The 115,343-nt window shown below is 54.6% G+C and carries 104 protein-coding genes (2 of these 104 cut by a window edge); 50 read left to right on the forward strand and 54 right to left on the reverse strand.

All coding sequences use genetic code 11. The features are described from left to right. The 12 genes from SIB88_RS07885 to SIB88_RS07940 all read left to right on the forward strand — a co-directional run. On the forward strand, window positions 1-324 hold the final stretch of the coding sequence (locus SIB88_RS07885; RefSeq protein WP_412557802.1) for a helix-turn-helix domain-containing protein. Its footprint begins 756 nt before the window's first position; only the last 324 of its 1,080 coding nucleotides appear in the window; its start codon lies off the left edge, out of view; its stop codon occupies window positions 322-324. Further along, window positions 317-880 carry a hypothetical protein gene (locus SIB88_RS07890; RefSeq protein ID WP_412557803.1) on the forward strand — a complete coding sequence of 188 codons (564 nt, stop codon included), beginning with the start codon at window positions 317-319 and terminating at the stop codon, window positions 878-880. Before SIB88_RS07885 ends, SIB88_RS07890 begins: the two co-directional genes overlap by 8 nt. Next, on the forward strand, window positions 873-1,610 hold the full coding sequence (locus tag SIB88_RS07895) for a SprT-like domain-containing protein (RefSeq protein WP_412557804.1): 738 nt from the start codon (window positions 873-875) through the stop codon (window positions 1,608-1,610). Before SIB88_RS07890 ends, SIB88_RS07895 begins: the two co-directional genes overlap by 8 nt. After that, the gene (locus SIB88_RS07900) at window positions 1,607-2,218 is read left to right on the forward strand and encodes a thermonuclease family protein (protein WP_412557805.1); all 612 of its coding nucleotides are present in this window, start codon (window positions 1,607-1,609) and stop codon (window positions 2,216-2,218) included. Before SIB88_RS07895 ends, SIB88_RS07900 begins: the two co-directional genes overlap by 4 nt. A 185-nt stretch (window positions 2,219-2,403) precedes the next feature. Next, window positions 2,404-2,904: a ProQ/FINO family protein gene (locus SIB88_RS07905; protein ID WP_168173423.1), complete on the forward strand. Its 501-nt coding sequence runs from the start codon at window positions 2,404-2,406 to the stop codon at window positions 2,902-2,904. Between the two features lie 52 nt (window positions 2,905-2,956). After that, window positions 2,957-3,586: a division plane positioning ATPase MipZ gene (locus SIB88_RS07910; RefSeq protein WP_412557806.1), complete on the forward strand. Its 630-nt coding sequence runs from the start codon at window positions 2,957-2,959 to the stop codon at window positions 3,584-3,586. Then, window positions 3,586-3,858 (forward strand): hypothetical protein, encoded by a 273-nt coding sequence (locus tag SIB88_RS07915; protein WP_412557807.1) that lies wholly within the window; start codon window positions 3,586-3,588, stop codon window positions 3,856-3,858. The genes SIB88_RS07910 and SIB88_RS07915 overlap by 1 nt, the downstream gene beginning before the upstream one ends. A gap of 116 nt (window positions 3,859-3,974) precedes the next feature. Then, entirely contained in the window at window positions 3,975-4,340 is a 366-nt protein-coding gene (locus SIB88_RS07920; protein WP_412557808.1) for a hypothetical protein, read from the forward strand. Then, window positions 4,341-4,799, forward strand: coding sequence for a hypothetical protein (locus tag SIB88_RS07925; protein WP_412557809.1), 459 nt, complete (start codon window positions 4,341-4,343; stop codon window positions 4,797-4,799). It abuts the gene before it with no gap. A gap of 3 nt (window positions 4,800-4,802) precedes the next feature. Then, window positions 4,803-5,045, forward strand: a complete 243-nt coding sequence (locus SIB88_RS07930) for a hypothetical protein (RefSeq protein ID WP_412557810.1) — start codon at window positions 4,803-4,805, stop codon at window positions 5,043-5,045. Window positions 5,046-5,777: 732 nt separating this feature from the next. Then, on the forward strand, window positions 5,778-8,828 hold the full coding sequence (locus tag SIB88_RS07935; RefSeq protein WP_412557811.1) for a class I SAM-dependent DNA methyltransferase: 3,051 nt from the start codon (window positions 5,778-5,780) through the stop codon (window positions 8,826-8,828). Continuing rightward, entirely contained in the window at window positions 8,825-9,535 is a 711-nt protein-coding gene (locus SIB88_RS07940; protein WP_412557812.1) for a hypothetical protein, read from the forward strand. Before SIB88_RS07935 ends, SIB88_RS07940 begins: the two co-directional genes overlap by 4 nt. On the opposite strand, the gene SIB88_RS07945 is transcribed toward SIB88_RS07940, so the two are convergent. The 11 genes from SIB88_RS07945 to cadR form a co-directional block, all read right to left on the reverse strand. Beyond that, window positions 9,528-10,772 (reverse strand): Y-family DNA polymerase, encoded by a 1,245-nt coding sequence (locus SIB88_RS07945; RefSeq protein ID WP_412559405.1) that lies wholly within the window; start codon window positions 10,770-10,772, stop codon window positions 9,528-9,530. The genes SIB88_RS07940 and SIB88_RS07945 overlap by 8 nt on opposite strands. 404 nt (window positions 10,773-11,176) lie before the next feature. Beyond that, window positions 11,177-13,543 (reverse strand): heavy metal translocating P-type ATPase, encoded by a 2,367-nt coding sequence (locus SIB88_RS07950; RefSeq protein ID WP_287466512.1) that lies wholly within the window; start codon window positions 13,541-13,543, stop codon window positions 11,177-11,179. Between the two features lie 42 nt (window positions 13,544-13,585). Next, complete coding sequence (locus SIB88_RS07955; RefSeq protein ID WP_068518364.1) at window positions 13,586-14,923, reverse strand: APC family permease; 1,338 nt, start codon at window positions 14,921-14,923, stop codon at window positions 13,586-13,588. A gap of 7 nt (window positions 14,924-14,930) precedes the next feature. Beyond that, complete coding sequence (locus SIB88_RS07960; RefSeq protein WP_068518363.1) at window positions 14,931-15,380, reverse strand: c-type cytochrome; 450 nt, start codon at window positions 15,378-15,380, stop codon at window positions 14,931-14,933. Window positions 15,381-15,490: 110 nt separating this feature from the next. Next, a complete protein-coding gene (locus tag SIB88_RS07965; RefSeq protein ID WP_064781637.1) occupies window positions 15,491-15,826 on the reverse strand; it encodes a YHS domain-containing protein in 336 nt (111 codons plus the stop codon). Between the two features lie 551 nt (window positions 15,827-16,377). Beyond that, the gene (locus SIB88_RS07970; RefSeq protein WP_412557813.1) at window positions 16,378-17,577 is read right to left on the reverse strand and encodes an ABC transporter ATP-binding protein; all 1,200 of its coding nucleotides are present in this window, start codon (window positions 17,575-17,577) and stop codon (window positions 16,378-16,380) included. 69 nt (window positions 17,578-17,646) lie between these two features. After that, window positions 17,647-18,369 carry a copper resistance protein B gene (locus SIB88_RS07975; RefSeq protein ID WP_114100154.1) on the reverse strand — a complete coding sequence of 241 codons (723 nt, stop codon included), beginning with the start codon at window positions 18,367-18,369 and terminating at the stop codon, window positions 17,647-17,649. Between the two features lie 2 nt (window positions 18,370-18,371). Next, window positions 18,372-20,054, reverse strand: coding sequence for a copper resistance system multicopper oxidase (locus tag SIB88_RS07980; RefSeq protein ID WP_412557814.1), 1,683 nt, complete (start codon window positions 20,052-20,054; stop codon window positions 18,372-18,374). Window positions 20,055-20,132: 78 nt separating this feature from the next. Then, window positions 20,133-20,696, reverse strand: a complete 564-nt coding sequence (locus SIB88_RS07985) for a plastocyanin/azurin family copper-binding protein (RefSeq protein ID WP_412557815.1) — start codon at window positions 20,694-20,696, stop codon at window positions 20,133-20,135. A 663-nt stretch (window positions 20,697-21,359) separates the two neighbouring features. Next, entirely contained in the window at window positions 21,360-22,982 is a 1,623-nt protein-coding gene (locus SIB88_RS07990) for a recombinase family protein (protein ID WP_068518359.1), read from the reverse strand. 643 nt (window positions 22,983-23,625) lie between these two features. Then, window positions 23,626-24,033 carry a Cd(II)/Pb(II)-responsive transcriptional regulator gene (gene cadR, locus SIB88_RS07995; RefSeq protein WP_067605269.1) on the reverse strand — a complete coding sequence of 136 codons (408 nt, stop codon included), beginning with the start codon at window positions 24,031-24,033 and terminating at the stop codon, window positions 23,626-23,628. A 95-nt stretch (window positions 24,034-24,128) separates the two neighbouring features. On the opposite strand from cadR, the gene SIB88_RS08000 reads away from it, so the two are divergent. The 5 genes from SIB88_RS08000 to SIB88_RS08020 all read left to right on the forward strand — a co-directional run bounded on the left by SIB88_RS08000 (window position 24,129) and on the right by SIB88_RS08020 (window position 30,687). Further along, entirely contained in the window at window positions 24,129-25,025 is an 897-nt protein-coding gene (locus tag SIB88_RS08000; protein ID WP_068518358.1) for a cation transporter, read from the forward strand. A 3-nt stretch (window positions 25,026-25,028) separates the two neighbouring features. Beyond that, entirely contained in the window at window positions 25,029-25,541 is a 513-nt protein-coding gene (gene lspA / locus SIB88_RS08005; protein WP_068518357.1) for a signal peptidase II, read from the forward strand. Between the two features lie 21 nt (window positions 25,542-25,562). Beyond that, window positions 25,563-26,852: an ISL3 family transposase gene (locus SIB88_RS08010; RefSeq protein ID WP_068518356.1), complete on the forward strand. Its 1,290-nt coding sequence runs from the start codon at window positions 25,563-25,565 to the stop codon at window positions 26,850-26,852. A 228-nt stretch (window positions 26,853-27,080) separates the two neighbouring features. After that, a complete protein-coding gene (locus tag SIB88_RS08015; protein ID WP_068518355.1) occupies window positions 27,081-28,091 on the forward strand; it encodes an AAA family ATPase in 1,011 nt (336 codons plus the stop codon). A 52-nt stretch (window positions 28,092-28,143) separates the two neighbouring features. Further along, entirely contained in the window at window positions 28,144-30,687 is a 2,544-nt protein-coding gene (locus tag SIB88_RS08020; protein WP_068518354.1) for a S8 family peptidase, read from the forward strand. Window positions 30,688-30,970: 283 nt separating this feature from the next. Here the strand turns inward: SIB88_RS08020 and traI are convergent, their stop codons facing one another. The 15 genes from traI to SIB88_RS08095 all read right to left on the reverse strand — a co-directional run bounded on the left by traI (window position 30,971) and on the right by SIB88_RS08095 (window position 45,633). Next, a complete protein-coding gene (traI, locus tag SIB88_RS08025; RefSeq protein WP_068518353.1) occupies window positions 30,971-32,068 on the reverse strand; it encodes a TraI/MobA(P) family conjugative relaxase in 1,098 nt (365 codons plus the stop codon). Beyond that, a complete protein-coding gene (locus SIB88_RS08030; RefSeq protein ID WP_068518352.1) occupies window positions 32,065-32,439 on the reverse strand; it encodes a plasmid mobilization protein in 375 nt (124 codons plus the stop codon). The genes traI and SIB88_RS08030 overlap by 4 nt, the downstream gene beginning before the upstream one ends. A gap of 11 nt (window positions 32,440-32,450) precedes the next feature. Beyond that, on the reverse strand, window positions 32,451-33,440 hold the full coding sequence (locus SIB88_RS08035; RefSeq protein WP_210520843.1) for a hypothetical protein: 990 nt from the start codon (window positions 33,438-33,440) through the stop codon (window positions 32,451-32,453). After that, complete coding sequence (locus tag SIB88_RS08040) at window positions 33,427-33,717, reverse strand: hypothetical protein (protein WP_068518345.1); 291 nt, start codon at window positions 33,715-33,717, stop codon at window positions 33,427-33,429. Before SIB88_RS08040 ends, SIB88_RS08035 begins: the two co-directional genes overlap by 14 nt. A gap of 81 nt (window positions 33,718-33,798) precedes the next feature. After that, window positions 33,799-35,955, reverse strand: a complete 2,157-nt coding sequence (locus SIB88_RS08045; protein ID WP_068518346.1) for a zincin-like metallopeptidase domain-containing protein — start codon at window positions 35,953-35,955, stop codon at window positions 33,799-33,801. Beyond that, on the reverse strand, window positions 35,948-36,199 hold the full coding sequence (locus SIB88_RS08050; protein ID WP_007092377.1) for a hypothetical protein: 252 nt from the start codon (window positions 36,197-36,199) through the stop codon (window positions 35,948-35,950). Before SIB88_RS08050 ends, SIB88_RS08045 begins: the two co-directional genes overlap by 8 nt. Continuing rightward, window positions 36,196-37,989 (reverse strand): type IV secretory system conjugative DNA transfer family protein, encoded by a 1,794-nt coding sequence (locus SIB88_RS08055; RefSeq protein WP_068518347.1) that lies wholly within the window; start codon window positions 37,987-37,989, stop codon window positions 36,196-36,198. The genes SIB88_RS08050 and SIB88_RS08055 overlap by 4 nt, the downstream gene beginning before the upstream one ends. Next, on the reverse strand, window positions 37,986-38,942 hold the full coding sequence (locus tag SIB88_RS08060) for an ATPase, T2SS/T4P/T4SS family (protein WP_412557816.1): 957 nt from the start codon (window positions 38,940-38,942) through the stop codon (window positions 37,986-37,988). The genes SIB88_RS08055 and SIB88_RS08060 overlap by 4 nt, the downstream gene beginning before the upstream one ends. After that, the gene (locus SIB88_RS08065) at window positions 38,942-41,164 is read right to left on the reverse strand and encodes a hypothetical protein (RefSeq protein ID WP_412557817.1); all 2,223 of its coding nucleotides are present in this window, start codon (window positions 41,162-41,164) and stop codon (window positions 38,942-38,944) included. Before SIB88_RS08065 ends, SIB88_RS08060 begins: the two co-directional genes overlap by 1 nt. Window positions 41,165-41,168: 4 nt before the next feature. Continuing rightward, window positions 41,169-42,257, reverse strand: a complete 1,089-nt coding sequence (locus tag SIB88_RS08070; protein WP_412557818.1) for a TrbI/VirB10 family protein — start codon at window positions 42,255-42,257, stop codon at window positions 41,169-41,171. Beyond that, entirely contained in the window at window positions 42,254-43,324 is a 1,071-nt protein-coding gene (locus SIB88_RS08075) for a TrbG/VirB9 family P-type conjugative transfer protein (protein WP_412557819.1), read from the reverse strand. The genes SIB88_RS08070 and SIB88_RS08075 overlap by 4 nt, the downstream gene beginning before the upstream one ends. Then, window positions 43,321-44,001 (reverse strand): type IV secretion system protein, encoded by a 681-nt coding sequence (locus SIB88_RS08080; protein WP_412565939.1) that lies wholly within the window; start codon window positions 43,999-44,001, stop codon window positions 43,321-43,323. The genes SIB88_RS08075 and SIB88_RS08080 overlap by 4 nt, the downstream gene beginning before the upstream one ends. Window positions 44,002-44,036: 35 nt before the next feature. Beyond that, entirely contained in the window at window positions 44,037-44,222 is a 186-nt protein-coding gene (locus SIB88_RS08085) for a hypothetical protein (protein WP_412557821.1), read from the reverse strand. Then, window positions 44,213-44,506: a hypothetical protein gene (locus SIB88_RS08090; RefSeq protein WP_412557822.1), complete on the reverse strand. Its 294-nt coding sequence runs from the start codon at window positions 44,504-44,506 to the stop codon at window positions 44,213-44,215. The genes SIB88_RS08085 and SIB88_RS08090 overlap by 10 nt, the downstream gene beginning before the upstream one ends. Continuing rightward, complete coding sequence (locus SIB88_RS08095; RefSeq protein WP_412557823.1) at window positions 44,503-45,633, reverse strand: hypothetical protein; 1,131 nt, start codon at window positions 45,631-45,633, stop codon at window positions 44,503-44,505. Before SIB88_RS08095 ends, SIB88_RS08090 begins: the two co-directional genes overlap by 4 nt. On the opposite strand from SIB88_RS08095, the gene SIB88_RS08100 reads away from it, so the two are divergent. Then, window positions 45,632-46,099: a hypothetical protein gene (locus tag SIB88_RS08100; RefSeq protein WP_412557824.1), complete on the forward strand. Its 468-nt coding sequence runs from the start codon at window positions 45,632-45,634 to the stop codon at window positions 46,097-46,099. The two genes, SIB88_RS08095 and SIB88_RS08100, sit on opposite strands and share 2 nt — an antisense overlap. A 5-nt stretch (window positions 46,100-46,104) precedes the next feature. Here SIB88_RS08100 and SIB88_RS08105 read toward each other — a convergent pair whose 3' ends face one another. The 10 genes from SIB88_RS08105 to SIB88_RS08150 all read right to left on the reverse strand — a co-directional run bounded on the left by SIB88_RS08105 (window position 46,105) and on the right by SIB88_RS08150 (window position 55,127). Further along, window positions 46,105-47,022, reverse strand: a complete 918-nt coding sequence (locus SIB88_RS08105; RefSeq protein ID WP_412565940.1) for a hypothetical protein — start codon at window positions 47,020-47,022, stop codon at window positions 46,105-46,107. Between the two features lie 94 nt (window positions 47,023-47,116). After that, window positions 47,117-49,507 carry a VirB4 family type IV secretion system protein gene (locus tag SIB88_RS08110; RefSeq protein ID WP_412557825.1) on the reverse strand — a complete coding sequence of 797 codons (2,391 nt, stop codon included), beginning with the start codon at window positions 49,505-49,507 and terminating at the stop codon, window positions 47,117-47,119. After that, a complete protein-coding gene (locus SIB88_RS08115) occupies window positions 49,504-49,803 on the reverse strand; it encodes a hypothetical protein (protein ID WP_068518715.1) in 300 nt (99 codons plus the stop codon). Before SIB88_RS08115 ends, SIB88_RS08110 begins: the two co-directional genes overlap by 4 nt. Further along, entirely contained in the window at window positions 49,800-50,114 is a 315-nt protein-coding gene (locus SIB88_RS08120) for a TrbC/VirB2 family protein (RefSeq protein ID WP_068518714.1), read from the reverse strand. Before SIB88_RS08120 ends, SIB88_RS08115 begins: the two co-directional genes overlap by 4 nt. An 18-nt stretch (window positions 50,115-50,132) precedes the next feature. Beyond that, window positions 50,133-50,573: a hypothetical protein gene (locus SIB88_RS08125; protein ID WP_068518713.1), complete on the reverse strand. Its 441-nt coding sequence runs from the start codon at window positions 50,571-50,573 to the stop codon at window positions 50,133-50,135. Further along, entirely contained in the window at window positions 50,573-51,316 is a 744-nt protein-coding gene (locus SIB88_RS08130; RefSeq protein ID WP_068518712.1) for a conjugal transfer protein TraL, read from the reverse strand. Before SIB88_RS08130 ends, SIB88_RS08125 begins: the two co-directional genes overlap by 1 nt. Beyond that, window positions 51,303-51,539, reverse strand: a complete 237-nt coding sequence (locus SIB88_RS08135; RefSeq protein WP_068518711.1) for a helix-turn-helix transcriptional regulator — start codon at window positions 51,537-51,539, stop codon at window positions 51,303-51,305. The genes SIB88_RS08130 and SIB88_RS08135 overlap by 14 nt, the downstream gene beginning before the upstream one ends. Beyond that, window positions 51,536-51,901 carry a hypothetical protein gene (locus tag SIB88_RS08140; RefSeq protein WP_068518710.1) on the reverse strand — a complete coding sequence of 122 codons (366 nt, stop codon included), beginning with the start codon at window positions 51,899-51,901 and terminating at the stop codon, window positions 51,536-51,538. Before SIB88_RS08140 ends, SIB88_RS08135 begins: the two co-directional genes overlap by 4 nt. A 426-nt stretch (window positions 51,902-52,327) precedes the next feature. After that, on the reverse strand, window positions 52,328-54,289 hold the full coding sequence (locus SIB88_RS08145) for an FAD-dependent oxidoreductase (RefSeq protein ID WP_412557826.1): 1,962 nt from the start codon (window positions 54,287-54,289) through the stop codon (window positions 52,328-52,330). A 1-nt stretch (window position 54,290) separates the two neighbouring features. Beyond that, window positions 54,291-55,127 (reverse strand): alpha/beta hydrolase, encoded by an 837-nt coding sequence (locus SIB88_RS08150; protein ID WP_412557827.1) that lies wholly within the window; start codon window positions 55,125-55,127, stop codon window positions 54,291-54,293. Between the two features lie 205 nt (window positions 55,128-55,332). Between SIB88_RS08150 and SIB88_RS08155 the strand changes: the two genes are divergently transcribed. The 17 genes from SIB88_RS08155 to SIB88_RS08235 all read left to right on the forward strand — a co-directional run bounded on the left by SIB88_RS08155 (window position 55,333) and on the right by SIB88_RS08235 (window position 73,724). After that, window positions 55,333-57,627, forward strand: a complete 2,295-nt coding sequence (locus SIB88_RS08155; protein ID WP_412557828.1) for a bifunctional salicylyl-CoA 5-hydroxylase/oxidoreductase — start codon at window positions 55,333-55,335, stop codon at window positions 57,625-57,627. A gap of 6 nt (window positions 57,628-57,633) precedes the next feature. Continuing rightward, window positions 57,634-58,392, forward strand: a complete 759-nt coding sequence (locus SIB88_RS08160; RefSeq protein ID WP_114113810.1) for an SDR family NAD(P)-dependent oxidoreductase — start codon at window positions 57,634-57,636, stop codon at window positions 58,390-58,392. Next, a complete protein-coding gene (locus SIB88_RS08165) occupies window positions 58,389-58,889 on the forward strand; it encodes a MarR family winged helix-turn-helix transcriptional regulator (RefSeq protein WP_068518469.1) in 501 nt (166 codons plus the stop codon). Before SIB88_RS08160 ends, SIB88_RS08165 begins: the two co-directional genes overlap by 4 nt. Continuing rightward, window positions 58,882-59,694: an enoyl-CoA hydratase family protein gene (locus SIB88_RS08170; RefSeq protein ID WP_068518468.1), complete on the forward strand. Its 813-nt coding sequence runs from the start codon at window positions 58,882-58,884 to the stop codon at window positions 59,692-59,694. Before SIB88_RS08165 ends, SIB88_RS08170 begins: the two co-directional genes overlap by 8 nt. Beyond that, on the forward strand, window positions 59,694-60,848 hold the full coding sequence (locus SIB88_RS08175; protein ID WP_412557829.1) for an acyl-CoA dehydrogenase family protein: 1,155 nt from the start codon (window positions 59,694-59,696) through the stop codon (window positions 60,846-60,848). The genes SIB88_RS08170 and SIB88_RS08175 overlap by 1 nt, the downstream gene beginning before the upstream one ends. Window positions 60,849-60,870: 22 nt before the next feature. Beyond that, window positions 60,871-62,496, forward strand: coding sequence for an AMP-binding protein (locus tag SIB88_RS08180; RefSeq protein WP_068518466.1), 1,626 nt, complete (start codon window positions 60,871-60,873; stop codon window positions 62,494-62,496). Beyond that, window positions 62,493-63,686: a kynureninase gene (gene kynU / locus SIB88_RS08185; RefSeq protein WP_412557830.1), complete on the forward strand. Its 1,194-nt coding sequence runs from the start codon at window positions 62,493-62,495 to the stop codon at window positions 63,684-63,686. The genes SIB88_RS08180 and kynU overlap by 4 nt, the downstream gene beginning before the upstream one ends. A 2-nt stretch (window positions 63,687-63,688) precedes the next feature. Next, window positions 63,689-64,534, forward strand: a complete 846-nt coding sequence (gene kynA / locus SIB88_RS08190) for a tryptophan 2,3-dioxygenase (RefSeq protein WP_412557831.1) — start codon at window positions 63,689-63,691, stop codon at window positions 64,532-64,534. 137 nt (window positions 64,535-64,671) lie between these two features. Beyond that, window positions 64,672-65,811, forward strand: coding sequence for an ABC transporter substrate-binding protein (locus SIB88_RS08195; RefSeq protein WP_068518463.1), 1,140 nt, complete (start codon window positions 64,672-64,674; stop codon window positions 65,809-65,811). A 78-nt stretch (window positions 65,812-65,889) separates the two neighbouring features. Beyond that, on the forward strand, window positions 65,890-66,807 hold the full coding sequence (locus SIB88_RS08200; RefSeq protein ID WP_412557832.1) for a branched-chain amino acid ABC transporter permease: 918 nt from the start codon (window positions 65,890-65,892) through the stop codon (window positions 66,805-66,807). Window position 66,808: 1 nt separating this feature from the next. Further along, a complete protein-coding gene (locus SIB88_RS08205; protein WP_068518461.1) occupies window positions 66,809-67,795 on the forward strand; it encodes a branched-chain amino acid ABC transporter permease in 987 nt (328 codons plus the stop codon). Further along, window positions 67,788-68,537 carry an ABC transporter ATP-binding protein gene (locus SIB88_RS08210; protein WP_068518460.1) on the forward strand — a complete coding sequence of 250 codons (750 nt, stop codon included), beginning with the start codon at window positions 67,788-67,790 and terminating at the stop codon, window positions 68,535-68,537. The genes SIB88_RS08205 and SIB88_RS08210 overlap by 8 nt, the downstream gene beginning before the upstream one ends. 1 nt (window position 68,538) lies before the next feature. After that, window positions 68,539-69,228, forward strand: a complete 690-nt coding sequence (locus SIB88_RS08215) for an ABC transporter ATP-binding protein (RefSeq protein WP_068518459.1) — start codon at window positions 68,539-68,541, stop codon at window positions 69,226-69,228. 1 nt (window position 69,229) lies between these two features. Next, window positions 69,230-69,661 (forward strand): acyl-CoA thioesterase, encoded by a 432-nt coding sequence (locus SIB88_RS08220; RefSeq protein ID WP_068518458.1) that lies wholly within the window; start codon window positions 69,230-69,232, stop codon window positions 69,659-69,661. Next, on the forward strand, window positions 69,654-70,049 hold the full coding sequence (locus SIB88_RS08225; RefSeq protein WP_068518457.1) for a RidA family protein: 396 nt from the start codon (window positions 69,654-69,656) through the stop codon (window positions 70,047-70,049). Before SIB88_RS08220 ends, SIB88_RS08225 begins: the two co-directional genes overlap by 8 nt. A 229-nt stretch (window positions 70,050-70,278) precedes the next feature. Continuing rightward, window positions 70,279-71,730, forward strand: a complete 1,452-nt coding sequence (locus tag SIB88_RS08230) for a sigma-54-dependent transcriptional regulator (protein ID WP_412557833.1) — start codon at window positions 70,279-70,281, stop codon at window positions 71,728-71,730. Further along, on the forward strand, window positions 71,727-73,724 hold the full coding sequence (locus SIB88_RS08235) for a cache domain-containing protein (RefSeq protein WP_412557834.1): 1,998 nt from the start codon (window positions 71,727-71,729) through the stop codon (window positions 73,722-73,724). Before SIB88_RS08230 ends, SIB88_RS08235 begins: the two co-directional genes overlap by 4 nt. Before the next feature lie 42 nt (window positions 73,725-73,766). Here the strand turns inward: SIB88_RS08235 and SIB88_RS08240 are convergent, their stop codons facing one another. Continuing rightward, window positions 73,767-74,189, reverse strand: coding sequence for a VOC family protein (locus SIB88_RS08240; protein ID WP_412557835.1), 423 nt, complete (start codon window positions 74,187-74,189; stop codon window positions 73,767-73,769). 465 nt (window positions 74,190-74,654) lie between these two features. Here SIB88_RS08240 and SIB88_RS08245 point away from each other — a divergent pair, with 465 nt between their 5' ends. From SIB88_RS08245 to fdhD, 7 genes are all read left to right on the forward strand, one after another. Then, complete coding sequence (locus SIB88_RS08245) at window positions 74,655-76,388, forward strand: OFA family MFS transporter (RefSeq protein WP_412557836.1); 1,734 nt, start codon at window positions 74,655-74,657, stop codon at window positions 76,386-76,388. A 303-nt stretch (window positions 76,389-76,691) separates the two neighbouring features. Continuing rightward, window positions 76,692-77,585 (forward strand): LysR family transcriptional regulator, encoded by an 894-nt coding sequence (locus tag SIB88_RS08250; protein WP_228195687.1) that lies wholly within the window; start codon window positions 76,692-76,694, stop codon window positions 77,583-77,585. Window positions 77,586-77,707: 122 nt separating this feature from the next. Further along, window positions 77,708-78,181 carry a formate dehydrogenase subunit gamma gene (locus tag SIB88_RS08255; RefSeq protein ID WP_101247819.1) on the forward strand — a complete coding sequence of 158 codons (474 nt, stop codon included), beginning with the start codon at window positions 77,708-77,710 and terminating at the stop codon, window positions 78,179-78,181. Next, on the forward strand, window positions 78,178-79,734 hold the full coding sequence (locus SIB88_RS08260; RefSeq protein ID WP_412557837.1) for a formate dehydrogenase beta subunit: 1,557 nt from the start codon (window positions 78,178-78,180) through the stop codon (window positions 79,732-79,734). Before SIB88_RS08255 ends, SIB88_RS08260 begins: the two co-directional genes overlap by 4 nt. 4 nt (window positions 79,735-79,738) lie before the next feature. After that, complete coding sequence (gene fdhF, locus SIB88_RS08265; protein WP_114113798.1) at window positions 79,739-82,618, forward strand: formate dehydrogenase subunit alpha; 2,880 nt, start codon at window positions 79,739-79,741, stop codon at window positions 82,616-82,618. Between the two features lie 95 nt (window positions 82,619-82,713). Beyond that, entirely contained in the window at window positions 82,714-82,938 is a 225-nt protein-coding gene (locus SIB88_RS08270) for a formate dehydrogenase subunit delta (protein WP_068518448.1), read from the forward strand. Continuing rightward, window positions 82,935-83,744 carry a formate dehydrogenase accessory sulfurtransferase FdhD gene (fdhD, locus tag SIB88_RS08275; protein WP_101247822.1) on the forward strand — a complete coding sequence of 270 codons (810 nt, stop codon included), beginning with the start codon at window positions 82,935-82,937 and terminating at the stop codon, window positions 83,742-83,744. The genes SIB88_RS08270 and fdhD overlap by 4 nt, the downstream gene beginning before the upstream one ends. A gap of 39 nt (window positions 83,745-83,783) precedes the next feature. Here fdhD and SIB88_RS08280 read toward each other — a convergent pair whose 3' ends face one another. From SIB88_RS08280 to SIB88_RS08295, 4 genes are all read right to left on the reverse strand, one after another. Next, window positions 83,784-84,788 (reverse strand): LacI family DNA-binding transcriptional regulator, encoded by a 1,005-nt coding sequence (locus SIB88_RS08280; protein WP_197460803.1) that lies wholly within the window; start codon window positions 84,786-84,788, stop codon window positions 83,784-83,786. A gap of 272 nt (window positions 84,789-85,060) precedes the next feature. Continuing rightward, window positions 85,061-86,551, reverse strand: a complete 1,491-nt coding sequence (locus tag SIB88_RS08285; protein ID WP_068518446.1) for a tripartite tricarboxylate transporter permease — start codon at window positions 86,549-86,551, stop codon at window positions 85,061-85,063. A gap of 58 nt (window positions 86,552-86,609) precedes the next feature. Next, window positions 86,610-87,035 carry a tripartite tricarboxylate transporter TctB family protein gene (locus SIB88_RS08290; protein ID WP_068518445.1) on the reverse strand — a complete coding sequence of 142 codons (426 nt, stop codon included), beginning with the start codon at window positions 87,033-87,035 and terminating at the stop codon, window positions 86,610-86,612. A 161-nt stretch (window positions 87,036-87,196) separates the two neighbouring features. Then, window positions 87,197-88,243, reverse strand: coding sequence for an ABC transporter substrate-binding protein (locus SIB88_RS08295; RefSeq protein WP_101247823.1), 1,047 nt, complete (start codon window positions 88,241-88,243; stop codon window positions 87,197-87,199). 350 nt (window positions 88,244-88,593) lie between these two features. Here SIB88_RS08295 and araD point away from each other — a divergent pair, with 350 nt between their 5' ends. The 4 genes from araD (at window position 88,594) to SIB88_RS08315 (ending at window position 93,676) form a co-directional block, all read left to right on the forward strand. Then, complete coding sequence (gene araD, locus SIB88_RS08300) at window positions 88,594-90,339, forward strand: L-arabinonate dehydratase (RefSeq protein WP_068518444.1); 1,746 nt, start codon at window positions 88,594-88,596, stop codon at window positions 90,337-90,339. A 92-nt stretch (window positions 90,340-90,431) separates the two neighbouring features. Then, window positions 90,432-91,343 carry a dihydrodipicolinate synthase family protein gene (locus tag SIB88_RS08305; RefSeq protein ID WP_068518443.1) on the forward strand — a complete coding sequence of 304 codons (912 nt, stop codon included), beginning with the start codon at window positions 90,432-90,434 and terminating at the stop codon, window positions 91,341-91,343. Between the two features lie 28 nt (window positions 91,344-91,371). Then, a complete protein-coding gene (locus SIB88_RS08310; RefSeq protein WP_412557838.1) occupies window positions 91,372-92,886 on the forward strand; it encodes an aldehyde dehydrogenase (NADP(+)) in 1,515 nt (504 codons plus the stop codon). Between the two features lie 64 nt (window positions 92,887-92,950). Continuing rightward, complete coding sequence (locus SIB88_RS08315; protein ID WP_068517025.1) at window positions 92,951-93,676, forward strand: ribonuclease activity regulator RraA; 726 nt, start codon at window positions 92,951-92,953, stop codon at window positions 93,674-93,676. A 99-nt stretch (window positions 93,677-93,775) separates the two neighbouring features. Here the strand turns inward: SIB88_RS08315 and SIB88_RS08320 are convergent, their stop codons facing one another. The 5 genes from SIB88_RS08320 to xylF all read right to left on the reverse strand — a co-directional run bounded on the left by SIB88_RS08320 (window position 93,776) and on the right by xylF (window position 99,678). Then, entirely contained in the window at window positions 93,776-95,029 is a 1,254-nt protein-coding gene (locus SIB88_RS08320) for an ROK family protein (RefSeq protein WP_412557839.1), read from the reverse strand. A 159-nt stretch (window positions 95,030-95,188) separates the two neighbouring features. After that, window positions 95,189-96,370 carry a fumarylacetoacetate hydrolase family protein gene (locus SIB88_RS08325; protein WP_412557840.1) on the reverse strand — a complete coding sequence of 394 codons (1,182 nt, stop codon included), beginning with the start codon at window positions 96,368-96,370 and terminating at the stop codon, window positions 95,189-95,191. After that, the gene (locus tag SIB88_RS08330) at window positions 96,367-97,269 is read right to left on the reverse strand and encodes an ATP-binding cassette domain-containing protein (protein WP_412557841.1); all 903 of its coding nucleotides are present in this window, start codon (window positions 97,267-97,269) and stop codon (window positions 96,367-96,369) included. Before SIB88_RS08330 ends, SIB88_RS08325 begins: the two co-directional genes overlap by 4 nt. Before the next feature lie 11 nt (window positions 97,270-97,280). Continuing rightward, window positions 97,281-98,546 (reverse strand): sugar ABC transporter permease, encoded by a 1,266-nt coding sequence (locus SIB88_RS08335; protein WP_170310290.1) that lies wholly within the window; start codon window positions 98,544-98,546, stop codon window positions 97,281-97,283. Window positions 98,547-98,646: 100 nt separating this feature from the next. Beyond that, a complete protein-coding gene (gene xylF / locus SIB88_RS08340) occupies window positions 98,647-99,678 on the reverse strand; it encodes a D-xylose ABC transporter substrate-binding protein (RefSeq protein ID WP_068517029.1) in 1,032 nt (343 codons plus the stop codon). A gap of 243 nt (window positions 99,679-99,921) precedes the next feature. Here xylF and SIB88_RS08345 point away from each other — a divergent pair, with 243 nt between their 5' ends. Beyond that, complete coding sequence (locus tag SIB88_RS08345; RefSeq protein WP_068517030.1) at window positions 99,922-100,683, forward strand: SDR family NAD(P)-dependent oxidoreductase; 762 nt, start codon at window positions 99,922-99,924, stop codon at window positions 100,681-100,683. An 89-nt stretch (window positions 100,684-100,772) separates the two neighbouring features. Then, a complete protein-coding gene (locus tag SIB88_RS08350; RefSeq protein ID WP_412557842.1) occupies window positions 100,773-102,935 on the forward strand; it encodes a dihydroxy-acid dehydratase in 2,163 nt (720 codons plus the stop codon). Window positions 102,936-103,134: 199 nt separating this feature from the next. On the opposite strand, the gene SIB88_RS08355 is transcribed toward SIB88_RS08350, so the two are convergent. From SIB88_RS08355 to SIB88_RS08365, 3 genes are read right to left on the reverse strand one after another with little or no spacing between them, the layout of a single operon-like run. Then, window positions 103,135-104,622 (reverse strand): efflux transporter outer membrane subunit, encoded by a 1,488-nt coding sequence (locus SIB88_RS08355; protein WP_412557843.1) that lies wholly within the window; start codon window positions 104,620-104,622, stop codon window positions 103,135-103,137. A 14-nt stretch (window positions 104,623-104,636) separates the two neighbouring features. Further along, on the reverse strand, window positions 104,637-106,622 hold the full coding sequence (locus SIB88_RS08360) for a MacB family efflux pump subunit (RefSeq protein ID WP_412557844.1): 1,986 nt from the start codon (window positions 106,620-106,622) through the stop codon (window positions 104,637-104,639). Between the two features lie 2 nt (window positions 106,623-106,624). Beyond that, complete coding sequence (locus tag SIB88_RS08365) at window positions 106,625-107,818, reverse strand: efflux RND transporter periplasmic adaptor subunit (RefSeq protein WP_412557845.1); 1,194 nt, start codon at window positions 107,816-107,818, stop codon at window positions 106,625-106,627. A gap of 165 nt (window positions 107,819-107,983) precedes the next feature. On the opposite strand from SIB88_RS08365, the gene SIB88_RS08370 reads away from it, so the two are divergent. Continuing rightward, window positions 107,984-108,766: a response regulator transcription factor gene (locus tag SIB88_RS08370; RefSeq protein WP_412557846.1), complete on the forward strand. Its 783-nt coding sequence runs from the start codon at window positions 107,984-107,986 to the stop codon at window positions 108,764-108,766. Beyond that, a complete protein-coding gene (locus tag SIB88_RS08375; RefSeq protein ID WP_412557847.1) occupies window positions 108,763-110,199 on the forward strand; it encodes an ATP-binding protein in 1,437 nt (478 codons plus the stop codon). Before SIB88_RS08370 ends, SIB88_RS08375 begins: the two co-directional genes overlap by 4 nt. An 88-nt stretch (window positions 110,200-110,287) precedes the next feature. Here the strand turns inward: SIB88_RS08375 and purU are convergent, their stop codons facing one another. The 5 genes from purU to SIB88_RS08400 all read right to left on the reverse strand — a co-directional run. Next, window positions 110,288-111,172: a formyltetrahydrofolate deformylase gene (gene purU / locus SIB88_RS08380; RefSeq protein WP_068517035.1), complete on the reverse strand. Its 885-nt coding sequence runs from the start codon at window positions 111,170-111,172 to the stop codon at window positions 110,288-110,290. An 82-nt stretch (window positions 111,173-111,254) separates the two neighbouring features. Next, the gene (gene glnT, locus SIB88_RS08385; RefSeq protein ID WP_101247833.1) at window positions 111,255-112,559 is read right to left on the reverse strand and encodes a type III glutamate--ammonia ligase; all 1,305 of its coding nucleotides are present in this window, start codon (window positions 112,557-112,559) and stop codon (window positions 111,255-111,257) included. A gap of 86 nt (window positions 112,560-112,645) precedes the next feature. Continuing rightward, on the reverse strand, window positions 112,646-113,974 hold the full coding sequence (locus SIB88_RS08390) for an FMN-binding glutamate synthase family protein (RefSeq protein WP_206927171.1): 1,329 nt from the start codon (window positions 113,972-113,974) through the stop codon (window positions 112,646-112,648). Between the two features lie 47 nt (window positions 113,975-114,021). Further along, window positions 114,022-114,708 carry a GXGXG domain-containing protein gene (locus SIB88_RS08395; protein WP_068517037.1) on the reverse strand — a complete coding sequence of 229 codons (687 nt, stop codon included), beginning with the start codon at window positions 114,706-114,708 and terminating at the stop codon, window positions 114,022-114,024. Window positions 114,709-114,792: 84 nt separating this feature from the next. Next, window positions 114,793-115,343, reverse strand: the 3' portion of a protein-coding gene (locus SIB88_RS08400) for a class II glutamine amidotransferase (RefSeq protein WP_412557848.1). Its footprint extends 346 nt past the window's final position; 551 of the gene's 897 nt are visible here — the last part of the coding sequence; its start codon lies off the right edge, out of view; it ends in the stop codon at window positions 114,793-114,795.

Here is a 115,343-nt window from a genome sequence, read left to right on the forward strand (position 1 = left end):
TCCCCCACCCTTCAAAAACAGCTTACTGCGGCAGAACTTTGCGAATTGGTTGGTCCTGAGCCTTCTGGCACGGCAATCCAGTCGGTTGTGTCTGCTGTCAGGTGGATACTCACCAACCAGGTTAAGCTCAGACCTGCGGTTTGGCGTGTGGCACTTGACAAACACGGCTGGGCTGCAATGGCGGCTGTTGTTGTCGCTGTCGATAGACAAGGCGTGCGCGATCCCGCGGCCTATCTCTATTCGATGCTTAAAGCAGCTCGTTTGCGTGAGACTGTGCGCCATAGCCTACGTGCCCTTGAAGGTCAGGAGGCAGGCTATGCTTGAACTGGTTTCACCTGACAAAGGCCTTCCCCAAACGCTCGACGAGCGTATCTCGATGTTTCAGGCAAAAGCCCGCGCCCTTTCGCGGCTTCGCCGCTGGAACGGAGCAAGTGACGTAACGGTTGCTCAACATCTGGTCGATGCTTGTGATCACGCTTCGCCGGAAGTGAAGTGCTACATCCTTCTCCATGACATCGAGGAAGACCAAACCGGCGATCTGATTACCCCAATCAAAGACCGTATGCGTGATCTTGGTATCTGGGACGCTTTTGAGCATCACATCGTCAGTCCGATCCGTCAGCGATACACCGAGGCCGCTGGCCTGATCTGGCCCTGGCCTGTTCATGTCCTTTATGAAATCACGCGGATTGATCAGCGCCTTAAAGCCACGGAATACAGGGATACCGTAGATCATTCTATTGTCGCAAACCCGGCTTTGCCGCCATTCATTACCCCGTATCCGGAATATATGCTGCCCTGGAGCCCGCAGAAGGCTGAAATCCAATTCATGGATCGGGCGATACGCTTTCTCCCCGCGCTGGGAGGTGGCAATGGGTAACATTCATCCGGTCAGTTCGATCCCGACGCCGACAGTCGAAGCCTATGCAGAGCTTCAGACGGCTTTTGATCATTTCAATATCAGGATCTTTGAAGGCAAGCTTCCGGCTTGTCTGATCACTCTTCAGCGGCACAAACGGACCTATGGTTATTACTCCCACGACCGGTTTGTTTGTGGGGAGACAGGAGAGCTTACGGCCGAGATTGCCATGAACCCGAGTTACTTCGTTGCCAGGACGATCCGTGAAACGCTTTCCACACTCGTTCATGAAATGGCGCATCAGTGGCAATACCATTACGGCAAGCCGGGCCGTCGAGGGTACCATAACCACCAATGGGCCGACTTCATGGAGCGGATCGGCTTGATGCCCAGCAACACCGGGGAACCGGGCGGTCGCAGGGTTGGCGAACAAATGACGCATTACATCATTGATGGTGGTCCTTTTGACCGTGCGTGCGCGGATCTTTTGACGACAGAATATACCTTGTCCTGGTTCGACCGTTTTCCGCCGGTAGATCCGGTTCCCGTCGAGAGAGGTGGCTGTGCTAGTTCTGGTGCTCTTGCCGCTGTGGCGCCTGCCATCAAAGAAAACGGCTCTAATCGCGTCAAATATCGCTGCCCGTCCTGTTCATCCCAAGTCTGGGGCAAACCGGAACTTAAGCTTGTTTGTGGTGAAGAGACGTGTCGTGGGGCGCACTATGCCCCCGTGGGCAAAGAGGACACGACATGAGTAAAACAGGAATGGCATTAAGGATAACCGGCAAAATTTTGCCGGTTTTTACCAGCGCGAGGGAACGTGTGTTTCCTTTAAATCATCCAAAGTGTGGAGCGGATATCAGAACAAATGAATACCGAATTGCAACTAAAATAGTATCGAAAAAGTACCTATTCGGTCTTTTTCTGGTTTCGGTTTGTGGTAGCGTCCGCGCCGATGCCAGCGATTTCAATTGCTATCAATGGCCGCTGCGCGAAAGCAAAGGCAGCCTCGCCTATGATGGTGATACGATCTTCATCCAAATGCCAGGCTTACCAGATCCGATATCAAGAATGTCTGTCCGGGTAGCTGGCCTTGATGCTCCGGAGATCCGGGGCGCATGTGATGCGGAGAAATCGGCAGCAGCAGCTGCGCGTGATCGGGTTCGGGCTTTACTGGATCAAGCTGTCCAGACAAATACCCCGGTTCAATTCTGCAACCCTGAATGGGGTCGTTATGGTGGCCGTGTAGTCGCTTGGGTCGCTGTTGGCAATATCTGGCTTCATGAGCTCCTTATCCGGGAAGGGCATGCACGTCCCTATGATGGCGGTGAGTGCGGAGGATGGTGCAGTTCGCTTGAATGAACGGCACTATATTTCATTGTCGAAACTATCAAAAAAAACACTTATTTAGTATTGAATTAGTTCTTGCATTGATCTGATAATTCAGTATATTAATGGTACTGAATAAATACTATTTAAATAATTAAGTGATACCATATAAATGTTGGTTTAATGCTGTCTCAATGCGGGTTCGAATGGAGGTCAAAGTGACCAAGCACAAGAAATCCCAGGGTTCAATCTGGTCTGCTGATCGAAAGATCATTGCGAGGGCTTTTGAGCTAAGGGCCGCACAAGAGCTGCAATCCTTGTTGCGCGAGGAGATTGCAATTCTGCCAGCAAATCTATCAGACCAGATCAAGCCGTTTCAGCTTGGTGTGCGCGCTATCCTTGGCGATCTGATGAAAGCAGGAACGACACCTGATGAGCTGAAACATGCTCTGCAGAGATATACCGGCGCGACTGGATACCAGATGGCTTTGGGGCTTGATGACAGTCATCGATATCGACTGGACGGATCTGTCGATGATCCCGTGTCGGAAAATAATCGTGAGCACGCCCGGAAGATCGCGTTGGGTCGCTTCAAAAAGATGCGGCGCAAGAATGCAAATCCTCAGCTAGATGGCCGATTAAGTTCGCCAGTATCAAAACCAGAACCAGTCAAACCGGCTCGCACAGTTCTCACCATCAATCGTCGATCCGGTACCTAAAAAACACATATACAATACTGATTATGTATTGATTTAATGCGGGAGTAATGCTGTGATTGTCTTGTTTGGAAGCCGCAAGGGCGGATGTGGAAAATCGACGACAGCGGTAAATGTTTGTGCCGCGCTCGCAAAGCAGGGAAATGATGTTGTGTTGGTTGACGCCGACCCACTAAGCACTGCTGCAAAATGGGTGATGGACCGGGACGAAAATCCCGATCTTCCCAAAGTCCACTGCGTTCAGAAATACGACAATATCCGCGATACTCTGATCGATCTGAACAATCGATACGAGTATGTGATTGTTGACGCCCCTGGCAAAGACAGTCGAGAGCTTCGCACGGGTATGACAGCAGCTCATAAGCTGATCGTGCCTTTCAAGCCCTCGAATGCGGACCTGGATACGTTGGGTGAGCTGCAGAAAATCATTGTCGAGGCGCGTGATTTCAATCCGGGGCTTGAGGTCCATGGTCTTATGACGATGGTGCCGACCAATCCAGCCATTCGCGAGCGCGAAGAGGCTCGCGAATATCTGGCAGACTTTCCCGAAATCGAGTTGCTTGCCGAGGTCATCTGTGAGCGCAAGGTTTATCGGGATGCCCTTCCGGAGGGGCGTAGTGTCGTCGAGATGGACAATCCCAAAGCGGCTTCCGAGATCAATGCTCTGATACAAAGGATATTTTGATGGTCAAACGTCGCGAGCCGAAAAACGCTGAAATTCCAAATGTCGATCCCGCGAAGATTGAAGACTTTGCAAGCCGGGTGGATGAAGTTGCCAAGCCCGGCCGCATGGGGCGGCCGCCAAAGGCGCCGGGCAAAAAACGGGATTACAAGGCGATCAGCCTTCCATTCAATCAGGCTGAATGGGAAGTCCTTGAAAGGGCAGCTGAAAAATCAGGTCGATCCAAGAACAACTTTATTCGTTGGGCGATCATCAAAGCGGCGGAAGACCTCTAGTTCAAGCGACATCAAGAATAGAATATATTCAGTGCTACACATGTATTTATTTAGTGCTGAATATATACTGCCTATTCAAGGCCAACCTTCAATTTCCATCAACACAAAGGATCGAAATGAAATCCCTCTTTGCACCACTTGCCTTTGCCTTTGCCTTTGCCTTTGCGCTTAGCGGCACGGCACAAGCAGCTGACGTCGTAAAACCAACCAGTGCCTGCCATACCAAAATCAGTTCCACTTTTCGCATGATTGAGCTGTACGTAAAAACTGATCAGGTTAATGAATTTACCCTTGATCAGATCGATATCACACGCCGCCAGTGCGAAGATGCTACGGACCCAAAGTTCAAAAGCTGCCACGATGGTTTTGAAAAAGTGGCTGAATTGGCACACGCAGGGCAGGGGCTAGAAGCCTATATGGCCATGGGGAAAACCGCCTCGCCTGAGTGTGCCGACTATTTTGCTTTGCATTGGACCAAATAAATGAAAACCACCCTCACAGTATCGGCTTTCGTCCCGGCACTGATGGCCGGAGGGTCGGCTATTGCTGGCGAACCCATTTTGCAAACAGAAAATCTGTTTGCAGTTGTAACCGACGTGCACGACGAACAAGTGGCCGTTATGCTTGTTCATTCCGCTATAAGCCGCGAAGGAGCAACCATTCTGCCGGTGCGGTCCGTCTTTTATGGTGAAAAGTCCAAGGTGGTGGGGGCTCGGGTGTCGGTGTGTTTTACTGATCTGAAGGTTAACGGCTCACAACCGCTTGAGCTTTCTTATGTGGGCCCGGCTTTTCCTCATGAGGGATGTATAGGTCAAATTCAGGATTATTTCGGCGCGGCTGGCGTGGAAGAAACGCACCTACGTCCGGGCGAGGCGGTGCGCGTTTACCTGAATGGCGACCTGTACAACGCCAAAGCTGCGCAGGACGGGAAGGAGCAATAAGAAATGTTGGATTTCGTAAAGATTACGTCCAAAGCAGAATATCATATCGCCAGCCTTGCCGAGCAGGCTTATGAAGACCCTGCGCAATTGGATCTATACCGCGCACGGGCCGATGAGGTTGTGGCCTTCTGGATCGGGCTAACGATGGACTTAGACAAAGGTTCAGATATCAATAGCGATATTGCCACTGCGAACATATCCACGACCTTTGACACCGTGCTGGAACAACGGAAACAGGAAGAATAGCATCGCTTCATCAGGAACATATCTTCTTGACAATTTATGTGACTAACCAGCCATATTCATAATTGGAGTTGAGCTCGAATATGCTTGTAGTAATCTCCGTAAAGTGATCTATCCATTACAGTGTTATACGTCTCTCAAGTCTTGCTTCGGAACCGTCAGCAGTTACAGGTTCGGTCTGATCTAGGCCAATGAAAAAAGCGTCAATTCACGCACGGATCTACCGAGTGGATTGATGTTCCGGTGCTTGGTGCCCTAGTAGATCCGGATCCCGTCGCTTCACCCTCCCCCTGCCTCGCACATGTTTATTTGATTGCAACACATGATTCTATGTGGGAAGGTACATAAAATTATGTGTTCAGGGCTTTGATGTAATGGTTTATGAAAGGTTTCTCCACGATCTCGCGCGAGCAGGCCTAAGCGTCAGGGCGTTTGCCGAATTAATTGGAATGAACCCTAATTCTGTTTCAAATTACGCCCGTTCAGGTGTGGTTCCTGACCATTTGGCGATCATTGCAGCACTCGTGGCTGAGATGGGCGTTAAAGGGCTCGATTTCCAAGGGGTGTTGGCGAAGGTGGAACTAACCGCTAAAAAGCCTCGCGGCCGAGCAAAGTCCGGCCAGTTCGGGGGCGACCGACAGGTGCCACTGGATCTTGACGAATGATAACGTTCTATTCTCTCTTGCAATATCGAGCTAACCATTTGGGCTGGCTACTCTGGTTCGAGGCAGAACTATGATCGGTATGATCAATATCCTTGATGATCTAGGCGCTGATCGCGACGGCATTCGTCTATTCCACAATCCGGCGCCAGAGTTGCTTGCCTATTCGACAATTCTCATGGCTCGCGAGAGTGACGACGATTTACGCCTGGTTGAAGGTGTTTATGAGTGGCAAGGGTGCCCGTTAGTTTTCCTTGTAGATGGCGACCGGTTAAACGGAGACCTTGAGCAGCTTAAGCGAATTCGACGGATTCTCGCCATGCGAGGTGATGCGCCATACCTCGGAGTGGTTTTCCCAGGAAGGTTGGATGTATATCGGATCGCACTAGATCGCCATGCTCTTTCTAAGGTGCGCGTTGATGCCGGCGTCTCCGATGATGAAACTTGGCTTACCTTGCCGCGCTTGGCGAACCTGCGCCCGGCTGCTGAAGTCAATGATAGGACGTGGATCACCGGCGTCATTCTGAAATTACTTGATCAAGCTATATCGTCTCTCAAAGCCGATGCCGACCTTTCGGGTGAGGACGCGATATCATTGGTCGGACGGGCGCTCTTCATGCGTTTTCTTGCTGATCGCGGTTTACTGCCTTCAGCTAAGGATATTACGGGGAGATATGCGTCGGTCAACGAAGCTAGCCCTGAAGAACATGAGCTGTTCGATCAACCAGATTTAGTGCGCCTCTCTTGTTTGTGGCTAGATAAGACCTTCAACGGTGAGTTACTCCCGTTGTCAAATGCAGTGTTTCCGAAACTTACCTTGGAAGCATGTCATGTGCTTGGTAATATTCTGCGGCGCGCTGAGGGAGGCCAACTGTCACTGGGATGGAGAGAACAGTGGGATAATCTGGATTTCTCACACATTCCGGTCGGTGTGCTGAGCCAAGCTTATGAATATTATCTGCGAAAGCATGCCCCAAAGAAGCAACAGCAGGAGGGAGGCTTTTATACTCCTCATCCGATTGCCAATTTGATGGTTTCGGCTGCGTTTCGTGGATTGGATAGTCAGGGCATTTCTGCCGCTGCGCGGATATTGGACCCCGCAGCTGGCGCAGGCGTTTTTCTGCTTGCGGCGTTTCGTGAGTTAGTTGCTGCGCGTTGGAGATCCGACGGCCAAAGACCTGGCACGACGGCGCTCCGCGAAATCCTTTATAGTCAAGTCCGAGGGTTTGACATCAACGAAGAAGCGTTGCGTTTTTGCGCTCTCGGTCTCTACTTGCTTTCAATTGAACTCGACCCCAATCCTCGACCGGTGGACAAGCTACACTTCGACGATTTGCGCGGGGTCGTTTTGCATCGTCCAATCGACACCACTGATATTGATCGCCCCGAAGCAAAGCAACTGGGTAGCCTCGGCCCACTAATTAGTAAGGAGCATGATGGTCAGTACGACCTAGTGATTGGGAACCCACCGTGGGCTAGTGCGACCGGACTGGAAGACTGGAGGCTCCTCCTTGCGGAAGTTCACGATATCGCTCGAAGCAGAGGCCGAGCCGATATCGCTCCTCCTTCTTTGCCCAATGCCGTTCTTGATTTACCGTTTGTCTGGCGAGCAATGCGTTGGGCAAAGCCTGATGCTCAAATCATATTTGCACTACATGCGCGCTTCCTCTTCCAGCAAGGGGATGGTATGCCGCTCGCCAGACAGAGCCTCTTGGAAGCGTTGGATGTGACATCGATCATCAACGGCTCTGAGCTACGCCGGACCAAGGTCTGGCCGAGCATTTCGGCTCCGTTTTGCCTCCTCTTTGCCGTTAACCGACCTTCGCATACCGCGTCCGGATTTCGGATGCTTACCCCTCGCTATGAAAAGAGCTTCAATAGCGCCGGAGTAATGCGGATCGACGCGGCTAACGCATATGTTGTGCGTCCACAAGATCTGCGGGAGCGTCCGGAAACACTGAAGATCCTATTTCGCGGTAGTGAGGCTGATCTATCGCTAATTGATAGGGTGAGGCGAGGCAGTTTCACGACGCTAAGCCGCTATTGGCAGGAGTTATGTGACGGGGAGCTTGCCAGTGGAAACGGCTACCAAAAAATTCGGGATAGTAGCAAGAGGCAGGATGATGGAAATATCGGTGAGGACGCTGCTCCATTGCACGGGCTTCCTCATCTTGATGACGTGTCATCAGCGACCTTAGTTATTGACCCCTCACGGCTTCCGGCTTTTGGTGTGAAGCGCCTTCATCGTGCGCGAAATAGAGCGATCTATAACGGACCGATCTTGCTCGTTCGCAAATCTCCGCCAGCCAAGCTACAGAGGATACAGGTGTCAGTCTGCGATCAAGACATTGTATTCAATGAGAGCTGGTATGGGTTTAGTGCCAAGGGAGCTGATAAAGCTTCTTTGTTGACTCGCTATCTTGCACTTGTGCTTGGTAGTCGCGTCGTGCTTTGGATATCTCTGATTACCAGTGGCGAATTCGGCTTTGAACGTGAGGTTGTTGAGAAATCCATCCTTGAGGAGGTCATGATTCCTCCGTTTGAAACACTTTCGCAGGATAAGGTGCGGGAGGTGCGCGACCTTTTTGCTCGGTTGGAAGAAGAGGGCGGTGATGTTTGGGCAGACGTCGATGTTTGGGTCGCAAAACTGTATGGGTTGGGCGAACGGGACTTGACCATTATCGAAGATACGTTGCGGTTCAATCTCCCTTATGCCTCAAATCGGGAGTTGGCACAGAGCGCACCTTCAATCGACCAGATCGAAAACTATTGTCGAACGCTGGAAGCCGAACTCGCCAGATTTGCACAACGCTTCGAATGTACTATTCGTGTAGACTATGCTCCTGCTCGACAATCGTCCCCTTGGCACATGCTTAACATTTCTACGTCCCGCGACACTGAAACTGAAAACCAGATGGTGAGTTCACTTGCCGAGATTCGTGCTCTTGCCGCAGTTGCTGATCGCACCAGTGCGACTGAAATAATCATGGACAACGGTAAGCATCGCTTAGCTATTTTGATCCTTGCTCAATCCCGATACTGGAGCGAAACACAAGCACGCCTTGCTGCCCAGCGTATAATCTGGTCAAGACCGGAGTTGTTTACGGAGCTTCCTGCGGTATGAGCAGAACGCCCTCGATATTGCAAGATCATTTGTCAGAATTGATCCGCGGGCAAGAGTTGCCGCTGCCGGCACTTGATCACTCGCATGTTGAAGTCATCCTAGAACTATTGCAGAACGCCTATACTGGAATCAAAGCGGACTATCATGAGGCAGTCTCCAGTGGCGAAGAGAAACATCTAAACAGTTTAATGGTTGATCGCTTGAACCATCTGGTAGGCGAGAACTCTTTGGCCAGTCTGTTGGTTAGGTCGGTTTCTCGTGGTACGGAAACGAAGAATTACGACGCAACCCGTTTTGAGATGCGGCCTGATATCCAGATTTCCTTGACGAGCCGGCAGCACTTGTTTCCGTTGATTGTTGAATGCAAGCTCATCCATATAACGAAGGGAAAGACAGTTGACCTCTATTGCCGGGATGGTTTGGCTCGGTTTACAACTGGCGACTACGCTTGGACTAATCAGGAGGCCCTGATGCTAGCCTACGTCAGGGACGGGGCTTCTACCACCTGCCACCTAAGTCCATTTCTCGAGGCGGCAACGCGACGTTCACCACCTGAGTATGCAGTGGTGTCACTACCACAAAAATGCGCGGTCTCATTGCCTGATGCTGCCCGATCCGAGCATGGGCGCTACTTCAAATATGTGCATGGTGGCCACGGCGGCAAATTACCAGGGGATATTGCTGTGTGGCACTTATGGGTTAGCTAAAAAAAGCAGGTAGAAACGGCGTTATAAGGCTAACGGGTGTCAAACGGATTACAGGAATGTCACGCCATTTCGTCGTATAGCATGGGGATCGATTGGTCGATGCCATGAACCAGTCTGGGCCGTTTGACCTGGACATTCTGCCAACCGTCACAGCTTCCTTCCCAAATCTCCCTTCAAGCTGATCAATTGCTTTCATAAGCGGGTTGTCCAGTTGGCAGTGTCCTGTAAAAAGATCTCTGGGCGCATCTTCCGGCCGACACAAATCCAGCATCAATATGCCGGCTTTTTTCACTGCAAGATCGTTGCGCCAAATCCGATTGATGTTCTGGCCAACGAGGTTACTTACGATCCTTGTGTCATTCGTTGCCGGCGTCATTGTCAGCTCGCAACCGCGCGAGAACTGCGGTCGATCTTTCTTGAATCTGTTGCTCAAAATAAAGAGCTGACACCGACACGCGACAAGACTCAGCCGGCGCAACTTTGAACATGCCCGGCCCGCGAACGTAATCAGCGCCTCTTTTAACATTTCCCTGTCGTTAATCTCTTTTCCGAAGGATCTCGACACGCACACGGTTTCACGTTGTGGTGGGCTGTCATCGAGATCGATGCAACGAATGCCGCGTAGTTCACGCACGGTTTTCAGGCCGCCGACCGTCATCATTTTCCGGGCGGTTGTATCGGGCATATCGCGAAGTTGACGGGCCGTTGTAACGCCAATGGTGGCAAGCTTGAGGGCGAACTTTCGCCCAACGCCCCAAACGTCGCCTGCCTCAGTTCGCTCCAGGGCGACGTCGATCCATTTCTGATCATCGAGGACAACCACGCCTTTTGCTTTGGGGGATTTCTTTGCCAGACGGTTCGCGAGCTTCGCAAGTGTTTTTGTGGTCGAGATGCCAATCCCGACAGGTATCCCGGTTTCGCGCAAGATCTTCGCCTTCAGATCCCGTGCCCATCGATCATGATCGATGGGCATATTGTCCAGATCGATAAAAATTTCGTCTATTGAATAGATTGAGCTGTCCGGTACTTCGTTTGCTATGAGCGTCATCACCCGTCGGCTGATATCGCCATAGAGTGCATAATTGCTGGATTTGACGATCACGCCATGCCGACCGATCAGATCGCGGATCTGGAACAAAGGTTGTCCCATCTTTATCCCCAATGCCTTTGCTTCAGGGCTTCGAGCAATCGTGCATCCGTCATTATTTATATTACATTTAATATAGTTCGTTATTATTCAGAGCTCTGATTTAAAAGAGTAAATACAAGTATATTATTATTTTTGTTCATACAAAAACTGTTCAGTCAAATTGTATAGGCGGTTAGAAGATAAATGCATCAACACTGACTCGATGAAAATAGATTGGCCAATTGATGATGATCGCATGTATGTAACCCTACAATGTAAATATACAGGATTGCATCTATCGGTGCGTAAACTCGAAATTATCAAGGTGAAAATAGATTTCTGGCTACCAAGTGTAAAAAGCCGACAGATGAATTTTGGGAACGGATCAGAAGAGATTTAAAGTTCTGAGTGCTGGCTGGTATGTCATTTAAAATGGGCGAGGGGTGAACTGTCTTGTATTAAAGTCAGCCTTGTCTGGTTCACCCCTCGCCCAATCAGTCAATATTGGGATGCTAGTAACTTGCTCGACGTAACCTCAGTGCATTCGCAATGACTGATACCGAGGATAAGCTCATGGCTGCAGCTGCAAACATTGGTGAGATGAGAATGCCAAAGAACGGATAGAGCAGACCCGCAGCAACAGGCACACCGGCTGCGTTATAGACCATCGCAAAGAAGAGGTTTTGCCGGATATTGCGCATCGTTGCTTCCGAGAGTTCTCGGGCTCTAACAATCCCGCTCAAGTCACCTTTGACGAGGGTGAAACCAGCACTTTCAATTGCAACATCAGCGCCCGTACCCATCGCAATTCCGACATCAGCCTGAGCAAGAGCAGGGGCGTCGTTGACGCCATCACCTGCCATGGCTACCTGATGGCCTTCAGCCTTGAGTTCCATAATTAAATTGGCTTTGTCTTCTGGGGAGACATCGGCCCGAATCTCGTCAATGGAAAGTTTATTGCCAACGGATTTTGCTGTTCGTTGGTTGTCACCGGTTGCCATGACGATTCTGAAGCCTTGCTTCTTGAGCGCCTTTAAAGCCTCCAACGTCGTGTCCTTGATCGGATCGGCTACGGAAATGAGCCCGGCAATTCTTCCATCAATAACGACATGCATTACCGTCTCCCCCATATCTCGCCGATCATTTGCTGTTTTATCAACAGCAGAATGATCGATATTGAGAGTCTGAAGGAGTTTGCTATTACCTAGGGCAACCGACTTGCCACCCACCTTTCCGGTGACGCCCTGACCGGTTACAGCTTCAAATTCCTCTGCCTTATCAAGGGACAATCCGCGCTCCTGAGCAGCACTGACAATGGCGTCAGCCAATGGATGTTCGGATCCCTTTTCCAGCGCCGCAGCGACAGAAAGAACTTCCTCCTCCTGAAAATCCGGTTGGGCGATTACACCTGCAAGTTTTGGTTTACCCTCTGTCAAAGTCCCGGTTTTATCGACAATGAGCACATCGATCTTCGCAAATCGCTCCAAGGCCTCTGCATTTTTAATGAGCACACCAATTTGTGCACCACGGCCGGTCGCTGTCATGATTGACATCGGCGTTGCCAAACCAAGGGCGCAGGGACACGCAATGATCAGAACAGCAACCGCTGCGACAAGCCCGTATGACAATGACGGATCGGGCCCCCAGATGGCCCAAGCGACGAAGGCGATCAAAGCAACCAGGATAACAGCAGGCACAAACTTGCCTGCAACCGTGTCTGCAACCTTTTGGATTGGCGCTTTGCTTCGCTGAGCATGGGAGACCATATCAACGATTTGGCTCAAGACAGTATCTTTGCCAACCCGTTTGGCCAGGATGATCAGGCTGCCATTTCCGTTGATTGTTGCTCCGGTGACATCGTCATCTGGATTTTTTTCAATTGGAACGGGTTCACCCGAAATCATGGATTCATCAACTGACGACCGTCCTTCAACGACAACGCCATCGACAGGTATCTTGTCACCTGGGCGAACCCTCAAACGCATTCCGACGGTTACATCCTCAAGAGGAACTTCTCGTTCAGAACCATCATCTTCAATAATGCGGGCTGTTTTCGCAGCAAGACCCAATAACGCTTTGATTGCCGAGCCGGTTCGTTCCCGAGCCCCCAATTCCATTAGTTGGCCAAGAAGCACAAGGACAACGATGACAGCTGCAGCTTCGAAATACACACCGACATGTCCCTGTGCGTCTCTGAAGCCATCAGGAAAAATACCCGGAGAAATCACTGCGACGACGCTAAATATATAAGCTGCGCTAACGCCCATCCCGATCAAGGTGAACATGTTGAGAGAACGGTTCACCACAGAATGCCATCCACGAACCATGAATGGGAAGCCGGACCACAGGACAACAGGCGTTCCGAGAACCAACTCCACCCAAAGAGTAACGCGTTCTCCAATCATTTCCCGGATGAAACCCAAACCAACAAACGGCCCCATCGTTAGGACAATAAGCGGCACCGTAAGAGCTGCGCCTAACCAGAATCTCTTTTTGAAATCCCGAATCTCGGGGTTTGGTGCGTCATTTTCTGTTGGCATATCCATCGGTTCCAGTGCCATTCCGCAGATCGGACAGGAACCAGGTTCGGATCGTATGATCTCTGGATGCATCGGGCAGGTGTAGCGACCCGAAGTCGATGACGAAGCGCTGTTTGCAGCAGATGTCTCTTCCTCTGAGGACAATACGCTCTCAGGAGAGCTATCGAACTTGCCCTTACATTTCTGCGAACAGAAATAATATGTCTCACTGCCGTACCGAGAGCGTGGTGTATCGGCATCCACCGTGACCGACATACCGCAAACAGGATCCGTCGACTGTCCTGATTGATCAGACATTTTGTGATTATCCTGGTGCTTCTTATGATGATGATCAGACATGGTCTGCTTCCTGCTGTTATGCTGCAATGTCACTGCGGATAATCAATGTTCTGAGTGATCGTGACTGTGCGCCTTGGCCGATTGGTTTATCCAGTTTGACAGGAACCAACGTTCAAAAATGAACACAGCAACGATCATCAAAGTTGCAATGAGAACAATGGATGGGTCGCTTTGCAATTTCATGCCGGCGAAAACGAGCAGCACGATGATGTCAAAGACAATTGCTGTAATCATTACAAAGCCGCGTGCTCCTATTTCTTGTCGTAGGTACTTAAAGCATCCCCAGTGGATGAGCACATCCATGACCAGATAGAAAAACACGCCAAGTGAAGCGATCCGGCTTAAATCAAAAAAGATTGTCAACAGCGCTGCCACGACAACCGTGTAAACAAGTGTGTGGTCTTTGATTGAACCCGACATTCCAAAATGACTATGCGGGATCATCTCCATATCGGTCAGCATCGCGAGCATTCTTGACACCGCAAACACGCTTGCTAGCAAACCGGACGCCGTCGCAACGACTGCGAGCAGCACAGTCAGATAAAATCCGATGGGCCCCAATGCTGGCTGTGCAGCTTGGGCGAGGGCATAGTCTTTGGCTTTTATCAGTTCGTCCAAGTCAAGGCTTGAACCAACAGCAAGCGCCACGAGAATATATACGACAACGCAAATCAGGATTGAGAACGTAATCGCACGACCCACATTCTTATGAGGGCTCACGATTTCAGCACCACTGTTTGTGATCGTTGTGAACCCTTTGAAGGCCAGAATTGAAAGAGCAATTGATGCGACAAAACCGGCCAATGGAAAGCTCGCGCCGTCGGGTGATGACGGCTCGAACGAGTATCCACCAGCCCACAGCGCTGCAATTGCAAACAATGCAATGCCGCCGATCTTCAACGCGGCCATGACCATTGAAAACAGGCCAACCGATTTGTTGCCAGCTCTGTTAACAGCATATGCAAAAATTATCAGGCAAACACCCAATACCGGTATAAGAACTTCAAGCTCTGTCAGGTCAAACGCCCGCAAAACATAGGTTCCAAATGTTCTTGCGACCAAACTCTCGTTGATGACCATCGAAAAGGCCATCAGCAATGCTGCGCCGCCTGCTATGGCTCCCGGCCCGTATGCTTTTTGGAGGATCATTCCGATCCCGCCTGCAGACGGGAAAGCATTGGACATCTTGATGTAGGTATAAGCACTAAAAGCAGTGACAAGTGCGCCAAACAGGAACGACAACGGGAACCACTTTCCTGCAAGTTCGGCAATTTGTCCGGTCAAAGCAAAAATTCCTGCTCCGATCATAACACCGGTGCCCATGGATATGGCGCCAAGGAGCGAGATACTGTTTTTCTTGTATTCTGCCTGATGATCCATTCCTGCCTCACATTTGGTGTTTTTGGTACGCGATGCCGTTTGCTTCTTGCAGCTCGCGTATATAACGAATGATCCGTGCTACCTGTTCCGAACTGACCTGAGGCTGGGCTGGCATATCGCCAAAGGGCCAGTGATGTTGTTTTGCCCCGTTTTGAACAGCTAGATAGAATGCGCGATCTGAATGATGTCCCGGATTGTAGATTCTGTGCATCAGCGGCGGGCCTTGCTCTGTGCCTGTTGCATTGCCTCCGTGACAAGCAACACAGTTCATATCGAAAAGCTGGTTTCCTACCATGGCTTCCTTGCTGAAACTGGGGAGCGCAATTCCGCTATCGGTCAGTTCAAGATCTTTGATGTCATCTTTCCCGGGCAGAAACGAATTCAGGGTCATGGCGATGATCCCTACTGCGAAAAAACCGATAACCAAATACTTTGGCCAATTGATTTGTTTTTTCATTTTCTTCGGGCCTTTGTTTTATGCGTATGTATCAAATATTCGAAGACACGTGAGACCAAGGGAACTAGTCAACCCTGGTCCTGTTGCTGCCGCCTATTGATTTCGCTGAACTAGCTTGGCGATACGTGAGTTTGTCGGCTAATTGCGCTGCCATCGACATAGGTATCTGGCGACACTTCAAATTTCGAACGACAGGTGTCTGAACAGAAGTAGAATACTTCACCGCCATAAATGGCTGTTTTGGCGATGCGCGGATCGACAGTTTTATGACAAACCGGGTCAACGGCGGACTGAGGGTGCTCCCATCGGATTGCCTCAGCCTGACCGTCCGCTTGTTTCTTATTGTGGGTGTGCTTTTTGTGCCCAAACATGTGAGCACCGCAACCAAAGCGCATCATCAATATGATGAAGGCTCCCCAAAGCAACCAACTGAGAATATTTTCCATTTCTCTTCGCCATCCCATAAATACCTTTAGGTATGACTGTTCCGTCTGAAAGCAGCATGGTGCAGAACACCAAGGCTCGATCTGTACGCATGCCATCGGCAGGTGCAGAACCCAGAACAGTTATTCGCTATTTGTTCGGGAGGATCAGGATATGGGAGGCTGGAAAATCCATGACCGAGATACCGGCTGAAGGGACACTTCTTCTATCCCGTTCTGTACATGGGAAAACTCGGAAACCGGTAGGATAATCTCGGTAAGGACCGCTGATGTGGAGTGACAAGAAACCTGAGGGCAGCACGAAGCCAGGTCATGCTGGTGTTCAACGTCAAAACCATTGAGTTCTGCAGAATGCGCAGGAAAAGATCCAGTCGACGCGACTGCAATATGGGGAGCAAGCATTATAGCGCTAATCCCGACGAGCAGGATCAGTACGGCGCGTATTAGTGCTTGCTGTGCATTCATTGATCAAACTTCCTTTGGGCAGTAACGTAACACTTATGCCCTTAAATATCGAGTTACGTTGACCTACCTCAATTAAGGGGACGTTTTTTTTAACCGACTTCAGACAGAACCGTTACATCTGCAAGCCGGTTGTCCGTACTGTTGATTTCCTTTGAGATGTAAGGTTTGATTTCGGAGTATCTGACGTGAGCATCGGCTTGCGCCTGATAGTAGCGAAAGAGCTCTTTTAGCGGAGCGCCCATGTCTTTGTATGCAGTTAATACTGCGATTAGAGCCCCGAGCGTGAGATCGCCTTTTATCACCAGATACCCTCCAATTGTGTAAAAGAAGAAGGGCGTCATCTGTGATATGAAATTGTTTAAAGACTTCATGGCGAACTTGTTCTTGTGGATAGAGAGACGAAGGTCGTGAAGTCGCTTGTATGACCCGTAAATATCCCGGGCACCTGGCTGGTTATCGTTTGAGATGTTCCCTATCTTCTCGCCGAGAACTCTGACTTCCTTCAGCCGCGTTCGAGACAAAGCATTAATTTTCTTCTGGAATCTGGGGATGACAAAAATCTGAAGCGGCAACAGTGCGGTTGCGGCGATGCCCAAAACCAAATCTTGCACGAGCATGAAAGTCAGAATCGTCAGGAATGTACCGCCTTGTAACAAAGGCAGCACAATCGACTCTGCAGCATATCCAGCTACGGGCTCTACCTCCTGCACAATAACCGGAATCAATTCCCCTCCTTTGGGGGATGGCTTTCGAAAGCTGAATTTTGAAATATCAAGCCGTAGGCGGCGTGACATGTGTTCAGCCAGCGCACCGGATTGCAAATTAACCTGATATTTCAGCCAGCCATGCACGCCAATCGCCAATAAAAAAAGCAGACAGAGAGCAAGTAAAGCCATCGTTTGAGAGAACTCCATTCCTAAATAGGTAGCTGGAAAATGTCCTGACTCAATGGCGTTGTTGATGATCAACTTCGGAAGCTCGAGGCTCATGTAAAGAGCCGGCAAAGAGGCCGTCGCCAGTAGGCCCAGTTTTAGCTGCCGCTTCCATGAAGCGTTGAATATGTACTGCAGGAGCGCTGTTCCGCTCTTTGCCGAGGGCTTTTGAGCCTGTTGCGCAAGAACATATCTGCGGCGTCTTAAAACCCTGTATCCCGTCGCGCTGAGAATAATGATCAGCGCAACCGGCACCCCAAACACCACCAAATGGAATACAAGATGAACCCACCAGTGTGCATCGCTTGATATGTAGTGCGTCAAGCGATGCCCCATATCGTGGACGATTTCCATCATTGCAGTTAGGTTCCTGTAGAAGGTTCGGCAAAACAGACAGGGAGGAAAGTCCTCCCTGTCGTGTGATGCTTAGAAAAGAAGGCGGAGACCGGTTACGAGGTAAGTTGCCTCATAATCTTCGCCGTCATCTTTTGCAAAGTCTGCGGTTTTTCCGAGTTTCCGCTCATAGGCAACCCCGATATAAGGTGCAACGGCACGGTCGATCAGGTCATAGCTAAGCCGCAGCCCGATTTCTGCGCGTGAAAATCCGCGTCCGACCTCAATCTCACGATCGTCAGAGAACGCAGCATTCAGCTCCAGCGAAGGTGTGAGGATTAAACGATTGGTCAGCAAGCCCTCATACTCAACATCAAGCCGTGCACTGCCGTCTCCGGTCTCGCTGACAAACAGATCAGCGTCGACTTCAAACCATTGAGGAGCAAGCCCCATGATTCCAACGGTTCCATACCAACGATCTGTTGTGCTGGGCGTATCCAGACGAATACCGGCCTTGGCATCGAAAAAGTCGCTGATTGGTGTTTGCAGGACCAGTCTGTTCTCGAAGTTTTCGTAGAGATCATTCTTTAGATCACGCTCGCCTTCGCCTTGCCAACGTAACTTCAGTTCATCGGTTCCAACAAATGCATCACCATCCCAAACGAAAAGATTTTCCCCTTCGTCACCAGAGCGGTATTCAAACTGCTCCATTTGAATGCCATAGAAGATGTGATTGTCTGCTTTTGCAGTAAACGAGAAGGACAGGATCGTGGAAAGAACACCACCACCAATCGCGGCCAAAGTTAGTGTTTTCATTGTTATTGAACTCCATTCTCAAGTGCCGCGACGGCTGGACCGCCCTCTACAACCACTTTTCGGAACATGCCAGAAGCCATGTGATAGCTAAGGTGACAGTGGAAAGCCCATTCCCCAGGTTCATCAACCTCGGTTTCCGAATAAACAGTCATGCCTGGATTGATATTGATGGTGTGTTTAACCGGATCCCATTTACCGTTGCCGGTATCGAGGATTGACCACATCCCGTGCAAATGCATCGGGTGTGACATCATGGTCTCATTGACGAACTTGAAGCGCACCCGTTCGCCATATTTCAAGCGGATAGGTTCTGCATCTTCATATTTGACGCCATTGATAGACCACGTATAGCGTTCCATGTTGCCGGTAAGGCGCAGTTCAATTTCACGCGTTGCAGGCCGTTCAGGGTACAAAGGCTTCTGTGCCTTCAGGTCGGCATAGGAGAGGAACTTTCCGCCATTGGCTGCTTTTGGTGTCAAACCACTGCCAGCGGCATAGAAGGGGTCATCTTTCGACATTCCCATCTGAGAATGATCCATTCCGGCCATATTCGAATGGTCCATTCCAGCCATACCGTTTTCGTTACCGCTGCTCATCGAAGAATGATCCATTCCGGCCATGCTACCGTGATCCATTCCCATGTCCGCCATTGTCAGCAACGGAGCGTCCATGCGTCTGGCTGGCATTTCAGCTTTCAACCCTTCTTGCGGCGACAACGATCCGAATGCATAACCCGAGCGTCCCATTGATTCGGCCATGATTGCATACGGCTTTTCAGCGGTCGGCTGAACAATCACGTCGTATGTTTCTGCAACCGAAATGCGGAATTCATCAACCTTGACCGGTTGAACATTGTTGCCGTCGGCCTGGACAACAGTCATTTCAAGTCCAGGAATGCGGACGTCGAAGTAAGTCATGGCCGATGCATTGATGAAGCGCAGGCGCACACGTTCGTTTGGCTCAAACAGTCCGGTCCAGTTTTGTTCCGGTGATTTACCATTGATGAGGCCGACGAAGCCCTGAACGTCTTCAATATCTGTTGGCATCATGCGCATGCTGCCCCAGTCTCCACGTTCAGAGAGAGTCTCTCCCAATCCGTTTTCCGAAACGTCGGAGATGAAGTCTCCGAGCGTGCGTTGGTTACGGTTGTAGTAGTCCGGCATCATCTTTAGGTTGCGCAGAATACGCGCACCGGAATGAGGATGCTTGTCTTTCAGAACAACGACATATTCACGGTCGAACTTGAATGGCTCGCGTTTTTCGGGTTCGATAACAATTGAGCCGTAAGCGCCATCTGGTTCCTGGAAGCCAGAGTGGCTGTGAAACCAATAGGTCCCGCTCTGTTTGACAGGAAAGCGATAGGTAAAAGTCTCGCCCGGTTCGATCCCGGTGAAGCTGATGCCCGGCACACCGTCCATCTGGTAGGGAAGGATCAACCCATGCCAATGGATAGATGTAGTCTCGTCCAGGTTGTTCGTCACGTTGATGACGGCATCTTCGCCTTCTTTGAGGCGTAAGGTCGGGCCAGGTGATGAACCATTATAGCCAATTGCTTTGGTTTTCGTACTTCCAGTGTCAATTGTTACATAATCGACAGAAAGATTATAAGTTCCTGCATGCGCCGCTGTTGACACAGCAATAGCGCTTAGTGCCCCGAACAGGGCACGACCAACAAGTTTTCTCATTCTCATGATCTCCGATGGTTGAGGTGCGCCAGAGGCAACAGGGAGGGATTCCCTCTGGCGCGAGACCCTGCGCAGTGGTTACTGCAGGCGAACTTTACCGACCATGCCACTCTCGTAGTGGCCTGGTACATTACACGCAAATTCAAGTTCTGCGTCTTTCGGGAAGGTCCAGATCACCTCGGCAGAATCACCCGGCTCCAGAAGCACGCTATTCGGATCGTTGTGCTTCATGGTTTCGCCGTTCCCCATGTCCATTTCCATCATGTCCATGTTGATTTTATCTACTTCAAGGGCCCCGTGTTCCATCATCATCATCATTTCTTTTTGATGATCCGCGTGCATTGCTGCCGTGCCGATGTTGAATTCGTGAACGAACTCACCCTTATTTTCGATCAGGAAGCGAACGGTTTCGCCGCCACGAACAACGATCTTTTCCTTGTCATAGAAGTTGTCTTCCATCGTGATCCGAATGGTCCGGCGGACATCAGAGATATCGCCAGGCGCACCGATTTCGACGCCATCATTATCACCGCCACTATGACCTGCACCAGCAAATGCAGAAGTCTGGATACCGGCAAGGCTACCCATAGCAAGGGCGGAAGCAACAGCAAGGCGAAGGACAGAAGTAGTGTATTTGGGCATGAAAATGCTCCCGAGATAATTCAGTATAAAGGATCTCGTTACGCAAACCTTACACAGAGTCAGTGATCGGACTCATAGCGACAGATTACGTCACGAATGCAGTTTAGATAAGGAACTGAATATCTTAGGTGCGGGGAGGTTTGACGCTAACATCAAGCTCTGCAGGCGAGAGCGTTCTGTCTTTTGCCCAGTACTTTACAGACAACAAAACAGGTGCAGCGTTCCAGTTACCAGACATTTGCTGCACATAGGGACCACAAACAGCCATGCCACAAACATCGTTGTGCGATGGATCCTGTGTGTGAGAACTACTGTCAGCCATGACGGAGACAACACTGTGATGGCCACTGTTAATATCAGCGGCTTTGGCATGCACGGCCTCAGCGCCAGACAGCATTACTGTCAACGCGATGATAACCGAAAGTATGCACGAGATGATCCGCAAAAGGAGAATCCTATCACAATGTTGCAGCGCAATGGTTATCTTGATGTATCAATGCGGTCAAGTGGCAATATTGTGGCAAACTTGTCGGAACTTTGATGCTTAAGCAGTTGTGAGCATTTCTCTCGATTTAAACTAGGCGCTGTTTTGCTCTTGTGTGCCAGAGATGTTGGCTAGTTAATTCCAAGGAACAATAGATCGATAATTCAAGGGAATACAACTCAGTTTTGGCTTTGATGAATAGTGATAAGAGCGTCGAAATCAAAATCGGCAAAGCAGGCTCGTTGAACGGGAACCTCATGCCTCGACTGGAACGTTTTTAGGATAATCCGATTAATAGTTTGCCTTAGGGGGCCGACTGCTTTTGGATCTCGTGACCAGTTCAATAGGCATGAAATCAACTTTTGGTGTCTCTGGATAATACCGGCGAGTTTGCGTGGTAGGGCGCTGTCTGAAAGCTCACGTTTATGAGTTGCGATATCAAGTTTCGTACGTTGTATCTGTTCTGCTTTATCGTCAAAAAACGCGCGTATTTCAGCTGAACGTGCGTCCGGGCCCAAGGCATCAATAACCTTGCTGATGCTGGCGCGAAGATCTTCGAGATGCTGAGACAGGCGTTCAATCTCGCGTGCGTGATGAGCGCGAACTTGTTGGATTTCATCGCTCTTGAAATGCTCAATGATCTTTGCCTCGTCGAGTTCAGCGACGGCATCCAATACTAGCTTGATGATCTCGTCATAGTGAAGGTTCCTGTTCGCGCAGCCTTTAACAGGGCAAGAATAATGCTTTGCATAGGTTGCTGTGATTTTCTCATTGTGCTCCCCGCAATAGAGTTTGCCGCCAAACAGAGCATTGGCACGCTTCTTCGTTACAGCCTGTTTGCGACGCCATTCCTTCGAGCGGCGAATGGATGTCTCGCGTTTCTCCTCTTCTGTCATCACAGTGGGTATCATTTTGCGCTGAAGGTGTTTGCTGGATCGTTCATCAAGAGCCTTCTGGACCTTTGCGAAAGTCTCATCGTCAATGATGGTCAATTCGGGGATTGGGACTGTGATCCATTCCTTTTCCGGACGCATGATTGATAGGCGTTTGCCGTTCTCCGGATGCTTGCGGTACTGCATTTTGTTGAAGGTGACGACGCCGTTATAGAGCGTCTGACGAAGCATTCCGGTTTGTCGGACAAACGAGCCTACAAGGCTCGAAGGTGCCCATTTACCACCCTTGGGGGAATCAATGCCGCGCCGGTTCAAATCGTCGCAGATATGTTTCAGCTTTCTGCCCTCGGCGTAATATTCAAATATCTCTCGAATGATTGCAGCTTGCTCGTCGTTGATCTTACGCTTGCCTCGGATGGGTTCGCCAAATTCATCAAGGGCATGCACAAGGTCGTAGCCGTAGAGTTGACCTCCCGGCACACCACCACGCAGAACAGCTGCGATCACGCCACGATGGGTCTTGTCAGACAGATCCTTGAGATAGAGCGCATTCATGGTGCTTTTCAGACCAATATGCAGCTCGTTGATTACTCCATCTGTGACGGTCTCAACAGGAAGGCCCAAGAACATCATCTTTTTGAAGAAATTGGCAGTGTCGGCCTGATCTCGACTGATGCGACTCAGGTCCTCCGCAACGACACCCTCAAACCGTCCGTTTAGTGCTGCGACCAGAAGGGAACCTATGCCAGGGCGGTTGGCAATGTGAGAACCTGAAATGCCCTCATCAAAAAACACGTCGGCAACCTGATAGCCTTTGACGCTGCAATATTCTCGGCAGCGGCGGATCTGATCCTGAGTACTGGTTTCCTGTTTGTCCGTTGAGTGGCGGGCGTAGATTGCTACATGCACTGATTGTATCCTCGAAGGTTGGATCAGATTGATTACCTTTCGGGATTGCTGATGCGCAAGGGTAAAACAGCGATTTCTCTTAAGGATAGGTACTTAAGAAAATGCTGTAAATACAATGCACTGCATGTGATTGCATGAGAGTGCATAAGATTGCACGAAAATGCAAAAGATTGCATGATAGTACACGAGATGGCACAACTTTCACCTGTCGTGACGGGGGCAGGATAGGTTTGGTGGGCCCACCAAACAGCCCAAACGGCTTCCTGCTTATTCACATGGCGCTGCCATGCTCAACGAGCCTTAATTAAATTCTCTTTGATGTATTGAAACCGTTGGGCTGTGGATGTGGGTTTGGAATGCACCTATGAAGATAAGCGGGTGAAATACAACGTCGTTACCGATTACGCTAAGCTGATGGATATTGTGGGTGTAGCAGCCCAATGAACATTGGAGAAGCAAGCTTCTTTGGAAGCTTTTCACCCGGTTATCTGAAGAGGGATTTAGGAGAATTATGTCTTCGCTCTGACGCCCAACGTCCTAAGGGAATGAACTTTTGGGTATACGGATTAAATGGTTGATCTTACCTTTGCATGAGAGTGAGGCAAACCGACATCTCATCGGATTATCTGGTTGGTACTCCAACCTACTGCTGATGCATGCTTCCCTCGCTAATTCCAGCAAGAACCCCACACGCCTTAACTTCCCGGTCATCGTTGCAACGCGCTCTTAGTGAAACGAGTTGTTTCTCAAGCGCCTGTAGAGCGGTTATCTGCGAGCGCACATGAGAGATGTGATCATCGAGCAAAGCATTGACGGCGGTACAGGACTGATGAGGGTCGTCCTGATAGCGCTGTAGTTCGTGAATTTCTGCCAGTGACAGATCCAGGATGCGGCAGCGACGAATAAAGGCCAGCCGCTCAACGTGTTTCTCGGTATAGACACGGTAACCGTTCTCCTGCCGATCAGGCGGCGGCAACAAGCCCTGCCGTTCGTAGAAGCGGATCGTCTGTGTATCTACCCCTACTGACTGTGCCAACTGACCAATACGCATCGGGTTCCTCCGCAACGGATTCTCTACGCTATTGACCTTATAGCTACTATATAGTTTTAAATGAAAGCCCGATCACATTCAAGTGGAGTCATATCATGAGTAAAAACTGCGGAGGCCCCTGTGGCGACGATGCAAGGCCTGCGGCGGATACCGATATGCAGGCCTCCTCCGATGCGTCGGGGGAATGGGTCAGTGTTTATGCCGTGCCGAAGATGGACTGTCCATCAGAAGAGCGCATGATTCGCCTGGCCCTGAACGGCGTTGAGGGGATTCGGGCACTGTCCTTCGACTTGTCGAACCGCCGGGTGAAGGTCGTGCATGACGGTGAGGTCGAGCCCGTCACCTCGAAACTGAAGACCTTGGAGCTAGGCGCCTCGCTTCAGGAAAGCGTCGCTGCCGATCCGGAGACCATCAAGGCGGCCGAGTTCTCGGCAGCCTCTGCCACGCAAGAATCCGGGACTCTGCGCTGGTTGCTCGGCATCAATGCACTCCTTTTCGTAGTGGAAATGACAGCCGGCCTGATCGCCCAGTCCACCGGCCTGATTGGAGAGTCTCTGGACAATTTCGCCGATGCGGCCGTGTACGGGCTCGCCCTTTATGCGGTTGGACATAGCGTGAGAATGCAGTTACGTGCCGCGCATGTTGCTGGTGTACTGCAACTGATCTTGGCTGTGGGCGTACTCATAGAGGTGGTGAGACGCTTTGTATTCGGTAGTGAGCCTGAATCGCTGGTGATGATGGCTATCGCATTCGTCGCATTGATTGCCAATACCAGTTGTCTGCTGCTCATATCCAAACATCGGGAGGGCGGAGCGCACATGAAGGCAAGCTGGATATTCTCGGCCAACGACGTGGTGATCAACCTGGGGGTCATCACCGCCGGCGCCCTGGTCGCGTGGACCGGTTCCAATTATCCGGATCTAATTATCGGCACCATCGCGGGGCTCGTCGTGCTTAACGGTGCCAGGCGCATTCTGGCGCTCAAGGGTTAAATAATGCTCATTATTGGCAAAAAGCTCTCGCCGTACGCCCTGTTGTCCATATCGGGCCTGCTGGCAACGTCTGATCAGGCTGTAAAGTGGCTGGTGCAGCAATCAATGGCCTATGGCGAGTCTGTTTCGGTGACCCCGTTCTTTAACTGGGTGCACCTATGGAACACCGGTGCCGCATTCAGTCTTTTTGCGAATGGTGGAGGCTGGCAGCGCTACTTTTTTATCGGGATCGCGGTGGCGGTCTCGATTTTTCTGATCAAGCTGATCCTTGAAAATCGTCATAAAGGAGAAGCCATCGCTTACAGTCTTATCCTCGGTGGCGCCATGGGCAACCTGATTGACCGGGTCTTTCGTGGCTATGTTGTGGATTCCTTTGATTTCTATTGGCGAGACTGGCATTGGCCGGCCTTCAACCTGGCTGATATTGCAATTGTCCTCGGTGCCTTACTTTTCGTTTCCGGCAGCTTTTTGGGTAAAAAAACAAACACCAATGCCGAGTCGGATGGATCTGACTGACACCTTCGCCTATACAACACCATGACCGAACTTCCCGACAACATTCTTCACCTGCCGCAATACCAAGTACTGGGCTGCAAATCAACCGACGACGAAATGCACTTCCAGGTGGACGCGCCCGATCCCGTCGCTTGCGAGGAATGCGGCGTGCAGGGTGAGTTCGTGCGGTTCGGCAAGCGTGATGTTCCCTATCGTGATCTGCCCATCCACGGCAAGCGGGTCACCCTCTGGGTGGTCCGCCGCCGGTACACCTGCCGGGCCTGCAAGACAACCTTCAGGCCCCAGCTACCGGAGATGGTGGACGGCTTCCGTATGACGCTGCGGCTGCATGAATACGTGGAGAAGGAATCCTTCAACCACGCCTACACCTTCGTGGCGGCACAGACAGGTCTGGACGAGAAGACGGTACGCGACATCTTCAACGCCCGCGCCGAGTTCTTGGGGCGCTGGCACCGCTTCGAGACGCCCCGCATTTTGGGCATCGACGAGCTGTACCTGAACAAGTGCTACCGCTGCATCCTGACCAACATCGAGGAGCGAACCCTGCTCGACCTGCTGGCTACCCGCCGTCAGGACGTGGTGACCAACTACCTGATGAAGCTGAAAGACCGCCAGAAGGTCGAGATCGTCAGCATGGACATGTGGAACCCTTACCGGGCAGCGGTCAAGGCCGTGCTGCCACAGGCCCGCATCGTGGTCGATAAGTTCCATGTGGTACGCATGGCCAACGATGCCCTGGAGAAGGTGCGCAAGGGCCTCAGAAAGGAGCTGAAACCCTCCCAGAGCCGAACCCTCAAGGGCGACCGGAAGATCCTGCTGAAATGCGCTCACGAAGTTTCAGATCGGGAACGGCTGATCATGGAGACCTGGACAGGCGCATTCCCGCAACTGCTGGCCGCCTACGAGCACAAGGAACGCTTCTACGGCATCTGGGACGCCACCACACGGCCCCAGTCAGAAGCCGCCCTGGACGAGTGGATAGCCACCATTCCGAAAGGCCAGAAGGAAGTCTGGAGCGATCTGGTCAGGGCTGTGGGCAACTGGCGCGAAGAGATCATGACCTACTTCGAGACGGACATGCCCGTCACCAACGCTTACACGGAGTCGATCAACCGACTGGCCAAAGACAAGAACCGTGAAGGGCGTGGTTACTCCTTCGAGGTGATGCGGGCACGAATGCTCTACACCACGAAGCACAAAAAGAAGGCACCCACTGCGAAGGTCTCTCCGTTCTACAAGAAAACCATCGGTTACGGACTACCGGACTTCGCAGAGGAGCTCAACTACGGGGTCGATCTATCAACCATCTGAGGGTGGTACCGAGTAGGTGGGGCAAGAGCACCCCATCAACCATTTAATCCGTATACCCGAACTTTTTAAAGTGAGGATACAGGGAACAGTTTGCGAGCCAATTGGGAGCAGTAAACAGTGGCTTTTGAAAGGTGACTAAGATAGGATTCGTACAACGCTTATCAGCGCCTATTGGCGTCTTGATCGCAGAGTATTATAGCGAAGATGAATTGAAAGAGGGAGGCGGGCATGTCTACCAAGCAAATTCTCGCACTCCTGAACTCGCATATCGACGGAGATGAAGAGCAACTGCTGTCGATTGCCTTGCAGATCGCTGCACAGGAAGCTCGCCTTGGCCGATCCGATGATGCGGAGAAACTCAAGCGGGTTGTTCAGAAGGCGCGGGACCAACGTCGCGTAGGAAAGCCAGCCGGTGAACAATCGCCGATCCCATTGGCTCGGCCAAGAGGCGAACTACAGGGGCTTGTCGAGAGCGCTTATCCCAAAGTCACGTTATCGAGCATGGTGCTATCTGAAGATATCGCTACGCGGCTTCAACGGATTGTTCGCCAGCAGCAGGAAAGAGCAATGCTGCGTGAACACGGCCAGACTCCGGCAACTCATATGTTGCTCGTGGGACCGCCAGGCACTGGCAAGACGATGACGGCTTCGGCTCTCGCTGGTGAGTTACGCTTACCACTCTTCACGGTACGCCTCGAATCCCTGTTCAGTCGCTTCTTCGGTGAGACGGCTGGGAAAATGCGGCTTCTATTCGACCAGATCGCCCAGACGCGAGGGGTTTATTTGCTTGACGAGTTCGATGCAATCGGTGCGCGCCGAGGTGATCCTAACGATGTAGGCGAAATTCGTCGTGTGCTGAATTCGGTCCTAGCCTTTATGGAAGAGCCGAATTCAACCGACAGCCTAGTTCTGGCGGCAACAAATCATGTGGAGATTTTGGACGAAGCGCTGGCGCGTCGTTTCGATGAGGTGATCGAATACACACTACCAGATGTTGTCTCCGCAAGAGCTATCGTAGAGCGCAGGCTCGGTAAGTTCAAGGTTGCTGGGAAAGCATGGCCCACGCTTGCTTCAGCACTCGATGGTTTGAGCCAGGGCGAATTGGTTCGAGCAGCGGATGCGGTCGTCAAGGATGCAATTTTGGAGGGGGCGTCTAAGGTTTCGCCCGAGGCACTCAAGGGCGCGTTGGATAATCGGCAGACATTAAGAGGTAAGTTTCGTCGTCAATCCGGTCGCTAATCAGGCTCCGCCAAAAGATAGGTTGGAACACGAACTGAATAAGTAGGAACTTATGGCGGAGCCAGAAAATTTCGATGCGAGAGACCGTCCGCACATATCTATCGACGCTTTCCGTGAAACCGCAGCTTACACATTCCCATCTCGTAATCAGGAACGCAAACCGCTTCGCGGAGACTATGCCGCGCATGCTGCAGGTCTTCTCGATCAACTCGCCGTTGCTCTCGGGAATGTACCGCTACCCGTTGATGATCCTCGACTTATCGTTGAGGGGTTGAAGCGGGGCACTATCGTTGAGATCGCGACATTACCACCAGCCGAAGGTGCTCGCACCAAGGCGGTCAAAGTCCCGGCTACCTTGGAGTTTCCTACGCAAGATGTGGTGGTGCTTCGTTCTGAACGGAATGAGGACCGCACAGAAAGTGCGTTGCTTTTCGTGCCAGATGACGCACGTACCTTTTTACAAGGTCGAATTACTGACTATGGTCTTGATCCGGGTAATCGCAGGCGGCCCGATGTTGAGCGTTTCGAGGTCTTGGAAAACGTCCGTGCTATCGATTCTGTATCAATTTTTACCGGCAACGTGGATTTGGCTGCACCAGATGTCATTTGGTGGGAGTTATGGGTTCGCCAACCAATTGCCTTGGCTGATCGGTTGGCGACTGCCGCGCGGAATACAAATATTGATGTTCATGAAGATAGGCTGATTTTCCCCGATACAACAGTTCTGTATATTCATGGTGCGGCCGCCACAGTTGCTAATTTCGCGATGCGAGTACCGGGTGCAATTTCTGAAATACGCCGTGCAACGGGGACTATCGAATCTTTTCTAAATCACGGAGACTTACGATTAGGGCAGCATGATTGGGTTGAAGAACTGGCCCAACGAGTTGTTGCTCCCGAGGAAGATGCTCCTGTCGTTTGCACACTCGACACGGGTGTTGCTGCAGGCCACCCACTGATCGGACCCGGTCTACGCGGTGCGTGGGCATACGACAATGATTGGGGTAGCGATGACCATGGAGCCGATGGTGGCCACGGTACACCATTAGCTGGCCTCGTCCTCTACGGTGATCTCGAATTGGTGATGAATAATATCGGTCCTGTTATGTTAACGCATGGCACGGAATCAATGAAGTTATTGCCACCTCAAGGCTTTCCAGCGACCAAACCACCTAGCTATGGTGTCGTCACCCAAGGTGCGATCAGCAAGGTTGAGATTGAGCGACCTGACGCACTTCGTAGCTATTGCATAGCAACCTCCACACCAGAGTTTCCGGCAAGTCGTCCGTCAACTTGGAGTGGAGCACTTGATCAAATCGCCGCCGGGGCCATGCCCGGTGAAGATGATGAAAAAGTTCTAGCTTTTGAGCGGACTAAGCGGCTTATGGTTGTTGCCACCGGCAACGTATCTGGAGGAATGGCTGTCGACGTCTTACCCTCTCAGCCATTGGAGGACCCGTCACAAAGTTGGAATGCCTTGACTATCGGTGGTTTTACCAGAAAGGAAGAGCCGCCAGCGCCGCCGCCAACATTCTACCCCGCAGTACCAGCGAACCATCGCAGCCCGTTCAGCCGTGGTTCACAACAGCTTCCTGATGACTTAACGCCAATTAAGCCGGAGGTACTGTTCGAAGCAGGAAACATGATGTCAGATGAAACAGGATTTTGCGGTTGGAGCCCATCGGTGTCACTTCTGTCGACGGGATCTGACGTAGTAGCTGACCCCTTGGTTCCGTTTTGGGCGACTAGTGCAGCAGTAGGTATGGCCGGTCATTTCGTTGGGCAACTGCAGGCCGCGTTACCCGATCTTTGGCCAGAGACACATCGTGCACTTACCGTTGATTCTGCTCATTGGCCTGAACCAATCCGTAAAAAATTCATTGGCCGAGGGGCCCATTGGAAAACCGGCTCGAAGGCCGAAAAGCAGCAATACCTCCGCGAATTCGGGTATGGCGTGCCAAATATCGAGCGTGCGATCCTATCGGCACGCAATGACGCTACACTTGTGGCTCAGGCCGAAATTCAACCTTTTACTTACGGGGCTGATGGGCGAACTGGCGTCTTTAACGAGGTGCATTTTTACAATTTGCCTTGGCCTAAAACAGCTCTTGAGCAGCTCGAAAATGAAGTCGTCACCATGAAAGTTACGCTCTCATATTTCATTGAGCCAAACCTGACGGGCAAGGCTGCGACCAGACCGGACACCTATCGTTCCTTTGGTCTTCGTTTCGACATGAAGAAGCGTACTGAAACCAATGCTCGGTTTCGCAGTCGAATTTCCGCTAGCCAAGCAAAAGACGGTACAGAGACTGATGGAGAGACGAGCCGTTGGCTGCTAGGATCAAAGGCGATTCAAGCTGGTTCTCTGCATTGTGATCTCTGGCGAGGCAGAGCGATTGAACTGGCTGGCCATGACGCTATCGCTATTTACCCGGTTGGTGGTTGGTGGAAATCGCATGCAGGTCAGAAGCGTGTTAGCGACAAAGCACGCTATGCACTTGTTATTTCAATTTCGGCGCCAGGTCAAAGTGCGGATCTCTATTCCGAGATCACAACGCTGGTGGATGCCAAACAAATTGAGGTGCAGGTGGGTTGATTGAGTTTGTCTAACCCATTTCAGGCACCTGTTAGGTGCAATATTAGATTGGAAGTCTATCGTTTGATCGTTTCACTTGTCATTGAAGCTAGAGTGCTAGGATTTGGAGGTTTTTTGCCACTTTCAGGCTAGAGAATGAAAGTCATTTTACGTTGAGTTCTGCCGTTTGCGATACCTCCCATCGTGATCTCATTTGGAGCTAGAGTTCCGCATGTTGATACTTTAGGCCTGAATACATGCAAATGGAGAGTATGGATGTTTGAGACCAATAGGTGTGTGTGCTTTACGACGGCCTTTCCATTTTAGGACGGCGATTTTTCTTCAGGGATGTGCGCGGGCTCAAGAGACTAAGCATCTCCCGATGCGCCATGATTAACACCATCGCCAGCGGATCCTGATGGGCTTCCATGAGCAAAAACATCTTCCAGTTTCGCAAGGCATTTGCCGCTAGGCTGGGCTGCCGGGGCATGACTTTCCGGGTGCTGAGATAACGGCGCCAGAGGGCAGGGGTGTTGCGATGTCGAACGAGGGGGCGAGGCTTGTAGCGACGTTTCGACTTGCCCTGCGTTTTTGCTCGTCGTGCCTCAAACACCCCGAACCGTTCCTCAAGGCTTTTTTTGCTGCATGATCGATCCAACTGGCTGGCCTTCATCGCCTGCTCGTCAGGGCTCATCAAAACCATGCCATTGCCGCGCAGTTTGATGGATATGTCGTACTCGGCCAGAATCTTATGCGCTTCTCGCCAGTTCTTGGCCTTCCCCAAGCCTTCCAGTATCTCATCACGATGTTTCAACACATGCCGCTGGAATGATTCCTGCCAGGTATGTGCCTCGTAGTTCCGTGCTGCAGGTGACAGCTTGTTTGGATTGCGCTCCTTTCCATCGGTCATGCCGGGATCAATGGCGAGGTCGTATTTCTTCTCCATCTCGCGCGAGACCTTGGCGAGGATCTTAAAGTCCCGGTGCGGTGTGATCACATTGAGCGTTTCCGGATGCACCTTGTTAAAGGCAATATGCATGTGGAAATTATCGGTGTTGATATGCGTTCCCGCCACACGCTGATGATCGCCGTAGCCAAGTGCCTTGGCATATTCCGCCTCGATGGCCATCAGATCTTCTTTGGTCAGTTTGTCCTGCTCGCCAGAGCGGAAAGAAACGACAAGGTGATATGTTTTGTCGGCAATATCGGGCTTTTGTCGCCGAACTGCTTCGATCTCCAGAAGGGCCAGATCGAGATCCTCGATATTTGTGCCGGCATCGCAATTTCGGATCCAGAACTGATGCAGTTTTTCGCCTTTTTCCTCGGCTGCGGCGATGTATTGGCCAAGACGGGTGTAGTTGTCTGGCACACCAGATTTCTTGCCGATCCGGGTTGCAATCATGATTTTCCCTGCGGGTTCTTGCCGGGCTGAAGCTGCATCCGGATATCGCCAATGGCGGCTTTGAGCTCGGTCTGTGTCGCCTCGATATCGCGGTTCAGGCTGTCGAACTTCTTGAGCAGATCTGCCGAAAGCGGCTCATCAAGCGCGAGCTTGAACAGATTGCCCAGGCGGGCCTGATCGGCATTGACCTTGAGCAGATCCCGAATGCCCTGCCATGCAGCAAAGTCGCTGGCACTGGGCAGTTTGGTATTCATCAGCAAGCGTTTGAGCAGTTCCGAGCGTGACAGCCGCAGCTGGTGGGCAAGCTGATCAATGCGCGCTTTCTCTTCGTCGTTGAGATAGGTTTTGATGACGTGACGTTCGGTGGCCATTTCTTGTTCCGCTATTGCCCGGAAGATCCTGTGGGAGAACCGCCAGGCATCATTTCGGCTCGGATACTCTCGGGAAGGGTGGCATCAAACCCGCCAACCAGATTGACGAGACTGCGTGTAAAATCGGCACCGAACTTGCGATCATAGACCTCTTTGGCCTTTGCGATGAGATGCGGCTCCCGCTTGTCGGGATTGCTGTAATTGATCAGGTTTGCAAAATACCTTGGATCAAACGTTATGGTTTTGGCGAAGACCACGTTGCGATCCCCATCGCAGACTTCAAACTCGACCATCTCGATCAGGCTGTCGTCTTCGGTCTTGCGACGGTAATCGACAAAGCACCAGGTCACTTCATAAAACTGATCGCCTTTTGTAATACGACCATTTTCATCAAAACGGGCATGGGGAATGCCTTCGATGATCGCCTGACGCAGTTCGTCCTGTCCCTTGCTGATCTTTTGCCCGAAGATCGAGAGCCCCTTGGAGCGATAGGCAAACATCCAGGGGATGTTGCGCAGTGTTGCATCATGGAAGCGGTAGCCTTCAGCTTCGATCCAGTTTTCCAGCATGGCGAGTGCAATTTGGGGCGAGATCCAGATGCCGGTCTCTTTGCGGATGATGTAGATCACCCGGTCAAACTGGGTCAGAACGATGCCAAGGATCTTGAGAGAAATGCCTTCCATGCCGCGCTTGCGACTGCTGCCTTTGCTCTGGTTCTTGCGCACATAGGGACACCATTCAAAATTATCGGCATTGAAATAATCAAATCCGGTGACCGGTTTGCCTGTGTGGCGACCATAGGGGCGGTCGGTATGAGGAAGCTCCTCATAGAGCCCTACCAGGCGGATCGGATTGTCACACGCGGGGCACACGGCATATTCGCGCTGTTTGTCGTCGGTGACCTGGTACCAGGGCTCAAGTTTTCTGGTGTCGCGTTCAAAGGCAGTGCGCTCGATCTCTTTCTCGTCGACTGTCTGCGCCTGCAATTTATAGACGTGCATTATCGGATCTCCCGGCGACGGTCTCACGGAGGGAAGAACCGATATTATAATGGTTTATAACACTGTTCCACCACGCGGCACCCAGCTTGGGAACAGATGCCTTCTGCTCGGCAAGGTGGAGGCATTGCAGGAGGGTGGGGAGATCAAGCGAGAAGGTATTTTCGCCTGCCTGCAGGGCGAAGACCAATGCCGGGCCGCACATGTTGCAATCAAGATCCTGAGCCCCTTCAAGATTGGCGCGCTTTTCAAAAATGTCTGTCGCATCTTGTTCGGTCATGAGGCGTTCTCCTGGTAAAAGGCAAAGAGGAAAGAGGAAAAAGGTGCCGGTGGCGTACATAGCGCCACCGGCATTCGGGGATCAGACCGCCAAGCTGGCAGTCTGCTGCTCGCGTCCCTGTGTTCTGGATTTGGCTTTCGGTTTGGTCAGGCCGAGCTGTTCGGTGACAAGGCGTTTCAACGCCTCAAGACCACGTTCCCGATGGATGTCGTTAAAATCGGTCAGGCCCTTAGCCTTTTCTTCGTCACTCAGATCCGGACGCAGGATCTTCGCACCGGTCAGTGCAGATGCCCGTTCGGCTCCCTTGATCCCGGCATTGATCTGATTGGCATGATCATCATCGGCCGCAATCACCAGGGACCGGTCCGGGTGCCTTTTGTGAAGGGCTTCGGCCACAGGTGCGAGATTGCCGGAATCAAGCGCAACCACGACGGTCAGCCCACTGGCCATATGCAGACTTTGGCCGGTGGAGTAACCTTCGGTGACGATCATCGGGCCTTTGGGATCGCCCTCGATCATATGCATCAGGCCGCGTTTTTTGCCGTCCTTGAGATACATCTTGGTGCCATCGGGATGGATGGTCTGGATGTTCTCGATAAAGCCTTTCTCATTGGCCATCGGCATCAGAAGATTGCCCGATTGATCAATGCGCAGGTCTCCTGCAGGCACCTGTTTGTTTTGCAGGTAAGCATGATTGGCCGGAGCCGGTTCGGCGTTCTGGAAAATCCCGTAAGCGCGTTTGGCCACGGCGCGATATTGCACGCGGAGTTCCTGTTCCTGGGCTGCCTTGCGGGCTGCAGCTTCGGCTCTGGACTGTTCCAATTCTTTGGGATCGATCTTGGTTCCGGTCGCCACCCACTTGACCGGATCCTGCCCGGATTTGTAATTGGTGATGTTGCCTGCCGGAAGCCCTTCGAGGAACCCGCGATAGGAGCCACTTTTCTGGCCTTTGCGATCTCCTTCGACCGCTACCCGGTGCCATTTACCGTCCATGGTCGGTGGCCCATCGAGGATCAAGCCGTTTTCCTTCAGCGCCTCCGCAAATTCCTGCTCCGGACTGATCCTAGGCTCAGGGGTTTGGGCTTTGGTTTTCTGCCAGCGTTTGAAGGGCGCAAGCTCCATATTATCTCGTGCATACCAAGCCTTGGCCCGGCGATCCCATTTTGCGCCCAGCGCCTTGGCTTCATCCTTCTCACTAAACGGCACATTGAGATAGATGCGTTTGCGCTCGATGTTGGTGTCCTGGTTGGGAGCCTGTGACATCTCATCACTCATGGCATTTTCCTTCTGTTGTTCAACAGCCGGGTTTTGGGCGATGGTTTTGGCTTGTTCTTTGGCTTTCTCCGGGATCAAGCTTTGGCGCAGATCCGGCTCCATGATCCAGGTGCGGATGTTTTCTGCATCGCGCGCCGCAGTGAACAGCGCATTGCGGTCTTCCTTGATGGCTTTCATCCATGAACCGACATAGGCGGCGTGGCGTTCCGGATAGTGGCCAAGGCCAAGCTCGGTGGTCAGCATGTAGCTTGCGATCTCGGCCCGCAGTTCTTCCTTGGCGTAAACTTCCGAGCCAAACGGCCCGAACGCGCGGGCCATGCGTGATTGATGGCCGGTGGCATGGCCAAGTTCATGTAGGGCGGTGGCGTAATATTCGTATTGGCCTTTGAAGGCGGCCTGATGAGGCATGTGGATCTGATCTGTTGATGACCGATAAAACGCCCGGTCATTCTGATCATGGAAGATCGGCACATTGCCTTGCTTGAGGATCTGCTCGGCCCGTTCAACCGGGCTGAAGGTCGGCTCTGGTGCGATATAGGGTGCAAGGCCATCGATCTGTTCGGCATTAAAGACCACAGCATGAAACACCCGTGGCCGGTCCAACCGCACATCGCGGGTTTTCGCAACACCCTTTTCGTCAAGAACCGGTTTGCCAGTGTCATCGAGCACCTTCTCGCGCTCGGACCATTTCCAATATTCGATCATGGTGCCTTTTTCGCCCTTACGGACTTGCGCGTCCTGAGCTGTTGCTTGGCGGTAGGTCATCCAGCGCGGATCGGAGCGCCCGCGCATTTCAAGCCAAAGGGCATTGATGCCGCGATAGTCTTTGCCGGAAACCGGATTGAACGGGGCCATGCGGACTTTCCCCGGTTCCCATGGCTTTTGCCAGGGCGCGGTGCCTGCTTCGATATGGCCAAGCAGTTCTTCGACCACCTGATCACGATAGCTTTTCTTATCAGCCATGGTTCGAACCCTCCGCATCAGAAGTCGGGTCGATACCGTCAAAATGACTGTCGAACGCGTCATCGGCAGACAGGGCGTCTTCGGAGAATGCGCCCATGGCTTCGGCAATGTCCGGATCGACCGGCACAGGGCCAACCTGGCTTTCACTGTTGATCATCGAGGAGGCCAAGGTGAGATAGTCCTGGTCATCAAGACCGGCAGAAGTGGGGGTGTTAGTGTTGTTAGATGTGTTGGGTGACTTCATGATTTGGTTCCTTTGTGAGATGCAGAGGGCGTGGAAGAGAACGCCATTTGGGGTGGCGTCATTTTCGAACGACGAGACAGTTCGCGATCCAGGAAATAGAGCTTTTGACGGCCAAGGATGGGCGGCAGACCGGCGACAAAGATCAGCGCATCGCCGGGGACTGGTTTGCGGCCCTCGGTATCAATGATCTGCAGGCGCATGCATTCATCAGGGGTGAGAAGCGGGCGGGAGGTTTCGGCCAGATTGTCCGAGACAGACCCGAGGTCGCCCATTCGTCCAGAGCGTGACCTGCGTTTCTGAACGATGGTTGCCTTACCGGTCATGTCCGAGAGCAGCTTGGCGGTTTCGAGTTTGTTTGGCGTGAAGGCGACCCGGATCTTGCAGTTGGCCATGATCGATTCATCACGACCGTAATGCTTGAAGAGCTGTTCGGTGTTCTGGACGATGATCATCGCCTTGAGGCCATAGCCTGCCATGAAGGCGAGCGATTCCTCGAAGATCTCCAGCTTGCCGATGGAGGTGAACTCATCGAGCATCAAAAGCAGACGGTGCTTGTATCCGGCGAGCGTCTGGCCAGCCCCAAACGCCATGCGTTCCGTCAGACGACGCATAAAGAGATTGAGGATGATGCGCAGCAGGGGCCGCAAGCGATCCTTGTCTGCAGGTGAAACGACAAGGAACAATGCCATTGGCGCATCGCCATTCATCAGATCATGCAGGCGGAAGTCACTGGTCGCGGTATTGCGTGCGATGATCGGATCGGCAAAGACGGTCAGCTGCGTTTTGGCGGTTGAATGCACGCCAGAGCGTTCCTGCGGGGCCTTGATCATCATACTGTTGGCCCCGCGCCGAACTTCCTTGTTCACATGGGATTTGCCATGATCAAAGGACGCCATTTCGGCAAGAATATGCTCGAAATTATCGTCGCTTTCTTCCGCGTCGCCGTCGCCGGTAATGCCCGAGAGAAAGGTATTCACATCATCAAAACAGGCCGTACGGTGTTCATCACGCCGCACCCGATAGATGACATGAAGCAACACGACCGAAAGCCAGCCATAACCTTCCTGTCGCCAGTAATCCTTCATGCCCTGGCCATCGGGATCGATGATCATGGCTGCGATGTTCTGGCAGTCGGCGATGTCCTGTTCGGTATCAATGCGCACTTCGGCCAGCGGGTTGAAGCGGGCCGAGCCAGTGCTGGCGGAGGGCTCAAAGCGCAAGACCTTGTGCCCGATGCTGGCAAGCCAGCCGCCGGTCTTGGCAAAGTTCTCGCCCTTGATATCAAGACAAAGAATGCTTTCGCGCCAACTGAGCAGGGTGGGCAGGATCAGGCTCACGCCTTTGCCCGTGCGGGTTGGTGCCCAGACCAGAACATGCTCCGGCCCGTCATGGCGCAATTCGCGGATCCGGCCAAACCATGATGGCCAACCGCCAACAACCACGCCGTCTTTGCGAAACAGTCGTGCTTTCTTGAGGTCCTTGAGCTTTGCCCAGCGGGCGGAACCATGCAGTTCATCGCCCTTGCGGTTGCCTTTAAGCGTGCTGTTATTGGCCCGTGTGGCAAGTGCCAGAACACCAAACATGGAAAGCAATCCGGTGATGCCAATCCAAAGGGCCGGATACAGCATTTCATCGGGAAGGCCCGCCGAATGGGTGGCGGCCTCAAGCGACCATTGCCACCAGCGCAGATCAAGCGCGTCAAACCCGACGGCGAGTTGCCATTGCCAGAGAATGGCGGCGATCATTGCAATCAGGATGACCGGAAGTGTCAGACGGTAAAAAGCTGTCATGACAACACCTCCTTGCCGTCTTGAAGGACGTAACGATCATTTCTCGGTTCCCAGATCTCGGTGATGCGTCGCCAGCCATCGGTATTGCGTTTGATCTGAACGACGACATCGACCAGCTCGGCCAGAAACTCCGGCACACGCGGCATGGTTTCACCGGCCCAGGCGATGTTTTGATCAAACTTGCGGTGAATGGCCTGCCAGGGGCTTTCGGCATGGATGGTGCACATAAAGCCTGTGACCCCGGAATTGAGCGCAGCCAGTGCAGCAAAGGCGTTCTGGGTGCTGATCTCACCAAACAGGATATGGTCAGGCGTGATCCGCATCAGATGATCATAGATCTCGCGCCAGCCAACCATGCCGCTGCCCGTTCCAGCCTCACGCGCCGCAATCAGGCCATTGCCATCCCAGAACTGCTCGATATGAAGTTCCGGGGTGTCCTCGATGGCCAGCACGCGCCGCGCAGGATCAATGGTGGCGAGCAACATATTGAGCAAGGTGGTTTTGCCGGTGTTGGTTGCGCCACTGATAATCATGTTGGCATCACCGGCAACCTTCTCGATCAGGTAATCGCGGATGGCCGGTGTTACTCCGGCCTGTTCCCAGGACGGGGTGAAGGGATGCTTGCAGCGGATCGCGAGGCTCAGATGTGATCGGACCGATGCACCAACAAGGATCTCGCAGCGATGATTGCCCGGCAGGATGCAGGAGAGCTTTGGATTGTCATCGGGATTGAACTTCAGGCCTCGCTGGTTGGCGAGACTGATGGCAATTCGCTCGATGGCGGCCAGTGTAAGGGCAGGATCCTCGATCTCGCGCTTGCCTTCCCCGCGTCGTTCAGTCACGACGCGGTGGGGGCGGTTCATACGGATTTCGACGGTTGAGAGATCGCTGTAATAGCTGGCCAGAGGACCGAGGATCTTCTCAAACAAAGGATTGGGGGAAAGGGCGTTCATTACCACCACCCCCAGCTGCCCATGCAGCTGCTTTTCACTGCATCGGTGTGTGTCGGTGATCCGCCGGAATTGCCACGGTAATTGATCCAGTACTGGTTGCCCGAGCGCTTCTGCTCATAGGCTCCATATGCGGAAGATGTCGTACAGGTTTTGTCTATGGCATCGCCAATGATCTCACCGTCTTCGCGCTTGATGATCTTTGTGCCGACGCTAGATGTGTAGTTGCAATGATTTGACAGTGAGACGGTATTGTTCACCCACGAATAACCATCGCCGCCGCCCTGGTTTACATATCCGCCTGCGGTGTAACTGCTATTGCCACACGGACCACCACTATGGTTTTGCGGAGCGGTCCAACTCGAATAGGTAGGGGCGGCCCAGCTAACAACGGCACTGCAGACATTCCCCAGATTTGCCGGTGTTGCTTCATCGACTTTCAAGCCATAAGTCGTGCCATCCGGGCGCTTATAGGTATTTACAAGATCGCGCCCTTCAAAACGGGTGCAGTCCTCATACCAGATATCGCCATTGGCTTTCGGTCCCTGACCATCATAGACATAGGCGGTCTGTGGTTCACCCGGCAGAACTTCACTGGTCTTGATGTTGTAACGACCTTTTGGCGTGCCTTCGATATAGACCGTGGTCAGGCGATAGGAGAACAACTGGTCATCATGGTTTTGCCAGCCGGTGGTCTCGACATGATGCGGATAGGCAACCTCGCTATCTTGGCATTCGGTGACATATTGCGGGACGCCATCGAGCAGATAGTAAAACCGCTCGCGACCATAACTTGTGCCAGCCGCCAGATCGTGGTTCCAGAGTGAAGGATTGTCACAGCCATCAATAGTTGACTGGATGGCAATATTGGCGCTGTCGGGTTTGCATTCAGTGATGAATTGCTCAACCCCGTTGACCACAATCTGTTTGCGGCTTTGGCGGGTGACGGTGCCAGCCGCCTGATTAATGATCGGTGCGCAAACTTCCTGACCTGCGGCACTTTTATAAACGGTTTCGTGGGGGTATTCGGTGCCATTGTCCGAGCAGGCATCGGCCTGCCAGGTGGTGCCGTTCAGCTCATAGATATGGCGTCCGGTTTGATAAGAGCGACTAGCGGCAAAATCATGCCGGATTGAGCAGCCATCGGTTACCGAGACGAGGGGAACAGACGCCAGCTCCTCTGATGGTTCGCAACTTCTGACCTGGACTTCATTGTTGCTCGCATTGACATAGACAAGGGATGCCTGCGGGACGGCCATCATCTCGTTATAGTCAAGATAGACCGAGCAGGCTGAGGTCTTCTCGGTGATGTCAAAGACCTTGTCTTCATCCTTCAGGCAGTCAGTAACTTCCTGACGGTTGCCACCACCATCGGTGTAATACAGCAGATACTGTGCAGTTGCCTGGCGCGTCTCCATATCGATGGTATCGCCACAAACTGAATAACTGCGATCCAGTGGATAGCGATCTGCGCCATCCTCACAGGTTCCCGCGCTTACATTGCCGTCTTCGGTGGTTTCAACCCGGCTTTGCTGGACAGCAACAAGCTGTGCCAGATCCACCCGGATGTTGCAGCCTTCGGTCGTGACACGCACCGTCGGTGTGCTGGTATCTTCCTCAACATCAAGAGCTGATGGTGTCGAATAGCCCGCCGCATCGGCATTCTTTGATGCATTCGATCCGACAGTGTTTGAGGCACCGGTATCAGCTTCAGCGCTTTCGGTTTCCTTTTCTTCCTTGTCGTCCTCTTCTTCGACATTATTCAAGCGCTGCAGAGCCGCAAGCAGCGTTTCCTGATTGCCCTCGATGGTGACGGGTGACGCCGGATCGAGCTCGGGGCTCTCCATATTGAACTGGGCGACAAAATCATTGGAATCGAGTGGTTCGGATTTGCCATCTTTTTCAACGCCGGTCAGCACCAATTGGGCGATCAAATTGTCCTCAAAGGTGACATAGCGGGCATACGCCTTGGCGGTGACACCTTCGGTCAGTTTGGCAGGCGCACCGGGCACATCGACCAAGCCAAGATCAATGGCCATTGGTTCGTTTTCCGAGACGGCGGTGCGGGTTTTTGCGCGGGTGACGATATTCACCTTGCGCACCATTTCCTCGATGCCGGGTACAGCCTGTGAGGATGTTGTGCCAGTTGTTCCTTGTATTTGAGCCAGTGCTGGAGAGACCAGGCAGGATGACAGGAGCAAACACCAAAGGGTTCGTTTGTTCATGCTTTTACTCCACATTTGCGATGTGCCAGTCCGTTGCCGGACGGATCTGAAGGCGGGTGCCTTGGGGGATGGTGATGATGGGTTGCAGCGAGAGCGTCTCTTCAAGGACGCTGGCGCTGATCTCGCCAAAGCGGGTCGAGAGTTCTTCGGCGGCTTTCTCAGCAGCCGCAGTTGCGACTTCGCCGTCGCTTTCTTCTGATTTTGTGGTGGCAGCGGCATAGCGGACAGCCGTCGAAATCCCGGTCAGCATGAAGGCGGTGCCATAGCGTTCCCAGAAACGGCGATCCACTTCGCCAGCAGCGCCTTGGCGACCCTGAATGTCACTGATCGGAGAGGCGAGCTGGCGGATCTCGGCACGGTGTCCGGCAATCAGGATCCGTTCGCAGGCAATTGACAGGCGCGAGCTGCCCATGTCCTTGGGCGGATCATAATTGCAGATCAGACGAGACCCTTTGGGGATCAGGACATTGCGCCCGTGATAGCCATAGACATCACGGGCTGATTGGACGATGACGGTGCCTGTCGCATTACCGCCAACCTGACTGTTGATCCCGGTTTCAAGGATCACGGTGATATAGCGGTCCGCCGTAATGATCCGGCTGTTATCGACCGGAAGCGTGGATGTCCGGCGCGGGCCTTCATAATCGGCTTTCTCATCATCACTGACCGGCAGATCGAGTGGATCAAGTGAGGAAGGCGTTGCCATGCCAGGCAGGACAGCATGGTCCGAACCACTAGTCATCTCAGAAGATTGCCATGCTGGTGTGCCCCAGTCTGACGACAAGGAAACGCGATGTTGCCAGGCGGCCTCCAAGGCCATGCGATAGGGATCCGGCGCGGGCGGTTCAGGAACAGGTTCAGGTTGCGGCACAGGCTCGGGCGCCGGAGCAGGTTCTGGTTCCGGTTTGGCTTCCTTGATGATGATCGGTGGCATCGTTGGAGTTGGGACCACCGGCGCAGGCGGCGGGGCCGGAAGGGCCCAGACCGATGGATCATCAGCAGGCAAGGTTGGCGGTTCATTCACAACCGGTTCGGCACATACACCCCCAAAGGTCAGGCCAAGTACCAGTGCAACGTCACAAAATGCACTCATGCGCCTTCCCCGGTATATTCAACACAGAGGAAGCTCTTACCGCTTTTGAGCGTGATTAGCGGACGGGTGCTTTCAATGATATAGGTCTCACCCTGGACACGGGTATTGACCAACTCATCTATGCCATCAACCACCACATAGGCAGTCGGCAGTTCGATATCCTTCCAGCGCTTGCCAAAGCGGATATAGGTGAAGTGGTCATCTCGAAAGACTGTTTCTGGACGTAGCGTTTCATCGCCCCAGAGATCATATTCACCCCAACCATGCAGGGCGTTCGGGTCAAACGGGGATTGCGCCACAAAGTCACCGTCTGGCGTGCCCGGATTGGTGTCACTCAGTCCGGAAATCGCACTGTCGATAGCTGCAGGCTTGTTGCCAAGCCCTAGAACAGACATGGCCGGAAGGCTGGCTTTACCTATGTCGTCAAAGCCAGCAACCGCTGGGTCGCTTTCGATCTGAACGGATCCTTCAATCCGCACAATCAGATCGGGCACATTGACCGAGTTGAAGCTCTCGGCCCTCAAATAGAACGGATAAACAGCACCTGACTTGCCATAAACAACTAGTGAGGTGTCATAACCGTATCCACTGGGGCGCACAGCCAAACGACGTTCACCGCGTGGTTTGACAGAAAACCCGCCATCATCACCAAGATCGACCGCTTCAATCTTTTCACCGCGTGGCAGTTCAACAACCGTGACCATGAACTCGCGGGTACGGATCTTGTAAGTACAATCATCACAAAGATCTGTCGCATAAACCGCATCGCTCGAATCTGCATCATCCCACACATCCTGAACCTGGCCGCTGGTGCGCGGACGGCTCATTGCGGTGAAATAGCCCTCATTCTGATCGCGGGCCTGATCGACCACGCTCTCGGGCACCGGCATGGCCGGTGCGGATTGTTGCGGGGTGATTTGCGTACCAGAAAACGGTTGCTGCGATTGTCCAGGCATTGGCGGACGTGCAGCGGTCTGCGCATTCGCCTGCTTATAGCCAAGAAGGAGGATGGCCAGTATCAGGCTGCCAAAAACGATATGGAAAACAAGATTGATCAGGCGTTTCATGACGCGCCTCTTTCTCTAAGCACCATGTCGAGCACGGTGACGCCAAAAGGGTTGGTGTATTTGTCGGCTTCGGAGACGTTCTGCGGGCGGGTGGCCAGCGTCAGGTAAGCGCGCAAGTTTTTGCGCGAGATCTCTTTGCCGCGACGATGGTCGATCTGGATGAAATCGACCGCGTATTTATGGTCTGAGGACAAGGTGGCGATGGGATCGATGGAGACGATCCGCACTTCGCGCTCGATGCCTTTTTCAAGGGCCTCGGTGATTAGGCCGCTATCGATCCGCTCGCGTTTGAAGCGTTCCCAGAAGCTGGCATCAGACAGTCTGGATGCTTCGCGCTGGCGTTCTTGCTGCGTGACCGGATCGATCTCGTTGGTGATCAGGACAAAACGTTTTGCCTGGGCTTCAAGGAAGACTTCAAAACCTTCGACCTTCTTGCTAACCGGTTCGACAACATAAGTGCGGTCATCCGGGCCATAGGTCCGGACCAGAGCAATCTCGGTTTCCTTGAGAGGCACGAGATGCGCAACCGTTTGCACCAGAACGACCACTCCAGCGCCAAGCACAATGTTGGTTCCGGCAGACAGGCGCAGCATCCAGGCGAGCCTGCGATGGCTGGCCTGAAAGCTGAACGGATCTGCAGCAACGGTGGCTTTATGCGTCGGGGTGGTTTTGACCATCGACTTGCGCCCGTTATCGCGTTTGCCGATGCGTCCTAGCCAAGCCATGAGAAACCCTCGCCATTGAACTCAACCGGATCGCAGACACAGGGGCTGAGTTTCATTTCATCGGTTCCGGTTCCGTCTTTGGGGATCTCGCGGTCTTTTGAAACGGAGACACAGCCGGACAGGAAAACGGTAAGGCAAAGAATGGGGGCGAAATGTTTGGGGATCAGGCGCATGGCTGCGATCCTTTCTGATTGGTGGCGGTCGGGGAGGATGACGCGCCTAAACCAAGAACAAGCTTGGCAAGGGCAAGGATGATGGAAAGCGCGATCCAGATATGAACGGCACTGCGCGTCAGACCGGCCAACTGGTCTGCATCAACTTCGCGAAGGGCCATGACAAAGACGATCAGGCTTTCTGGCGAAAACATGCCGGTCAGAACCAGCAGCCAGAGCGCAACGAGAGGAAAAACGGCGATGATCAAAAAGACATCACGCAGGAATTTCTTGAGACGCTTCATGGCTTGCCTCCCCGATCAAAGGTCGGTGTCTTGAGGCGCTCCATGACGGCATTCTTGGCCGCAACGAGACTGTCTTTGGCAGCTCCTGCCGCTCCAACCGGATTGCGGGCGGCTCCCGCACCCAAGAGAACAGCATCAAGGGCGGCAGAAGCACCGCCCGGTGCGTATTTCTTGGCGGCATTGACGAGGGACAGACCGGTTGCGGTCATGCCAGCGGTAATGACGGCGGCGGCCTGATTGGTCAGCTGGGATCCGGCAATCGAGTTGGCCATGCCGGTGGCCTCGGCCATAAAGGCTGTACCCATCCAGCCAAGAACGATGGCAACCCAAAGGCCGGGATTGTCGATTGATGTGATCTCGCGAACGTTTTCGGTGTTCTGGATATCAAGGGAGGCTGCGCCATAGAGACACAGAGCAAGTGCCAGAGTTGATCCAAACAGCACCATGAAGGCGGCAAAGACGGTTCGAACTCCCGTGATCGCCATGCCGCGTCCCCAACCAAAGCCGACGGCAAGCATCAGGATCGGAGAGAGGGCTGAGAACATCATCACGCGGAAGATGCTGACAACAACCTGGCTGAAATAAACAATGATCAGGATGATGTAGGGCAGGGCGAGCAGCACGCCGTAGACCCCAGCCATCAGATTGCCGAGCGAGATGGACGACCAGATTTCAAAGGCGATGCGCAAGACAACGAGTAAGCCACGCTCGGCGACGTAAACGAGTTGTGCCATGCCGCCCAGTGAGGAGGCTTCACTCGGGATCGTGGCGGCTGTAATGCCACCTTCCATACCGGCAGACAGAACAACGCCAGCAGCACTACCCATCGTTGATAAAGCCATCTGATAGATGGAATTTACGAGAGTGGGCCCTTGCCCGCCGAGCAGCAGACCAGCTATAATGATGAATGCGAATTCATGAGCGAATCCAATTAGATCGCCCTTTCCCATGATCATCTTGCCGCCATGAATGACGATCCATAGACCAACGACGGAGAGATAGATGAACCACATTGGGTCGAGCAGCACAGTGCTCAGATTCTGGGTGAAACTGTTTGCCAGATCGACATACTCCGTCACCACGTCGCATGTCAGGCACATCAGATCATTCGTCACTGTTTCATCCATGACGTTTTTCCTTTTGATTGGCGCAGCGCAGGCGAGTTCTCTCGGTGTGGCGCTGAACAAAGGGGACTATTTGGATTGGGAATATGCTGTGTCGCTTTGGGCTAAGTTTGATCGCCCAGCTGCGCTTGAAGAGTGGGATCTGGTGATGCCGGTCTATGAAGCAAATAAAGACCTGATCGCAGGTGCTCGCGATGAGGTTTTGCAGAAGCTTGCCAATCACCCGCAGGGTGACTTGATCCAACGCGGTCATGACCTGCGTCTGGTTTACGACGTTTGGAAAGATGCCTACCGTTCGATCCTGCCACCAGGTGCGAAGGCGCAGCCATGGAACCAGCTTACTGGCTGGAACTGCACCTATGTTAAGAGGCGCAACATCTTCACCGGTGGCTGCAATGACATGCCTGACTGGCGTACCGAAGCTGATATCAAGAACCACAATGCGTTCATCACCAGAGGCGGAAACTAAGCCGATCATTCTGCAGCCTCCGCATCTTCGCGCTGCTGGGGCGGCAGGTATTGCAGCAACATGGTCGACTGGATCTTGACCAGCTGCGCCATGAGTTGCTGTTGTTGAACCTGCTGGCGGTTTGACATCGCCATCCATTTGGCAATTGCCATCAGAAGGCGCTTCATATCCGCCGCACCGTTGGTGCCAGCTTCGAGCTCTTCGATTGCCTGCTGAATTTCTTCTGCGCTTTGAACGGTCAGATCGCTCTGAGCCAAGCCTGTTGTAACTGCGTCTTTGGCCAGTTCTTCACGTCTGGCTTCGACCATGGCACGGGCTTGTTGTTGTGCCTGCCATTTGGCTTTGTTGACCGGGTGATCCGGATTGGACCAGACACCGCTGCCGGAACCGGAGCCATTGTTGCTGCCAGCAAACTCGCTGCCTTCCGGGAAGGTCCAGGTCGAAGGATCGTTCGGATCAAACCAAAGCGACTTGCGATAGATGCTGCGACCCTCGCAGATGCTAAAGAAGTCGAGATCATCGAGATTCATGCCTGGCATCAGACCAGACAGATCTGGCGTCAGACATTGAATGTCGCGCATGATCCGGTTGGTGAGCTTCTGCATGTTCAGCACGGGCAGGGTGATCTGTCCCATGGCCCCGATAGCATCAATCGTGCCCTGGGCTTGAGCGCTCAGTTTGGTCAGCCATTCAGTATGCTGTTTGAGCTGATCAATCTGCTTTTGCATCTTGCTGAGCTGTTCACCCAACTTCGCAATGGCAGACACATCGATCACCGGATAGGTCGCATAGGCAATGGCCGGGGTTGCTAGAACAATCCCGAAGGCCAGAGCAACTGAACGAAGACGCCTGTTCATGATCGACCTCCTGCGAGAAGAAGGAATAGCAAGACGATCAAGACGACACTGGTAGCGAGCGGCCAATGCATCATCGCAATCAGGCCGACAGCGCCAACGAGGCTGGTTACAGCCATCATTAAAAGGGATTGTTTGATCATGTTCGGGTGATCGCAGTTGCTTACAGATGGCTTGGCCATGCGTCCCCCCATTTGCGTTGAATGGTGGCCAGATCGTTATTGGCATCCGGCCCGGAACGGTAAAACCGTGCAGCATCGCCAAGCGGTGTCAGATCGACATCCAGAATGGCGCTTTCCTCAAAGCCGCTGGCCTCGTCGCGCTTGATGATCAGAACCCGCCGATCATTCTTCTTGCGTGATCGCGTGCGGCCCTGGACAAACAGCTTTTGCTCTTCATTGAGATTGAACGGTTTGAGGCTTTCTTCCGTGACCTTGGAGTTCGGGAAGAAGATCATGGTGGCGGTGTTCTCGATGATCGCTTCAGCGGCCCCGGTTTTGCCCAGACCTGCCGGATCCTGAAACGCCATGCCAACCGCACCGCCAAGCTTGCGGTATTCGCGATACATCTCGGCACCAAGATCGCGGAAGCCGGGGTTGGACAGCAGCTTGGCCGCTTCATCAATGAAGATGACAAAGCCACCATTACGTCCGGCAACCGATTTACTGATCGCCTCAGAAATATGACCAACCACCGGCCCGCCGAGAGCCGGATCGGCCAGTGCCTCGTTCATGTTGATGCCAACCATGTGCGACTGGTTCAGAAGGCCGCCGAGGCTGTCATGCGGGGCGTTGAAAATGTGGCTACGAAGACCTGTATTGCCCTTGTCGTCCGTCACCCATTGCGCGAAGGCGCGACGAAGGGCAGAGCGACGAGCAAAGGCAAAGGGATAGATGGCATTCAATGTGCGGTGTGGTGGTTCAATCTGGAACGCCAGATCGACGGCATGATTGAGCGCATCGATGTCACCGTCTTCGAGATCTATTCCGGCAAGTGACTTGAGGATCGCGTAGACACGTTCACGGTTCTTTGGGCTATCGTCCCCAACATCCAACGGATTGAGCGATAGTCCATCATAGGCTTGATAAAGACCGCCCATGGCTTCGACCATGAAGCGTGTGCCTTCCTTGGAATCAAAGATGTAGGACCGCACATTCTCAAATTTCGCAAGGCCACCCATCAGATGCATGATCAGGGTTGATTTACCGACCCCGGAGGGCGCAAAGACCAGAAAGTTGCCGAGCGAGAAAGGTTTGTTGACCACCTGAAACTGGAACGCATAGGACTGCCCGGTTGGTGTTTTAAACCAGCGCACCGGTGCTGGGCCGAACTGGCTGGCCAACATGCCGGTTGCAGAATGCGGCAAAGCCCAAAGGGCGGCGATGTTCTGATCACGCAGATCCAGCGGGGCCATAAACTGACTGCCTGGCAGTCTGATCTTGCGTTTGGAAACGACAGGCAAGCGGTTAAACCAGCAGACAGGTGCCCCCTTGGTTTGCACGGCATACCCGATCCGTTTATTGCCAAGGATCTCTGTGATCTCGCGGATAAGGCTGTTGAGTTTTTCCTCGGTTTCGGCACGGGGAATGATCTGAAACTGGGTGGCGAAAAGGGCCGTTTTCCCTTCGGCTAAAAGGTCGAGCAGGGTTGAGACTTCCGCCGCTGCTGCTGGATTGCCAAACCATGAGTTTGATTCACCTGCCATGCGGCGTTTGTTGACCAGCACCGCTTGGTCGCTGCCCCAAGGATCGCAGATTTGGCAGATCTCGATATCACCCTGCAGGGCGAGGATCTCGCCGATCAGGTGGCCGGAGACTGTTTCCGGCCAGAGTGTGACGGTAATGACCTTTTGGAATTGTCGGGCCGGAACATGTGTGGTGATGTTGCCGGTCACCTTGTCGCAATGAAGGTCAGATGCGGGAAGGTTTGCAGACAAGTTGTGACTGGTTGCCGGAAGGTCACGGCGATAATCGCCGCTGACCAATCCGTTGAGAAACCCGGTCAGCAGACAGGGTTGATCGTCGTTAGAACGGGCAAGCAACTCCGGGCGGTATTCCGACAGAATGGCCGGGATTTTCTCTTCGGCATCCAGCAGGGGCTGCATGGTCTGAGCCGTTGCCATCAGATACCAGTCGATGAAGTAGCTTGATTTATATTGTCTTGCTTCTGCGGTGCCGATCTCATCAAGCACGCTATTGGGCCACTTTGCATGAGCGGCAATCTCGCGCTGGCGTTTGACTGAGAACAACCGAACAGTGACGGACCGTTTGCCAAGCTCTTGCAAAAGAGATTGGCGACCAAGCAACAAGGTTTGTTGCTCGCTCTCGATACGGGCGTCATAGCTGGTCCCTTGCAGGTGCCAGATACGCGACAGCGACCCGTCTTTGCCACGCACGGTGACACCATCGACCGGATCAATCCCGTCGAGTTCCAACTCGTCCTGCAGCCAGTCTTGCTCAATATCCCCAAGCAAAAGGCGACGACCCGCCGGAACGACCAGGCCGCCCGCCATACCGGTCACAAGACCAGTGGTGATTACATCGGCCCAAATCATTTGCGACCTCCCGTGGTCAGGAGGCGCTCACCCTTACGGCTGCCCCAAAACATTGGGGTCACCAGCAGATCGCGGTCATAGTTCGGATTGATCCGCTGATGTTTGACGAGATAGATCCATGCGCCGACAAAGCCCACGATCCCGCCTGGAATAACCAGGGCAGGAAAATCGAACACGACGGGCAGGACAAAACCCAGAACGCCAACGAGACCGGCAACAAGCAAAAGCGAGATCGGTAGACCGATCAGCGTCATCTGGCGCTGGACCTGAATGAGAACAGCACTGGCGGCTTTCATTTGAGAACCCCCAGAAGACCCGAAGCAATGGCCGGTCCTGCAGTGACCAGGATGCCACCAATCACCATCATGATGCCGCGTTGTGGATCGAGCCTGCCTGTGAAGGCTCCCCAACCACCATAGACGACCAAACCAAGACCAAGCGCGATGGCGAAGATCTTGCCAAAGCCTTCGGCCAGAAGTTCGAGGAAGGAGACAACCGGATCCCACCAGTTGCCACCTGTAGTGTCTTGCGCAAAAGCGGGTTCGGTCATGGCCAATGTGGCAAGGCCAGCGATGACAGCGATTTTGAGAAGGTTGCGTTTATCCATGTTCTGTTTTCCTTGTCGTCAAATCGTCAAAACGGTGAGGACGCCCAGCGTGAAGACGACGGCGACCAGATTGAGAGCGGTGAGGATGGAGATCAGCTTGACCATCTTGCGAAAGCGGTCCTGCGCCATATCAGCAAGGCGGGCGGCTTCCTGCATGGCAGACAGACGTTCCCGCACGGCATCAGTCAGGGCTTCATTCTTGAAGTCCTCGATGGCGGCAGTGACTTCGTTGGTGAAGGTTTCTGCCTGTGCCTGGATGATCCCGGACAGGGTGCGGTTATGCTGATCGATCAGGCGGCGATGCTCGTCGAGCACGACCTTGTGGATGGTGTAGATCATGAGCACCGGGTCACCGTCCTCGACGGTGACCTGATGAACTTTCCACAAATGGGTGCGCAGCTCTTCGATGCTGTCCATGGTCAGGGGCGGCGGAGGAGCCTCATCAAGAACGCTGGCCATTACAGCACCGCCTGTTCCATGGAGGCCCCAATGCTACGCCAGGTCATCATCAGGCGCTGGCGCGACATCAAGGGGAAGTCTGCGTGGCTGCCTGCTTCATCGAAGGTCAGGCGGGCACGCATCATCTGTTCAATGTCATGGCCAAAGGTTTCTTTGCGAACCTCGGGTAAACGGACCAGCGCGTGAATGCGGTTCTTGTTTTTCTTGTAAAGTCCGGAATGCTCGAAGCTCTCGACTTCGCCAGATGCGTTCTTGCGTTCGATCCGCCCGAAATATTCATTGAGCCAGACGACGACCGGAATATCGGGAACGCTCTGCAAGACCTGATGCAGCCCTTGCATGGTATCATTAAGCGCCTGGCCACCTGTCAGGATCGTATGAAGCCGGACTTCATGACCGGCATCGGCCAGCATTTGCAGGGCCTGTGCTTCAACCATATAGCCAAGCAGCGGCAGGAAGGTGCTGGCCCCGTTATCGATCACCACAACCCCGTCTTCCGGGCCGATCATGATCTGTTCGATCAGGGCATCGAAATAGCGCGGGTTGATCTCGTCAGGACGTTCGCCCAGGCGAATGGTTTCGACGGGGAATGCCTTGTATCCGGCAAAGGTCTGGTTGACCGGATCGGTATCATAGCAATGAAGCGGGGTGTCGCGTTTGAGGTAATGCTGCGCGAGAAGGCTTGCGACAAACGACTTGCCGACCCCGCCCTTGCCCTGAAGGGTAAGATTAATCAACGCCATCGGCGATAACTCCATCTGAAATAATAATTTTGATGCCCAGCACAGTGGCGAGGCGGAACATGTGGGCTGCTGACAGATCCGTCCTGCCAGCCTCAAAGTCTCGATAGGTGCGTTCGCACACGCCGATACATTCACCTGCACCAGCTTGGGTGAGGTGTTTGCTCTCGCGGGCTTGCCGCAGGCGGGTGTGAAGAGTGAGGTAATCTGATTTCCAGGAGTTCACGGAGTTTCCTCCGTGTTGTCCGAGGACCCTTCCCACAAGCGATCAAGCTCTTCTTGCTCTTCGGCCTTGAGGCTTGGGAGCAAATTGCTTGTGGCTGGCTTCGACTTCTCAGTGAGGTAGTTCTGGATTGGTTTGCTGGTGCGCCCAGTGGATTGCGCAGAGGTATTGCGTGTGGACTTCGAGGCTTCAGTACGCAGTCGTTTAACGCGGTCATAGAATGACCTGCGAGACATTGTGATACGTCCCGATGCGCTCAGTTCTTCGTAGATTGTTCTGACCAGAATGCCTTGCTCAAGCTTGCCGAGAATTTCATCTCGCAAAGCAAGGATTTCGATCTTCGCCTGACCCCATTCGGCTGGCATTGTAGGACCCCCATCATGCCGTTAACGACTTGACAAGGATCGGAAATGTATGGTCTCAATTCTCTACCGAGTGCACCAAAATCTGATGTTTCTCGGGGAAAAGAATTGGGCAAACAGGTATGCCCCCGCAACCAAAACAACAAACCCCGCCATCGGCGGGGTTTTGTCGTTTTAGTCTTGGGTCAGAATTAGAACCTTCGATCTTCCTGCGTTACGAGCCTGTGCTCATAACTTGAAGGCTGAAGACGTCAAGAAAACGTGCCAGTGGCACGTTTTTAGTCTGAAGGTTGAGCACGACCGACAGGTCGCGCGCAGACTGCGCTATCGCCCCTTCCTCAAATCTATCCGATACCTGTTTGCAGGTTCTTTGCGAAGGCAAGAGACAAGAGCAGTCAGAACCAAATCCCGTTGCCGTCGCCGCAATCCCTACTTGTCAGAGCGCGTCAAATACATCGGCCCGCCCTTATGTCTCGGGAAGCCATAGCCATTGACCATCACAACGTCGATGGCATCCGGGCTGTTGGCGATGCCTTCGCTCAGGATCTTGTCGCCTTCATTGCGCATGGCCGCGAGGATGGTGTCGATGATTTCATCATGGGAAAAGTCGCGGCGTGTGATGCCCTTCTTTTCTGACTCGGCAATGACCAGCGCATCGACTTCCGGGTCCGGCTGGGCTTTGCCGTTTTCGTCATAGCGATACCATCCAAGGCCGTTCTTTTTGCCAAAACGCCCCATTTCGCACAGGTAATCACCCAGTGCGACATAGCGTTCTGCCGGATCACGGAAGGGGGCAAGGCGTTTGCGCGTGGCCCAGGAAATTTCGAGACCGGCCATATCCTGCATGGCAAAAAGGCCCATCGGGAAGCCGAATTCGACCATGGCAGCATCGATCTGGTGGGGAAGAGCACCGTCTTCGAGCATATATTCGCAATGCTTGCGATAGGCCGACATGATGCGATTGCCAATAAAGCCGTCACAGACGCTGCATGGAACAGCAATTTTGCCAAGAGAACGGCCAAAGGCAAAGGCGGTCGCAAGGCTTTTCGCGTCGGCCTGCTTGGTTCGGACGATTTCCAGTAGCTTCATGATATGGGCAGGCGAGAAGAAATGAAGCCCGATCACGCGCCCCGGATTAACGCATTTTGCCGCGATCTCGTTGATGTCAAGATAGGACGTGTTGGATGCCAAAACCGCATCGGGTTTGCAATGAAGGGACAGTTTGCCAAACACATCATGCTTAACGCCCATATCTTCAAAGACGGCCTCAACCACCAGATCGGCCGAAGCCAGGGCGGCATAGTCCGTACTGGTTGAAAGGGCTGCCATCAACTGATCAAAGCGATCCTGGGTGATCAATCCGCGCTTGAGGCTTCCTGAAAGATGCTTTTCGACCGTGTTGCGGCCATTCGCACAGGCATCTTCATTGCGTTCAATGATCGTGACCTTAAAGCCCGCAAGCAAGGATGCGGTTGCAATGCCCGCCCCCATGATGCCGCCGCCAATCACGCCGACATCGGTAATGGGTGCGGGATCGACACCGGAAAGCTCGGGCAATTTGCCAACCGAACGTTCGGCAAAGAAGATGTGACGAAGCGCCTTTGACTGATCGCTGTCGCGCAGTTCGACAAAAGTTTGACGTTCATAGGCAAGACCGTCTTTGGCGCCCTTTTCAAGGCCGGTACGCAGGACGTCAATGGCCGCAAGCGGTGCAATCTGGCCGCGGGCTTTTTTGCGGGCGGATGCGATGATGTCGTCCCATGCAGCACTGTCGGGCACATCGACCGGTGCACGATCAACAAGGGCGACCGGCATATCGTGATCAAGGATCGTCTGGGCAAAGTCCTTGGCGGCATCAAGCAGCGCGCCGTGGCAAATCGCATCGATCAGACCAATTTCGTTGGCCTTGGTGCTTGAAACAGGTTTGCCGGACGTGATGATGTTGATGGCCTCAGTCACAGGGACCTGACGGGGCAGACGAACCGTCCCGCCCGCACCGGGGATCAGGCCAAGATTGACTTCCGGAAGGCCAAGCTTGGCTGATTTATCTGCAATCCGGTAATGACATCCCAGCGCGACTTCAAGCCCGCCGCCAAGGGCATGACCGTGAATGGCGGCAATAACCGGTTTGGTTGCTTCTTCGAGCCGTTTGATCACATCGGGAAGGATCGGGTCTTTGGGCGGTTGACCAAATTCCGTCACATCGGCCCCGGCGATAAAGGTTTTGCCGCCACAGATCAGGATCGCGATCCGGATGGCCGGATCATGATCGATTTGATCAAGGGCATCAACGATGCCGACCCGCACCGGATGGCTGGTGGCGTTGATCGGCGGATTGTTGATTGTGATGATGCCGATATGGTCTTCACGGGTCAGGGTGACGGTGGTCATATCAGTCATCCTCCCCGCTGATCGGTGTCAAAAGGCAGGCCGTCAGATCAGATTCGGGATCGGCAAGATCGGCAATGACATCGAAATGATGCTTGTCCGGGGCATGGACCGAACGGGTCGATGCGCCAAGCCCGGTCCAGATATTGGCAAGCAAATCATTCTGGCGGACAAATTCCGGACGTTCATCGGCACCAACCCAGCAGGTGATCGAGCAGGGCAGGGCTGGTTTGAGAAGGGCTGCACTTTCGGTTGCCGCTTCTTCTTCATCAAGGCCCAGGACATCATTCATTGACGTGTTCATAAGCGGTCGCAAATCATGCAGGCCGGAAATTGACACCGTGTTTTCAATCCGTGCCAGAACACCGGGGGCCAAGGGCGAGGTGTTTGAAACCATCCGGCTGACAAGATGGCCGCCCGCCGAATGCCCGGTCAGGTGAATGGGACCGGATATGCGGCCCGCAACATGATTGATTGCCGCGGCAACCTGTCGGGTGATCTGGGACAGGCGGGCATCTGGTGCGAGCGTATAGCTTGGCAGGCAAACAGCCCAACCCCTGGCGACCGCGCCATTGGCAAGATGCGACCAGCTTGATTTGTCAAAGGCCTTCCAATAGCCGCCATGAACGAAAACGACCAGGCCCTTTGGTGCGCCGACAGGCAGGAACAGATCGTATTTTTCGCGATCAGCAGAACCATAGGGAACATCAAGTTCGGCCCGGCCACCGGCAATCAGGGCATCGCGGAACCGGGAGGATTGTTCAGCCCACATGCCCGGAAAGGATCCGGCATCGGCAATATGGTCGCCATTGGCATAAGCATCATCCCAGTCGGTAATCATGTGACTTCTTCCCTGATATTCGATGTGGTGGCGGTTCGGTCCCGCGGTCAAAGGCGGGCTTGCGCATTCTGTTTATAGGACAAATTCTAGGCAACTTCACAGATATTTCAAACTTAAAATATTTGTGCTTGAAATAAAACAGAACGAGGCGTACCGTTTTATCAGTTTCCCGAAACAACCAAACAAATCAGGAAGGGAAAAGCTGGTGAGAGTAGCTTGTCTGGGTGGCGGTCCTGCGGGACTTTATTTTGCAATCTCGATGAAATTGCGCGATCCCGCCAATGAGGTGGTGGTGATTGAACGCAACAAGCCCGATGACACATTCGGCTGGGGCGTGGTGCTGTCTGACGAGACGCTGGATAACTTGGCTGAAAATGATGCCAAAAGTGCCGAGGCCATTCGTGCCAACTTTTCCTATTGGGATGATGTTGCGGTTCAGTATCGCGGCGAGAAAACCGTGTCGACCGGTCATGGTTTCTGCGGTATTGGCCGCAAAAAGCTTCTGATCCTGCTTCAGCAACGTGCGCGTGAGCTTGGTGTTGAATTGCGGTTCGAGACCGAGGCCGAAAGTGCGGCAAGCTATGCCAAAGAATTTGATCTTGTGGTTGCCAGCGACGGGTTGAATTCGAAAACCCGCAGCGAGTTTGCCGATCAGTTCCAGCCCGATATTGATACCCGCAAATGCAAATTTGTCTGGCTGGGTACGCATCAGAAGTTCGACGATGCCTTTACCTTCATCTTCGAACAAACCGACAAGGGCTGGGTCTGGGCGCACGCCTATCAGTTCGATGATGAAACCGCGACCTTCATTGTCGAATGCTCGCAGGAAACCTGGGACGCATACGGCTTTGGCGAGATGTCCAAGGAAGAGTCGATTGCGACCTGCGAGGCGATTTTCAAGGATCATCTTGGTGGTCATGCCCTGATCAGCAATGCCCATCATATTCGTGGTTCGGCCTGGCTGAGTTTCCCGCGCGTTCTGTGCAAAAGCTGGTCGCATGAAAATATTGTCCTGATGGGCGATGCCGCGGCGACCGCGCATTTTTCGATTGGATCGGGAACCAAGCTTGCGCTTGAAAGTGCGATTGCGCTGGCCAATTACCTGCATTCCGAGCCTGATCTGAAATCGGCCTTTGGCAAGTATGAGGACGAACGTCGTCTTGAGGTGCTGCGTTTGCAGTCAGCTGCGCGCAACTCGATGGAATGGTTCGAAGAGATCGAACGTTACTTTGATTTCGATCCGGTCCAGTTCACCTATTCTCTTTTGACCAGATCACAACGTATCAGCCACGAAAACCTGCGCATGCGCGATGCCAAATGGCTGGAAAGTGCTGAAAGCTGGTTCCAGCGCAAGGCAGGATTACCGGCATCCGAACCGGTCCGTCATCCCATGTTTGTGCCGTTCAAACTGCGCGATATGGAACTGAAAAACCGGATCGTTGTTTCCCCGATGGCGCAATACAAGGCCGTTGATGGTTGCCCGACCGACTGGCATCTGATCCATTATGCCGAACGTGCCAAGGGCGGTGCGGGGCTGGTTTATACCGAAATGACCTGTGTCTCGGCCGATGGCCGGATCACGCCGGGCTGCCCGGGTGTCTATGATGATGCCCATGAAGCGGCCTGGAAACGGATCACCGATTTCGTGCATGGCGAAACAGATGCGAAAATCTGCATGCAGATCGGTCATTCGGGACGCAAGGGATCAACCCAGCTGGGTTGGGAAGAAATGGATGCGCCGTTAAAAGACGGCAACTGGCCGCTTTTGTCGGCATCCGCCATTGCCTGGTCTGATCGCAATGCGGTTCCCAAGGCCATGACGCGCGAAGATATGGATATGGTCCGTGACCAGTTCGTCGCCGGAGCCGAAATGGCCGACCGCGCCGGATTTGACATGATCGAAGTCCATGCCGCGCACGGGTATCTTCTGTCATCCTTCATCAGCCCGGTCAGCAATACGCGCGATGATGAATATGGCGGATCGCTTGAAAACCGGATGCGTTACCCGCTTGAAGTCATCAATGCCGTGCGTGCAGCCTGGCCTGCCAACAAGCCGATGTCGGTCCGTATTTCGGCCAATGACTGGGTCGGGGATGCCGGGGTAACACCCGAAGAAGCGGTTGAGATTGCCCGCATTCTCCGGGCCAACGATGTTGATATCTGTGACGTTTCTGCCGGTCAGACGACAAAGGATGCGCGCCCGGTTTATGGCCGCATGTTCCAAACACCGTTTTCTGATCGTATCCGCAACGAAGCCAAAATGGCGACCATGGCGGTTGGCAATATTTACGAACCCGATCACGTCAATTCGATCCTGATGGCGGGGCGTGCGGATCTTGTCTGTCTGGCCCGTCCGCATCTGGCCGATCCGTACTGGACGCTGCATCAGGCAGCCCAGCTTGGCAACCGCACCGAAAACTGGCCGGCCCCCTATTATGCCGGGCGTGATCAGATGTGGCGTCTTTCTGAGCGGGCCGATGTCATGACCGGAAAGGTGTAATTCGTGATGGGTGATCTTGCCATTCAGCGTGCATTGATAACCGGGGGCGGTTCAGGTGTCGGGGCGGTTATGGCCCGGATGCTGGCCGATGCCGGGGTCAAGGTTGCCGTTTCAGGTCGCCGGACCGATGTTCTGGCCGAGGTCGCCCAGCATGACAACATCATGGCGATCGCAGCAGACGTTACCGATGAAACATCTGTGCGTGACATGTTCACCACCATGGTCGAAACCATGGGGGCGCCCGATCTAGTGATTGCCAATGCCGGCATGGCCGAAAGTGCCCCGGTCGGCAAAATGTCGGTCGATCTTTGGAAGCGCACCATTGATGTCAATCTGACCGGAACGTTTCTGACCTTCCGCGAAGGGCTTGCCGTGATGGACAAGGCCAAGCCGGGGCGACTGATTTCGATTGCCTCGACCGCGGGGCTAAAAGGTTATGCCTATGTCACGGCCTATTGTGCGGCAAAGCATGGCGTTGTCGGCCTGATCAAGGGGATGGCCGTTGAACTTGCCAGCAGCCCGATCACCGTCAATGCGGTTTGCCCGGGCTTTATGGAAACACCGATGCTTGAAAAGTCGGTGGCAAACATCGTTGCGAAAACCGGCATGACCCGTGATCAGGCCCGCGCAAGCCTTGCCAAAATCAATCCGCAGAACCGGTTCATTCAACCAGACGAGGTTGCTGAAACCGTGATGTGGCTGTGCAGCCCGAATGCGGGGTCGATCACCGGCCAGACCATTTCCGTGTCGGGAGGAGAAGCATGAATATGAACAAATCCGAAAATGCCACCGGACCGGGCGGAAACGAAACGTCTGATATCTCCAAGGCGCGCCTGCGGGCCTGGCTGCAAATCCTGAAAGTGTCGCGCAAGATCGAAGGCGAACTGCGCGAAAAAATGCGGGTCGAGTTCGGATCGACCTTGCCGCGGTTTGATGTGCTGGCCGCCCTTTATCGCGAACGCGATGGCATGCGCATGAGCGAACTTTCAAAATCGCTGATGGTTTCGAACGGCAATGTCACCGGCATCGTGGACCGGCTTGTGGCAGAGGGACTGGTGGTCCGCCTGCCGGTCGAAAATGACCGCCGCGCATCCATCGTGCGTCTGACCGAGGCAGGCGAAAAGGATTTCGCCGAACGCGCACTGGTTCATGAAAGCTGGGTTTCCGATCTGTTTTCCGATCTGTCGTCATCGGATGCCGATGCCCTTATTCGTATTCTTCGCACCATCTCCCACCATAACGAGGCGCCCCACCATGACTAGGATGGCCAACATCACACCGACCCATTTCAATTGGCGTATGGAAGGCGACGTTGCCGTCATTTCACTGGATCGGCCGGATCGTAAAAACCCGCTGACCTTTGAAAGCTATGCCGAGCTTCGCGATACGTTCCGCGATCTGGTCTATGCCGATGACGTCAAGGCCGTGGTGTTCGGATCAAACGGTGGTAATTTCTGCTCTGGCGGGGATGTGCATGACATTATCGGTCCGCTGATCAAAAAGGACATGAAGGGCCTTCTGGAATTCACCCGCATGACCGGTGATCTGGTCAAGGCGATCATTGGCTGTGGCAAGCCGGTGATTGCGGCTGTGGATGGCGTTTGTGTGGGTGCGGGGGCAATCATTGCCATGGCATCCGACCTGCGTCTGGCAACGGCCGCCTCCAAAACGGCCTTCCTGTTTACCCGGGTCGGTCTTGCCGGATGCGATATGGGCGCATGTGCGATCCTGCCACGCATCATCGGCCAGGGCCGTGCCGCCGAACTTCTTTATACCGGTCGTTCCATGTCGGCCGAAGAAGGCGAACGGTGGGGGTTCTATAACCGTCTGGTCGAGGCCGATGTTCTCGAAGCAGAAGCCATCGCCCTTGCCACCCGTATTTCCCAGGGCCCGAATTTCGGTCACATGATGACCAAAACCATGCTGGCCCAGGAATGGAACATGTCGATTGAACAGGCCATCGAGGCCGAAGCACAGGCGCAAGCGATCTGCATGCAGACCGAAGATTTCAACCGCGCCTACAAGGCCTTTGTCGCCAAGGAAAAACCGGTGTTTGAGGGCAATTGATGGCTGATACATCCTACCTTGACTGGCCGTTTTTCGAAGATCGCCACCGTGAACTGGCGACGCGTCTTGACGCATGGGCATCGGCCAACCTTGATGGCATTGATCATGGTGATGTCGATGCCGCGTGTCGGGATCTTGTGGGGCGTCTTGCCGGGGGCGAATGGCTTCGCCATACCGCGATTGATGACACTGATCCCAATTCAAAGCTTGATGTCAGATCGCTGTGCCTGATCCGCGAGACACTGGCACGCTATGACGGTCTGGCCGATTTCGCATTTGCAATGCAGGGCTTGGGGAGTGGCGCGATCTCCTTGTTTGGAACGGAAGCCCATCAGAGGGAGTGGCTTCCAAAAGTACGTTCCGGCAAGGGGATCGCTGCCTTTGCCCTGACAGAACCAAAGTCGGGATCAGACGTTGCCAATATCGCCCTGGATGCCCGGCGCGATGGCGATGACTTTGTTCTGAATGGCGAGAAAACCTGGATTTCCAATGGGGGCATTGCCGATTTCTACTGCGTCTTTGCGCGCACCGGCGAAGCACCCGGGGCAAAGGGGCTTTCGGCCTTTGTGATCCCGGCCGGTATTCCCGGGTTTGAAATTGCCGAACGTCTGCACACCATTGCCCCGCATCCGCTTGCGCGCCTGAAATTCACCGATTGCCGTATTCCGGCATCAAGCCTGATCGGCAAGGGCGGGGATGGTTTCAAGATCGCCATGTCGGTGCTTGATGTTTTCCGTTCGACCGTGGCGGCGGCGGCGCTTGGCTTTGCGCGCCGTGCCCTTGATGAAACCATCACGCGGGTTCAGGAACGCGAACTGTTTGGCGCACCGTTATTTGATCTTCAGATGGTGCAGGGACATGTCGCGGACATGGCGCTTGATATCGATGCGTCGGCACTTCTGGTTTACCGGGCCGCGTGGCTGAAAGACAGCGGTGCCGCCCGGGTCAGCCGCGAAGCGGCGATGGCCAAACTTTATTCCACCGATCATGCACAAACCGTCATAGACAAGGCGGTGCAAATTCATGGCGGTGATGGTGTGCGCAGTGGCCACATCGTTGAATCGCTTTACCGGGAAATTCGCGCCCTTCGCATTTATGAAGGCGCATCCGACGTCCAGAAAATAATCATCGCACGGCAAACGCTGGCGCAATAATGGCTGTATCAGGGACTTCACAATGCTCGGACCAACCGCACATACCGATAGCTTCACCCGGGACAAGCTCCCGCCGCTCAATGAATGGCCGGAAATCAATCTGGATGGGTTCGACTATCCCGAATATCTGAATGCCGGTGTTGAGCTGACCGATAAAATGGTCGAACAGGGTTTTGGGGATAACACCGCCCTGATCGGCAATGGTCGCCAGCGTACCTATAAGGAACTGGCAGACTGGACCAACCGCATTGCCCATGCGCTGGTCGAAGATTACGGCGTCAAGCCCGGCAACCGCATTCTGATCCGTTCGGCCAACAACCCGGCGATGGTGGCGTGCTGGCTGGCGGCGACCAAGGCCGGCGCGGTTGTGGTCAATACAATGCCGATGCTGCGTGCCGGCGAATTGGGCCAGATTGTCGATAAGGCCGAAATTGAATTTGCGCTTTGTGATACGCGTCTGATGGATGAACTGGTGGCCTGTGCCAAGGACAGCAAGTTCCTTAAAAAGGTCATCGGGTTTGATGGTACGGCCAATCATGATGCCGAACTGGATCGCATTGCCCTGACCAAATCGGTCAAGTTCGAGGCGGTTAAAACCGGGCGTGACGATGTGGCATTGCTTGGCTTTACGTCGGGCACCACCGGCAGCCCCAAGGCCACCATGCATTTCCACCGTGATCTTCTGATCATTGCGGATGGCTATGCCAAGGAAGTGCTCAATGTGACGCCCGATGATGTGTTTGTCGGATCGCCGCCGCTTGCCTTTACCTTTGGTCTGGGCGGACTTGCGATCTTCCCGCTGCGTTTCGGTGCAACGGCGACACTGCTTGAAAAGGCATCCCCGCCCAACATGATCGAAATCATCGAAACCTATAAGGCGACGGTTTGCTTTACCGCCCCGACTGCCTATCGGGTGATGCTTTCGGCGATGGATGACGGGGCGGATCTTTCATCCTTGCGTGCGGCTGTTTCGGCTGGTGAAACGCTTCCGGCCCCGGTCTATGAGGCATGGATGGCCAAAACGGGTAAACCGATGCTTGATGGCATTGGTGCGACCGAGATGCTCCATATCTTTATTTCCAACCGTTTTGGCGACAGCCACCCGGCCTGCACCGGGCGTCCGGTTTCCGGGTATGAGGCCAAGATCGTCGATCATGACATGAACGAAGTGCCGGTCGGCACGGTCGGGCGTCTTGCCGTGCGTGGTCCGACGGGCTGTCGTTATCTGGATGATGTTCGTCAGGCCGTCTATGTCCGCGATGGCTGGAACCTGACCGGGGATGCGTTCTTTGTCGATGAAAAGGGCTATTACCATTTCGCGGCGCGCAATGACGATATGATCGTTTCATCGGGCTATAACATTGCCGGTCCCGAAGTCGAAGCGGCGCTTCTGTCCCACGCGGCCGTGGCAGAATGTGCCGTGATCGGTGCCCCCGATGAAGAACGCGGCACCATCGTTCAGGCCCATATCGTTCTGGCGGACGGTTTCCACCCGACACCCGAGATGGCCAAACTGCTTCAGGATCATGTAAAAGCGACGATCGCGCCGTTCAAATATCCGCGCTCCGTCGTCTTTATCGAGACACTGCCAAAAACCGCGACTGGAAAAATCCAGCGCTTCAGACTGAAACAGGAAATGTCTGCATGACCGACTTTGCCGCCACCAAATCCCTGTTCCATATCCCCGAAGGTGTGATTTACCTTGACGGGAATTCGCTTGGCGTGCTGCCGAAAACGGCTGCAAACCGCGCCAAAGCGATGATCGAGGATGAATGGGGGGAAATGCTTATCCGTGGCTGGAACGAAGCCAAATGGATGGAGCAACCCGAACGTGTCGGCAATCTTGTCGCACGTTTGATCGGGGCGGCACCCGGTACGGTCGTGATGGGCGATACCCTGTCGATCAAGGTCTATCAGGCCTTGGCAAGTGCGCTTGAAATGCGCGCGGATCGCAAGGTTGTTGTTTCAGATAACGGCAACTTCCCGACCGATCTTTATATGGCTGATGGCCTGATCAAAAGTCTGGATAAGGGGCATGTTCTTAAAACCCCAAATCCCGAAGATGTCGAAAGCCTGATCAACGAAGATCTGGCTGTGCTGATGCTGACCCAGGTGGATTATCGCACGGGCCGCATGCATGACATGAAACGCATCACCGAACTGGCGCATGCCGCGGGTGCCCTGGTGATCTGGGACCTTGCCCATTCGGCTGGTGCGGTGCCGGTGGATCTGACCGGGTGCAATGCCGATTTCGCAGTGGGATGTACCTATAAATATCTCAATGGTGGTCCCGGTGCGCCGGCCTTTATCTATGTCCGTCCCGATCATGCCAAGGTTGCCCGCCCGGCACTGTCGGGCTGGCTTGGTCATGCGGCCCCCTTTGCCTTTGACCCGGATTACACCCCGGCACCCGATGTGTCGCGCATGCGGGTTGGCACCCCGCCGGTGATCCAGATGACGGTTCTGGAAGAAGCAATGAAGGCATGGGACGGCGTTGAAATGGCCGATATCCGTGCACGCAGCATCGAACTTTGTGAACAATTCATCGCGGGGGTCGAGGCAAGCTGCCCGATGCTGGAACTTGCAAGTCCGCGTGATGCCGCAAACCGTGGATCACAGGTCTCGTTCAGGTTTGATCAGGGCTATGCGGTGATGCAGGCATTGATCGCACGCGGGGTGATTGGTGATTTCCGTGCCCCTGATGTGATCCGTTTTGGCTTTACCCCGCTTTATATCGACAATGCCGATGTTGATGGTGCGGTCAAAATCCTTGCTGAAATCATGGAAACCAGGGCTTGGGACAAGCCGGAGTTTCACAAACGCAATGCGGTGACCTGATCATGGCAAAACCGACCACCCCCTATGATCCCGGCACCGAAGGTGCCCGTACGGATTTCTCCGATCAGATGTCCTATGGGGATTATCTGTCTCTTGATGCGATCCTGACCGCCCAGCACCCGCAATCGGATGCCCATGACGAATTGCTGTTCATCATTCAGCACCAGACATCCGAACTTTGGATGAAACTTGCGATCCGTGAAATTGCGGCTGCGCGCAAGGCCATTCGGGGTGGCGATTTGCGCCCGGCCTTTAAAATGCTGGCCCGTGTGTCGCGGATTTTCGAACAGCTCAATAACGCATGGGACGTTTTGCGCACCATGACGCCAAGTGACTATACGACATTCCGTGATGCGCTTGGCCCGTCATCTGGGTTCCAGTCCTATCAGTATCGTCAGATCGAATTCATGCTGGGCAATCGCAATCACGCGATGTTGCGCCCCCATGCACATCGCGAAGACATCATGGAAATGCTCAAGGCCGAACTGGCAACGCCAAGCCTGTATGACGAGGCGCTTAATCTTGTCGCGGGCGAGGGGATTGATATTCCCGATCATATTCTGAACCGCGATGTTTCGGCCCCCTACACGCCAGATGATGCGGTGATTGCCGCCTGGCACAAGGTTTACAGCGACCCGGCAAAGCACTGGTCGCTTTATGAACTGGCTGAAAAGCTGGTCGATTTCGAAGATTACTTCCGTCGCTGGCGCTTTAACCATGTGACCACGGTCGAACGCGTTATTGGTTTCAAACGCGGGACCGGCGGAACCGGTGGTGTCAGTTATCTTAAGAAAATGCTGGAAGTAGAACTGTTTCCGGAACTCTGGCGGGTGCGAACCACGCTTTGAGGATGGACGGACCCGATGCAAATACTGCAAGATCAGGGGCAGGCATCAGGTTCACGAAAACCACGACGCAAAAAGACATAAATGTCGTGGGATCAACGTGTTGCTAAATGAAAAATCGTATTAACACGGAGGCTTTAATGAAGGGTATCAAGACAACCATCGCAGCAGTTGCTGCTTTGCTTGCAGCCGGGGCGGCGCACGCTGATCCGGTCAAGGTCGGCATGATCACGACGCTTTCGGGTGGCGGTGCCGGTCTGGGGATCGATGCACGTGACGGCTTTATGCTGGCTGTCAAACAGGCAAACAATCCGGACCTGCAGGTCGTGATCGAAGACGATCAGCGCAAACCGGACGTTGCAGTTCAGCTGGCTGACAAAATGATCCAGCAGGAAAAGGTTGATGTTCTGACTGGTATCATCTGGTCGAACCTGGCCATGGCGGTTGTACCGTCCGCAGTTGCACAGGACAAAATCTATCTGTCGGTCAACGCTGCCCCGTCGCAGCTTGCCGGCAAAGGCTGCAACAAAAACTATTTCAGCGTTTCCTATCAGAACGACAACCTGCATGAAGCAGCCGGTGGCTATGCATCAAGTGCCGGTTATCAGAAGGCCTTTATTCTTGCGCCGAACTATCCGGCCGGTAAGGACTCCCTGGCTGGTTTCAAACGCTTCTTCATGGGTGATATCGCCGAAGAAGTTTACACCAAGCTTGGCCAGACCGACTATGCCGCCGAAATCGCACAGATCCGTGCATCGGGTGCAGACAGCGTCTTCTTCTTCCTTCCGGGCGGCATGGGCATCGCGTTCATGAAACAGTACGCCCAGTCCGGTGTTGATATTCCGCTGATCGGCCCGGCATTCTCGATGGATCAGGGCATTCTCGGCGCTGTTGGTGACGCAGCACTTGGTGTGAAAAACACCTCGAACTGGTCGAAAGACATCGACAACCCGACGAATGCGGCATTCGTTGAAACCTTCCAGGCCGAATATGGTCGTCTGCCGTCGCTTTATGCATCCTATGGCTTTGACACGGCAAACCTGCTGCTCTCAGCAATGGGCAAGGCAAGCATTTCCGATAAGGAAGCGTTCCGTGATGCCCTGCGTTCTGCCGATTTCAATTCGGTGCGTGGCAACTTCATCTTTGGCCCGAACCAGCACCCGATTCAGGACATCTATGTTCGTGAAGTCGTGAAGGAAGGTGACGTTCTGACCAACAAGATCGTTGGTGTCGCCCTTAAAGACCACTCTGACGCCTATGCGTCGGAATGCTCGATGTAATGACGAGCTGACAAGACGGTGGGGGCCGGTCACGGTCAATGACCGGTCCCCGACCACCTTGTGACGGAGTTTCCAATAATGTTCTCTCTTTTTCTGGAGCAGCTGTTAAACAGCCTTCAGTCCGGTCTGATGCTGTTTTTGATGGCATCGGGGCTGACGCTGGTTTTCGGTGTAATGGGGCTGATTAACCTTGCCCACGGCTCGCTCTATATGGTTGGTGCGTTTGCCTGTGCTGCTGTTGCGGCCTGGACCGGCTCATTCTGGCTTGGTCTTGTTGCAAGTCTGATGGCCGCTGCACTTGCCGGTGTTCTGGTTGAAATATTGATTATTCGCCGCTTGTATAACCGTGATCATCTTGATCAGGTGTTGGCGACTTTTGCCCTTATTTTGGTTTTTTCCGAAGGGACCCGCTGGCTTTTCGGTTCCTTCCCGCTTTTCCTCAGCGTCCCCGATATCCTGACCGGTACGGTCGTTCTGCCCGGCGCGCTTGAATATCCGATTTTCCGTCTGGCGATCATTATTGCCGGGCTTCTGGTTGCGGTCGGCCTGTTCCTTTTGATTGGCAAGACCCGTCTTGGGGTGCGCATCCGCGCGGGTGAGGCCGATCGTGGCATGATCGCCGCACTCGGGGTCAATATCGACCGTCTTTATACGGTTGTCTTTGCGCTTGGCGCGGCGTTGGCCGGGCTTGCCGGTGCCTTTGTCGGCACGACCCAGTCGGTTCAGGTCGGCATGGGTGAACCCGTGCTTATTCTGGCCTTTGTCGTCATTGTTATTGGCGGTATCGGTTCGATCAAAGGCGCGCTGGTCGGATCGCTTCTGGTCGGGTTTACCGACACGATGGGGCGTTTCCTGTTGCCGCATGCCTTTGCCACCTTCCTTGATCCGTCAAGTGCGACGGCAATCGGGTCGGCACTTGCATCCATGTTGATTTATATCGTGATGGCGCTGGTTCTGTTCCTGCGTCCAAGCGGTTTGTTCGGGACGGAAGCCTGATATGACCATGAACCGCGAAACACTTATCAATTCCATTCTGGCCATTGCACTTGTGGCTGTGCCGCTGATTGCGATGGGGATGGATGAACCCTTTATCATTACCCTTGCGACCAAGGTGGCGATCTTTGCCATGGCCGGGGTCGGGCTTAACCTTGTTCTTGGTTTTGGCGGCCTTGTGTCATTCGGTCATGCGGCGTTCTTTGGCATCGGCGGCTATGCCGCGGGCATTCTTGCCAGCCATGCGCTCAATTATGAACCGATCATGGAAAGCCCGTTCCTGATCGAAGGCACCACCCAGATGATTGTGATCTGGATCGTGGCCCTTGTGGTATCGGCCCTTGTTGCGCTGGCGATCGGGGCGATCACGCTTCGGACCAGTGGCGTCTATTTCATCATGATCACCCTGGCCTTTGCCCAGATGATCTATTACTTCGCCATTTCCTGGCCGGCTTATGGCGGCGAAGACGGATTGTCGATCTATGTGCGCAATGGTTTCCCGGGGCTCAATACCCTGGATCCGATCAGCTTCTTTGCCCTTTGCGCGGTGATGCTGGGGATTGTCATGCTGTTTTCAGCTGTCCTGATCCGGTCACGCTTTGGTCTTGCCCTTCAGGGCGCGCGCCAGAATGCGCAACGCATGACGGCGGTGGGCATTGCGCCGTTCCGTATCCGACTGGTTGCCTTTGTGATTTCGGCAATGATTACCGCCCTTGCCGGGGCGCTATATGCCGATCTTAACCGCTTTGTCAGTCCGACCATGCTGTCCTGGCACATGTCGGGCGAAATCATGATCTTTGTCATTCTGGGCGGGGTTGGACGTTTGTTCGGTCCGCTGGCCGGTGCGGCACTTTATATCATTCTCGAACATCTGCTTGGCGGTGTGTGGGAATTCTGGCAATTGCCGCTTGGTGTGTTGTTGCTGATTGTGGTGCTGTTTGCCCGCGGTGGTTTGGTCGGTGTTCTGGCCGGGGAGCGTAAACATGCCTGATGCCATTCTTTCGCTTTCAAACATCACCAAACAGTTCGGATCGTTACTTGCCAGTGATGATGTGACCCTTGATCTGCGTCCCGGTGAAATTCATGCCCTGATCGGTCCGAACGGGGCGGGTAAATCGACCCTGATCAAACAGATCGCGGGCGAAATCCAATCTGACAGCGGTAACATTCATTTCGATGGTCAGCTGATCAACGAATTTGATGCAGTTGCCCGCTCGCGCATGGGTCTTGCCCGAACGTTTCAGGTGTCCTCCCTGATGCCGGAATTCTCGGTTCTGCAAAATGTGATGCTGGCGCGCCAGTCGGTCAGTGGAAAGGTATTTCGCTTTTTCCGCCCGGTTCTTGGTGACAAATCGCTGGTCGAACCGGCCATGGCACAGCTTGAACGGGTCGGCTTGGCCGATCGTGCACAGATGCGTGCGGCCGATATTTCGCATGGCGAACGCCGTCAGCTTGAAATGGCTGTGGCCCTTGCCCTTGAACCCAAGGCGTTCCTTCTTGATGAACCGATGGCCGGTATGGGGCCGGAAGGTTCCAAACGTCTGACCGGGTTCCTTGATGGTTTGCGTGCGCAGGCCCCGATCCTTCTGGTCGAACATGACATGGATGCGGTCTTTGCGCTCGCCGACCGGATTTCGGTTTTGGTCTATGGCCGGATTATCGCGACCGGCACGGTCGATGAAATCCGCGGCAACGAAGATGTCAAACGTGCCTATCTCGGGGAGGAAGCCTGATATGACTGCACTTCTCGAACTTAGTGGCGTGACCGCCTTTTACGGCGCATCGCAGGCGCTTTTTGGTATTGATTTGACGCTTAATGAGGGCGAGGCCGTTGCCCTTATGGGCCGTAACGGCATGGGCAAGACCACCACGATCAAAACCATCTGTCGCATGATGGAACATCGTGATGGTTCGATCCGTTTTGCCGGTCATGATCTTGCGAAAATGCCATCGCACAAGGCGGCCCGTCTGGGCCTTGGTCTGGTGCCCGAAGGACGCCGGTGCTTTGCTCGCCTCAGCGTGACTGAAAACCTGATTGCCGCTGCCCGTTCCGGGGAATGGGATTTTGACAAGGTCGCCGAACTGTTCCCGCGCCTTGCCGAACGGCGCGATCAAAAGGCCATGACCCTTTCGGGTGGTGAACAGCAGATGCTGGCCATCGGGCGCGCATTGATGACCAATCCGCGCTTGCTGATCCTGGATGAAGCAACCGAGGGGCTGGCCCCCGTGGTGCGTCAGGAAATCTGGGCGGCGATCAATCAGCTCAAACAATCGGGTCTGACCATCCTTGTGGTCGATAAGTCGCTTAAGGAACTTTCAGGGGTGGCTGATCGCTATGTCGTCGTTGAGAAGGGCGTTACCGCCTGGACCGGTGCGGTGAACGAACTGACCGACGATCTGGCCGATCGGTATCTGGGGGTCTGACATGGCTGTTTTCACCTATCGGCAGAAAGTCCTGTTTCAACATTGCGATCCGGCGGGGATTGTCTTTTATCCGCGCTATTTCGAAATGGTGAACGCGACGGTCGAAGAATGGTTTGACGCGGTCATCGGATGCGGGTTTCCGACCATGCATGGCCCGATGCAGGCCGCCGTTCCGACGGCGGGGCTGACCATCGCCTTTACCGCGCCAAGCATGTTGGGTGATCAGCTGGAATTTCGTCTGGAACCGATCCGGATCGGACGATCAAGTCTTGAGCTGGAAATCGCAGCTTTCGCAGGTGACGAGCAACGCCTGAAAACAACGGTAACACTGGTCTTTACCAAAAAAGGGGCCGGAAAGTCAGTGGCATGGCCAGATGATTTGCGTGCCAAAATCGAAAAAGAAATCAATCAAGTGGTAGAAAACAATGCATAAAATCGTTCAGCCAGACGGATGGAAAGAGCCCAAGGGATATGCAAACGGTGTCCTTGCACAAGGTGCCACCCTGTATATCGGCGGACAAATTGGCTGGAACGAAGATCAGGTCTTCGTTGCCAAGGACTTTGTCGGACAGATGGAACAGGCGCTTAAAAACATTGCCGCTGTTCTTGATGCGGCGGGTGGCAAGCCCGAACATCTGACCCGCCTGACCTGGTATGTCACCGACAAACAGGAATATCTCGCCAAGCAGCGCGAAGTTGGTCGTGCGTATCGCGATGTTCTTGGCAAGAACTTCCCGGCCATGACCATGGTCGTGGTCAGTGCCCTTGTCGAAGACGAAGCCCTGCTTGAAATCGAAGCCACGGCGGTTATTCCGAACTAGTTAGCCCGGGTAATTCAACCAGGTAGTGATGCAAAAGGCGGCTTCAAGGCCGCCTTTTGTGATTTCTGGAAACATTTGCAAATATCGCAAAGCCTTGCGAACCGGCGGGGTTCGGGGGCAGGGGGCGACGTTTTGCATTTCATGTATAGCTGCACTAAGCTTTTGCGAACTGTACTCGACTGAGTAAGACCTATAATAAAAACAATAATAAGTTTCTGCGGAGGACGTCATGAGATCGACCGTTATGGGCGCATCGGACGGGACGGCGCCAACTGTTGGCAATGACACGGCTTTTAACGCGCCGGGACCGGAATTCGGTCCGTGGCTTGAAAAGGCATCAATTCTGATCGTCGATGACGAACCGGGCATGCGCAACTTTCTGGTCCGCACATTGGGCCCGCGCGCCAAACGGGTCGAAGAAGCCGCCGATTGCGAACAGGCAACCGCCTTGCTGGATCAGCACCATTTTGATGTCGTGATCCTTGATAACATCATGCCGGGCAAAAGCGGTGTCGAATGGCTGACCGAACAACGCGAAATCGGCTTCTTTTCCGACGCCATCCTGATGACGGCCTATGCCGATCTTGATACAGCGATCAAGGCCCTGCGTGCCGGGGCGGTTGATTTTGTTCTCAAACCTTTCCGGTCCAACCAGATTTTGAACGCGGTCGCCCGCTGTCTGGACCGGATGCGCTTGCGGCGTGAAAACCATGTGTTGCGCCATGAATTGCGCGCAACATCCGATCACGTGCTGCTGCGTGACAAACTGATCGGCTATTCCCCGCAAATTCAGGAAATCCGCGAAACCATCGCGCGTGTGGCACCGCTTCCGACATCGATCCTGATTTCGGGACAAAGCGGAACGGGCAAGGAAGTCACCGCCCGTTCGCTGCATGCCCTGTCGGACCGCGCGCAAAAGCCGTTTGTGCCGATCAACTGTGCCGCCATTCCGTCCGAAATGATCGAGGCGGAGCTGTTTGGTCATGTCAAAGGTGCCTTTACCGGTGCACAGACCGCACGCGACGGTCTTTTCATGCATGCCCAGGGCGGTACCCTGTTTCTTGATGAAGTCGGCGAATTGTCACTGGCCACCCAAAGCAAGCTTTTGCGTGCAATCGAAAGTCGCCGTATCCGTCCGGTCGGATCCGAACGCGAAGCGCCGGTCGATCTGCGCTTTATCTTTGCGACCAATGCCGATCTTGAGGCAGAAGTCGAAGCCGGGCGTTTCCGTGCCGATCTGTTTTACCGCATCAATGTCATGCATATCGAAATGCCGCCCTTGCGCGAACGCGGGGATGACGTGCTTGAACTGGCTGAATTGTTCATGGCCAAATTGTCCAAACAGCTTGGCGTGCGCCAGGTCGCGATGGACAGTGCCGTGCGTGCCGGACTGACGCGCTATGACTGGCCGGGCAATGTACGTGAATTGCGTAACCTGATTGAACGGACATTGATCCTTGGGCGGTTCCCCAACGAATTCCGCGACGAAACCGCCGATCACGGGGACCATGGCGATCAGGATGCTGCGGTCGAAAGCGACGAAACCCTTGATGAAATGGAACGCCGTCACATTGTGGCGATGTTGCACAAAACCGGTGGCAACCGGAATGAAGCGGCCCGGCGGCTTGGCGTTTCGCGCAAGACGATCGACCGCAAATGCGCCAGCTGGGAACAGGAATGATACTGTTTTCCGGATCATCTGTTGATCGGCCAAAACGCACACGCTCTGTGCGCTTCAAGCTTTTGGCGATTGCGCTTTTGCCAACGCTTGTCATTTTGCCATTGTTGCTTGGCGTGATGATGGTGCGCTGGAACTCCAAGTTTGATGCGCTGCTGACATCGAAAGTCAGTGGCGATTTGACGATTGCCCATCAATATTTCACCCACATTCTTGATAATACCGGCGAACAGATCGCTGCCCTTGGACAATCTGTCGCCTTTCGCAATGTCCTGACTGCGGATGATCCCGATGCGCTGGCATCGCTTCTGTCGCAACGCAAACAGGCGCTTGGTCTTGATTTTCTTTATCTTGCTGATGGCGGAACATCGGGACAAACGACCGGTGACTGGCCGGTCATTGCCAGCGCCTTTGCCGGGCGGTCATCAACCAGCATCGATATTTTCAGCAATACCGACCTGATGGGGTTTTCACCCGACCTTGCGGCACGGGCGCGTGTTGACCTGATTGATACGCCCAACGCGGTTCCGACCACGCGCAATGCCGAAACCCGCGGCATGGTGGTCCATTCGGCAAGTCCGGTTGAATTGCCATCGGGCAAACGGGCGGCCCTGGTCGGCGGGATATTGCTGAACCAGAATTTGGGCTTCATCGATACGATCAATGATCTTGTCTATCGTCAAAGCAGCCTGCCCGAAGGCAGTCAGGGGACCGCAACCCTGTTTCTTGATGATGTGCGCATCAGCACCAATGTTCGGCTGTTTGCCGACCGTCGTGCTTTGGGCACCCGTGTTTCAAGTGTCGTGCGCAAAACTGTTCTTGAAGACGGCCGGGTCTGGCTTGATCGCGCCTTTGTGGTCAATGACTGGTATATTTCGGCCTATGAACCGATCAAGGACAGTTTCGGCAAACGGGTCGGGATGCTGTATGTCGGTTTCCTTGAGGCCCCGTTTGCCCAGACCAAATATGAAAGCCTTTTGATCCTGATCGGGGCATTTTTGTTTGTGGCGGCAATGTCGGTGCCGATCTTCCTGCGCTGGGCGCGCGGCATCTTCAAACCGCTTGAACGCATGGCCAACACCATTGGCCGGGTTGAAAGCGGTGATCTGTCGGCGCGAACCAACCTTGATCAGGTCCAGGACGAAATCACGCTGGTTGCCGATCATCTTGATGATCTGCTTGATCAGGTTCAGGAACGCGACAAACGTCTTCGCGCCTGGAATGATCAGCTCAATGCCCGTGTAGATGCGCGCACCCGCGAATTGCGCGATGCCAATCGGGCGCTTGAAACCACGACCAAGCAGCTGATCATGTCCGAAAAACTGGCCGCGATCGGCGAAATTACCGCCGGTGTGGCCCATGAAATCAACAATCCGGTCGCTGTTCTTCAGGGCAATCTGGATGTTGTGCGTGATCTGCTTGGCGATCATGCAAAGATCGCCAATACGGAATTCCGCCTGATTGATGAACAGGTCAACCGGATCAATCTGATCGTGACCAAGCTTCTGCAATTTGCCAAACCCGAAGAATATGCAGGCTTTGTCGAACGCCACAGTGTCGCACAGGTGATTGATGACTGCATGCCGCTGGTTGCCCATTTGCTCAGCCGTGCCGATATCGAGGTCGTGCGCGAACATCAGTCAACCCGACTGGTTCTGATGAACCGCACCGAATTGCAACAGGTGCTGGTCAATCTGATGGTCAATGCCCTGCACGCAATGCCGGACCGCGGCACATTGACCCTGATTGACGAAGACGCCGATCACGATGGCCGTCCGGGGATACGCATCACCGTGCGCGATACCGGCATTGGCATGAGCGAAGATGTCCTGAACCGGATTTTCGATCCGTTCTATACAACCAAGCGGCAGCAGGGAACGGGTCTTGGTCTGTCGATCACCAAGACCCTGATTGATCGCCAGGGCGGCCGACTTGATGTTCAAAGCACATCGCAAAAGGGCACAACCTTTACCATCTGGCTGCCCGAAGCAGGCTAGGGCACAGACCCGGCCACCGGTTTGCGGGCGTAACAGATGCCCTCAAACACCAAAATGGACATGTCCGTTGGCACCAATGGTCCAGGCCGGGTTCCATGCGATTTCCCATGCATGTCCGTCCGGGTCGGCAACATAGCCCCGCAATCCACCATAGGGTGGTGCATCGGCCGGGCGCAACATTTTGCCACCCGCCGCGATCAGCCGGTCCATCAGTTCACCGACCTGATGGCCATCTGCGACATTATGGGCAAGTGAAAAGGCCGATGGACCATCGCCTTCGGGGCGTTGCATATCATCAAGCAACGCGTCCTTTAACCATGTTCCCAGAACGAACCCGTTCATCTGGTAAAAACTGATATCGGCATTTTCAAACACCGGGACCCAGCCAAAGCCGCGCTGATAAAAGCGCCGCGACCGGTCAAGATCGTTAATTCCAAGCGTAATGACAGAGATTTGCTGTTGCATGGCCATTCCTTTCTGTTGGCGTGCGCACATTGCACACATCCTGAAAGTCATGGGCCGTTACAGTGCAACGGAAGGACCCGCATCTGCGGGGGCCGGGCCAACCGCACCGACCTAACCTGTTTTTGACCCTTTATGGCTACCAGATCGGCATGAAAAAGCAAGGTCCGTATCGCCGAAATGCCTGCTGCCCGGGCAGAGATACGCTGTGAAATGTTGCATTTGCGAGTGGACATTTTGTCTTGATACCACCTTGGCGGGTGGAAAAAGTTGGACATTTTGTCCATGCGCGTGCGGTGCAATATGGGGCAATTTAAGGGCGAAGTGGCGGAAATCATGGCATTTTTTCGGATGGCACAGCGATTGCGATAAAGAGGGTTCGGGGTTCTACCGTGGTTGCCCTGCACAATGCCTTCAACCGGGGGTGGGCAAGGCAAGAAGATCAAAATGCCGGGAGGTAACAACGACATGTTTGATAAGCTTAAAAAAGAACATATCGTCGCCAGCGACGATTTTAACCGCTGGAAGGTGCCGCCAGCGTCTATTGCAATTCATCTATGTATTGGCTCTGTGTATGCATGGAGCATTTTTAACCCGCCACTGATCAAGGAATTCGGCGTGGTTGCAGCAAGTTCCGGTGACTGGGGCCTGCAATCCGTTGTCTGGATTTTCTCTGTTGCGATCGTAAGCCTGGGTCTTGCTGCTGCATTTGGCGGCAAGTGGCTTGAAGAAGTCGGCCCGCGTATGGTCGGCGTTGTCGCAGCTTTCTGCTGGGGCGGTGGTTTCATTATTGGCGGTCTTGGTATTGCCAGCCATCAATTGTGGCTTGTCTATCTTGGCTATGGCGTGATTGGCGGGGCCGGGCTTGGCCTTGGCTATGTGTCGCCGGTCTCGACCCTGATCCGCTGGTTCCCGGACCGTCGCGGGATGGCAACGGGTATGGCCATCATGGGCTTTGGCGGTGGTGCGATGATCGCAACCCCGATCAAGGAAGGCCTGCTTTCGGCTTTCTACAAGGTTCCTGAATATCTTGGCCCGGAAAGTGCGGTTAACCTTGTTACCGAAGGTGGCAAGCGTATGGCCGAAGTCGGTGGCCAGATGGTCGAAGTCGTTGTGGCAGGTGCCGCACAGGTTGCTGCCGCACCGGTTCCGATCGAAGAAGGCGTTTATGTTGCCGGCACGGGTAATACCGGTGCTGCCAGCACCTTCTTCACGCTCGGGATTGCGTATTTCATCGTCATGATCATCGCATCCTTCTCGTATCGTGTGCCGCGTGAAGGCTGGCTGCCCAAAGGCTGGACCCCGCCGACCGCAGACACCGCATCCAAGCGCATGATCACGCAGAAAAACGTCCATATCGATCAGGCACTGAAAACCCCGCAATTCTATCTGCTGTGGATTGTTCTGTGCTTCAACGTTACGGCGGGCATCGGGGTGATTGGCGTTGCCAAAACCATGATGTCGGAAATCTTCGGCACGACCTTGCCGCTGGTGGTCAACTCGGCCTTTGCGGCGACCTATGTGTTTATGATTTCGGTCTTTAACATGTGTGGCCGCTTCTTCTGGGCGTCCATGTCGGACTATATCGGTCGCAAGAACACCTATTACTGCTTCTTCATTCTGGGTATCGCACTTTATCTGTCGATCCCGTTTGCCGCAGAACAGGTCAGCATCAACCCGGCTGTCACCTGGCTTGTGATGTTCTATGCCGCAACCATGATCATCTTCACGATGTATGGCGGTGGTTTTGCAACCATTCCGGCCTATCTGGCGGACGTGTTCGGCACCAAATATGTCGGCGGTATCCATGGTCGTCTTCTGACCGCATGGAGCACGGCTGGCGTTCTTGGCCCGCTGGCAATCACCCAGCTGCGTCAGACCTCGGTCACCAATTCGATCAAGGACCTGGCAAGCAAGGTCGACCCGGCGGCATTCCAGGCCAAATTCGGTGCCGGTATCGAACAGCTTGATCAGCTGGTTGCGGCCAAAACCGTAACCATCGGTCGTCTGATGGAAATCGCACCGGCCGGTACGGTTGATCCGACGTCGAGCCTCTATAACACCACCATGTATGCGATGGCGGCACTTCTGGCGATTGCGCTTGTTGCCAACAAGCTGGTCCGCCCGATTGACGACAAGCACTACATGGAAACGCAGGACGGTGGTGCAACCACCGGACAGGAAGCAACTTCCAAAGCGTAACGACCTTGGGCGTCGATTGCCGCACCCTGTGATCGACGCCCGTTTGACTGACGCACCAACTTGTCAGTCATTTTTGGGGGCATGATTGGCACAGTCATGTCTTGGGTCCGGGTTCCGTTCATCCAGCCCGGACCTGCGTTCTGTTGCAGGAATAACCTTTTTGCCCGTCGGGGTAATCGGTTATCCTGCAACCAGAACACACAAGCGTCACAACGCATGTTTTCCAATCTCGCTTCGGCCCGACAATTGGCCGACTTCAACGCCCGATAAAAGCATGCCGCGAAACCGGTTGCCGGAAGTGATATGATCGACAAACTCGAAATGTTTATGGTGCTCGCCCGTGAGCAGCATTTTGGACATGCCGCCGAAGAATGCGGCGTGACCCAGCCGACTTTGTCCAGCGCACTCCGTCAGCTTGAAGACCATCTTGGTGTGGTCCTGGTCAAACGCGGGTCACGCTATCAGGGCCTGACACCCGAAGGCGAACGTGTTCTGGAATGGGCGCGCCATATTGTTGGCAGTACCCGATCCATGCGTGATGAAATGCGCGCCATGCGGTCCGGTCTGACCGGGCAGGTGCAAATTGCCGTGATCCCGACGGCACTTGCCATGGTTCATGAACTGACCACGCCATTTCGCGAAAAACATCCCGATGTCAGTTTCGCCATCCTGTCGCGCACCTCGACCGAAATTCAGGCCCTGCTTGACAATCTTCAGATCGATGCGGGCATTACCTATCTTGATAACGAACCGCTTGGTCGTGTGACGTCGATCCCGCTTTATCGCGAACGCTATCAACTGGTGACATCAAATCTTGATGATCTCGGGGATCGCAAAAACATCACCTGGCACGAAGCAGCCCAGTTGCCCCTGTGTCTGCTGACGCCTGACATGCAGAACCGCCGGATCATCGATCAGCACCTTAATGCCGCCGGGGCCAAGGTCAGTGCGACACTGGAAAGTGATTCCATGATCGCATTGTTTACCCATGTTCAGACCGGCAACTGGGCCAGCATCATGCCCGAAAAAATGGTCGACAGTTTCGGGATGCGCGATCGCGTCAAATCCATCCCGATCATCGATCCCGACGCCAGCCATACCGTCGGACTGATTACCGCAAAACGCGAACCGGCAACACCGGTGGTCTCTGCCCTGCTAAAAGAGGCAAAGCTGATTTCGGAACTCGAAACCGCCTGATTGCGCCTTGATAGGTTTTCGCTATCGCGTAACGGGATGGCTTTATTGAACGGGCACCACAGATGCCCGACACTATTAAAAACAATAAATATAACTGTAACATGCTTGAGAGAGAGGCTTGCATGTCGGAAACGACCGAGGACCAGAATGTCCGCGTCGAGGCCATTTGTGATCAGATGATCACGATGGAAGGCCCGCTCCTTCCCATTTTGCACGAAGTGCAGGAAGAGTTTGGCCATATCCCCGAAGGCGCACTTCAAACAATCGCCAAGAAACTGAACCTCAGCCGGGCCGAAGTCCACGGGGTTGCAAGTTTCTATCACGACTTCCGCGAAGAAAAGGCAGGCAAACATATCATCAAGATTTGCCGTGCCGAGGCCTGCCAGGCAATGGGGGCCGATGCGCTCGCCGATCAGGTGCGCCGTCATCTTCGCGTGGATTGGTCGCAAACCACAGCGGATCGCAAGATCACGCTGGAACCTGTTTTCTGTCTTGGCCTGTGTGCCTGTGCACCCGCAGCCATGGTCGATGGCAAGGTGGTCGGACGCGTGACCAGTGATCGTATGAACCGCATTCTTGATGAGGTGGGCGCATGACGATCAAGGTTTATGTCCCGCTTGATTCCGGTGCGGTGGCCCTTGGGGCCGATGATGTCGCAACCGCGATTGCCACCAAGGCCGCAAAGTCCGGAGCCGATATCAAAATCGTGCGCAACGGATCGTTTGGCATGTATTGGCTTGAACCGATGGTCGAGGTGGAAACACCGCGCGGTCGCGTTGCCTATGGCCCGGTCAGCACCGATGACATCGATACCCTGTTTGATGCAGATTTTCTGACCGGCGGCGATCACAAGCTTTATCTCGGCCGGACCAGCGATATTCCGTTCCTGAAAAGCCAGTCGCGTCTGACTTTCCAGCGTTGCGGTATCATTGATCCGCTGTCCCTCGATGATTACCGCGCCCATGACGGTCTGTCCGGTCTTGAGAACGCGTTGAAAATGTCGGCAGCCGACATCGTCAAGGCCGTGACTGACAGCGGCCTTCGCGGACGCGGCGGGGCCGGTTTCCCGACCGGGATCAAATGGAACACGGTGCGCGAAGCCGACGGCGATCAGAAATACATCGTCTGTAACGCCGACGAAGGCGACAGCGGCACCTTTGCCGATCGCATGATCATGGAAGGCGAACCCTTTGTCCTGATCGAAGGCATGATCATTGCCGGTCTCGCGACCGGGGCGACCAAGGGATATGTCTATACCCGTTCGGAATATCCCGATGCCATCCGCATCATGACCGAGGCGATAAAAGTTGCCCGTTCTGCCGGGGTGTTGGGCACCAATATCCTCGCATCGGGCAAGACCTTTGATATGGAAGTCCGTATGGGGGCAGGGGCCTATGTCTGTGGCGAGGAAACCTCGCTTCTTAACAGCATGGAAGGCAAGCGTGGCGTTGTCCGCGCCAAACCGCCGCTTCCCGCCCTGAAAGGTTTCCTTGGCCGTCCGACGGTTGTCAATAACGTGATTTCGCTGTGCTCGGTGCCGGTCATTCTTGAAAAGGGGCCGGAATATTACCGTGATTTCGGCATGGGCCGGTCACGCGGCACCATCCCGATCCAGATTGCCGGCAATGTCAAACATGGCGGGCTTTATGAAATCGGCTTTGGCATGACGCTGGGGGAAATCGTCGAACAGATCGGCGGTGGCACCGCATCGGGGCGCCCGGTCAAGGCGGTTCAGGTTGGCGGTCCTTTGGGGGCCTATTTCCCCCGCGAACTGTTTGACACACCCTTTGATTACGAAGAATTCGCCAAGCGTGATGGCCTGATCGGTCATGCCGGTGTGGTCGTTTTTGACGACACGGTCGACATGATGAAACAGGCGCGTTTCGCCATGGAATTCTGTGCCATTGAATCGTGCGGTAAATGCACACCGTGCCGGATAGGATCGATCCGTGGCACCGAAGTGGTCGACAAACTTGAACGTGGTGAAGATCCGGAATTGCAGATCGATCTTCTGCGCGATCTTTGTGAAACCATGAAGTTCGGATCGTTGTGCGCGCTCGGTGGATTTACGCCCTATCCGGTGATGAGCGCGATTACCCATTTCCCTGATGATTTCAAGCCGCGTGTGCTTGATATAGCTGCGGAGTAATACGATGTCCTTGATCAAAGAAGTCGACTACGGAACTCCTGCCGCCAAATCCGAAAAAACCGTCACGCTGACCATCGATGGCAAGAACGTGACCGTGCCCGAAGGCACATCGGTTATGCGGGCCTCGATGGAAGCAGGCATTCAGGTGCCCAAACTCTGTGCGACCGACATGGTCGATGCATTCGGTTCCTGCCGTTTGTGTCTGGTCGAAGTCGAAGGCCGCAACGGAACCCCGGCATCCTGCACCACACCGGCGGCAGACGGCATGGTGGTCCACACCCAGACCGAGCGGCTTAAAAAAATCCGCAAAGGGGTGATGGAACTTTATATCTCCGATCATCCGCTTGATTGCCTGACCTGTGCGGCCAATGGTGATTGCGAACTTCAGGACATGGCAGGGGCGGTTGGCCTGCGCGATGTGCGCTATGGCTATGACGGCGGCAACCATGTCGAGGTCCGCCAGAATGGTGAAGAAAATCCGCGCTATATGGCAAAGGATGAAACCAACCCGTATTTCACCTATGACCCGTCGAAATGCATTGTCTGTTCGCGCTGCGTGCGGGCCTGCGAAGAAGTGCAGGGCACCTTTGCCCTGACCATCGAAGGTCGCGGTTTTGAATCCCGTGTGTCACCGGGCATGCACGAAGATTTCCTTGATTCCGAATGCGTATCCTGTGGTGCTTGTGTTCAGGCCTGCCCGACCGCAACGCTTCAGGAAAAATCGGTCATTGAAATCGGTCAGCCCGAACATTCGGTCGTTACCACTTGTGCCTATTGCGGGGTTGGCTGTTCGTTCAAGGCCGAAATGCGCGGCGAGGAACTGGTGCGCATGGTCCCCTATAAGGATGGCCGGGCCAACCGCGGGCATTCCTGTGTGAAGGGGCGCTTTGCCTATGGCTATGCCAATCACAAGGACCGCATCCTCAATCCGATGATCCGCGAAAATGTCAATGACCCCTGGCAGGAAGTCAGTTGGGAAGAAGCCCTTCGCTTTACCGCTGACAAGTTCAAGGGCATCCAGGCCAAATACGGCAAGGGTGCGCTGGGCGGGATCACGTCATCGCGGTGCACGAACGAGGAAACCTTCCTGGTTCAGAAACTGATCCGTGCCGGGTTCGGCAATAACAATGTCGATACCTGTGCGCGTGTCTGTCATTCGCCAACCGGGTATGGCCTGAAAACCACGTTTGGGACATCGGCCGGGACGCAGGATTTTGATTCTGTCGAACATACCGATGTGGTCATCCTGATCGGGGCCAATCCGACTGACGGGCATCCTGTTTTTGCCTCGCGTTTGAAAAAGCGCCTGCGTCAGGGTGCTAAACTGATCGTGATTGATCCGCGCCGGATTGATCTGGTCCGGTCCCCGCATATCGAAGCTGTCGCGCATCTGGCGCTGCGTCCGGGCACCAATGTCGCGGTTCTGACGTCACTTGCCCATGTGATTGTGACCGAAGGCCTGTTTGACGAAACGTTTGTCCGTGAACGCTGTGACTGGGATGAATTCCAGGATTGGGCAACATTTGTTTCCGATCCGCGCCACAGCCCCGAAGCCATTGCGGGTGTCACAGGTGTTGATGCCCAGACCATGCGCGAAGCCGCACGGGCCTTTGCCACGGGTGGCAATGGTGCGATCTATTACGGGCTTGGCGTGACCGAACACAGTCAGGGGTCAACCACCGTAATGGCAATTGCCAACCTTGCCATGGCGACCGGCAATATCGGCCGCCCGGGCGTTGGCGTGAACCCGCTGCGTGGTCAGAACAACGTGCAGGGTTCCTGTGACATGGGATCGTTCCCGCACGAATTGCCGGGCTATCGCCATATTCAGGACAGTGCCACCCGCGATATCTTTGAAGATATCTGGGGGGTTAAACTTGATGACGAACCGGGGCTTCGGATCCCCAACATGCTTGATGCCGCTGTCGAAGGCACGTTCAAGGGCATCTATATTCAGGGCGAGGATATCCTGCAATCCGATCCCGATACCAAACATGTGGCAGCCGGTCTTGCGGCGATGGAATGTGTTGTCGTCCACGACCTGTTCCTGAACGAAACCGCGAACTATGCCCATGTGTTCCTGCCCGGTTCGACCTTCCTTGAAAAGGATGGCACTTTTACCAACGCCGAACGCCGCATCAACCGCGTGCGCAAGGTGATGACGCCAAAGAACGGCTTTGCCGATTGGGAAGTGACCCAGAACCTTGCCCGTGCGATGGGCCAGAACTGGAATTACACCCATCCGTCACAGGTCATGGCCGAAATTGCGGCAACCACGCCAAGCTTTGCCAATGTGACCTATGACCTTCTGGAACGCGAAGGTTCGGTGCAATGGCCATGTAATGACAAGGCCCCGCTGGGGACACCGGTCATGCATATGGATGGTTTCGTCCGCGGCAAGGGCAAGTTTGTGGTGACCGAATATGTCGCTACTGATGAACGCACCGGGCCGCGCTTCCCGCTGCTTCTGACGACCGGCCGTATCCTGAGCCAGTACAATGTGGGCGCACAGACCCGGCGTACCGAAAATACCGCCTGGCACAAGGAAGACCTTCTGGAAATCCATCCCCATGATGCCGAACAGCGCGGCATTCGCGAAGGCGACTGGATCCGCCTTGCATCGCGATCGGGCGAAACATCCCTTCGCGCCACCATTACCGATCGTGTGGCACCGGGCGTGGTTTACACCACATTCCACCATCCGGGGACACAGGCCAACGTGATCACCACCGACTTTACCGACTGGGCCACCAACTGTCCGGAATACAAAGTCACCGCCGTTCAGGTTTCCGCATCAAACGGACCATCCGAATGGCAGGTGGAATATGATCGTCAGGCCGAACAGGCGCGCCGGATCAAACCGCGTGTCGATGCCGCCGAATAGGATGCCCTGCCAGATATTGTGCTATACTCCCTTGCGCACAGTATCTGGCAAATCCTGTATCCGTTAAAAAGACCATAGCCAAAGAGTAATGAACAATGGCACCTGACAAGCTTGTCTATATGGCCAATCAGATCGCGACATTTTTCAAATCCAAACCCCACGAAGAAGGGGTGGCCGGTGTTGCCGGTCATATCAGCGATTTCTGGGAACCGCGCATGCGCAAACAATTGTTTGCCCTGATTGCCGACGGGTATGACGGGATTGACCCGCTTGTGCTTGAAGCTGCCCCGATGATCCGCAAGGTCAAGGAACCTGCATGACACCCAAGCCTTCCGAGAACCGCATCCTTGACGGGCGCGATGTTGATCTTGCCCGTGCCATTTCGCGTGATGATGCCAATGACGATGCCCCGATGATGTTGCAGCCGGAAGTTCCGGCTGCATTGACTTTCAATGGCAAGTCCCATGCGGTGATGATGGTATCGCCCCATGATCTCGAAGATTTCATGATCGGCTTTGCTCTGTCCGAAGGCATCGTTGATGACATTTCCCAGATCACACTGCGCGAAGTGCGCAAAACCCTTCAGGGCTATGTGATCGAAGCCGACCTGCATGAAGATGTGTTTGACCGTCTTGATGAACGTCAACGCACCCTTGAAGGCCGGTCGGGATGTGGTCTGTGCGGGGTGCAATCACTTGAAGCCGTCGCGATGGACAAGATCGGCAAGGTCACGCCGGGCAATATGGCTCAGGATGTCGTGTTGCAGGCCATCGACGCCTTACCCGATCATCAGACCCGCAACCGCGAAGGCGGCGGGCTTTTGCATGCCAGCGCCTTTGTCGATGTTAGCGGTAACATCAAGCTGGTCCGCGAAGATATCGGACGTCATAACGCCCTTGATAAGGTGCTCGGTGCGGTTGCCCGTCAGGGCATTGATACTGCGGGTGGCTTTGTGCTGATGACCAGTCGCTGTTCCTATGAAATCGTCACCAAAACCGTGCAATGCGGGGTGGGCGGGCTTGTGACCCTGTCGGGGCCGACCCTGACGGCCGTGAACCTTGCACGGCAGGCGGGGCTTACCCTGATTTGTCGTGAACGGCGCGGACTGTTTCGCCGGTTTGCCTGATCCGCGCACTTGCCTGATCTGGTCGCGATCAGATTGCGATCAGGTTGATGCGCGTTCGATGATTTCAAATCCGACATCAATTGATTTGGTCGGCAGCGGTTCGTTTTCGATCCGTGCCACCAGCGCCTCGGCGGCGCGTCGGCCAAGATTGGCGCGATTGACTTCGACCGTGGTCAGGGCCGGCAGGGTAAAGGGCGAAAAGTCCTGATTGCCAAAACCGAGAACCGCCATGTCTTGTGGTACGCGCAGGCCGCGTGCCTGCGCCTCGATCAGGATGCCATGGGCCAAAAGATCCGAACTGCACATGATGATGCCGTTGCGAAAACCTTTTTCCAGACCGGTGCTCAGGCCATTGCGACCGCGTTCGATGGTCGCACCTGCTTCATAAAGCACTTCAATCGGCGCGTTGCCGGTCATTTGTTTGAACTGACTGGCAAAGGAATCCTTGCGGCGCAGGGCGCGTTCATCACCGGCGGATACGATCAATGCCTGCTGATAACCTTTGCCCGCCGCATAGCGCGCCATTTCTTCGCCGGCCTTGATGTGTGAAAAGCCGATACAGACATCAAGCGGGTTTTCCGTCGTATCCCACACTTCGATCACCGGAATACCAGCCCCCAGCAACATGCGTTTGCAGCCGGCCGAATGGTGGATGCCGGTCAACAGGATGCCGTCGGGGCGACGGCTGAGCATCGTGGAGACAACCGCCTGTTCCTCGTCCTGGGAAAAGCCGGTTTCGGCCATCAGAACGTGATAGCCCGATCCGCGAATGACATTGATGAAATTCTGCATCAGATCGGCATAGATGACGTTGGTGATCGATGGCACAAGGGCCGCAATCAGTTTGCTGCGCCGTGATGCCAGCGCACCGGCGACCATATTGGGCACATATCCGGTCAGCTCGATCGCATCCTGGATGCGTTGCAGTGTCTTGGCGGAAACCTTTTTCGGGTCATTAAGTGCGCGCGATACCGTGACCTGCGAAACACCTGCTATCCGTCCGACGGTTTCCATCGTGACGGTGCCGCTTTTGATTTCGGCCATGGTGGTCTGGTCAGTATTTTTCGGCGCGAGTGACAAAGGGTTACGGTCTCTTGATCTGATGCCCGAACCGGGAATGGTCGGGCTTTGGTTTTGGTCCGACGTCAGCCAATCTGTTCTGCTTCGGACATTACATCAGCACAAAAAGGTGGGCAAGAAGCGCGGTCTGGCTGAGAACCACTTTACAGCACAGGGAGGGAGCTGTTGCTTCTTGCCCGATGGTGTCGTTGGGCGGCCGGGCTGCCGTGACAGCGGCTGCGGGCACGTATTCTGGTTTAGTCGGTCATGCGCTTTTTCTTGCGGGCGACAGAAATCGAAAACGCAATCGACAGGGCAATCAGGATCCACAGCAACACCGCGATCCAGCTTTTGGTAAAGAAGATCGAAAATGTGCCAAAGGATTCCAGACTTTTGACGAAATAGATTTCCGCCGACGGTCCCAGAATAAACCCGATGATAAAGGGCGCAATTTCAAGCCGGATCTTGTGTGCGAGATAGCCAAACAGGCCAAAGATCAAAAGCGTCCAGACATCAAACATCACCCCGTAATTGATGGTATAGGCGCCGACCACACACATCATCAGAATGATCGGGAACAGGATGTTTTTCGGAACTGTCACAACCTTGGCCAGATGGCGAATGGCAAAGACCATCACCAGGAACATGATGATATTGGCAGCCAGCATGGCAATGATCATCGCATCCCACGTCACCGGATTGTTGCCGATAAACAGCGGGCCGACCTGAATGCCCTGAAGGGTAAAGGCACCGATCAGAATGGCGGTGGTGGAATCCCCGGGAATGCCAAGCGAAAGCAACGGCACCAGTGCGCCGCCCGTCAAACCGTTATTGGCACTTTCCGATGCAATCACCCCGGCAGGTGCACCTTTACCGAATTTTTCCGGTGTCTTGGAAAAGTTCTTTTCCTGGCTATAGGCAAGAATGGATGCCGCACTGCCGCCAACGCCGGGCAGAATGCCGACAAAGGTCCCGATCGATGACGACCGGATCAGGTTGACGATCTGGCCTTTGAAGACGGAAATCTTGAACGGCTTGCCGCCGATCTTTACCCCCGAAAGACCTTTTCCTTCTTTCATGCCTTCTTCGGCTTCGATCAGGATGGTGGCAAGGCCGAACAAGCCGATCAGAACCGGCAAAAGCGAAAAGCCGCTTTCAAGGTAATATTCAAGGAATTCCGGCACCAGACGCAATTCACCATTGCCGCCGCGCGAAATGTCATAAGCCCCGATCAGGCTGATGAAAATGCCCAGAAATCCACTGAAAATGCCGACCAGCAAGCTGTTGGAAAGGGCGGCCATCACGGTCAGTGCAAAGAAGATGATCAGGAATTTCTCGATATAGGAAAACTTGATCGCAAAATCGGCCAGTGCCGGGGCAAACAGATAAAGCGCGGCAAGACTGATCAGACCGCCAACCAGTGACGATGTGATCCCGATCTTGAGTGCGCGTTCGCCTTCGCCATTCTGGGTCATCGGGTACCCGTCAAGGGTGGTGGTGATCGATGACGGCGTTCCCGGGATGTTCAGAAGAATGGCCGGGACCAGACCGCCGGAAATACCCCCGACATAAAGACCCAGCAAAAGTGCCAGACCGTTTTCAAGACCCAGCGAATAGGTCAGTGGCAAACAGACAGCAACCGCCATGGTCGCTGTCATGCCGGGAATTGCACCGAAGATGATGCCGATCACGGTGCCTGCGGCAACCAGCGCAAAGAACATCGGTGTCAGAATGGATAGGAGTTCCATGGTAAATCTCTTGGATCATACCGCGCCAAACAGGGACCAGAACCGGGTTCCGGTTGCCTTATGGCAGCGAAATATTGAAAAGTTCGGACAGGATGTACCAGACCAGGCTTGGCGCAATCAGCGCATTGGCGCCTGCGATCATCAATGTTCGACGGCTGCGCTCGTGAAGGTAAAGCGTGCTAAGCGCGAACAGATACGGGATCGAGCAAAGGTAAAATCCAAGTCCGGTATTGGGGAAAATGTCCCCGACTGCCGGCATGGCCATGAAATAGATCACGGTCAGGGCAATCGTACCAAAGAAGCGCTTGTGGTCGATGCCGGCAGGCCACCAGTTGCCATTGCTAACCGTGGCAAGAATGGTGCTGCCGCGTGTGATCAGAATTGAAACGAAAAGAATTCCCAGGATCACGGCGATAATCGTCGGGAAAATCATATGCGACGTGTTGAAATCAATCGTCACATGAAAGGGGGAGTCAAACGACATGGGACGCCTCCGGATGTGCCTGTTTTTCCCCATGGTACTGATTTCCAACCAGAATGGAAATCATGTCGGGGTGTTATGGCGGAACGTGCGGGTGGAAGAATATCCATCCACCTGATCAGGCAAAAGTGGCCCGGCATTGATATGCCGGGCCAACCGGGAAGTTAGTTGGTTGCAATCGCGTCGATGACCTGGCGGTACTGGTCGCGTTTCGCCTTAAGGTAAGCTGCGGCTTCTGCCTGCGGCTTGTAGTTCGGAATGAAGAAGGATGCCTTCTGCGTTTTCTGGATCTCGCCTTCGGCATAGATTTCCTTCAGCGCATTGTCGATCGTGGCAATCTGTTCTGCATCCATGTCCTTGTTGAACAGGAAGAAGAATTCCTTGTCGAAGGTAAAGTCTTTCGACCCGTCAAACGTAACGCTGACATTCGGAGTGGTGAATGCCAGAAGTTCGTCACGGGTGGTGTCGCCCATGCCTTCCGGATTTGCCTGTTCAATGGTTTCTTCACGTGCGGTCAGCCAGATAAAGCGCATGGCTTTCTGGTCGTCATTGGCAAGCTGGGTGAACTGTTCGTTGGCCTGAACCGATCCGTTGATCACATCTGCCTGACCATCAAACATCAGCTGGTTTTTATCTGCCTGCGAACCGGTATTGACCGGAACGATGTTTGCTTCCGATCCCGGATGCATGACCTTGGCCGCATTTTTCATTGCCGAGAAACCGATCTCGGAAACGCCACCGGCCTGAATGGCAACGCGAACGCGCTGACCGGCAGCGGCTGCTGCAAACACGTCTTCCATCGACTGCATCGGCGAATTCTTGGCAACCAGATACGCATTGCCTGGATTGATCGCGACCGTCGGTCCGACAACATAGTTTTCAAAGATATCGTCATAACCGCGAACGCCATACAGGTTCGCAAGATAGGACTGATCATGGAAAATCATGATCGTGGTGCCACGCGAATCGCGCTGCAATGCCTTGAATGCCTCGCCCGCGCCAACTGCATCAACCTTCACATTGATGTCGAGTTTCTTGGCAAGCGCTTCTGCAACAATGGCACTGTTCTGATAGGTGTCACCACCGGTCGATTTCGACCCGATGACAAGGCGAACGTTGCTTGGCAGGTCAGCAGCAGACGCCAGAACAGGCGTTGCAACCATGGCGGCAAAGCCGGCAGCGGCGGCGATGGATTTAAAAAGTCCGGTCATAAGATTCCTCCCGAATGACGCATTCCTGAATGGTGGGGATGTCCCCGTGATGCCTTCTGGTGTGGTTCCCATAAGGCGTTGGTGTTGCTTGTTCTTGTTGTTAGTCAGCTTGTAAACTTTCAAGCTTTATGTATGCGCATACATATTTTGATACATCTTGTTGCAAAGCCTGTCAATTGCTGAATCTCTCGGCGGTTTTGCGTAGGATAAATCTACCTTTTTGACATGTAAGTTTGCTTGACATCTTGTTAGTGTATGCGCATACATAAAGCATCAATCAAAAGTGCAGGTCGTCCTGGTCAAGCCGCTGGCGTTAAGATCAGGGATGATCGCGAGACGGGAGGAACGCCATGTCCGACAAAATCAAAAAATCCGCAGAAGATCTTAGAAGTGCGCGCTGGTTTGCGCCCGATGATCTTCGTTCGTTCGGGCATCGCTCACGCCTGATGCAGATGGGGCTTGATCCCGAAGACTGGACCGGTCGCCCGGTGATCGGCATCCTCAATACCTGGTCTGAAATCAACCCGTGCCATCTGCATTTCCGTGAACGTGCCGCCGACGTCAAAAAGGGCGTTCATCAGGCCGGTGGTTTCCCGGTTGAACTGCCGACCATTTCGGTCGACGAATCCTTTACCAAGCCAACCTCGATGCTCTATCGCAACCTGCTTGCGATGGAGACCGAGGAAATGATTCGCTCCCACCCGCTTGATGGCGTGGTGCTGATGGGCGGCTGCGACAAAACCACGCCGGGTCTGGTGATGGGCGCGCTTTCGGCCGGTGTTCCGATGATCTATCTTCCGGCCGGTCCGATGTTGCGTGGCAACTATGCCGGTAAAATTCTGGGGTCGGGCTCTGATGCCTGGAAATACTGGGATGAACGCCGTGCCGGTAACATCAGCGACGAAGAATGGGTTGGTGTCGAAGGCGGGATTGCCCGTTCCTATGGTCACTGCATGACCATGGGCACGGCATCGACCATGACCGCAATTGCCGAGGCCATGGGCCTTTGCCTTCCGGGGGCATCGTCGATCCCCGCACCGGATGCCGGTCATATCCGTATGTCGACCCAGTGTGGCCGTCGCATCGTTGATATGGTGTGGGAAGATCTGACCCCGAACAAGGTCGTCACCCCGGCATCTGTGCGCAACTCGGCCGTCGTTGCGATGGCAACCGGCTGTTCGACCAATGCTGTTGTGCATTTGCTGGCCATGGCGCGTCGCGCCGGAATTAAAATCACCCTTGATGATCTTGATGAACTTGGTCGAACCACGCCGCTGATCGCCAATATCCGCCCGTCGGGCAAGGGCGACTACCTGATGGAAGATTTCTTCTATGCCGGTGGTCTGCGCGCCCTGATGGCGCAGCTTGGTGACAAGCTCGATACATCGGTCACCACGGTCACGGGCAAAACCCTTGCCCAGACCCTCGAAGGTGCAACGGTTTATAATGATGATGTCATCCGCCCGCTTTCAAATCCGGTCTATCATGAAGGATCGCTTGCGGTTCTGCGCGGCAATCTCTGCCCGGACGGTGCGGTGATCAAACCGGCAGCCTGTGATGAACGGTTCCGCAATCATCAGGGCCCGGCACTTGTCTTTGACAGCTATCCGGAAATGAAAAAGGCGGTGGATGACGAAAATCTCGATATCACGCCCGATCATGTGATGGTGCTGCGCAATGCCGGTCCGCTCGGTGGTCCGGGCTTCCCGGAATGGGGCATGCTTCCGATCCCCAAAGCCCTGATCAAACAGGGGCACCGTGACATGTTGCGTATTTCGGATGCCCGTATGTCGGGAACCTCGTATGGCGCTTGTGTGCTTCATGTCGCACCGGAATCCTATATCGGTGGTCCGCTTGCCCTTCTGAAAACCGGCGATATCGTCAAGCTTGATCTTGATAACCGTCGCCTCGACATGCTGGTCGACGAGGAAGAGCTTGAACGTCGCCGTGCAGCTTGGCAGACGCCCGAGCCGCGCTATCAGCGTGGATATGGCTGGATGTTTGGCAAACATGTCACCCAGGCCAACGAAGGGTGCGACTTTGACTTCCTGTCGCCGGAATTTGGCGAAACAGCGGGCGAGCCGGATATTTTCTAGGCTTGCCGCAAACCATCATCAGAAACAGCAACGGGGCGTGATTTGCGCCCCGTCGCAATGACACGAACCAAATCAATCAGGGATATTGACCCATGGCACTTTCCAAAGCCGATCTGCGTGGCGTGCTGTCAGGTATTTCCGGCATTCTTGTCACCCCTTATGACGAGAATGGCGACATTGCACCGGCCAAGCTGAAACCGATTATCGACCGTGCGCTTGCGGCGGGTGTTCATTTTCCGGTGGTGAATGGCAATACCGGCGAATTTTACGCGCTGACCACGGCTGAGGCCATCACCATGGCCAAATCGGTCGCCGAAATGCTTGACGGTCGTGCGCCGATGCTGGCCGGTATCGGTCGTGGCGTACAGGATGCCTGCGCACTTGCCAAGGCATCTGCCGAAGCCGGGGCCGAAGCATTGATGATCCATCAGCCGCCAGATCCCTTTGTCGCCCCGCGTGGCGTTGTTGAATATATCAAACGCATTGCCGATGCATCGGGCGGACTTCCGATGATGCTGTATCTGCGCAATGATGCGATTGGCACCAAGGCGATTGCCGATCTTTGTGCCATCGAAGGTGTGGCTGGTGTAAAATGGGCAACCCCGAACCCGATGAAATTGTCCGAGGCGATCAATGCCTGTGACCCTGATATTGTCTGGGTCGGTGGTCTGGCTGAAACCTGGGCGCCGGCATTCTATGCGGTTGGCGCGCGTGGTTTTACATCGGGGCTGATCAATGTCTGGCCGGAACGGTCCATGGCAATCCATGCCGCCCTTGAGGCCGGTGACTATGCCAAGGCCCGTGATCTGATCCGCGATATGAGCGCCTTTGAAGAAGTCCGCGCCGAAGAAATGAACGGTACGAACGTGACCGGTGTCAAAGCGGCCCTTAAGCTTCTTGGCGATGATTGCGGTGCGACCCGCCCGCCGTCGGCCTGGCCGTTGACTGATAAGCAGCATGACAAGCTGGTTGGCTTCATGCGTCAAAACAATCTTGTGAAATAAGCGGCTCCGCCGCACAGAGGAGACATCCATGTCCTATACCCTGACAGGAAAACATCTGATCGCGGGCGACTGGGTCGCCGGAGCCGCAACCTTCCAGTCCGAACCGGCCCACGGCCCGGCCAATACCTTCCCGGTCGGCACCCCCGATCTGGTTGATCAGGCTGCCAAGGCCGCCGAAGAAGCCTTCTGGACTTTCGGGTATTCCACCCGCGAAGACCGCGCCAAGTTCCTCAATACCATTGCCGATGAAATCGATGCGCGTGGTGATGAAATCACCGAAATCGGTACCCAGGAAACCGGCCTGCCCGAAGCCCGTCTTCAGGGCGAACGCGGCCGTACGGTTGGTCAGCTTCGCCTGTTTGCCAGCCACATTCTTGATGGTGCCTATCTGGATCGTCGCTATGACGAAGCATTGCCTGATCGTGCACCGCTGCCGCGTCCCGACCTGCGTTTGATGCAACGTCCGATTGGTCCGGTTGCCGTGTTTGGCGCATCGAATTTCCCGCTGGCATTTTCGGTTGCCGGTGGTGATACCGCATCGGCACTGGCTGCTGGTTGCCCGGTCGTGGTCAAGGGCCATTCCGCCCATCCGGGTACCGGTGAAATCGTTGCCCAGGCCATTGATGCCGCGATCAAGAAATGCGGTGTCCATCCGGGCGTCTTCAGCCTGATCCAGGGTGGCAAACGTGATGTCGGTCAGTCGCTGGTTCAGCATCCGCTGATCAAGGCGGTCGGCTTTACCGGATCGCTTGGCGGTGGTCGTGCGCTGTTTGATCTGTGCGCATCGCGCCCGGAACCGATCCCGTTCTTTGGCGAACTGGGTTCGGTCAACCCGATGTTCCTGCTGCCCAAGGCTGTTGCCGCACGTGGCGCAGAGCTCGGCAAAGGCTGGGCAGGGTCGCTGACCATGGGGGCGGGGCAGTTCTGCACCAATCCGGGGATCGCGGTTGTAATTGATGGTCCGGAAGCCGATGCCTTTGTGAACGCTGCCAAGGAAGCCCTTTCGGGTGTGGCGGCCCAGACCATGCTGACCGATGGCATGGCGGAAACCTATCGCGCCGGGGCAAAGCGCGTTGCCGCAACTGCGGGTGTGAAAGAAGTTCTGACCACGTCATGCGATCTGCGCAATGCGACGCCGTATCTGTTTGAAACCACCGGTGAAAACTGGCTTTCGAACCATGAACTGGGCGAAGAAGTCTTTGGTCCGCTTGGTCTGGTCGTGCGGGTCAAGGATGTTGCGGAAATGCGCACCATCGCCAAGGCGCTTGAAGGCCAGCTGACCTGCACGCTGCATCTTGATGCGGGCGATGCTGCCGATGCGCGCTCGCTTCTGCCGATCCTTGAACACAAGGCGGGCCGTGTTCTTGCCAACGGGTTCCCGACCGGTGTCGAAGTATCCGATACCATGGTTCATGGCGGACCATATCCGGCATCGACCAACTTTGGCGCGACTTCGGTCGGGACCATGGCGATCCGCCGCTTCCTGCGCCCGGTTTGCTATCAGAACATCCCGACCGACGTGCTGCCGGCTGATATCGCGTAACCAACTGCTTTTTCCAAGATACGGCCCGGCGCAAAGCCGCCGGGCAAACCCACGGAGACAAATAATGAGTGACTATGTCCTGAGCAGTGCGACACGCGACAAGCTCAAGAAAATCAGCACCGCTTCGCTGTGCACGGCACTTTTCAAACGCAACCTGCGCAACCAGTTCATCCAGAATGTTCATCAGGTTGCCCCCAAGGACGAAAACATGGTCGGGCAGGCCTATACGCTGCGCTATATCCCGGCCCGCGAAGATCGCAACCCGATCGAAGTATTCCGTGATCCCAAACATCCGCAGCGCGTGGCTGTCGAAGAATGCCCGCCCGGTCATGTTCTGGTGATGGATAGCCGCAAGGATGCCCGTGCGGCTTCTGCCGGCTCGATCCTTGTGACCCGCCTGATGAAGCGCGGTGTCGAAGGCATCGTAACCGATGGCGGTTTCCGTGATGCCGAAGGCATTGGCAAGCTTTCCATTCATTCCTATCACTCGCGCCCGTCCGCGCCGACCAACCTGACCCTGCACGAGGCCTATGACCTTAATGTGCCGATCGGATGTGGTGATGCGCCGGTCTTCCCGGGGGATGTTCTGGTCGGGGACAAGGATGGCGTTGTTGTCATTCCGGCCCATCTGGCAGATGAACTGGCCGAAGAATGCGCAGGCATGGAAAGCTTCGAGGATTTCGTTCTTGAAGAAGTCCTTTCGGGCAAGCCGATCATTGGTCTTTATCCGGCAACCAAGGATGAAACCAAGGCCAATTACGAAGAATGGCGCAAGAAGAACGGGCGTTGATTCCTACCCGTTGCGTCACAGACAATGTGTTGCAAACGACAAAAGCCGCTCCAATGGGGCGGCTTTTTCATTGGTGGCCGGTTTTGCCAGCGGGTGCTGCTAGCTGGCGGTGGTTGCCTGAAACATGTTTTCATCATGACGCAACAGGCTTTGGCCAATCGCCCCCTGAAGGGCAAGGTCCTTGTCCCAGGCCAGATGGGTGATTTCGGGGCCGCGGCGTAGTTCCGGAACCTGTGCCTGTTCAAGGCCGCGCATCAATTCCGGTTCCATCATGTCATAGGCGCGTGCGCCCGATCCGGTGATGAAAATCTGTTTGGGACCCAAAAGCGCGATCAGATTGGCAATGCCATATCCCAAAACCTTGCCCGCATGGCGGAACAGATCAGCCAGGTCCTGATCCCCGGCACGGGCGCGCGCCACCAGATCCATCATCTGTTCTTCGCTTGGATGCAGGCTGTTGGTATCGGGCAGGTCAATCAGGCCACGGGCATCGCGCAATATGGCGTAATCCCCGATATAGGCTTCAAGACAGCCGCGTCTGCCACAGTTGCAAAGCGGCCCGTCGGGTTGATATTTGGTGTGGCCGAACTCGGCTGCTGTACCGAAATCACCATTGTAGACCGACCCGTTCAGAACCAGCCCCATGCCGATGCCATAGCCCAGCATGATCACGGCAAAATCGCCGCCGCGATGCAGATTGGTGTTTTGGGAAATGGCGGTGGCAATGCAGTTGGCATCGTTTGACATCTGCACAATCCCGCCAAACCGTTCGCCCAATGCCTTGGCAAGTGCGATGTTGCGATGGCGCAGGGCCGGGGACCAGATGATTTCGCCGCTATTGCTGTCGCACACCCCCTGAACTGCAAGGCTGATGCCAACCGGTGGCCGGGCTGAAAAATCCTTATGCCGGGTGATGAATTCCTCGATCAGCCCGATCAGGGTCGTGACCAGACCATTTTCATCGAGATCGCGGGTATTGATGCTGTGTTCCGAACTGCGTTCAATTTCACCCTTGAAGTTGCCCAAGGCAATTTCGATCAGATTGATGGTGATCTTGACGCCAATCACACAGGCCGCATTGGGCACAAGATCAAGCAGCACCTTGGGGCGGCCGCGTGTCGATCCGCCATTTCCGCCGCCATTGCCGGTCGCGTTTCCGTTTGCCGTTCCCTGACTTTCCTGCACCAGCCCCTGTGCCATCAAATCGGCGGTAAGGGATGTTACCGTTGCCGGGCTTAACCCGGTTGCGGTGCCGATATCAATGCGCGCAGCAGGGCCGTGAATGCGCAAATAGCGCAGAATGGCAATCTGTGACGGCTGGCGTGGGGTTTCGGCTTCTTTACGGCGGCTCATGAAGCGGATCTGCATCCTTTGAATTGGCGGGGCGGGCTTGGTGCGCGCCGCAGGATCGGGACGGATCGATGCCGCGTGGCATCGATCCGTCCTGATCCTTGATATGGGCATTTTTTATCCCGGTTTGGCAAGGGGATAGAACGCCCGGGCGTCTGTTTGTTACAGAAGTCCGCGGGCGGCAAGGTTGGTCATCAGGGCGGTAATGCCAAATTGCCACGGATTGATGGCATCGGACCGGTCAACCTGATTGATCAGTTTGCCAAGGCTTGGCGTCGAGATGGTCACAAGATCCCCCATCTCGTGGGTGAAGCCCTTGCCAGCACCGCCGCGATCATCGGTGGGGGCAAACATGGTGCCCAAAAACAGCATGAAGCCATCCGGGTACTGGTGATGTTTGCCAATCGCCTGACCGACAAGGCTTTCGGGTGTGCGGCTGATCTGGCTCATCGAACTGACCGCATCAAGGTGATAGCCATCCGTGCCATCAACCGCCATGGCAAGATCGGCATCCTTTACGGTTTCAAGGGTAAAGTGGTCATCAAACAGGCGGATGAACGGCCCGATGGCGCAGGACCCGTTATTGTCCTTTGCCTTGCCCAGAAGCAACGCGGACCGACCTTCGACATCGCGCAGATTGACGTCATTGCCAAGTGTCGCGCCGACGATCCTGCCCTTGGAGGTCACGGTCAGGACCACTTCGGGTTCCGGGTTGTTCCAGTTTGAAATCGGATGCAGGCCAACATGGGCCCCATGGCCCACAGCCGACATCACCGGGGATTTGGTAAAGATTTCCGCATCCGGGCCGATCCCGACTTCAAGATATTGCGACCAGGCACCTTTCTCGATCAGGACCCGCTTTATCTCGGCGGCCTTGTCTGATCCCGGTTCGATCTGTGACAGGTCATCACCGATAATGCCGGTGATTTCGGTGCGGATCTGATCGGCCTTGCTGGCGTCCCCGCGTGCCTGTTCCTCGATCACCCGTTCAAGCAGGCTGGCAACAAAGGTCACGCCGCTTGCCTTGATCGCCTGAAGATCATTGGGGCTCAGAAGGTGGGCGGTTTTGCCATCGGCACCCGGCTTTGACTGTTCGATGATGTCGCCAAGCGATGCGGCGGTCGGGAAACTTGCCGGGTTCGACAGCCGTGCTAGAACATCATCGCGTTCAAGCAGCTGGCTGATGGTCGGCGCAAGGCTGCTGATATCACGCAGATTTTCACCATCGACCAGAACCGGGGTCGGGCCGGAAACCCGCGGGTCCCAGATGCGGCCGATCAGAATGGCACGATTGGCGTCATCGGGCAGGATATCGGTTTGGTTTGCCGGAAAACCTTGGGTCATCGGGGCGTCTCGCTTGTTTCGTTCGGGGTCAAAGGGGCGGGGTGTGGTTGTTCGGTGCCAGTTTTATCCGGTGTTGTGATGTCCGATGCTTTGGTTGCGGCCGGACGGTTGGTTGCACCCGGACCAGCCAGATGCAAAAGATGTTCGGGCATCTTGCCCAGAATGATCATGCCAAGAACATCATCATGTGTGACATCCTTGGTCCTGACGCTGCCGACCAGCTTGCCGTTTTTCATCACATGCAGTCGGTCGGAAAGATCAAACACATCATGAAGATCGTGACTGATCAACAATATACCGAGCCCGTCACGTTTCAACTGATCAATCAGTTCGCCGACCATTTTGGTTTCATGCACGCCAAGGGCGGCGCATGGTTCATCCATGATAAGCACGCGGGCTTCGAACAAAAGCGCACGCGCAATCGCAACCGATTGCCGCTGCCCGCCCGACAGGGCCGAAACGGGTGATGTGAATTTCTTGAAATTCGGGTTGAGGCGATGAAGGACCTCGCGCGCCTTGTGTTCCATCGCCGCATCATCAAGAAAACCAAGCTTGTCGATGATTTCGCGCCCCAAAAACAGGTTCTGGGCGGCATCAAGGTTATCGGCAAGGGCAAGGTTCTGATAGATCGTCTCGATATTGTTATCGCGCGCATCCCGCGCATTTTCGATTTTGGCTTCCTTGCCATCGACAATGATCTGGCCGCTATCGGCTTGATAGGCACCCGAAAGGATCTTGATCAGGGTCGATTTGCCAGCGCCATTGTGGCCCAGAACCCCGACCACTTCGCCGGGATAAAGATCAATCGAAACCCCGTCGACGGCCTTGACCCCGCCAAAGCTGATATGAATGTCGCGCATTTCGACAAGCGGATCGGTATTTGTGGTCATGTCGGTCATATCCGGTCTCCTTACGCGGTCGGGTCGCTGTAACGACGGTGGAAATACTTGTCGCTAAAGACAGCCAGAACAAGAACCAGCCCGATGACAATGCTTTGAAGCGATGTATCGACCCCCAAAAGCGCCATGCCGCTTTGAAGGCTTTGCATCACAAGCGCACCGATCAGCGCGCCATAGATCGTGCCAACCCCGCCCGCAAGCGACGTTCCGCCAATCACCACCGCGGCAATGACGCGCAATTCATCAAGGGTGCCAAGATCATTGCCCGCCGATTGCAGGCGTGCTGATGAAATCGCCGCACTGATCGCGCACAAGACCCCCATCAGGGCAAAGACCGCAACCGTCATGCGTTTGACATTGATGCCTGCAAGCTCGGCGGCCTGCGGATTGCCACCAATCGCAAAGACATAGCGCCCGAACCGGGTCCGCTTGACCACAATGGTCAGGATGATCGCCACAAGGGCGACAATCAGAAGCGGGATCGGAATACCGTGCGAGATTTCAAGATTTTCCGGGGTGACCGGAATGCCCTTGTTCTCAAGCAGACGTTCGGCGGCGCGCGTCGGCAGGTGATAGGCATTCAGGGTCGCAATCGCGGCCAGAACCAGCCCGCCCTTGATGATGGTATTGGTGTATTCCGCCCAGACCGGCTTGACCGGGAATTCGAATGAAAGACGACGGCGGCGTTCCATGATCGCGGCATAGATGATCGCAAGAATGGCGATCAGGGCGACGATCCAGCTCCATGTCGCGCCAATCGTGCCTTCGATCCCGCCGCCCAGCAAAATGAAATTGTGATCAAGGGGGGCAACCGTGCGGCCCTGTGTCACCCACCAGGCCGAACCGCGCCACACCAGAAGACCGCCAAGGGTCACGATAAAGGCCGGAACACCGAGATACCCGACGGCAAGCCCCTGAAGCCCGCCAATAGCCGCGCCAAGGACAATGCCGACCAGAAGGGTCAGGATCCAGGTCAGCGGATGATTGTAATCAAGAAACTGTGGCAGGACATCGGTCTGAACCACCCCCATGATCATGGCCAGAACGCCCAGTATGGCGCCGACCGAAAGATCGATATGACGGGTAACGATAATAAGAACCATGCCGCAGGCCATCACGGCAACCGATGCGGTCTGGACCGACAGGTTAAAGATATTGCGCGGGGTGATAAATCGCCCGCCCGATGCGATATCAAAGCCGACCCAGATGATCAGCAAAACAACGGCAAGGCCAACCAACCGGCGGTCGACTTCCATTTTCGTAAGCAGTCGTGACATGAAAACGCTCGTAAGGCAGCGGGGCCGGCATGCTGTGTTCTGCGCACGCGAACAGCAGCCGACCCCGGGTTAAGCAAGGCAGGAGGAAATAAAGACTGCCCTAGTTACAGGCAGATACCTTGCCGCTCGGAACGCCTTTGCATACGACGTCTTTGGAAACCCAACCGGCATCAATCACCAGATCAAGCTTGTTCTGGGTGATGGCAACCGGATCAAGGAAGAAGGATTTCATGGTCACGCCATTCGGGCTTTGCCAGTCTTCGGTGCCCGAAACGTCGGCAAGCTTGGTGCCCTTGGCCAGATCGACCGCGATTTCAGCCGCCCGTTTGCCAAGAAGACGCGCATCTTTCCAGACCGAAACCGTCTGGGTGCCAAGTGCAACACGGTTCAGGGCCGCATGATCGCCATCCTGACCTGAAACCGGGATACCCTGCATGCCCTGTGCGGAAAGGGCGGCAACCACACCGCCAGCCGTACCGTCGTTGGAGGCAACAACAGCATCAACCTTGTTATCCGCAGCCGTCAGGAACTGCTCCATATTGCGCTGGGCGATCGCCGGCTGCCAGCTGTCGGTATAGGCTTCGCCGACAACCTTGATGTCACCGGAATCGATGGCGGCCTGAAGAATTTCAAGCTGGCCTTCATGCAGGATATTGGCATTCGGATCGGTCGGAGCGCCCTTGATAAAGACGTAATTGCCTTTGGGCTGGGCACCAAACACGGCCTCGGCCTGAAGGCGGCCGACTTCCTTGTTGTTGAATGTAATGTAATAGGCGTTCGGATCTTCGATCAGGCGGTCATAGCCGACCACCGGGATGCCTTCATTGGTTGCCATTTCCACCGCCGGACCGATCGAGGCGGAGTCTTGTGCCAGAACGATCAGCGCATCCGCGCCGCGCGCAATCAGGCTTTCAATATCGGAAAGCTGCTTGGACGGATTGCTTTGGGCGTCTGCACTGATGTATTCCGCGCCGGCTGCTTCAAGGGCGGCCTTGATCGCGGCTTCATCGGTTTTCCAGCGTTCTTCCTGGAAATTCGACCAGCTGACGCCAACCGTAAGGTCGGCCGCAAAGGCATTGGCAGACAGCAATACGCTACCGGCCAGCATGGCCGTGGAGAGGAGTTTTTTCATTGGTTTCTTCCCTGAATGAATGTGTCTTGTTGCGACATTTATTTTTGTTGTCGAAAAAATGTTGACGTGAAGAAGCCGTCCTGTCAAATTTTTTTTAGTGATTAAATTAAAAACAGCTCTTTAGGCGATCAATTCGTCCCGTAAATCCGCATTTTTGGTTGATTCATGGGGTGATTTTCAATGATGCACTGCATCATTTAATTCGGTTGTCTAAAATAAAACAAAGATATGACAGGGAACGTTATGACAGCGAGTTATCACGACATTGACGGGAAATCCGTGCTTGTGACCGGCGGTGCGTCGGGGATCGGGGCATCAATTGTGCGTGCCTTCTGTGCCCAGGGGGCGCATGTCGGTTTCTTTGATATTGATGATGGTGCCGCACAAAAGCTGATTGACGAGATCCGCGATGAAACCGGTCGGGCACCGGTCTACAAATCCTTTGATCTTCGCCAGCAATCGCTGATTGCCGGTGCGGTGCGCGAAATGTCGGCGGCAATCGGGCCGATGGATGTTCTGGTCAATAATGCCGCCCGTGATGACCGGCATCGCCCCGAAGAAATCGGACCGGAACAATGGCGCGATGGTCTGGATGTAAACCTTGCGCATCATTTCTTTTGCGCCCAGGCCGTGGCCCCGGACATGAAGAAAAAAGGTGCTGGCAGCATCATTAATTTCAGTTCCGTAAGTTATATGATGGGGCTTCCCGATCTGGTGGCTTATGAAACGGCCAAGGCCGGGGTGATTGGCCTGACGCGTGCGCTGGCGCGTGACTGGGGGGCCGATGGCATTCGCGTGAATGCGTTAACGCCGGGCTGCATCATGACCCAGCGACAGCTTGATCTGTGGATTTCCCCCGCTGACGAGGAACGCATTCAGCAACAGCAATGCGTCAAACGCCGGCTGGTCGGTGATGATGTCGCGCAGATGGTGCTGTTTCTGGCATCCGATGTGTCTTCGGCCTGCTCGTCACAGAACTTCATTGTTGATGGCGGCATCGTCTGATCCGTCGCATACCGGCCTAAATTCGATCATCGGGTTTGCCGGTTCGTAAATGCCTTGTCCCGCAGTCGCCCCAATCGAGAACACACATCATGTCGCCCACCAATCTTCCCGCATCCCCGATCATCATTGATGAAAAAGCAAACCCGTACCGCGATTGCATTCAGGGGCTGGCCAATCAGCCGATCACGGTCGTCAAACTGTTACGCGACGCGGTGAATGAAAACCCGGTCGTCGCCCGGGATCGTGATTTCAGTGTCCCGGAAATCAGGGATGTGGTCGGGCGTCTGGTCGAAAACCGGCCACGCATTGCGATCATTGGCGGCGCGCCCGATCATCCGGCCCATCTGCTTGATCGGCCACAGGCCCTGATGGCGGCAATCCGCATCTGGGAAATGGGCGGGGTGCCGTTCCTGTTTCATGTGCCCGTAATCTGTGATGGCACCGCGCAAAACAATATCGGGCAAAGCTATTCCCTGGCGTCGCGCAATCATACGGCTGCTGCGGTCAATATCACGTTCGAAGGGCACAGCTATCACGCGGCCTATGTCATTGCCGGCTGTGACAAATCACCGGCTGCCGTGGTTGCCGGTCTGGCGGCTGCCGATCATGCCCGTGCCTATCGCGGCGATCAGGCCCCGGTATGGGCGGTTTTTGCCCCGTCCCATGTTCTCAAGGGCGGTGAAATCCCCGAAGGCACGCGGCGCTTGCTTGAGCAGATTGCACTGGATGCCGATCGTGCGGGCCATGATGATCTGGGATCGGATATTCGTGAAAACATGCGCTATATCCTGCAATGCACCTCGGACGAGGCCTTTGCCGGGTTGCTGGAACGTGCCCGGTTGCTGGGCCTGATTGATGGCGCACTTGAACGCCGCGTGCTTGATCAGCTCGCCACTGCGACCTGTGATTCAAAGGGTGGCATCTGTGCCTTTAACGGCACGGGAAATTCATCGCGCACCATGTTGGCGGCCTTTGGCCTGACACCGCCGGAACTGGAACTTCTGACCGATGTTCCGCCTTTTAGTGCGGTGGCGGCCGGGGTGGATGCATTGTTTGATGTTTTCAACAAACCGCAATATGCGATCGGCAATCTGCTAAAAGCCAATTTCGCCAATTTCGTGCGCATTCATAATGCGACCGGATCAAGCAGCAACATGCTTTTGCATCTGCCTTTCATGATGCGCTATGCCGGGTTTGATGTGTCGATTGATGATTATCAGGATGTGCGCACCAAAACCCCGGTGCCTGAAATCTTTGCCCACAGCCTGACCGAAAATCGCGATACCTTTGTGCTGGCCCAACAAATGGCCGAAGGCAAAAATCGCGGCATGGAAAGCATTTATCGCATTCTGGCCGATCTTGGGGTGGCGATGGATCTTGATGCGCCGACGGTCCTTGGCAAAACCTGGGCCGAACGTATTGCCGGTCTTGAAAATCCGGTTGATCTGTCGCTTGGTGATGCATCGGTCATTCGCGCCACTCCGGTGCGCAAACGATCGGGTGTCGATGTTCTTACCGGCAGTTTTTTTGAAAATTGCGCGGTCAAAACATCGGGTATGAGCGACCATTTGCTGTCGCATTTTGACGATCATGTTTTCATCGTTCGCTATTACGAAAACGAACATGTCTGTAACGGGGATTTCGCATCCCCCGATCTGGTGACGCGCCTGATTGAAACCGATGGCGTGGACGAAGAACTGATTGCCGCAGTGGTTCGGCGCAATGGCGTGAACAGTGTTGATATGAACGCGCCCAAGGACATGCTGGCACAGGGGCATTTGTCCTTTGCCTTTGTCATTGGCGGGCAGGGGCCCGAAGCCTATGGCATGCCGGAAATGTTTTCACCGTCCCAGAACCTGCGTCATCACCGCATTCTTGAAGCATCCTCGATGCTGATTACCGACGGGCGCTATTCGGGGGTGACAAAGGGCGCGTGCATTGGTCACATGGTGCCCGAAGCATTCACGGGCGGCGGGATCGGTTATCTGCGTGACGGGGATGTGCTGCGTCTGAACCTGACGACGCTGAAACTTGACTGGCTTGATCCGGTGGCGTTTCTGGACGGGGTGGAATTACCCGCCGATCCACGGGGGATCAAAGAACGGGTCGAACTCTTCGAAGGGCGGCTTGGGCGGATGGAAGCCCGGCAATGTGATATCGCTGCGAGCAATGTCCTCGATGCGATTGGAAATGCGGCGTGCGGCATCGTCCCACGGGCAGTTGACCGCCGTGCAATCAAGTCCTGGCGATAGGCGTTGCGCGCTGTCGCGTTCAAATATGATTTCACCGCGCGTCACGCTGTTGGATTCCCGAACCGTCAAAACAAGTGCCGCAAAGCACAGCCCGCCACCGACAAGCATCATAAGCCGTCCAAGCATTGGTGCTTTTTCACGATGAAATCGGGGCATGTCCTGACCTTTCAAATATTGCCAATATCCGCGCGCACTGTGATCAGGTCGGGCTGACCTGATCGGTTGCCGCATCGGACTGCGATGCGTCTGGTGTCGCATCCCCGCCCAGCGCCTGATAAAGCGTGATCAGGTTGGTGATGCGATCAAGCTGGTTTTCAAGGACGGTTTCCTCGGTGGTGCGCCGGTCTTCCTGCGCATCAAGCCAATCCTGCATCGCGACCGCACCCGACCGGAACCGGGTTTCATAGATCGCCTCTGCGTTAAGTGACGCCGCAAGTGCTGCTTCAAGTCTTTCAGCCCGGCGATCATAATTGGTTCGCGCAGACAGGGCATTTTCGACATCCGCCATTGCTTGGTACGTGGTCTGGCGGAACTCGGCGATGGCCTGTTCATATTCGGCTTCGGATACCTTGATATTCAACTGCCCTTCATTCCAGTTCAGGAATGGTAACGCCAGGCTGGCGCCAAGTGTTCCAACCGGATTGGACAAAAGATTGCGCAACTGATCACTGCTTGATCCAAGCGTCCCGGTCAGGCTGATGGTTGGCAGCAGACTGGTCTTTACGGAATTGAGTTCCTCGACACTTTCGCGCAGGCGCAATTCGGCGGCCCGGACATCGGGGCGTCGTTCCAGAAGACCCGATGGCAACCCTTCGGGAATGGCGGGCAACATACCGGCGGGCAGTGTCTTGCGCGTGATTTCAATATCTGATGGCGGCTGGTTGAACAGAATGGACAACGCATTCTTGGTTTCGGTCAGGCTCTGCTCAATCTGGGTATAGGCCGCGCGCTGGTTTTCAAGGTTGCTGCGGGCTTCATTGACTTCCAGCGATGATGTCGAACCCGATGCATATTGCACATCCACCAGATCAAGGGTTTGCTGTGCGTAATCAATGCTGGCCTGCGCGATATCAAGACGCTGCTGATAGTAGACTGCCTGCCAGTAAAGGGTCGCCGTCGTCCCGATCAGCGAAAGCGCAGTGCTTTCGCGATCTTCAAGGGTGGCAAGGGCTTCCCACTTGGCGGCATCGTAATCGTGGCCAAGCTTCCCCCACAGATCAAGTTCGTAACTGATCCCGGCATCAACACCATAGCTGCGCGTAATGTCGCCATTGCTGCGACCATCTTCGCTGTCAAACTGGCGCGATGTCGAAATATCGCTGCCCGCAGAAAGATCGGGATAAAGCGCATCTTCGGCAAGTCCCGCAGTCAGCTGTGCCTGGCGGACCTTGATGGTGGCTGCGGCCAGATCGTTGTTGGTTTCAAGCGCGCGCGCAATCAACCGGTTAAGCTGCGGGTCGTCAAAATTCTTCCACCATCCGGTCTGTGCAAAAATTTCTGCCCGGGTTGCGATGTCATCCGTGCCGGTGTTGTTTCCGGTGTCGTTTCTGGTGGCGGCAACGGTTGATTGGCCCCACGATGCCGGCATGGTCATGTCGGGTCGGTCATAGCTGACTTCCGACAGGCTCGAACATCCGGCAAGCATCAGCATCGACAGGATCGTTCCGGTTTTCAGAATGTTTTTCATGATCTTTTTCTTTCCTAGTCGCGTGACAGGGCATCGACCGGATCCAGTCGTGCCGCATTGCGGGCGGGTAAAAAGCCGAACGTGATGCCGATCATGGTCGCGCAGGCAAAGGCACCGATGATTGATGTCGGTGAATAGACCATCGAAAAACTGCTGCCGATCAGATCAAACAGCTCGCCGATGGCAAGGGCGCCAAGAACGCCAAGTCCCCCGCCCAGAATGCACACCAGAACCGCTTCGATCAGGAACTGGCGCAAAATGTCGCTTTGACGGGCGCCAACGGCCATGCGGACCCCGATTTCACCGGTGCGTTCGGTGACCGAAACCAGCATGATATTCATCACCCCGATCCCGCCGACGACCAACGAAATCACCGCTATCGACGAAATCAGAAGCGTCATGGTGCTGGTGGTTTTCTCGACCGTCTGGCGGATGCTGTCACTATTGACGGTAAAGAAATCCTTGGTGCCATGGCGCTGGGTCAAAAGATCGGTAATCTGGCTTTCGGCAAGGGCGGGGGCGACATTGTCGGCCACCCGTACCGTGATGCTGCTCAGATAGGTCTGACCAAGAATACGGGTCAAAGCCGTGCTGTGCGGCACCCAGATATTCAGGCTGTCCTGATTGCCAAACGTGCTGGTTTTCGGCGCAGTTACCCCGATGATCTGTACCGGCACCGATCCAAGAAGGATCACTTCGCCAACCGCACGTTCCCCGTCCGGGAAAAGTTTCTGCACGGTATTGTCATCAATGATGGCAACCTGGGCACGTTTCCCGATTGCCGCCTGGTCAAACCAGATGCCGTCGGCAATTTCATAGCCGCGGACACGGTAATAATCGGTGCCAACACCGGTGACATTGGCATTGACCTCGATATTGCGATATCGCAGTGCGACGGTGCTTGAAACCCGGGGCGTGACGCTGTCGACATAATACTGGCTGGCCAGAACGTCGGCATCACCGGCGGTCAATGTGCGGATCTGATCGGCATCCCGGTCTCCGAAATCCTTGCCGCGATTGATGTCGATCGTGCTGGTGCCGATGCTGCTGATATCGGAAAGGATGCGTTCCTGTGACCCGGTGCCAAGGGCCACGACCGAAACCACCGACGCAATGCCGATAATGATGCCCAGCATGGTCAGGAAAGTGCGCAGGCGATGCGCATTCATCGCAATCAGCGCCATTTTGAACGCTTCGCCAAACCGGCCAAGTTGCGACAGATAACTGCTTTGACCGCTGCTGATGGTGTTGATCGCAACGGTCGATGCGTCGTCATCGGATTTTGGCGTGATGCGTTCATCGCGGATGATTTCGCCGTCGCGGATTTCGATGATGCGTTCGGCATGGGCCGCCACATCATGGTCATGGGTCACCAGAATGACGGTATGTCCGTCCCGATGCAGATCGCGCAACAGATCAAGCGTCTGCTTGCCGCTTTGCGTATCAAGTGCGCCGGTCGGCTCATCGGCCAGAATGACATCCCCGCCATTCATAAGTGCACGGGCAATACTGACACGTTGCTGCTGTCCGCCCGAAAGCTGGCTGGGTCTGTGATGGATGCGGTCACCCAATCCGACACGGGTCAGGATTTCGGTTGCACGTCTGGCCCGTTCGCTGGCATCGGTTCCGGCATAGATCGCCGGAACTTCAACATTGCCAAGCGCACTAAGATCCGACAACAGGTGATATCGCTGAAAGATGAACCCGAAATATTCGCGGCGCAGGGCGGCAAGTTCATCAGGTTCAAGATCGCCGGTCAGGCGACCATTGACGCGATATTCCCCCTCGGTCGGGCGATCCAGACAGCCAAGGATATTCATCAATGTCGATTTGCCCGATCCCGACGCCCCGATGATGGCGACCATTTCGCCACGCTCGATCGTCAGTTCAACGCCCTTAAGCACGGCGATCTGTTCTTCGCCGGCCGGGTAATGACGCCACAGATTGCGAATTTCGATCAGTGGGGCGGTAGTGCTGTTTGACATGGTTTCATCGCGCATGATCAAAACATCCCGCCCGGAGGACCCCGGCGTCCCGATTGTGTGCTTGTCGGCAATTCGGCCCCGCTGGCCATGCCAATGACGATCTCGTCATCCGCACTCAGGCCGCTGGTGATTTCGGCATTGATATTGGTATTCAGTCCGACGGTGACGGCACGCGGTTCCGGGTGGCCATCGTCGGTCATGACATCAAGAAAATAACCGCCATCTTCGGTCGGGCCTTTCAGGGCCGAGGATGGAACAATCAGGGCATTTTCCGACTGATCAAGAATGATGGTGACTTCGGCTGTCATCCACAGACGCAACAGGTGATCGGGATTTTCAACATCAAACAGCGCGTTGTAATAGACCGCTTCGTCATCGGTGTTTTCATCATCGTCCTCGATCCCGGTCGGGGCCGGTTCAATGGCGCGAAGGGTGCTTTTGTAAACGGTGCTGGAATCCCCCAGAACCGTGAATTTCACGGGCAGGCCTTCCTTGATACGGATGATGTCGGCTTCGGAGACCTCGGCCTTGACGGTTACGGTATCAAGTTTGGCCAGCTTGATGATGGTCGGGGTGGATTGTGATGCGTTGACGGTCTGGCCTTCCTTGACCGGAAGGGCGACGACCGTGCCATCCATCGGCGCTGTGATCTTGGTATAGCCAAGATCGATCCGCGCGGTATCCACCGCGATTTCGGCCTGGGTGATCTGGGCATTCAATGCATCGACATCGGCCTTGGCAATCGCAAGGTTGGCTTCGGCCGCGTCATAGTCTTCCTGCGGGGATGCATCAAGTGCGCGCATCTTCTTCTGGCGGGCAAAATCAAGTTCCGCCTGTTTGAGTGTCGCCTTCTGGGCAGCAAGCTGGGCCTTGATATTGGCAAGGGATGCCTCGGCCTCCTGCAGATCGTTTTCCTGGGTTGACGGATCGATCTCGGCAATCAGGTCGCCTTCGCGGATCCGGTCGCCAAGTTCCACATGCAGGGCCATGATCTGACCGGAAACCTGCGCGCCGACACTGACCAGCTTCGAAGCACTGACCGCCCCGGTGGCAAGCACGGTATCTTCGATTGTGCCCATGCGCGGCTTGGCCGTGATAAAGGCGGTATCGGCACTGCTGGGGAACAGATAGGCCTGCAACCCCCACGCAGCCCCGGCCAGGGCGACAATCAAAATGACGGCGTTGCGGACACGTTTTCCGGATCTACTCATCGGGCATTCATTCCTGACATTGCTCAGTGGCGCGACATGCGCATTCCTGATGAGCAACAGATAACAAGCCAGCCCGGGCTTGAGGGTGAGGGGGGCGAAAATGATCTGTAAGGAATGTGTAAAGATGGCCTTCGGGCTCTTTTAACGGGCGCAACGATGGGTAGAATGGCATCATCCAGACCGCAAAAACAAACCGGCCCGTTATACCGTGCCGACGCCAAGGAAAGACGCAAACAATTGACCGGCATATTGCTTGTAGATGACGACGCCGAACTGGGGGCGATGCTTGCCGAATATCTTGATGGCGAGGGCTTTGACGTTTCCCAGGCCTATAACGGCAAGGAAGGGCTGGCGCGCGCGCTTCAGGGGGAATATGCCGTCATCCTGCTTGATATCATGATGCCCGGCATGGGCGGCATTGACGTTCTGCGCGAATTGCGAGTCAAAAGCCGCGTACCCGTCATCATGCTGACCGCCAAGGGTGATGACGTTGATCGGGTCATCGGGCTTGAACTGGGGGCAGATGATTATATACCCAAACCTTATTATCCGCGGGAACTGGTGGCCCGTATCCGGGCGGTCTTGCGCCGGGCCGAACCGGTGGTCCCCAGTGATCCTGACGGGGCGGGGGATAATCCGTCCGATGAACTTGTTCACGGCAAGCTCAAACTCAAACCGGCCAGCCGCGTGGCAAGTTTTGATGGTGTGGCGTTTGATTTGACCGTGTCGGAATTCAATCTGCTCGAAGTGCTGATGCGTGCGGGCGAACGTGCCCTTTCCAAGGACGAATTGTCGCGCAAGGTGCTGGGTCGCCCGCGCGAGGTTTATGACCGTTCGATTGATGTGCATATGAGCAACCTGCGCCAGAAACTGCAAACCATCAGCGGCGATGCCGGCATGATCGAAACCGTGCGCGGCTTTGGCTATCGTTTAAGGCAGGACACATGAAAAGACGTCTGTTCTGGAAAATCCTGATCGGGTTTATCATAACCTTTACCGGTATCTCGGTCGGGGTGTGGTCGCTGCTGATGTTATATGGCGGGCCGCCCGAACCGTTCCATATCGGCTATCTCAAGCGCACCGCTCCGGGATATCTGCAAACCGCGGCCGAAGTCGCCCGCCATGGCGGTGTTGACGAACTCGAAGCCACCATTGCCCATTGGCCAAAATCCGAACGCAGCCGCCTGATCATTGATCTGGGTACCCCCGGTTCGGGCGGCACTGTCGATGGCGCCAATAGCGCCAATAGCGCCAATAATGCCAGCGCTGCCAATAGTACCGATATGGTTGCGCGCGTCCTGCCGGATAATGGTTCCCCCGAATGGCTGGATGCGCTCAAAGACTACCCCGCCTTTGAACAGGTCGTGACCGGACCTGGCGGTGAAAAGATCCGCCTGATCTATGATGTCAGCGATGTGATTGCCGAAATCCCGCAACGGTCACGCTGGAAAGTCCCCAATCCCCTGATCATTCTCGGATCGATTGGCGGCCTTGTCTTTAGTGGTGTTCTTGCCTGGTATCTGACGCGCCCGATCCTGAAAATCAGTGACGGGTTCGACGAATTGTCGCGCGGCAATCTGGATTATCGTCTGGGCAAAACCATCGGGCGGCGGCGTGATGAAATTGCCGATCTGGCCCGTGATTTCGATGTCATGGCTGATCGGTTGCAACGGCTTGTCGCGGCGCGTGACCGGTTGCTCAATGACGTCTCGCACGAATTGCGCTCCCCGCTTGCCCGGATGCAGCTTGCCGTCGGGCTGGCGCGCCAGTCACCGGACAAAAGTGCCATTTCGCTTGATCGCATCGAAAAGGAAGCCGTCCGGCTTGATGAGCTGGTGGGGGAACTTCTGACCCTGTCGCGGGCTGAAAGCGGTGCGGCACGCCATCAATCATGGATCGATCTTGATCATCTGCTGGGCCGTGTGGTCAGCGACGCCCGGTTCGAAGCCGATGCCACCGGTGTGATTGTCGATGCCGATTTCGGGGCGCGACCGTCCGGTGATCACAATGTACCCGTATTGATGGGCAGTCCCGAACTGTTGCGCCGGGCTTTTGAAAATGTCGTGCGCAACGCCCTGCGCCATTCGGGCGAAGGCCAGATCGTCAAAATCACAGCCACGGATGATGCCGATCACCAGCAGTTCCGCATCGACATCAGTGATGAAGGTCCGGGCATTGATGGCGACAAACTCGATGATCTGTTTGAACCCTTTGTGCGCGGGCAATCAAATGCCTGGGGCGGTGGGTTCGGCCTTGGCCTGTCGATTGCCCAGCGCGCCATTCGCGCCCATGGCGGGGATATCAAAATCCGCAACCGCGATCAGGGCGGGCTTCTCGTCACAATCCTTCTGCCCTATGAATTGCGTCAGGCCGAAGTCTGATCATCGGGACGGGCAAGAAAGACACCCATAAAAACAAACGCCCCGGCCTGTGCAAAGCCGGGGCGTTTCGGTTTTCGGACCGGGATGCTTATCCCATGCGTTCGGACGCATAGCTTCCCGGGCTTGGCGGGAAGACAATGGTACGATTGCCGTTGATAAAGGACCGGTGGTGAATGTGGGCGTGAACGGCACGCGCCAGTACCTGGCTTTCGACATCGCGCCCGATCGATACATAATCGGCCGAGTTCTGGGCATGGGTGATGCGTGCGATATCCTGTTCAATGATCGGGCCTTCATCAAGATCGGCGGTCACATAATGGGCCGTCGCCCCGATCAGCTTGACGCCGCGTTCATAGGCCTGCCGATACGGGTTGGCACCCTTAAAACTTGGCAGGAATGAATGGTGGATATTGATGATCTTGCCGCTCATTTTCTTGCACAGGCTGTCAGACAGAACCTGCATATAGCGCGCCAGAACAATGAGTTCGACCTCGCTGCTGGCAACGATATCAAGAAGCTTTTTCTCGGCTTCGGGCTTGTTGTCCTTGGTCACCGGGATGTGGTGGAACGGGATATCGTGATTGACCACGACTTTCTGATAGTCGAAATGGTTTGAAACCACACCGACGATATCAATCGGCAAGGCCCCGATTTTCCAGCGATACAAAAGATCGTTCAAACAATGGCCAAACCGCGACACCATCAGAAGAACCTTCATCTTTTCCGCGCTGTCATGGAACTGATAGGTCATGCCAAATTGCGTTGCCGGACCGTCAAAGCCACGCGACAGGGTTTCCTGATCGACACCTTCTTCGCTGACAAAGGCCACCCGCATAAAGAACAGGCCGGTTTCCATGTCATCAAACTGGGAACTGTCGGTAATGTTGCAACCATGTTCGGCCAGATAGGCTGAAATGGCGGCAACAACCCCGCGCTGGGAGTCACAGGTGACTGTCAAAACGTAGCTTTTCATCTCGTCTGGCTTTCAAAATAACAGTGAATGAAAATGACCCGGCCCCGTCCATCGGGGAATGTTTTGGGGCCGGGCAGAAGCATCAGATATCAAGCGTGTTTTCGCGTTCCCAGCTTGAGAAATGCGAAACATATGAATTCCATTCTTTTTGCTTGAGCTTGAGGAACGCCTTGGAAAACGCCATGCCAAGTTCGGCCTGAAGCGCCTCGTTGCGGCCCAGTTCGCGTAATGCATCAAGAAGGTTCAGCGGCAGGCGCGGCGCATCCTTGACCAGATGGCCTTCTTCATACATGTCGATGTCATAATGCGGGCCCGGATCGGCGGCATTTGCCATGCCGTCAAGTCCGGCCGCAATGATCACCGCCTGAAGCAGATAGGGGTTGGTCGCCCCGTCGGGCAGGCGCAATTCAAACCGGCCCGGTCCGGGAACACGCACCATGTGGGTGCGGTTATTGCCAGTCCAGGTCACCGAATTGGGGGCCCAGGTCGCGCCCGATGTGGTGCGCGGCGCATTGATGCGTTTATATGAATTGACCGTCGGGTTGGTGATCGCGGCCATGGCCGATGCATGGTTCATGATCCCGCCCAGGAAATGCTTGCCCTTTGATGACAGGCCAAACGGGGCCGCGTCATCGGCAAAGGCATTCTGGCCGGCTTCATTCCACACCGATACATGGCAATGGCATCCGTTGCCCGTCAGGCCGGCAAACGGTTTGGGCATGAATGTCGCGCGAAGGCCGTGTTTCTCGGCAATCGATTTGACCATGAATTTGAAAAAGGAATGCTTGTCTGCGGTTTTAAGCGCATCATCAAATTCCCAGTTCATTTCAAACTGGCCATTGGCGTCTTCATGATCGTTCTGATAGGCACCCCAGCCGAGTTCCAGCATGTAATCGCAAATCTCCGCAATCACGTCATAGCGGCGCATGACTGCCTGCTGGTCGTAACACGGCTTTTCGGCGGTATCGGCGGCATCCGAGATTGCCGTACCATCCTCGGTGATCAGGAAAAACTCCGCCTCGACCCCGGTTTTGACATTCAGGCCAAGCTTGGCTGCCTTGGCGATCTGGGCCTTAAGGACATTGCGCGGGGCCTGTTCGACCGGCTGGTCTTCCATGATGCAATCGGCCGCGACCCAGGCAACATCGGGTTTCCACGGCAACTGGATCACAGAATCCGGATCAGGAACCGCAAACATGTCGGGATGGGCGGGGCTCAGATCAAGCCAGGTCGCAAACCCGGCAAATCCCGCACCTTCTTCCTGCATGTCAGCAATCGCCTGGGTGGGAACAAGTTTGGCGCGCTGTCCGCCAAACAGGTCGGTAAAGCTGATCATGAAATACTTTATGCCGCGTTCCCGGGCAAAGGCTGATAGATCCTTGGTCATTGAAGTCCCCTGACGAATTTTATGCAGTGCCAACGGTTATCCCGGCGTGCCAAAAGGCACACCGGTTCCGGTGGTGCGTTAATGTTCTAGAATCCTCCCTGACCGGGAATCCAACTGGTCCCGGCAAGCGGTACACCGGCCATGGCCGCCGCTTCGATATTCAGTGCGCACAGATCCTCGGGTTCGAGGTTGTGCACATGATTTTTGCCGCAGGCGCGCGCAATTGTTTGCGCTTCAAGTGTCATGACCTTCAGGTAGTTGGCCAGACGCCGGCCAGCGGCAATCGGGTCAACCCGTTTCATCAGGTCGGCATCCTGGGTCGTGATGCCTGCGGGATCACGGCCTTCATGCCAATCGTCATACGCCCCGGCCGTCGTGCCAAGCGCGTTATAGTCCTCTTCCCATTTGGGATCGTTATCACCAATGGCGACCAGGGCAGCCGTACCGATGGAAACCGCGTCCGCGCCAAGGGCCAATGCCTTTGCCACGTCCGCGCCATTGCGAATGCCGCCAGATACGATCAATTGTACTTTGCGATGCATTCCCATGTCTTGCAACGCTTTTACCGCCGGGCGGATACAGGCAAGCGTCGGCTGGCCGACATGTTCAATGAACACTTCCTGGGTTGCCGCCGTACCGCCCTGCATGCCGTCAAGCACGATGACATCGGCACCGGCCTTGACCGCAAGGGCCACGTCGTAATAGGGGCGGGCACCGCCAACCTTGATAAAGATCGGCTTTTCCCAGTCGGTGATTTCGCGCAATTCCTGAATTTTGATCTCAAGATCATCCGGGCCGGTCCAGTCCGGGTGACGACATGCGGAACGCTGATCAATCCCCTTGGGCAGATTGCGCATATGCGCCACACGGTCCGAAATTTTCTGACCCAGCAACATGCCGCCGCCGCCCGGCTTCGCACCCTGACCAATAACGATTTCAATCGCATCGGCGCGCTTCAGATCGCGCGGGTTCATGCCGTACCGTGACGGAAGATATTGATACACAAGAGTTTCGGAATGGCCGCGTTCTTCCTCTGTCATGCCGCCATCGCCGGTGGTGGTCGATGTGCCCGCAAGGGTCGCCCCACGGCCAAGCGCCTCTTTGGCCGGACCGGAAAGGGATCCGAAACTCATGCCCGCGATGGTGATCGGGATTTTAAGTTCAATCGGCTTTTTGGCAAAACGGGTGCCCAGCGTGACCGCGGTTTCGCATTTCTCGCGATACCCCTCAAGCGGGTAACGTGACATGGATGCGCCAAGGAACAGCAAATCATCAAAATGCGGGACCTTGCGTTTGGCGCCACTGCCGCGAATGTCATAGATGCCGGTGGCCGCTGCACGGCGGATTTCTGATAAGGTATAATCATCAAAGGTTGCCGATTTGCGCGGCGTGGTAACGGGATGTTTGTGGCTCATGGTCTGATCCTGTTTCTGGGCTGAAAACGTGGTTTCAGCGCTGCGCGTCAATAAGCGTCGGCATTGTCGATGTTGAAATTGTAAAGCTGGCGGGCTGAGCCATATCGCGTGAATTCTTCGGGCTTCACATCCGTGATCCCCGCATCCGACAGAAGCTTGGCCAGGATTTCGATATGTTCGGGGCGCATGTCCTTTTTGATGCAATCCGCACCAAGCGATTTGACCGTGCCGCGTACAAACAGACGTGCCTCATACAGGGAATCACCAAGCGCATCCCCGGCATCACCCAGAACAACAAGATTGCCCGATTGCGCCATAAAGGCCGACATATGGCCGATGTTGCCTTTGACGACGATGTCGATGCCCTTCATCGAAATGCCGCACCGTGACGATGCATTGCCTTCGATCACCAGCAATCCGCCATGGGCGGTGGCCCCGGCATACTGGCTGGCATCGCCCTTGATCACGACCTTGCCCGACATCATGTTTTCGGCCACACCCGGACCGGCATTGCCATGCACCGTGATGTTGGCGGTTTCATTCATACCGGCACAGTAATAGCCGACACTGCCCTTGATCTGGACATTGACCGGGGCATCAATCCCGACGGCAACCGCATGGGCACCGCGCGGATTGGTGACTTCGAATTCCTCGTTCCCACCGTCTTTATCAAGTGCATGAAGCGACGCATTCAGATCGCGCAGTTCGGTGGTTGCAAGATCAAACACTGGCATATGTGTTCCTTCCTTATATGGCCGCCTGTGTGAAACGGCCGGGTCGGGGCGCGATATCGCTGCACCCGACAGGGTTCTTGAAAATCAGTGTTCCCAGAAATAAACCGTGGCCGGTTCCGGTTCCCAAACCCGCGCATCTTCAATGCCCGGCAGGTTCACAAGCGCGCGATATTCCGACCCGAATGCGACATAGGCATCGGTTTCGGCCATGACGGCGGGTTTGCAGGCAATCGGATCGCGTACCACGCCAAAGCCCGACTTGGTGCCAACGACGAATGTGAAAAACCCGTCAAGGTCATCAAGCGCGCTGGTCAATGCCTCGCCAAGGTTCTTGCCCTTGGCCATTTCCCCGGTCAGATAGGCGGCGGCGACTTCGGAATCGTTTTCGGTTTCCATGCGAATGCCCTGATGGGACAGTTCGCGGCGCAGATTGTTGTGATTGGAAAGTGACCCGTTATGGACAAGGCACTGGTCCGATCCGGTCGAAAACGGATGGGCACCAAGGGTCGTGACCGCACTTTCGGTCGCCATGCGCGTATGGCCAATGCCGTGTGTGCCCGACATGTCGGTAATCTTGAACCGTTCGACCACATCCTTGGGCAGGCCGACTTCCTTATAGATTTCCATGACATTGC

The sequence above is a fragment of the Thalassospira sp. MIT121401 genome (assembly GCF_047125595.1).
Lineage (GTDB): Bacteria > Pseudomonadota > Alphaproteobacteria > Rhodospirillales > Thalassospiraceae > Thalassospira > Thalassospira povalilytica.

Bases quoted from the DNA above. Each gene is read 5' to 3' on its own strand.
- SIB88_RS08260 (WP_412557837.1), top strand. From the start codon at position 78,178: ATGACGATCAAGGTTTATGTCCCGCTTGATTCCGGTGCGGTGGCCCTT.
- SIB88_RS07920 (WP_412557808.1), top strand. From the start codon at position 3,975: ATGAAATCCCTCTTTGCACCACTTGCCTTTGCCTTTGCCTTTGCCTTT.
- SIB88_RS07925 (WP_412557809.1), top strand. From the start codon at position 4,341: ATGAAAACCACCCTCACAGTATCGGCTTTCGTCCCGGCACTGATGGCC.
- SIB88_RS08390 (WP_206927171.1), bottom strand. From the start codon at position 113,974: ATGAGCCACAAACATCCCGTTACCACGCCGCGCAAATCGGCAACCTTT.
- SIB88_RS08120 (WP_068518714.1), bottom strand. From the start codon at position 50,114: ATGGATAAACGCAACCTTCTCAAAATCGCTGTCATCGCTGGCCTTGCC.
- glnT (WP_101247833.1), bottom strand. From the start codon at position 112,559: ATGACCAAGGATCTATCAGCCTTTGCCCGGGAACGCGGCATAAAGTAT.
- fdhD (WP_101247822.1), top strand. From the start codon at position 82,935: ATGACACCCAAGCCTTCCGAGAACCGCATCCTTGACGGGCGCGATGTT.
- SIB88_RS08335 (WP_170310290.1), bottom strand. From the start codon at position 98,546: ATGTCACGACTGCTTACGAAAATGGAAGTCGACCGCCGGTTGGTTGGC.
- xylF (WP_068517029.1), bottom strand. From the start codon at position 99,678: ATGAAAAAACTCCTCTCCACGGCCATGCTGGCCGGTAGCGTATTGCTG.
- SIB88_RS08280 (WP_197460803.1), bottom strand. From the start codon at position 84,788: ATGGCCGAAATCAAAAGCGGCACCGTCACGATGGAAACCGTCGGACGG.
- SIB88_RS08345 (WP_068517030.1), top strand. From the start codon at position 99,922: ATGACAGCGAGTTATCACGACATTGACGGGAAATCCGTGCTTGTGACC.
- SIB88_RS08350 (WP_412557842.1), top strand. From the start codon at position 100,773: ATGTCGCCCACCAATCTTCCCGCATCCCCGATCATCATTGATGAAAAA.
- SIB88_RS08290 (WP_068518445.1), bottom strand. From the start codon at position 87,035: ATGTCGTTTGACTCCCCCTTTCATGTGACGATTGATTTCAACACGTCG.
- SIB88_RS08225 (WP_068518457.1), top strand. From the start codon at position 69,654: ATGCATAAAATCGTTCAGCCAGACGGATGGAAAGAGCCCAAGGGATAT.
- SIB88_RS08035 (WP_210520843.1), bottom strand. From the start codon at position 33,440: ATGCACGTCTATAAATTGCAGGCGCAGACAGTCGACGAGAAAGAGATC.
- SIB88_RS08020 (WP_068518354.1), top strand. From the start codon at position 28,144: ATGGCGGAGCCAGAAAATTTCGATGCGAGAGACCGTCCGCACATATCT.
- SIB88_RS08160 (WP_114113810.1), top strand. From the start codon at position 57,634: ATGGGTGATCTTGCCATTCAGCGTGCATTGATAACCGGGGGCGGTTCA.
- SIB88_RS08295 (WP_101247823.1), bottom strand. From the start codon at position 88,243: ATGACCGGACTTTTTAAATCCATCGCCGCCGCTGCCGGCTTTGCCGCC.
- SIB88_RS07955 (WP_068518364.1), bottom strand. From the start codon at position 14,923: ATGGATCATCAGGCAGAATACAAGAAAAACAGTATCTCGCTCCTTGGC.
- SIB88_RS08270 (WP_068518448.1), top strand. From the start codon at position 82,714: ATGGCACCTGACAAGCTTGTCTATATGGCCAATCAGATCGCGACATTT.
- SIB88_RS07980 (WP_412557814.1), bottom strand. From the start codon at position 20,054: ATGAGAAAACTTGTTGGTCGTGCCCTGTTCGGGGCACTAAGCGCTATT.
- SIB88_RS08395 (WP_068517037.1), bottom strand. From the start codon at position 114,708: ATGCCAGTGTTTGATCTTGCAACCACCGAACTGCGCGATCTGAATGCG.
- SIB88_RS08145 (WP_412557826.1), bottom strand. From the start codon at position 54,289: ATGACCACCGTCACCCTGACCCGTGAAGACCATATCGGCATCATCACA.
- SIB88_RS08255 (WP_101247819.1), top strand. From the start codon at position 77,708: ATGTCGGAAACGACCGAGGACCAGAATGTCCGCGTCGAGGCCATTTGT.
- traI (WP_068518353.1), bottom strand. From the start codon at position 32,068: ATGATTGCAACCCGGATCGGCAAGAAATCTGGTGTGCCAGACAACTAC.
- SIB88_RS08100 (WP_412557824.1), top strand. From the start codon at position 45,632: ATGACGTTTTTCCTTTTGATTGGCGCAGCGCAGGCGAGTTCTCTCGGT.
- SIB88_RS08140 (WP_068518710.1), bottom strand. From the start codon at position 51,901: ATGCCAGCCGAATGGGGTCAGGCGAAGATCGAAATCCTTGCTTTGCGA.
- SIB88_RS08030 (WP_068518352.1), bottom strand. From the start codon at position 32,439: ATGGCCACCGAACGTCACGTCATCAAAACCTATCTCAACGACGAAGAG.
- SIB88_RS08325 (WP_412557840.1), bottom strand. From the start codon at position 96,370: ATGACCCAAGGTTTTCCGGCAAACCAAACCGATATCCTGCCCGATGAC.
- SIB88_RS08045 (WP_068518346.1), bottom strand. From the start codon at position 35,955: ATGGCTGATAAGAAAAGCTATCGTGATCAGGTGGTCGAAGAACTGCTT.
- SIB88_RS07975 (WP_114100154.1), bottom strand. From the start codon at position 18,369: ATGAAAACACTAACTTTGGCCGCGATTGGTGGTGGTGTTCTTTCCACG.
- SIB88_RS07970 (WP_412557813.1), bottom strand. From the start codon at position 17,577: ATGATGGAAATCGTCCACGATATGGGGCATCGCTTGACGCACTACATA.
- cadR (WP_067605269.1), bottom strand. From the start codon at position 24,033: ATGCGTATTGGTCAGTTGGCACAGTCAGTAGGGGTAGATACACAGACG.
- SIB88_RS08220 (WP_068518458.1), top strand. From the start codon at position 69,230: ATGGCTGTTTTCACCTATCGGCAGAAAGTCCTGTTTCAACATTGCGAT.
- SIB88_RS08210 (WP_068518460.1), top strand. From the start codon at position 67,788: ATGCCTGATGCCATTCTTTCGCTTTCAAACATCACCAAACAGTTCGGA.
- SIB88_RS08360 (WP_412557844.1), bottom strand. From the start codon at position 106,622: ATGCGCGATGAAACCATGTCAAACAGCACTACCGCCCCACTGATCGAA.
- SIB88_RS08240 (WP_412557835.1), bottom strand. From the start codon at position 74,189: ATGCAACAGCAAATCTCTGTCATTACGCTTGGAATTAACGATCTTGAC.
- SIB88_RS08060 (WP_412557816.1), bottom strand. From the start codon at position 38,942: ATGAACGCCCTTTCCCCCAATCCTTTGTTTGAGAAGATCCTCGGTCCT.
- SIB88_RS07985 (WP_412557815.1), bottom strand. From the start codon at position 20,696: ATGCCCAAATACACTACTTCTGTCCTTCGCCTTGCTGTTGCTTCCGCC.
- SIB88_RS08355 (WP_412557843.1), bottom strand. From the start codon at position 104,622: ATGAAAAACATTCTGAAAACCGGAACGATCCTGTCGATGCTGATGCTT.
- SIB88_RS08040 (WP_068518345.1), bottom strand. From the start codon at position 33,717: ATGACCGAACAAGATGCGACAGACATTTTTGAAAAGCGCGCCAATCTT.
- SIB88_RS08285 (WP_068518446.1), bottom strand. From the start codon at position 86,551: ATGGAACTCCTATCCATTCTGACACCGATGTTCTTTGCGCTGGTTGCC.
- SIB88_RS08305 (WP_068518443.1), top strand. From the start codon at position 90,432: ATGGCACTTTCCAAAGCCGATCTGCGTGGCGTGCTGTCAGGTATTTCC.
- SIB88_RS08375 (WP_412557847.1), top strand. From the start codon at position 108,763: ATGAAAAGACGTCTGTTCTGGAAAATCCTGATCGGGTTTATCATAACC.
- SIB88_RS07950 (WP_287466512.1), bottom strand. From the start codon at position 13,543: ATGTCTGATCATCATCATAAGAAGCACCAGGATAATCACAAAATGTCT.
- SIB88_RS08115 (WP_068518715.1), bottom strand. From the start codon at position 49,803: ATGAAAGCCGCCAGTGCTGTTCTCATTCAGGTCCAGCGCCAGATGACG.
- SIB88_RS08150 (WP_412557827.1), bottom strand. From the start codon at position 55,127: ATGATTACCGACTGGGATGATGCTTATGCCAATGGCGACCATATTGCC.
- SIB88_RS07900 (WP_412557805.1), top strand. From the start codon at position 1,607: ATGAGTAAAACAGGAATGGCATTAAGGATAACCGGCAAAATTTTGCCG.
- SIB88_RS08310 (WP_412557838.1), top strand. From the start codon at position 91,372: ATGTCCTATACCCTGACAGGAAAACATCTGATCGCGGGCGACTGGGTC.
- SIB88_RS08110 (WP_412557825.1), bottom strand. From the start codon at position 49,507: ATGATTTGGGCCGATGTAATCACCACTGGTCTTGTGACCGGTATGGCG.
- SIB88_RS08195 (WP_068518463.1), top strand. From the start codon at position 64,672: ATGAAGGGTATCAAGACAACCATCGCAGCAGTTGCTGCTTTGCTTGCA.
- SIB88_RS08075 (WP_412557819.1), bottom strand. From the start codon at position 43,324: ATGAAACGCCTGATCAATCTTGTTTTCCATATCGTTTTTGGCAGCCTG.
- SIB88_RS08165 (WP_068518469.1), top strand. From the start codon at position 58,389: ATGAATATGAACAAATCCGAAAATGCCACCGGACCGGGCGGAAACGAA.
- SIB88_RS08315 (WP_068517025.1), top strand. From the start codon at position 92,951: ATGAGTGACTATGTCCTGAGCAGTGCGACACGCGACAAGCTCAAGAAA.
- lspA (WP_068518357.1), top strand. From the start codon at position 25,029: ATGCTCATTATTGGCAAAAAGCTCTCGCCGTACGCCCTGTTGTCCATA.
- kynU (WP_412557830.1), top strand. From the start codon at position 62,493: ATGACCGACTTTGCCGCCACCAAATCCCTGTTCCATATCCCCGAAGGT.
- SIB88_RS07935 (WP_412557811.1), top strand. From the start codon at position 5,778: ATGATCGGTATGATCAATATCCTTGATGATCTAGGCGCTGATCGCGAC.
- SIB88_RS07930 (WP_412557810.1), top strand. From the start codon at position 4,803: ATGTTGGATTTCGTAAAGATTACGTCCAAAGCAGAATATCATATCGCC.
- SIB88_RS07890 (WP_412557803.1), top strand. From the start codon at position 317: ATGCTTGAACTGGTTTCACCTGACAAAGGCCTTCCCCAAACGCTCGAC.
- SIB88_RS08010 (WP_068518356.1), top strand. From the start codon at position 25,563: ATGACCGAACTTCCCGACAACATTCTTCACCTGCCGCAATACCAAGTA.
- SIB88_RS08000 (WP_068518358.1), top strand. From the start codon at position 24,129: ATGAGTAAAAACTGCGGAGGCCCCTGTGGCGACGATGCAAGGCCTGCG.
- SIB88_RS08015 (WP_068518355.1), top strand. From the start codon at position 27,081: ATGTCTACCAAGCAAATTCTCGCACTCCTGAACTCGCATATCGACGGA.
- SIB88_RS07895 (WP_412557804.1), top strand. From the start codon at position 873: ATGGGTAACATTCATCCGGTCAGTTCGATCCCGACGCCGACAGTCGAA.
- SIB88_RS07940 (WP_412557812.1), top strand. From the start codon at position 8,825: ATGAGCAGAACGCCCTCGATATTGCAAGATCATTTGTCAGAATTGATC.
- SIB88_RS08065 (WP_412557817.1), bottom strand. From the start codon at position 41,164: ATGAACAAACGAACCCTTTGGTGTTTGCTCCTGTCATCCTGCCTGGTC.
- SIB88_RS08215 (WP_068518459.1), top strand. From the start codon at position 68,539: ATGACTGCACTTCTCGAACTTAGTGGCGTGACCGCCTTTTACGGCGCA.
- SIB88_RS08050 (WP_007092377.1), bottom strand. From the start codon at position 36,199: ATGAAGTCACCCAACACATCTAACAACACTAACACCCCCACTTCTGCC.
- SIB88_RS08330 (WP_412557841.1), bottom strand. From the start codon at position 97,269: ATGACCGACATGACCACAAATACCGATCCGCTTGTCGAAATGCGCGAC.
- purU (WP_068517035.1), bottom strand. From the start codon at position 111,172: ATGAAAAGCTACGTTTTGACAGTCACCTGTGACTCCCAGCGCGGGGTT.
- SIB88_RS08245 (WP_412557836.1), top strand. From the start codon at position 74,655: ATGTTTGATAAGCTTAAAAAAGAACATATCGTCGCCAGCGACGATTTT.
- SIB88_RS08170 (WP_068518468.1), top strand. From the start codon at position 58,882: ATGACTAGGATGGCCAACATCACACCGACCCATTTCAATTGGCGTATG.
- SIB88_RS08235 (WP_412557834.1), top strand. From the start codon at position 71,727: ATGATACTGTTTTCCGGATCATCTGTTGATCGGCCAAAACGCACACGC.
- SIB88_RS08080 (WP_412565939.1), bottom strand. From the start codon at position 44,001: ATGGTCAAAACCACCCCGACGCATAAAGCCACCGTTGCTGCAGATCCG.
- SIB88_RS08095 (WP_412557823.1), bottom strand. From the start codon at position 45,633: ATGGATGAAACAGTGACGAATGATCTGATGTGCCTGACATGCGACGTG.
- SIB88_RS08200 (WP_412557832.1), top strand. From the start codon at position 65,890: ATGTTCTCTCTTTTTCTGGAGCAGCTGTTAAACAGCCTTCAGTCCGGT.
- SIB88_RS08180 (WP_068518466.1), top strand. From the start codon at position 60,871: ATGCTCGGACCAACCGCACATACCGATAGCTTCACCCGGGACAAGCTC.
- SIB88_RS08125 (WP_068518713.1), bottom strand. From the start codon at position 50,573: ATGGCCAGCGTTCTTGATGAGGCTCCTCCGCCGCCCCTGACCATGGAC.
- SIB88_RS07960 (WP_068518363.1), bottom strand. From the start codon at position 15,380: ATGAAAAAACAAATCAATTGGCCAAAGTATTTGGTTATCGGTTTTTTC.
- SIB88_RS08320 (WP_412557839.1), bottom strand. From the start codon at position 95,029: ATGAGCCGCCGTAAAGAAGCCGAAACCCCACGCCAGCCGTCACAGATT.
- SIB88_RS08070 (WP_412557818.1), bottom strand. From the start codon at position 42,257: ATGAGTGCATTTTGTGACGTTGCACTGGTACTTGGCCTGACCTTTGGG.
- fdhF (WP_114113798.1), top strand. From the start codon at position 79,739: ATGTCCTTGATCAAAGAAGTCGACTACGGAACTCCTGCCGCCAAATCC.
- SIB88_RS08085 (WP_412557821.1), bottom strand. From the start codon at position 44,222: ATGCGCCTGATCCCCAAACATTTCGCCCCCATTCTTTGCCTTACCGTT.
- SIB88_RS08250 (WP_228195687.1), top strand. From the start codon at position 76,692: ATGATCGACAAACTCGAAATGTTTATGGTGCTCGCCCGTGAGCAGCAT.
- SIB88_RS08365 (WP_412557845.1), bottom strand. From the start codon at position 107,818: ATGAGTAGATCCGGAAAACGTGTCCGCAACGCCGTCATTTTGATTGTC.
- SIB88_RS08205 (WP_068518461.1), top strand. From the start codon at position 66,809: ATGACCATGAACCGCGAAACACTTATCAATTCCATTCTGGCCATTGCA.
- SIB88_RS08370 (WP_412557846.1), top strand. From the start codon at position 107,984: ATGGCATCATCCAGACCGCAAAAACAAACCGGCCCGTTATACCGTGCC.
- araD (WP_068518444.1), top strand. From the start codon at position 88,594: ATGTCCGACAAAATCAAAAAATCCGCAGAAGATCTTAGAAGTGCGCGC.
- kynA (WP_412557831.1), top strand. From the start codon at position 63,689: ATGGCAAAACCGACCACCCCCTATGATCCCGGCACCGAAGGTGCCCGT.
- SIB88_RS08130 (WP_068518712.1), bottom strand. From the start codon at position 51,316: ATGGCGTTGATTAATCTTACCCTTCAGGGCAAGGGCGGGGTCGGCAAG.
- SIB88_RS08090 (WP_412557822.1), bottom strand. From the start codon at position 44,506: ATGAAGCGTCTCAAGAAATTCCTGCGTGATGTCTTTTTGATCATCGCC.
- SIB88_RS07965 (WP_064781637.1), bottom strand. From the start codon at position 15,826: ATGGAAAATATTCTCAGTTGGTTGCTTTGGGGAGCCTTCATCATATTG.
- SIB88_RS08175 (WP_412557829.1), top strand. From the start codon at position 59,694: ATGGCTGATACATCCTACCTTGACTGGCCGTTTTTCGAAGATCGCCAC.
- SIB88_RS08055 (WP_068518347.1), bottom strand. From the start codon at position 37,989: ATGACAGCTTTTTACCGTCTGACACTTCCGGTCATCCTGATTGCAATG.
- SIB88_RS07915 (WP_412557807.1), top strand. From the start codon at position 3,586: ATGGTCAAACGTCGCGAGCCGAAAAACGCTGAAATTCCAAATGTCGAT.
- SIB88_RS08230 (WP_412557833.1), top strand. From the start codon at position 70,279: ATGAGATCGACCGTTATGGGCGCATCGGACGGGACGGCGCCAACTGTT.